The 115,343-nt window shown below is 54.4% G+C and carries 97 protein-coding genes and 2 tRNA genes; 41 read left to right on the top strand and 58 right to left on the bottom strand.

The annotated features are described in order from the left end of the window. Position 1: 1 nt before the first annotated feature. The 11 genes from bstA to HS105_04380 all read right to left on the bottom strand — a co-directional run bounded on the left by bstA (position 2) and on the right by HS105_04380 (position 7,519). Positions 2-529 (bottom strand): bacillithiol transferase BstA, encoded by a 528-nt coding sequence (gene bstA, locus HS105_04430; GenBank protein ID MBE7515846.1) that lies wholly within the window; start codon positions 527-529, stop codon positions 2-4. 6 nt (positions 530-535) lie between these two features. After that, a complete protein-coding gene (gene dnaB / locus HS105_04425; protein MBE7515845.1) occupies positions 536-1,906 on the bottom strand; it encodes a replicative DNA helicase in 1,371 nt (456 codons plus the stop codon). A gap of 175 nt (positions 1,907-2,081) precedes the next feature. Then, positions 2,082-2,672, bottom strand: coding sequence for a 50S ribosomal protein L9 (locus tag HS105_04420; protein ID MBE7515844.1), 591 nt, complete (start codon positions 2,670-2,672; stop codon positions 2,082-2,084). Between the two features lie 77 nt (positions 2,673-2,749). Then, positions 2,750-3,007 carry a 30S ribosomal protein S18 gene (locus HS105_04415; protein MBE7515843.1) on the bottom strand — a complete coding sequence of 86 codons (258 nt, stop codon included), beginning with the start codon at positions 3,005-3,007 and terminating at the stop codon, positions 2,750-2,752. A gap of 45 nt (positions 3,008-3,052) precedes the next feature. Continuing rightward, on the bottom strand, positions 3,053-3,451 hold the full coding sequence (rpsF, locus tag HS105_04410; protein MBE7515842.1) for a 30S ribosomal protein S6: 399 nt from the start codon (positions 3,449-3,451) through the stop codon (positions 3,053-3,055). A gap of 70 nt (positions 3,452-3,521) precedes the next feature. Continuing rightward, positions 3,522-4,085 carry an aminoacyl-tRNA hydrolase gene (locus HS105_04405; GenBank protein ID MBE7515841.1) on the bottom strand — a complete coding sequence of 188 codons (564 nt, stop codon included), beginning with the start codon at positions 4,083-4,085 and terminating at the stop codon, positions 3,522-3,524. 14 nt (positions 4,086-4,099) lie between these two features. Next, positions 4,100-4,744, bottom strand: a complete 645-nt coding sequence (locus HS105_04400) for a 50S ribosomal protein L25 (protein MBE7515840.1) — start codon at positions 4,742-4,744, stop codon at positions 4,100-4,102. A gap of 40 nt (positions 4,745-4,784) precedes the next feature. Further along, a complete protein-coding gene (locus HS105_04395) occupies positions 4,785-5,741 on the bottom strand; it encodes a ribose-phosphate pyrophosphokinase (protein ID MBE7515839.1) in 957 nt (318 codons plus the stop codon). Positions 5,742-5,843: 102 nt separating this feature from the next. Beyond that, positions 5,844-5,918 (bottom strand) — tRNA-Gln (locus HS105_04390). 1 nt (position 5,919) lies between these two features. Further along, on the bottom strand, positions 5,920-6,846 hold the full coding sequence (ispE, locus tag HS105_04385; GenBank protein MBE7515838.1) for a 4-(cytidine 5'-diphospho)-2-C-methyl-D-erythritol kinase: 927 nt from the start codon (positions 6,844-6,846) through the stop codon (positions 5,920-5,922). A 76-nt stretch (positions 6,847-6,922) separates the two neighbouring features. Further along, entirely contained in the window at positions 6,923-7,519 is a 597-nt protein-coding gene (locus HS105_04380; protein MBE7515837.1) for a CAP domain-containing protein, read from the bottom strand. A 186-nt stretch (positions 7,520-7,705) separates the two neighbouring features. On the opposite strand from HS105_04380, the gene HS105_04375 reads away from it, so the two are divergent. From HS105_04375 to HS105_04360, 4 genes are all read left to right on the top strand, one after another. Continuing rightward, a complete protein-coding gene (locus HS105_04375; protein ID MBE7515836.1) occupies positions 7,706-8,137 on the top strand; it encodes a MerR family DNA-binding protein in 432 nt (143 codons plus the stop codon). Positions 8,138-8,185: 48 nt separating this feature from the next. Further along, positions 8,186-10,699 carry a cadmium-translocating P-type ATPase gene (gene cadA / locus HS105_04370; protein ID MBE7515835.1) on the top strand — a complete coding sequence of 838 codons (2,514 nt, stop codon included), beginning with the start codon at positions 8,186-8,188 and terminating at the stop codon, positions 10,697-10,699. Between the two features lie 103 nt (positions 10,700-10,802). Further along, on the top strand, positions 10,803-11,765 hold the full coding sequence (locus HS105_04365) for a hypothetical protein (GenBank protein MBE7515834.1): 963 nt from the start codon (positions 10,803-10,805) through the stop codon (positions 11,763-11,765). A 136-nt stretch (positions 11,766-11,901) separates the two neighbouring features. Next, entirely contained in the window at positions 11,902-12,858 is a 957-nt protein-coding gene (locus tag HS105_04360; GenBank protein ID MBE7515833.1) for an isoaspartyl peptidase/L-asparaginase, read from the top strand. Here HS105_04360 and cphA read toward each other — a convergent pair. The 8 genes from cphA to HS105_04320 form a co-directional block, all read right to left on the bottom strand. After that, on the bottom strand, positions 12,851-15,487 hold the full coding sequence (gene cphA / locus HS105_04355) for a cyanophycin synthetase (GenBank protein MBE7515832.1): 2,637 nt from the start codon (positions 15,485-15,487) through the stop codon (positions 12,851-12,853). The two genes, HS105_04360 and cphA, sit on opposite strands and share 8 nt — an antisense overlap. Before the next feature lie 8 nt (positions 15,488-15,495). Beyond that, positions 15,496-16,350, bottom strand: coding sequence for a cyanophycinase (locus tag HS105_04350; GenBank protein ID MBE7515831.1), 855 nt, complete (start codon positions 16,348-16,350; stop codon positions 15,496-15,498). A gap of 111 nt (positions 16,351-16,461) precedes the next feature. Then, positions 16,462-19,686 (bottom strand): carbamoyl-phosphate synthase large subunit, encoded by a 3,225-nt coding sequence (gene carB / locus HS105_04345; GenBank protein ID MBE7515830.1) that lies wholly within the window; start codon positions 19,684-19,686, stop codon positions 16,462-16,464. A 66-nt stretch (positions 19,687-19,752) separates the two neighbouring features. Then, complete coding sequence (locus HS105_04340; protein ID MBE7515829.1) at positions 19,753-21,588, bottom strand: tetratricopeptide repeat protein; 1,836 nt, start codon at positions 21,586-21,588, stop codon at positions 19,753-19,755. A gap of 33 nt (positions 21,589-21,621) precedes the next feature. Continuing rightward, a complete protein-coding gene (locus tag HS105_04335; GenBank protein MBE7515828.1) occupies positions 21,622-22,665 on the bottom strand; it encodes a UDP-N-acetylmuramate dehydrogenase in 1,044 nt (347 codons plus the stop codon). Next, entirely contained in the window at positions 22,662-24,362 is a 1,701-nt protein-coding gene (locus tag HS105_04330) for a tetratricopeptide repeat protein (protein ID MBE7515827.1), read from the bottom strand. The genes HS105_04335 and HS105_04330 overlap by 4 nt, the downstream gene beginning before the upstream one ends. Before the next feature lie 282 nt (positions 24,363-24,644). Beyond that, positions 24,645-25,427, bottom strand: coding sequence for a class I SAM-dependent methyltransferase (locus HS105_04325; protein MBE7515826.1), 783 nt, complete (start codon positions 25,425-25,427; stop codon positions 24,645-24,647). Positions 25,428-25,546: 119 nt separating this feature from the next. After that, on the bottom strand, positions 25,547-28,564 hold the full coding sequence (locus HS105_04320) for a VCBS repeat-containing protein (protein ID MBE7515825.1): 3,018 nt from the start codon (positions 28,562-28,564) through the stop codon (positions 25,547-25,549). A gap of 365 nt (positions 28,565-28,929) precedes the next feature. Here HS105_04320 and HS105_04315 point away from each other — a divergent pair, with 365 nt between their 5' ends. Further along, a complete protein-coding gene (locus HS105_04315; protein MBE7515824.1) occupies positions 28,930-31,035 on the top strand; it encodes an elongation factor G in 2,106 nt (701 codons plus the stop codon). 103 nt (positions 31,036-31,138) lie between these two features. Next, positions 31,139-32,125, top strand: coding sequence for a DUF2911 domain-containing protein (locus HS105_04310; protein ID MBE7515823.1), 987 nt, complete (start codon positions 31,139-31,141; stop codon positions 32,123-32,125). A gap of 56 nt (positions 32,126-32,181) precedes the next feature. On the opposite strand, the gene HS105_04305 is transcribed toward HS105_04310, so the two are convergent. Continuing rightward, entirely contained in the window at positions 32,182-33,210 is a 1,029-nt protein-coding gene (locus HS105_04305; protein MBE7515822.1) for a gluconolaconase, read from the bottom strand. Between the two features lie 190 nt (positions 33,211-33,400). On the opposite strand from HS105_04305, the gene HS105_04300 reads away from it, so the two are divergent. The 4 genes from HS105_04300 (at position 33,401) to HS105_04285 (ending at position 37,746) form a co-directional block, all read left to right on the top strand. Continuing rightward, positions 33,401-34,555 (top strand): type IV pilus twitching motility protein PilT, encoded by a 1,155-nt coding sequence (locus HS105_04300; GenBank protein MBE7515821.1) that lies wholly within the window; start codon positions 33,401-33,403, stop codon positions 34,553-34,555. 248 nt (positions 34,556-34,803) lie between these two features. Beyond that, positions 34,804-36,936, top strand: a complete 2,133-nt coding sequence (locus HS105_04295) for a 30S ribosomal protein S1 (protein MBE7515820.1) — start codon at positions 34,804-34,806, stop codon at positions 36,934-36,936. Positions 36,937-36,976: 40 nt separating this feature from the next. After that, the gene (locus HS105_04290; GenBank protein ID MBE7515819.1) at positions 36,977-37,255 is read left to right on the top strand and encodes an HU family DNA-binding protein; all 279 of its coding nucleotides are present in this window, start codon (positions 36,977-36,979) and stop codon (positions 37,253-37,255) included. Positions 37,256-37,263: 8 nt separating this feature from the next. After that, positions 37,264-37,746 (top strand): HIT domain-containing protein, encoded by a 483-nt coding sequence (locus tag HS105_04285; GenBank protein ID MBE7515818.1) that lies wholly within the window; start codon positions 37,264-37,266, stop codon positions 37,744-37,746. Here the strand turns inward: HS105_04285 and HS105_04280 are convergent. Genes HS105_04280 through hflX form a run of 3 tightly spaced genes read right to left on the bottom strand, consistent with a single transcriptional unit; the run spans position 37,743 to position 42,360 of the window. Continuing rightward, complete coding sequence (locus HS105_04280; protein MBE7515817.1) at positions 37,743-38,189, bottom strand: hypothetical protein; 447 nt, start codon at positions 38,187-38,189, stop codon at positions 37,743-37,745. The genes HS105_04285 and HS105_04280 overlap by 4 nt on opposite strands. A 5-nt stretch (positions 38,190-38,194) precedes the next feature. Continuing rightward, positions 38,195-40,633 carry an HDIG domain-containing protein gene (locus tag HS105_04275; GenBank protein MBE7515816.1) on the bottom strand — a complete coding sequence of 813 codons (2,439 nt, stop codon included), beginning with the start codon at positions 40,631-40,633 and terminating at the stop codon, positions 38,195-38,197. Then, positions 40,630-42,360 (bottom strand): GTPase HflX, encoded by a 1,731-nt coding sequence (gene hflX, locus HS105_04270; protein MBE7515815.1) that lies wholly within the window; start codon positions 42,358-42,360, stop codon positions 40,630-40,632. Before hflX ends, HS105_04275 begins: the two co-directional genes overlap by 4 nt. Positions 42,361-42,447: 87 nt before the next feature. Between hflX and HS105_04265 the strand changes: the two genes are divergently transcribed. Then, a complete protein-coding gene (locus tag HS105_04265) occupies positions 42,448-42,720 on the top strand; it encodes a hypothetical protein (GenBank protein MBE7515814.1) in 273 nt (90 codons plus the stop codon). Positions 42,721-42,730: 10 nt separating this feature from the next. After that, positions 42,731-43,696, top strand: coding sequence for an NAD(P)-binding domain-containing protein (locus HS105_04260; protein ID MBE7515813.1), 966 nt, complete (start codon positions 42,731-42,733; stop codon positions 43,694-43,696). A 26-nt stretch (positions 43,697-43,722) separates the two neighbouring features. Here HS105_04260 and HS105_04255 read toward each other — a convergent pair whose 3' ends face one another. The 3 genes from HS105_04255 to HS105_04245 all read right to left on the bottom strand — a co-directional run bounded on the left by HS105_04255 (position 43,723) and on the right by HS105_04245 (position 46,763). Beyond that, positions 43,723-44,349, bottom strand: coding sequence for a hemolysin III family protein (locus HS105_04255; protein ID MBE7515812.1), 627 nt, complete (start codon positions 44,347-44,349; stop codon positions 43,723-43,725). 24 nt (positions 44,350-44,373) lie between these two features. Continuing rightward, positions 44,374-45,828 carry an NAD-dependent malic enzyme gene (locus HS105_04250; GenBank protein MBE7515811.1) on the bottom strand — a complete coding sequence of 485 codons (1,455 nt, stop codon included), beginning with the start codon at positions 45,826-45,828 and terminating at the stop codon, positions 44,374-44,376. A gap of 62 nt (positions 45,829-45,890) precedes the next feature. Then, positions 45,891-46,763 (bottom strand): hypothetical protein, encoded by an 873-nt coding sequence (locus tag HS105_04245; protein ID MBE7515810.1) that lies wholly within the window; start codon positions 46,761-46,763, stop codon positions 45,891-45,893. 111 nt (positions 46,764-46,874) lie between these two features. Between HS105_04245 and HS105_04240 the strand changes: the two genes are divergently transcribed. The 3 genes from HS105_04240 (at position 46,875) to HS105_04230 (ending at position 49,570) form a co-directional block, all read left to right on the top strand. Further along, on the top strand, positions 46,875-47,963 hold the full coding sequence (locus HS105_04240; GenBank protein MBE7515809.1) for an Mrp/NBP35 family ATP-binding protein: 1,089 nt from the start codon (positions 46,875-46,877) through the stop codon (positions 47,961-47,963). A gap of 143 nt (positions 47,964-48,106) precedes the next feature. Beyond that, positions 48,107-48,463, top strand: a complete 357-nt coding sequence (locus HS105_04235) for an iron-sulfur cluster assembly accessory protein (protein ID MBE7515808.1) — start codon at positions 48,107-48,109, stop codon at positions 48,461-48,463. 405 nt (positions 48,464-48,868) lie between these two features. Further along, positions 48,869-49,570, top strand: a complete 702-nt coding sequence (locus HS105_04230) for a C40 family peptidase (GenBank protein ID MBE7515807.1) — start codon at positions 48,869-48,871, stop codon at positions 49,568-49,570. Between the two features lie 74 nt (positions 49,571-49,644). Here the strand turns inward: HS105_04230 and HS105_04225 are convergent, their stop codons facing one another. Genes HS105_04225 through HS105_04190 form a run of 8 tightly spaced genes read right to left on the bottom strand, consistent with a single transcriptional unit; the run spans position 49,645 to position 55,977 of the window. After that, on the bottom strand, positions 49,645-49,854 hold the full coding sequence (locus HS105_04225) for a hypothetical protein (GenBank protein ID MBE7515806.1): 210 nt from the start codon (positions 49,852-49,854) through the stop codon (positions 49,645-49,647). A 1-nt stretch (position 49,855) separates the two neighbouring features. Then, complete coding sequence (gene accC / locus HS105_04220; protein ID MBE7515805.1) at positions 49,856-51,367, bottom strand: acetyl-CoA carboxylase biotin carboxylase subunit; 1,512 nt, start codon at positions 51,365-51,367, stop codon at positions 49,856-49,858. A gap of 7 nt (positions 51,368-51,374) precedes the next feature. Beyond that, positions 51,375-51,668, bottom strand: a complete 294-nt coding sequence (locus HS105_04215; GenBank protein ID MBE7515804.1) for a hypothetical protein — start codon at positions 51,666-51,668, stop codon at positions 51,375-51,377. Then, positions 51,669-52,100, bottom strand: a complete 432-nt coding sequence (locus tag HS105_04210) for a hypothetical protein (GenBank protein MBE7515803.1) — start codon at positions 52,098-52,100, stop codon at positions 51,669-51,671. Then, positions 52,097-52,729: a CDP-alcohol phosphatidyltransferase family protein gene (locus HS105_04205; GenBank protein MBE7515802.1), complete on the bottom strand. Its 633-nt coding sequence runs from the start codon at positions 52,727-52,729 to the stop codon at positions 52,097-52,099. The genes HS105_04210 and HS105_04205 overlap by 4 nt, the downstream gene beginning before the upstream one ends. Positions 52,730-52,741: 12 nt before the next feature. Then, positions 52,742-53,209 (bottom strand): transcription elongation factor GreA, encoded by a 468-nt coding sequence (locus HS105_04200; GenBank protein ID MBE7515801.1) that lies wholly within the window; start codon positions 53,207-53,209, stop codon positions 52,742-52,744. A 6-nt stretch (positions 53,210-53,215) separates the two neighbouring features. Continuing rightward, positions 53,216-54,340: an ATP-dependent 6-phosphofructokinase gene (locus HS105_04195; protein MBE7515800.1), complete on the bottom strand. Its 1,125-nt coding sequence runs from the start codon at positions 54,338-54,340 to the stop codon at positions 53,216-53,218. 14 nt (positions 54,341-54,354) lie between these two features. After that, positions 54,355-55,977, bottom strand: coding sequence for a S41 family peptidase (locus HS105_04190; protein MBE7515799.1), 1,623 nt, complete (start codon positions 55,975-55,977; stop codon positions 54,355-54,357). Between the two features lie 120 nt (positions 55,978-56,097). Here HS105_04190 and HS105_04185 point away from each other — a divergent pair, with 120 nt between their 5' ends. The 3 genes from HS105_04185 (at position 56,098) to HS105_04175 (ending at position 60,159) form a co-directional block, all read left to right on the top strand. Continuing rightward, positions 56,098-56,841, top strand: coding sequence for a glycosyltransferase family 2 protein (locus HS105_04185; protein ID MBE7515798.1), 744 nt, complete (start codon positions 56,098-56,100; stop codon positions 56,839-56,841). 43 nt (positions 56,842-56,884) lie between these two features. Next, on the top strand, positions 56,885-57,628 hold the full coding sequence (locus tag HS105_04180) for a pyridoxine 5'-phosphate synthase (GenBank protein MBE7515797.1): 744 nt from the start codon (positions 56,885-56,887) through the stop codon (positions 57,626-57,628). A gap of 275 nt (positions 57,629-57,903) precedes the next feature. Next, complete coding sequence (locus HS105_04175; protein MBE7515796.1) at positions 57,904-60,159, top strand: TonB-dependent receptor; 2,256 nt, start codon at positions 57,904-57,906, stop codon at positions 60,157-60,159. An 847-nt stretch (positions 60,160-61,006) separates the two neighbouring features. Here the strand turns inward: HS105_04175 and HS105_04170 are convergent. From HS105_04170 to HS105_04155, 4 genes are all read right to left on the bottom strand, one after another. After that, positions 61,007-61,678 carry an IS1595 family transposase gene (locus HS105_04170; protein MBE7515795.1) on the bottom strand — a complete coding sequence of 224 codons (672 nt, stop codon included), beginning with the start codon at positions 61,676-61,678 and terminating at the stop codon, positions 61,007-61,009. 542 nt (positions 61,679-62,220) lie between these two features. After that, the gene (uvrA, locus tag HS105_04165) at positions 62,221-65,115 is read right to left on the bottom strand and encodes an excinuclease ABC subunit UvrA (GenBank protein MBE7515794.1); all 2,895 of its coding nucleotides are present in this window, start codon (positions 65,113-65,115) and stop codon (positions 62,221-62,223) included. Positions 65,116-65,199: 84 nt separating this feature from the next. Beyond that, complete coding sequence (locus tag HS105_04160; protein MBE7515793.1) at positions 65,200-66,138, bottom strand: putative sulfate exporter family transporter; 939 nt, start codon at positions 66,136-66,138, stop codon at positions 65,200-65,202. An 84-nt stretch (positions 66,139-66,222) separates the two neighbouring features. Then, on the bottom strand, positions 66,223-67,788 hold the full coding sequence (locus HS105_04155) for a YifB family Mg chelatase-like AAA ATPase (GenBank protein ID MBE7515792.1): 1,566 nt from the start codon (positions 67,786-67,788) through the stop codon (positions 66,223-66,225). Positions 67,789-67,864: 76 nt separating this feature from the next. Between HS105_04155 and HS105_04150 the strand changes: the two genes are divergently transcribed. Both HS105_04150 and HS105_04145 read left to right on the top strand, forming a co-directional pair. Further along, the gene (locus tag HS105_04150) at positions 67,865-70,975 is read left to right on the top strand and encodes an FHA domain-containing protein (protein ID MBE7515791.1); all 3,111 of its coding nucleotides are present in this window, start codon (positions 67,865-67,867) and stop codon (positions 70,973-70,975) included. A gap of 13 nt (positions 70,976-70,988) precedes the next feature. Beyond that, a complete protein-coding gene (locus tag HS105_04145; protein MBE7515790.1) occupies positions 70,989-71,600 on the top strand; it encodes a TlpA family protein disulfide reductase in 612 nt (203 codons plus the stop codon). Between the two features lie 3 nt (positions 71,601-71,603). On the opposite strand, the gene HS105_04140 is transcribed toward HS105_04145, so the two are convergent. From HS105_04140 to HS105_04125, 4 genes are all read right to left on the bottom strand, one after another. After that, a complete protein-coding gene (locus HS105_04140) occupies positions 71,604-72,503 on the bottom strand; it encodes a fibronectin/fibrinogen-binding protein (protein ID MBE7515789.1) in 900 nt (299 codons plus the stop codon). A gap of 21 nt (positions 72,504-72,524) precedes the next feature. Beyond that, complete coding sequence (locus HS105_04135; protein MBE7515788.1) at positions 72,525-73,751, bottom strand: RDD family protein; 1,227 nt, start codon at positions 73,749-73,751, stop codon at positions 72,525-72,527. Positions 73,752-73,922: 171 nt separating this feature from the next. Then, positions 73,923-74,297: a DUF2203 domain-containing protein gene (locus HS105_04130; GenBank protein MBE7515787.1), complete on the bottom strand. Its 375-nt coding sequence runs from the start codon at positions 74,295-74,297 to the stop codon at positions 73,923-73,925. 7 nt (positions 74,298-74,304) lie between these two features. Next, entirely contained in the window at positions 74,305-74,931 is a 627-nt protein-coding gene (locus tag HS105_04125) for an NYN domain-containing protein (GenBank protein MBE7515786.1), read from the bottom strand. A 323-nt stretch (positions 74,932-75,254) separates the two neighbouring features. Here HS105_04125 and rlmB point away from each other — a divergent pair, with 323 nt between their 5' ends. Together rlmB and HS105_04115 are read left to right on the top strand one after the other, a co-directional pair. Beyond that, the gene (rlmB, locus tag HS105_04120; GenBank protein MBE7515785.1) at positions 75,255-76,061 is read left to right on the top strand and encodes a 23S rRNA (guanosine(2251)-2'-O)-methyltransferase RlmB; all 807 of its coding nucleotides are present in this window, start codon (positions 75,255-75,257) and stop codon (positions 76,059-76,061) included. 7 nt (positions 76,062-76,068) lie between these two features. Next, on the top strand, positions 76,069-76,584 hold the full coding sequence (locus HS105_04115; GenBank protein ID MBE7515784.1) for a zinc-ribbon domain-containing protein: 516 nt from the start codon (positions 76,069-76,071) through the stop codon (positions 76,582-76,584). Between the two features lie 7 nt (positions 76,585-76,591). On the opposite strand, the gene HS105_04110 is transcribed toward HS105_04115, so the two are convergent. From HS105_04110 to HS105_04090, 5 genes are all read right to left on the bottom strand, one after another. After that, positions 76,592-78,754: a hypothetical protein gene (locus HS105_04110; protein ID MBE7515783.1), complete on the bottom strand. Its 2,163-nt coding sequence runs from the start codon at positions 78,752-78,754 to the stop codon at positions 76,592-76,594. 60 nt (positions 78,755-78,814) lie between these two features. Then, positions 78,815-80,128, bottom strand: a complete 1,314-nt coding sequence (locus tag HS105_04105) for an NAD(P)/FAD-dependent oxidoreductase (GenBank protein MBE7515782.1) — start codon at positions 80,126-80,128, stop codon at positions 78,815-78,817. A gap of 63 nt (positions 80,129-80,191) precedes the next feature. Continuing rightward, on the bottom strand, positions 80,192-81,211 hold the full coding sequence (locus HS105_04100) for a ThiF family adenylyltransferase (GenBank protein MBE7515781.1): 1,020 nt from the start codon (positions 81,209-81,211) through the stop codon (positions 80,192-80,194). 39 nt (positions 81,212-81,250) lie between these two features. Next, the gene (gene aroE / locus HS105_04095) at positions 81,251-82,732 is read right to left on the bottom strand and encodes a shikimate dehydrogenase (GenBank protein MBE7515780.1); all 1,482 of its coding nucleotides are present in this window, start codon (positions 82,730-82,732) and stop codon (positions 81,251-81,253) included. Beyond that, entirely contained in the window at positions 82,725-83,480 is a 756-nt protein-coding gene (locus tag HS105_04090) for a hypothetical protein (protein MBE7515779.1), read from the bottom strand. The genes aroE and HS105_04090 overlap by 8 nt, the downstream gene beginning before the upstream one ends. A gap of 248 nt (positions 83,481-83,728) precedes the next feature. Between HS105_04090 and HS105_04085 the strand changes: the two genes are divergently transcribed. Together HS105_04085 and HS105_04080 are read left to right on the top strand one after the other, a co-directional pair. Continuing rightward, positions 83,729-83,941: a hypothetical protein gene (locus HS105_04085; GenBank protein MBE7515778.1), complete on the top strand. Its 213-nt coding sequence runs from the start codon at positions 83,729-83,731 to the stop codon at positions 83,939-83,941. Between the two features lie 113 nt (positions 83,942-84,054). Next, on the top strand, positions 84,055-84,831 hold the full coding sequence (locus HS105_04080) for a methyltransferase domain-containing protein (GenBank protein ID MBE7515777.1): 777 nt from the start codon (positions 84,055-84,057) through the stop codon (positions 84,829-84,831). Between the two features lie 100 nt (positions 84,832-84,931). Here the strand turns inward: HS105_04080 and HS105_04075 are convergent. After that, a tRNA-Val gene (locus HS105_04075) sits at positions 84,932-85,006 on the bottom strand. Between the two features lie 14 nt (positions 85,007-85,020). Continuing rightward, positions 85,021-85,500 (bottom strand): prepilin-type N-terminal cleavage/methylation domain-containing protein, encoded by a 480-nt coding sequence (locus HS105_04070; GenBank protein ID MBE7515776.1) that lies wholly within the window; start codon positions 85,498-85,500, stop codon positions 85,021-85,023. A gap of 211 nt (positions 85,501-85,711) precedes the next feature. Here HS105_04070 and HS105_04065 point away from each other — a divergent pair, with 211 nt between their 5' ends. From HS105_04065 to HS105_04030, 8 genes are all read left to right on the top strand, one after another. Continuing rightward, positions 85,712-86,635 (top strand): MoxR family ATPase, encoded by a 924-nt coding sequence (locus tag HS105_04065; protein MBE7515775.1) that lies wholly within the window; start codon positions 85,712-85,714, stop codon positions 86,633-86,635. Between the two features lie 6 nt (positions 86,636-86,641). Then, on the top strand, positions 86,642-88,003 hold the full coding sequence (locus HS105_04060; GenBank protein ID MBE7515774.1) for a DUF58 domain-containing protein: 1,362 nt from the start codon (positions 86,642-86,644) through the stop codon (positions 88,001-88,003). A gap of 44 nt (positions 88,004-88,047) precedes the next feature. Beyond that, positions 88,048-88,650, top strand: a complete 603-nt coding sequence (locus HS105_04055) for a sigma-70 family RNA polymerase sigma factor (protein MBE7515773.1) — start codon at positions 88,048-88,050, stop codon at positions 88,648-88,650. Next, on the top strand, positions 88,647-89,510 hold the full coding sequence (locus HS105_04050; GenBank protein ID MBE7515772.1) for a hypothetical protein: 864 nt from the start codon (positions 88,647-88,649) through the stop codon (positions 89,508-89,510). Before HS105_04055 ends, HS105_04050 begins: the two co-directional genes overlap by 4 nt. Continuing rightward, positions 89,494-90,543, top strand: a complete 1,050-nt coding sequence (locus HS105_04045) for a DUF4097 family beta strand repeat protein (GenBank protein ID MBE7515771.1) — start codon at positions 89,494-89,496, stop codon at positions 90,541-90,543. The genes HS105_04050 and HS105_04045 overlap by 17 nt, the downstream gene beginning before the upstream one ends. A gap of 63 nt (positions 90,544-90,606) precedes the next feature. Further along, positions 90,607-92,844, top strand: a complete 2,238-nt coding sequence (locus HS105_04040) for an SMC family ATPase (GenBank protein ID MBE7515770.1) — start codon at positions 90,607-90,609, stop codon at positions 92,842-92,844. A gap of 7 nt (positions 92,845-92,851) precedes the next feature. Continuing rightward, positions 92,852-93,310 (top strand): ribonuclease HI, encoded by a 459-nt coding sequence (locus tag HS105_04035; protein ID MBE7515769.1) that lies wholly within the window; start codon positions 92,852-92,854, stop codon positions 93,308-93,310. Next, on the top strand, positions 93,307-95,304 hold the full coding sequence (locus HS105_04030) for a hypothetical protein (GenBank protein MBE7515768.1): 1,998 nt from the start codon (positions 93,307-93,309) through the stop codon (positions 95,302-95,304). Before HS105_04035 ends, HS105_04030 begins: the two co-directional genes overlap by 4 nt. Here the strand turns inward: HS105_04030 and HS105_04025 are convergent. The 5 genes from HS105_04025 to HS105_04005 form a co-directional block, all read right to left on the bottom strand. Next, positions 95,285-96,160: a 50S ribosomal protein L11 methyltransferase gene (locus HS105_04025; protein ID MBE7515767.1), complete on the bottom strand. Its 876-nt coding sequence runs from the start codon at positions 96,158-96,160 to the stop codon at positions 95,285-95,287. The two genes, HS105_04030 and HS105_04025, sit on opposite strands and share 20 nt — an antisense overlap. 35 nt (positions 96,161-96,195) lie before the next feature. Continuing rightward, a complete protein-coding gene (gene era / locus HS105_04020) occupies positions 96,196-97,101 on the bottom strand; it encodes a GTPase Era (GenBank protein MBE7515766.1) in 906 nt (301 codons plus the stop codon). Between the two features lie 40 nt (positions 97,102-97,141). Next, the gene (locus HS105_04015; protein ID MBE7515765.1) at positions 97,142-98,944 is read right to left on the bottom strand and encodes a hypothetical protein; all 1,803 of its coding nucleotides are present in this window, start codon (positions 98,942-98,944) and stop codon (positions 97,142-97,144) included. Positions 98,945-99,049: 105 nt separating this feature from the next. After that, on the bottom strand, positions 99,050-99,397 hold the full coding sequence (locus HS105_04010; GenBank protein ID MBE7515764.1) for an STAS domain-containing protein: 348 nt from the start codon (positions 99,395-99,397) through the stop codon (positions 99,050-99,052). An 83-nt stretch (positions 99,398-99,480) separates the two neighbouring features. Beyond that, on the bottom strand, positions 99,481-99,891 hold the full coding sequence (locus HS105_04005) for an ATP-binding protein (protein ID MBE7515763.1): 411 nt from the start codon (positions 99,889-99,891) through the stop codon (positions 99,481-99,483). A 79-nt stretch (positions 99,892-99,970) separates the two neighbouring features. Here HS105_04005 and aroA point away from each other — a divergent pair, with 79 nt between their 5' ends. From aroA to HS105_03965, 8 genes are all read left to right on the top strand, one after another. Next, positions 99,971-101,263, top strand: a complete 1,293-nt coding sequence (aroA, locus tag HS105_04000) for a 3-phosphoshikimate 1-carboxyvinyltransferase (GenBank protein MBE7515762.1) — start codon at positions 99,971-99,973, stop codon at positions 101,261-101,263. A gap of 3 nt (positions 101,264-101,266) precedes the next feature. After that, positions 101,267-101,785: a shikimate kinase gene (locus HS105_03995; GenBank protein MBE7515761.1), complete on the top strand. Its 519-nt coding sequence runs from the start codon at positions 101,267-101,269 to the stop codon at positions 101,783-101,785. A 175-nt stretch (positions 101,786-101,960) separates the two neighbouring features. Then, a complete protein-coding gene (locus tag HS105_03990) occupies positions 101,961-102,446 on the top strand; it encodes a BON domain-containing protein (GenBank protein ID MBE7515760.1) in 486 nt (161 codons plus the stop codon). A 17-nt stretch (positions 102,447-102,463) separates the two neighbouring features. After that, positions 102,464-102,838, top strand: coding sequence for a LysM peptidoglycan-binding domain-containing protein (locus tag HS105_03985; GenBank protein ID MBE7515759.1), 375 nt, complete (start codon positions 102,464-102,466; stop codon positions 102,836-102,838). A 511-nt stretch (positions 102,839-103,349) separates the two neighbouring features. Continuing rightward, positions 103,350-104,933: an L-aspartate oxidase gene (nadB, locus tag HS105_03980; GenBank protein MBE7515758.1), complete on the top strand. Its 1,584-nt coding sequence runs from the start codon at positions 103,350-103,352 to the stop codon at positions 104,931-104,933. 34 nt (positions 104,934-104,967) lie between these two features. Continuing rightward, positions 104,968-106,563 (top strand): long-chain fatty acid--CoA ligase, encoded by a 1,596-nt coding sequence (locus tag HS105_03975; protein MBE7515757.1) that lies wholly within the window; start codon positions 104,968-104,970, stop codon positions 106,561-106,563. 3 nt (positions 106,564-106,566) lie between these two features. Continuing rightward, positions 106,567-106,944, top strand: a complete 378-nt coding sequence (locus tag HS105_03970) for a cytochrome c (GenBank protein ID MBE7515756.1) — start codon at positions 106,567-106,569, stop codon at positions 106,942-106,944. A gap of 68 nt (positions 106,945-107,012) precedes the next feature. Then, entirely contained in the window at positions 107,013-107,906 is an 894-nt protein-coding gene (locus tag HS105_03965; GenBank protein ID MBE7515755.1) for a TIGR01777 family protein, read from the top strand. Here the strand turns inward: HS105_03965 and HS105_03960 are convergent. Then, positions 107,874-108,650 carry a cyclase family protein gene (locus HS105_03960; protein MBE7515754.1) on the bottom strand — a complete coding sequence of 259 codons (777 nt, stop codon included), beginning with the start codon at positions 108,648-108,650 and terminating at the stop codon, positions 107,874-107,876. The genes HS105_03965 and HS105_03960 overlap by 33 nt on opposite strands. A gap of 73 nt (positions 108,651-108,723) precedes the next feature. On the opposite strand from HS105_03960, the gene HS105_03955 reads away from it, so the two are divergent. Then, positions 108,724-109,194, top strand: coding sequence for a carboxymuconolactone decarboxylase family protein (locus tag HS105_03955; GenBank protein MBE7515753.1), 471 nt, complete (start codon positions 108,724-108,726; stop codon positions 109,192-109,194). Between the two features lie 4 nt (positions 109,195-109,198). On the opposite strand, the gene HS105_03950 is transcribed toward HS105_03955, so the two are convergent. The 3 genes from HS105_03950 to kynU form a co-directional block, all read right to left on the bottom strand. Further along, the gene (locus tag HS105_03950) at positions 109,199-112,156 is read right to left on the bottom strand and encodes a hypothetical protein (protein MBE7515752.1); all 2,958 of its coding nucleotides are present in this window, start codon (positions 112,154-112,156) and stop codon (positions 109,199-109,201) included. Between the two features lie 40 nt (positions 112,157-112,196). After that, positions 112,197-113,648 (bottom strand): FAD-dependent monooxygenase, encoded by a 1,452-nt coding sequence (locus HS105_03945; protein MBE7515751.1) that lies wholly within the window; start codon positions 113,646-113,648, stop codon positions 112,197-112,199. A gap of 161 nt (positions 113,649-113,809) precedes the next feature. Next, positions 113,810-115,138, bottom strand: a complete 1,329-nt coding sequence (kynU, locus tag HS105_03940; protein ID MBE7515750.1) for a kynureninase — start codon at positions 115,136-115,138, stop codon at positions 113,810-113,812. Between the last annotated feature and the right edge of the window lie 205 nt (positions 115,139-115,343).

The following is a 115,343-nucleotide window of genomic DNA, read 5'->3' as shown; positions in this document are numbered from 1 at the left end:
CTCACCAACCCATTCGATCACGCAAACGAGTGATGTGTGCCGTGTGATGTTTCGAGTGCCAAGCGTACAAAGCAAGTGCGCCTTCCAATGTCCATTTACCGGTGTGCGGATGAATGTACTGCTTGGCAAAGTCGGCATCTGTCATTGCTTCGAGCAGCGTTACCCACCGCGTGTGGATCGCCTCGAGCATTCTGAGCGAGATGTCGGGCGGCAGAACCGTGTCAGCAAGCTCGGCCCAACGCTCTTGAAAATAAGGCTTTATCGTCGGCGGCTCATCTTCGGTCAATGCCAGCTTAAAACGAATGAGCGAGTTCGCATGACTGTCCGCGAGATGATGAACCGTCTGCCGAACCGTCCAACCGTCAGGGCGATATCGCGTATCGAGCTGCGTTTCACTTAATGACGCGATCGCACGGCTGAGCAGCAGCGGAAGCTCGCGAATAACCTGTATCCGGCCTGCACGCGCGGCGGCCGATACTTCGAAATTCATATCGAACTCGCCGATCGGAAAGCACAGGTCTTCTGTCATTGCAGATCAATAGTTCGAATCTTCATATAGATTCTCGAATCGCGTGGAAGGCCCGAGAAATGACAGCTTGACGGAGCCCGTAGGGCCGTTGCGCTGTTTGGCGATTATTACCTCGGCCGTGTATTTGTTCTCGTCGGTCGCGTCGTAATATGCCTCGCGGTAAATGAACGCCACAATGTCCGCATCCTGCTCGATAGAACCCGAATCGCGCAGGTCGCTGAGCAAGGGCTTCGGCGGCTTTCGTGCTTCCGGAGCACGCGAAAGCTGTGACAATGCGATGACCGGCACATTCAGTTCCTTGGCAAGCGCCTTGAGTTCGCGCGAGATCAAAGAAACCTCCTGCTGACGCGATTCACTGCGTGTGCCGCCGGACATCAGCTGCAGGTAATCTACAATTATCAGGTCGAGACGCTTTTGTTCCGCAGCAAGCCGACGCGCCTTCGCACGCATTTGAATGACCGACAGTCCGGCGGTGTCGTCAATGTGTATCTTCGCTCCCAAGAGCCTCGCAAGTGCATCTTTGATCTTCGATATCTCACCATCTGAAGAGGAACCGGAGCGAAAGCGGTTCAGATCGACATTCGCCTCCGACGCAAGCATACGCATAGCGAGCTGCTCCGTGGACATTTCGAGCGAGAAAAAGGCAACGACCGCATCCGAATGGATCGCACAATTCTGTGCAAGCGTAAGGCAAAACGCCGTTTTTCCCATCGACGGACGTGCCGCAACGATTATCAGGTCGGACCTTTGCAGCCCCGAGGTCATATCGTCGATCCCGTAGAAACCAGTCGCAAGGCCCGTGATCCGCCGCGGATCGTCGCGCTCGCGGAGTTCGTTAAAACGATGGAGAAAGCGCTCGGTCGCGTCGCTGATGCTCACGAACCCCTGCGTAGTTCTCGACTCGCTAAGGTCAAAGATCGCTTGCTCGGCATGATCGAGAATGATCTCTGCGTCGTCCGATTCGGCGGCCGCATCACCGATTATCGAGTTACACGTCCTTATCAGTTCGCGAAGCAGCGATTTATCGCGAACGATCTTGATGTGGTCTAGGATGTTCGAATAATGCGGAAGCCCGAAACTGAGGTTCGTGATGCTTGTAACGCCGCCTGTCGCCTCATACGGATCATCTTTTTTCAGTTCTTCGGCAATGGCGATCGGATCGATCTTCGCCCCCTTTTGAAAGAGAGCTATCATCGCCTTAAAGACATTGCGATGCCGCGGTACATAGAAATCATCGGGCTTCAGCTGCTCGATGGCCTGCGAGATCAAGTCGCCGTCGAGCAGGATCGCACCCAGAACCGCACGTTCCGCTTCGTCATTTGACGGTAATGGCTTTTCGAGAAATTGTCCTCCGAAATTACTTGCAGCTGGCTTCATTGATCCGTTCCGTGAATGTAATTCTAGCCCTAAGGAATATAGTTGTCGAAACCGAAATTTCGAAAGTCCATAAATATCGGCAGCCGTGATATTTATCAAAGTAAATGCCTGCTCGACAACGAAAAACGGCACGGATGAACCGTGCCGTTAAACATATGTCCCGCCGAGAAAGAACCTATTCTGCGGCTGCTTCTTCCGCGGTTTCCGCCTCTGACGCTCCGCTTTCCGCCGCGGCCGGGGCCGCTTCCTCAAAAGTGGTTGCCGGTGCCGCCTCGACAGCCTTCTCTTCGACAGGTTTCTCGATTATCTCTCCGCCTTCCGTGGTAACCTTTACCGGAATATCAAGTGTAACCTCGCGATGAAGCTTGACCGAAACCGTAAAGTGTCCCGTTTCCTTGATCGGCTCACGCAGAATGATTCGCTTACGGTCGATCTCGTAGCCCTTTGCCTTCAAAGCCGACGCAATATCCATCGATGTTACCGAGCCGAAAAGCTGGCCGTGATCGCCCGCCTTTCGTGCGAACTCGAGTGCGATCGACGCCATCTGGTCACGCTGTGCCTCAGCGGTCGCCTTCTCGACAGCAGCCTTCTTAAGCAGTGCGGCACGCTCTTGCTCGATCTGTTTGACGTTGCCCTTTGTTGCCAAGGTCGCAAGCCCCTGCGGCAGCAAATAGTTGCGGGCATAACCCGCACGCACCCTGACGATCTCGCCGCGGCCTCCGAGCGAGTCAATATCCTCGCGCAGTAAAATAGTAGTATTCGCCATTGTAATCTCTCCAATAATCAGCCCTGCACGGAAGCGCCGCGGCCGAATGCCTCGCGCTCCGATGCAAATTTCGGCTCTTAATCCGCAACGAAAGGCAAGATCGCCATCGAACGCGCCCTCTTGATGGCGGTCGCGATCCTACGCTGATCTTTTGCAGTGATGCCGGATATGCGGCGCGGCATGATCTTGCCCCGCTCCGGTATGAACTGCCTTAAGAGATCGGCATCCTTCCAATCAACATAATCCGGTACGATCAAACGCGGGCGGCGGCGATGATAACGCCGGGGCCGATCGCCGATAACGTCTTCACCGACCCCAAGGTCGCGATCGTCCATCATTTCCATTTCTTTTTCTGTCATAACTTTTCTGATGCCGCCGAATTATGCTTCTGCAGCAGGAGCCTCCGTTGTCGTCTCGGTCGGCGGAGCGAACTTCGCCCTCTTGGCCTGGCGTGCCTCGCGTTTTGCGCGGGACGCATCGGCCTTTTTGCGGTCAAGATCGACACGGACGGTTATGTGCCGAATTATCATATCGTTGACGCGCATACGACGTTCAAGCTCTGCGATCTCTTGACCGGAGCCTTTGATCTCGAACAGGACATAATGTCCCGTTTGCTTCTTCTGGATCGGATATGCAAGCTGTCGGAGTCCGATATCTTCCATATGCACGACCTCACCGCCTTCCTTCTCGACAAGTTTGCCGACTGCCTCGTTCAACTTGGCGATCCTGTCTGCCGGAGTGTCCGGATCGACGATGTACATTACTTCGTAAGTTCTCATTTACTTAATTCTCTCCTTTCGGCCAACCAGCCTCACCATATAGTTGATGAAGCAAGGGAACATCAAAATCTTAATTAAACCTCGCCATCGCGGTATCAATATCGTTCCGGATGATGACCTCGACGGCGTCTGCCGCGCGCCCGATCGTTTCACCAAGTACATCAGCTTCTTTCTTTGAGAATTTCTCCAGAACGAAGCGGCTCAGATCACTTATCGGATGATCCGGCCCGATGCCGATACGCACGCGTGCGAATTCCTGTGTTTTCAACTGCTCGATCATCGACCTAAGGCCGTTCTGCCCGCCGTGGCTGCCGCTGCGTCTTATCCGAAGCGAACCGAACGGAATCGCCGCGTCATCCGAGATCACGATCAGCCTTTCAATGCTTCGAGCCTCTTTTGCCAACAGACACCGTGCCGCCTCTCCGCTCAAATTCATGAATGTCTGCGGCTTTACCAATTCGACAGCAGTTGCGTCAAGCATTCCGCGGCCGATGAATGATCGGCACTCAAGACGTTTGACCAAGGTTTGCATCCTCGCTGCAAGCAGATCAACGGCCATGAAACCGACATTATGCCTTGTCCTTTCATACTCGCTGCCCGGATTACCGAGACCGATGACCAGCCAACCGCTCACGTCGAACGCACTGCCTATTCCGCTGCGTCAGGCTTAGGTTCTTCGCCCGCAACTACGGGTTCAGCACCTTCCTCAAGCTGCGGTTCAAGGCTCGCCTCGCTTACGATCAAGATCGATGCGATAACGGTCTCGGGGTCTTCGAGGATCTCGACACCTTCCTCAACCTTAATACTCGAAACATGGATCGCATGTCCCGCAGCAAGCTCGGTAACGTCGATCTCAAAGAACTCAGGCGTCTTGGTTGGTTCGCAAAGCACCTTCACCTCACGCAAAGCATGCGAAAGTACAGATCCGGCCTCGCTAAGCCCTTCGGCGTGGCCCGTCAGATGAACGGGAACCAGCATCTCGATCTTTTCGCCCTTTGCAAAGCGTCGAAGGTCGGCGTGGATCAGCCTGCCCATGATCGGGTCGATCTGGCGGTCCTGAAAGATCACATCATGAACGCCTTCGCCGGCGATATCCAGCGAAAAGACCGTGTTGACGCCTGTATCGCTGCGCAGAATAGCCGCAAGTTCGGCCAACGGCGCCGCGACGGACATATTCTCAGACCCGCCGCCATAAACCACCGCAGGGATCTTGCCCGCCACACGGAGACGCCGTGCGTCATTCTTGCCGCGTTCATCACGCTTTTCAGCATTTACTACAAATTTGTTTGCCATATCCTTTTTATCGAGCAGCCATCCGGATCTGCTCCGCGATCTAAATGAACAATGACGAAACACTCGTTTCATCATGTATAGAGCGTATTGCCGATGCCAACAGGCCGGCCACGCTCAAAACCTCAAGCCGACCCGAATCGATCAACGCCTGCGCCTTGTCGTCGGTAGGGATAGTATTGGTAACTATCACCTTTGTCAGATGCGAATTTGTGATATTGTCAATCGCATTTCCGCTGAGGACTCCGTGCGTAAAGCAGGCCGAGATCTGATCGGCACCCGAGCGGTGAAGAGCCTCCGCCACCTTGCAGATCGTCCCGCCCGTATCACACATATCGTCTATTATCAGGCAGTTCTTCGACCGAACATCGCCCACGATATTCATTACGTCTGCCTCATTCGCTCGCTCACGACGCTTGTCGCAGAGTGCAAGCCCGGCATCCAGCCGCTTTGCATACGCTCTTGCACGTTCAGCACCGCCGGTATCAGGAGCCACCACGATCAAATTGTCTATCGGATTGCGGTTAAAGTAATCAACCACGACCGGGGCCGCATAAAGATGATCCACCGGAATATCAAAGAACCCTTGGATCTGCGACGCATGCAGGTCGATCGTGAGTACACGGTGCGCACCTGCCTTTGTGATGATATTTGCCGCCATCTTCGCGGCGATCGGCACACGCGGGCGGTCTTTCTTGTCCGAACGCGCATAGCCGAAATACGGAATAACCGCCGTTACACGTTCTGCTGATGCTCTGGTGAAAGCATCGATCATGATCAGCAGTTCCATCAAGTGCCGGTCGCTGGGCGGACAGGTCGGCTGGACGATAAAAACATCGTGTCCGCGGACATTCTCGCCGATCTGAAAATTGAACTCGCCGTCCGAAAAGCGGGCGGTTACGGCACTGCCGATATCACAGCCGAGGTGCGCACAGATCTCCTCGGCCAGCGCCGGGTGTGCCGTGCCTGTGAATATCTTGATCTTTCCTGTAACGCTCATCTGATCAATATCGGGCGTTGCCCGTTAAATCAAACCTCGAACTCCGCAAAAAGAAAACGGACATCTCAGTACCGGAGACGCCCGCTTTCGACAATTCACACTTGGCTGGGGCGGGAGGATTCGAACCTACGAATGCCGGAACCAAAACCCGGTGCCTTACCACTTGGCTACGCCCCAATTAAGATCTGTTGAGAATCGACGCGGAAACAACCTCACTGATCTGTGTATCGCGCTGGTATTCGCCACGCGAAACGGTTGCTACGGCAAACTTTCGCCACGCTCGTTCCGAGTCTAGGGCTTCTAATGCTGTTTGCCGTGTCTCTCTGTTATCAAATACCGCGAAGACCGATGCTCCGCTGCCGCTCATCGCCGCATTAACTGCCCCGAGTTCGATCAAAGTATCCTTTACCCGCTCGATCTCGGGAAAAGCTGCGAACACCGTCGATTCGAGGTCATTTATCAACGCGGCTCGAGACAGAGTCAAATACTCAGCCTCGTTTCGGCAAACAGTAAGGATACGTTCAGCCCCAACAGAAGTCAAGGGCTTAGCATTGAATGCACGGAAAGCTCCTGCCGTCGGGACCGCGACGTCAGGAGTGACGATCAGCATATACGGATAGTCGGCCTGCTCGATCTCGGACGAGATCATGTCTCCGCGTCCTGTTCCCAACGCCGTTCCGCCATACAAGAAGAATGGCACGTCCGCGCCAAGCCGGGAGATCTGCCCGGCAAACGATTCAGGTTTTGACAGAATGATCGAATTGAGCCTGCAAAGGCCCACTATCGCGGAAACGGCATTCGAGGAGCCTCCGCCCAGGCCGCCCGGCGACGGGATGCTCTTCTGCAAATGTATGCGGCCGGTAACTTCTCTGCCGGCAATTTCCCCGAGCAGATGAGCTGCCCGCACGATCAAGTTGCTCCCGTCAACAGGGATTTGCGGATCGTCGCAGGAAAGCTCAAGACCGGCCGCCGGAGAGAAGGTAAGAGTGTCGTGCAGCGATACGGTCTGAAAAACGGTGCAAAGCTCGTGCAAACCGTCGCTGCGCTTGCCCAAGATCCGCAGGCCGAGATTAACCTTTGCGTAAGACGACAGAGAGAACGACACGCTATAAGGATAAATTAGAAACTCCGAATTCCCTATTGCAGGAAATTCGGAGCTTTAATATCGAAAGTTGACCCGATCATTTCCTGACCAGAAAGACCTGGGTGAAGTAGTACGAACCGTCCTCGCCGATCGCGATGCCGACGGCCGTTTCTCTCCAATCCGGATTTAAGAGGTTGCGCCGATGTGTTGCGGAGTTGAGCCAAAGTTCGACCGCCTTTGCGACCGGGTCATTAAAACCGCGGTTAAATGCGATGTTCTCACCGATCAGCCGCCACGTTCCGATCTGCGCGTCATCCGCGCGATCGCTTACGTATTTGCCGTCGAGGCCCTTGTGAGAAAAGAAATCGTATTCGGCCATGTTCTGCGAATGCGTACGTGCAACACTCAGAAGCCGTCCGCTCCATTCGAGAGGCTTCAATCCTTGCTCCGCTCTTTTTTGGTTGATCATATCGAACGCGGCCTTTTCGAACGAGGCGGTGTTCGCGATCACGGATGACTTGACGGCTGCGACCTTTTCGACATTCGCAACCCTCGGACGCGAGTCGGGGTCGAGAAATCCGCCGCCGATGCCAACCCGAATTGCCATCGGCTTTGCAGGCCGCGACGCCTGTGCGAATACGGTGATCGAGAGGCCGGAAACAGCTAATAGGAGAGCAAGAAAGGTTCTGCGCATTTATCCTCACTTCGGCAGCCCGAGATCGCCGCAACTGCGGCCTCTTGGCTTTGCTTGCGTCCGCATACCGGACGCGCGCCTTTTCGGTTAAGGTCCGGCGGGATCGGTAAATCCCGCCACTAATTAGAAACGAGCAATCGGCCGTCTATTCCTGAAAATCTCTGAACAAAGTAATATTGACCTATGATGACAGCTTCCGTTATCGCAAAGCGTGCGAACGTGCCGCTTTTCACCGTCCGCCATTACACCCGCATCGGACTTCTAAAACCGTCACGCGACCTTCGTAACGGCTATAAGATGTACAGCCGCGATGATGTTCAGCGGCTGCGGTTCATTGCATCAGCCAAAGAGCTGGGATTCACGCTTGGCGAGATCGAAAAGGTACTTTCCGACGCGTCGCATGGCGATTCGCCGTGTCCGATGGTTCGCGAGATCGTACAGCGGCGCATAAAGGAAAATCGCCAGAAGATCCGCGAACTCAAGCGCCTCCAAGATCGTCTCGAAAAGGCTGCCGATCTGTGGGCGTCAATGAAAAACTCGGCTCCCGACGGCCATTCCGTCTGCCGTCTGATCGAATCTTTTTCCGACTCTTCAGACAGTACCGCAGATCGCCCTTGACCTGACACCAACTGTCAGGATGTAAACTGTTGAGTAACGAGAAATGCTATGGAAACCAACGGAAAAACACAACTTACACAACTGAGCCGCAAACGGCCCGAACCCGAACCGGAGATACATACCGATCCGGTCTGCAAAATGCTCGTCACACCCGAAACCGCCGCAGCGAGTTATGTGCTTGACGGCAAAACGTACTATTTCTGTAATTCCGGATGTCGGGACCACTTTGAAAAAGAACCTGCGAAATATTTGGCCGCTGAAACTCCTGATGCGGGTGAATATTGCGGCAAACCCTCGTCGGTGATCGACCCTGTCTGCGGTATGTCGGTCGATCCTGCGGCAGCGGCGGACGAATTCGAACATAACGGCACGAAATATTACTTCTGTATGCCGGGCTGCCGTACAAAATTTGCAGCCGACCCGCAAAGATATCTCGAACCGAAGCAGCCGGCCGATCAACCCACAAATGTCGAATATACCTGCCCGATGCATCCTGAGATCGTACAGATCGGTCCCGGAACTTGTCCTATCTGCGGAATGGCGCTTGAGCCGAAAGAGATCACGCTGGATGACCTGCCGGACCCGGAATACGACGATATGAAGCGGCGGTTTAGCATAAGCCTTGTCTTCACCGTGCCTGTCTTTGTGATCGCAATGGGTGAGATGTTCGTGCCGGCAGGATTTCTTCATACATGGCAAGGAACTTTGGCGTGGGTTCAGTTCGCTCTTGCAACGCCTGTAGTGCTGTGGGCCGGAGCTCCGTTCTTTGAGCGTGCGGTCGCTTCGATAAGAAATTTAAGCCCGAATATGTTCACGCTGATCGCAATCGGCACGGGCGCCGCTTACCTATTGAGCCTTGTGGGCCTTCTGTTCCCGCAGGTATTCCCGACATCGATGCTCGACCCTCACACAGGCTCGGTACCGCTATATTTTGAATCAGCTGCAGTAATAACGTCGCTCGTGCTCCTCGGCCAAGTGCTCGAATTAAGGGCACGCTCACAAACATCCTCTACTATCAAAGAACTTCTGCGGCTTGCTCCCGACACGGCAACTATCGTCAAAGCCGACGGCAGCGAAGAGGCCGTCGAGCTTTCACACGTTCACGCGGGACAACTCCTTCGAGTAAAAGCTAATGAAAAGATCCCGACGGATGGTGAGATCGTGGAAGGATCGTCGGCGATAGACGAATCTATGGTGACAGGCGAGTCGATGCCGGTCGAAAAGCGTTCCGGCGACAAAGTGATCGGCGGTACGATGAACGGCAGCGGCAGTTTTAAGATGCGGGCCGAGAAGGTCGGCGGAGAAACGCTTTTGGCGAATATCGTCCGAATGGTCGGCGAAGCTCAGCGTAGCCGTGCTCCGATACAGCGTCTGGCAGATGTCGTCTCGGCGTATTTTGTTCCGGCGGTGATAGTTGTCGCCGCTGTCTCATTCGTGGTGTGGGTCACATTGGGCAGCCTTGCATCAGCGATCGTTGCGGCAGTTTCCGTGCTCATAATCGCTTGCCCCTGCGCTCTCGGCCTCGCAACGCCTATGTCAATAATGGTCGGAACGGGCAAAGGCGCCAAGAACGGCGTACTCGTCAAAAAGGCTGAGGCCCTTGAAACCCTCGAGAAGATCGACTCGATGATAATTGATAAGACCGGTACGCTCACCGAAGGAAAGCCGGCGGTCGTCGGTGTAAATGCTGTCGATGGTGACAAATACACCGCCGACGAGGTCGTCCGCCTTGCCGCATCACTCGAACGCCACAGCGAACATCCCCTTGCCGCGGCGGTCCTTGCCGAGGCCGAAAAACGCGGCCTTACGATCTCAGAGGCAAATGATTTCCGTTCGACCACGGGCATAGGCATCACAGGCGAAGTTGACGGCAAGAAAGTGTTTGTAGGACGTGTGGAGAAGGGTTTTGTACCTTCAACTAATGACTACGCAGTAGGACAAGGCGAAGCCGGCTCACGGCTTGCGGTCGTTGTGAACGATATGCCGATAGGCGAGATCGCGGTCGCCGATGCGATCAAACCATCTGCAAAAGCAGCCATTGATGAGCTTCACCGGCAAGGCATCGAAGTTATGATGATGACCGGCGATAACGCATCAACGGCTGAAGCGGTCGCGAGAACGCTGGGGATCGGCCGCTTCTTTGCCGAAGTTATGCCGCAGGACAAGGCAGCCGCCGTAAAAGAACTGCAGGCAAATGGCAGGAAGGTCGCGATGGCCGGCGACGGTGTTAACGATGCACCTGCTCTCGCTCAGGCCGATGTAGGCATCGCATTTGCAAGCGGCACCGATGTAGCGATCGAATCTGCCGACATCACGCTGCTTAGGCCCGACCTCACAGGAATTCTTAAGGCCCGCAACCTAAGCCGTGCGACAATGAAGAATATTCGCCAAAATCTATTCTTTGCCTTTGTGTACAACAGCGTCGGAGTTCCCGTTGCGGCAGGAATTTTGTTCCCTGTCTTCGGGCTTCTGCTTTCACCTATGATCGCAAGTGCGGCGATGACTTTCAGCTCGGTCTCGGTCATCGCAAATGCCCTTCGCCTCAGGTCAGCAAAGATCTGAAGTTCAAGATCGAGACTTTGTTCATTCAACATAACCATTTCTACTGTTGAAAATAACTTTCAATTAGTCTAACATCGTTACCTTGTTGGTATATATGAAATTTATGTTGAATTTGAAGAGATATTTCGCTGCTCTTTTTGCTCTCGTTTTAATTGTCTCTGCGTCACAAGCGCAGCATTCGCATCACGACCCTGCGATGTCGCATTCGAAGGGCGACGTCGGTGTGCTTCTGCTTGCCCACGGCGGACAGGCGAATTGGAATGAAGAGGTTCGGCGCGTCGCCGCAGAGGTCGATAAGAAGTTTCCGACCGAGGTTGCATTCGGTATGGCTACCAAACGCACGATCCAGGACGCGATCAATAAGCTGGAAGAACGCGGAGCATCAACCATTGTTGCCGTTCCTCTTTTCATATCATCAAAGAGCACGGTGATAACATCGACAGAGTATCTTCTCGGTTCCGGAAAGACCGCTCCGGCCGACCTCGCCAAGTTCGCAAAGATGGATCATGGTTCGATGGGGCACGATGGCCACGCAAGCAGCGATATGTTGTCTGAAAGCCCCGCTTTCGACCCAACAACGCCTGTTACGCATAAAGCGGTAATAAAGACAGTACCTGCGCTTGATGCCGACCCTGTCGTTGCAAAGATATTGCTCGACCACGCAAGATCGATCAGCAAGGCACCGAAGAAAGAGGTTGTCGTTATCGTCGCACACGGCCCTGTGGATGATGCCGCGAACGACCTGTGGCTGAAAGATATGTCCCAGATCGCGAATGAGATGAAGGCAGAAAGCTCGTATAAGCGGATCGACTATCTGACCGTTCGCGACGATGCTCCCGAACCGATCCGCAGCCGAGCGACCGAGGAATTCCGTTCCATCGTAAAACGCGCTCTCGATGAAAGATCGAGTGTACTGATCGTTCCGCTGCTGCTCTCGTACGGCGGCATCGAAGAAGGCGTGAAGAAACGGCTCGCCGGACTTGATTACACTATTTCGCCTCAGGGCCTGCTTCCCGATGCAAGAATCGCCCAATGGGTGATCCGCTCTGTCGAGGCAGCTCATTAACGGCAAACAAGCGCCGGATCGAACGTTGCATAGCTGAGAATGCCGCGCGTCCCGATGGGTCGTGCGGCATCTTTCGCTTTCCCGCCCGCGTAATGCCCATTGAGCATTTTCAGCAAATAAACTGTAACATCGAAATATGACGAAAATTGCTTTAGCTATCCACGGAGGAGCAGGCACGATCCTGCGGTCGCAGATGACGCCGGCACTCGAAGCCGAATACCGCAAAGGACTCGAGGCCGCAATGGACGCCGGTTGGAAGGTTTTATGCCGAAAAGGCTCTGCGCTCGACGCGGTCGAGGCTGCAGTTTGTTCACTCGAAGATTTTCCGCTTTTTAACGCCGGCCGCGGTGCAGTTTTCACACACGAAGGCAAGCAGGAAATGGATGCGGCGATCATGGATGGCTCCGCTCTAAAGGCCGGCGCGGTCGCGGCGGTCAAGAATATCCGCAATCCGATCTCACTTGCCCGGCTCGTTATGGATCGTACGCCGCACGTTCTGCTCGCAGGCGAAGGCGCCGGTCAATTTGCGGAAGAACTCGGTGTCTCAACCGAGCCGGATGAGTATTTCTTTACCGAGCACCGCTGGCGGCAGCTTCAGGATGCACTCGCCGACGGGCGTATCCGACTGGATCACTCGGCACCAAAGGCAATGGGAACCGTTGGAGCGGTAGCATGCGACGGCAGCGGACGGCTTGCGGCCGCGACATCGACCGGCGGGATGACCAATAAGAAGTTCGGCCGCGTCGGCGACACGCCGCTCGTCGGACTCGGAACCTACGCAGATGATATCTGCGCCGTGTCCTGTACCGGCCACGGCGAGTATTTCATGCTGAGCGTAGCGGCCCACGATGTTGCCGCGCGTATGAGATACAAAGGCCTTTCGTTAAACGATGCGGCTGAGGAAACCGTCGCGAGGCTCACCGAGATCGGGGGCGAAGGCGGACTCATCGCGGTCGATCAATACGGCAACGTAACGCTGCCGTTCAATTCAGAAGGTATGTACAGAGGCTTTATTACCGAAGGCGGCAGTCCGCAGATCGGCATTTATTCAGAACAAGCAGCGTCATCGCAGCGGCCGAATAAGGCTACTTGAACTCGGCCGCCTTCATATCCTTATACTCCTGCACTATCGCCATATCGTCCGGCACGCGGTCGGCAAGTGTAACAACAAGTTCGCCTTTTCGCCCGTATTTGATCGCGTGATGGATCGCATCGCGGCTCTCAGGAATAACGCGGATCGTCGGCTCCTTGCCCGACAGGGCAATACCCTTCTTAAGCAGTGCGTAGGTCTCATTCTCATCACGCCCGCGCAGATAATGTCCGCGGCGGATCACAATACGGTCAAATGTTCCGCCGGCGATCTGCCCTAGTTCGATGATGTCCTGATCGCGACGGTCCCCGGTGCCGTTGATGACGCAGGTACGATATTTGTTCGGCAGCTTGTTGATGAACGCCGTCAAACCTCGCAGCCCCGCCGGATTGTGTGCGTAGTCCATAAGGACAGTAACGTCGCCGATCTCGACAAAATTCAAGCGTCCCGGCGTCTGCGCCGTTCCCGCGTTGAATGTCGTCAGCCCGACGCGAAGGTCTTCAAGCGAAACACCATGCACAAAGCACGCGAGCGTTGCTGCGAGCACGTTCTGGATCATGAATTCAGCACGGCCGTCGTATGTGATCGGAATATTCGACGCCTTTTCGACGCGCACCTTCCACTTACCCTTTAAGATGGTTACGTAACCGTTCTCATAAACACAGGTGATGCGGCCACGCTCGGCACGTTTCTTTATGTTCGGATGATCTTCATCCATCGAAAAGCAAACCACGGTACCGTCGGTCAACTCTTTCATTTCATAAACAAGCGGATCTTCTGCATTGAGCACAGTAAAACCGCGCTTCGAGACAGCACGCGGCACGACAGACTTGACGCGTGCGAGATCCTCTAGTGTATTAACATCCTTCAGGCCGAGATGATCGGCCGCAATATTAAGCACTACACCGATATCACAATAGTCGAATCCAAGTCCGCTTCGTATGATGCCGCCGCGTGCGGTCTCAAGCACCGCAACATCAACTGTCGGGTCTTTGAGAACCAGCTGAGCCGAAACAGGCCCTGTATTATCACCCTGCACGATCTGCTGGTTACCGATGTACGTACCGTCCGTAGTGGTAAATCCGACGCTGCGTCCGCTATTTTTCAGGATATGCGCGATCAGCCGTGTCGTCGTTGTCTTTCCGTTCGTGCCCGTGATAGCAAAGATAGGTATCCTTGCCTGAGCTCCGGGCGGAAACAGCATCTCGATCACGTGTTCAGCGACATTCCTGCCGATGCCCTCGCTCGGAGCCAGATGCATTCGAAATCCCGGAGCTGCATTCACCTCGATGATGCCGCCGCCGTTCTGCCTCAGGGGCTCGCTGACATTCGGAGCTATAACATCAATGCCTGCAACATCCAGGCCTATTATCTTCGCAATGCGTTCGAACAAAAATACGTTCTCAGGATGCACTTCATCCGTTCGGTCGATCGCCGTGCCGCCGGTCGAGATGTTCGCTGTGGTCTTAAGGTGCAGGATCTCGCCCTTCTTTAGTTTGCTTTCGAGCGTATATCCCGCCTTTGCAATGCAGCGCATGGTCTGATTATCTATGCTGATCTCGGTCAAAACGTTCTCATGGCCATAGCCGCGCCTAGGGTCTTGATTTGTAATATCGATCAGTTCTTTGATCGAATGTTTGCCGTCGCCTTTTACATGTGCCGGAATGCGTTCAGCAACCGCTATCAACCGATTATTAACCACCAAAGCACGAAAATCCGCACCGATCAGCTGCTGCTCGACAATGATCCACCGTGAGTATTCCTTTGCCTTTTCCCAAGCGACCGTTGCTTCATCAAGGTTCTTGATACCGACAGTCGCACCCTTACCGTGATTGCCGTCAAGTGGTTTGATCACAGCAGGATAGCCGACACGACCTAAGATGTCTTCTAGGTCTTCGATATCACGGATTCGATAGCCTTTCGGCACAGGAACACCCATATCGCCGAGCAGCTTTTTTGTTGCGGCTTTGTCACCGGCGATATCAACCGAGATCATGTTAGTGTTCGCGGTAGTGGTTGCCTGTATCCTCTTCTGGTTAACGCCGTAACCGAGCTGAACAAGCGACTGATCGTTAAGGCGAATGAACGGAATATCTCGATTTTCGGCCTCTTCGACAAGCGAACCCGTCGAAGGCCCGAAGCGAACCTCCTCACGCAGTTCGCGCATCTCCTGTATCTCTTTCGCAAGATCGGCCTTTATCTCATCGACCGATCGTCCGCCAGCCAGATCGAGCCATAAACGAACTGCCGCGCGGCCTGCATAACGCCCGACCTCCTCCTCGACATAGCTAAAAACAACATTATAAATGCCTTTCTCGGTCGTTTCGCGCGTCCGGCCGTAGCCCGTGTCCATCCCTGCGAGCGTCTGCAGTTCGAGAGCAAAATGCTCGATAGCGTGGCCTGCCCATGTGCCCTCTTCGACCCGCTTGAGAAAGCCGCCTTCCTCGCCATAACTGCACCCGTGCGAGCCTATGGAAGGCAGAGCTTCGACAAGCCGGTCGTAAAAACCTTTGATCTTATTCGTCGGCTTCTTCTCAAAAACGCCGATATCAAGACGCATTATGATCAGCTTTTTCCAATAGCCGCTCCAATAGTTCGGCCCGCGAAGTGTGCGAATTTCCAAGATTTCCATAGTCTTCATCAACCAAGATCCGGCAGGAGGAATTCGTTCGGCGGCTGCATCGGCATACGCTCCAGATAGTCGTATGTAAGCCCGTCACGTAAAACATGAAACCGAACTCCACACACGCTAAACGCTTGTTTATCAGCAACTTCCGCTATCTCATTGAATGTTATCTGTGAGCCGTCAACGATCGTTGCCGTGCCTTGCCCAAAAACCTCAAGTTGTCCTTTACCATCCAGTATGATCGCCGTATTCTCGTCAATACCGATACCTAGATTGTAAGGATTATAGGAAACGGCCGTAATTAGGCGGCTGATGCGTCCGCGTTCGGTAAAGTGCTGATCGATGATTATGTTCTTTAGGAACCCGAGGCCCGGCGAGAGCCTTGCCGCATCCTTGTGCGGATGAGACGCCGGCTCACCTCTTACTATCATCGAGGTGCTCATGGCCGCGGCTCCGGCACTTGTCCCCGCCAGAACGATATCGGTCTCACGAACGGTCTTCCTCAGTTTCTCGGCAAGTTTGGTGCCTCCGAGCAATGAAACAAGGCGCATCTGATCGCCGCCCGTCATTATTACGCCGGTGACACCATCAAGAAGATGCCCGACATCGGCAGAAACGACATCTTGGCGCGAGGTCGCCCGCAGCACGCGCGGATTCGACACACCCAAATTCCTAAATGCCTGCGTATAAACATCGGCCGCGAATTCGGGATAGTCCGAGGCCACAGGCACGATCAGGATCTCAGCCTCATCGCCGCCTGACAGCTCGATAAATCTTCTCAGAATGCGGCGTTCGTTGTACTTGTCCTCAGCGCCGCCGATCACCATCAAATGCCCGCCGATGATCTCGCGCTCGTGCGAATCTGTCATTGTAAATGCTTTAACGTAACGTCAGAATTATCAATTAAAAATATGGCATCTGCCGCCATAAATCAAGAATTGGAATAATTTAGTTGAACTTAGCTGCCGGCGGCGGCATATTCATGCGGTTACAGCGTTTCGCGTTCCGCTGTGAATGTCTTGAAGGCTTCTGACCGCGGTGCTCGAATCAGCGGCTCGAGCGGCAATGGCCGCTATCAGGGCGTCTGCTCCCGTCATTGTGGTTACGCACGGAACGTTGAACTGCAAAGCCGCCTTACGTATTGCCTTTTCGTCGAAATGGGAGGCCTTGCCAAGCGGTGTATTGATTATTAGGGCGATCTCGCCCTGCCGTATAAGGTCTGCGATATTTGGGCGGCCCTCGTTTACCTTAAAGATGTCATCGCATTCAAGCCCGACCTCTCTGAGCCGTTTTGCCGTTCCGATGGTCGCGACAAGATCGAAGCCAAGATTCTTTAGCCGCCTGGCAAGAAGGACAGCCTGGCCCTTGTCGGCCTCATTTACGGAGATGAATGCTTTGCCGCCGGCCGGCAGCATCGTCCCGGCGGCTTCCATTGCTTTGCCGTATGCCTCGCCAAAGCTTGCACCGATGCCCATCACTTCGCCCGTCGAATGCATCTCCGGCCCCAGGACAGGATCGACGCCGAGAAACTTTTTGAAAGGAAAGACCGGCGACTTAACGAAGATCAGCGGTACCGGTAAGACCTCCGGCAGATCGAGATCCTTGAGTTTAACTTCGCCTGCCATAACCAGCGATGCGATCTTTGCAATAGGAACGCCCGTAGCTTTTGCGACGAACGGCACCGTACGCGAGGCGCGCGGGTTTACCTCGAGCACATAAACACGGTCGTCCTTAATCGCGAACTGTATGTTCATCAGCCCTTTTACGCGAAGCTTTCGTGCCAAAAGGCCGGTGTAATGGCGGATAGTTTCAAGGTGCTCGGAGGGAACTTTTTGAGGCGGCAGCACGCTCGATGAGTCGCCCGAATGAATTCCGGCCTCCTCAATGTGCTCTTGAATACCGGCGATCACCACCGTTTCCTCGTCTGCAAGTGCATCGACATCAAGTTCGGCGGCGCGTTCAAGGAATTTATCTATCAGAATGGGCTTCTCGGGCGACGCATCGACCGCCGAACGCATATATTCATCAAGAGAATGTTCATCATAAACGATCGCCATTGCTCGGCCGCCCAGTACGAAACTCGGACGTACGATAACAGGATAACCTATTTTATTTGCAACAGCTTTCGCTTCCTCAACTGAGGTTACGCTCGAATTATCAGGACAAGGAATATTCAGCTCGCTTAGGATCGCACCGAAACGTTTCCGGTCCTCAGCAAGATCGATCGAATCAGGCGACGTCCCGATTATCGGCACGCCTGCATCGTGAAGCTCGCCTGCTAAATTGAGCGGCGTTTGCCCGCCGAACTGGACGATAACACCTTCGGGCGCCTCTTTATCGACAACATTCATCACGTCCTCGAACGTGAGCGGTTCGAAATATAGCCTGTCTGAAGTGTCATAGTCGGTTGAAACGGTTTCGGGATTGCAGTTGACCATAATGGTCTCAAATCCCGCCTGCCGAAGAGAAAAACTCGCGTGACAGCAGCAGTAATCAAACTCGATGCCTTGACCGATACGATTCGGCCCCGACCCGAGTATCATGATCTTTCGCCGGTTCGTCGGAGCCGATTCACACTCCTCTTCGTAGGTCGAGTAAAGATATGGCGTGAACGACTCGAACTCCGCAGCACAAGAATCAACTCGCTTATAAACCGGAGCTATCTCTTGTGTCTTTCGATGGTTACGGACCGTTTTTTCATGTGTTTCAGTAAGATATGCAAGCCGCCGATCTGACAGGCCGTATTCCTTCGCTGTCCGCAGTTCGTCGGACGAGTAATCATCGATGTTCTTGGCCAAAAGCGTCGCCTGGAACTGCATAACCTGCAAAAGCTGATCGAGAAACCAAGGGTCTATTCCGGTCAGACGATAGACCTCATCGATCGAGTAGCCGTTCTGGAGGGCATAGGTGATATACGAGAAACGCTGCGAGTTCGGACGCGCAAGCTTTCGTTGAAGCTCGGCATCGCCAATATCTTGTAAACGCAACGGCTTAACTGCTTCGAGTGAACGCAGTCCTTTAAATAAAGATTCCTTGAATGTCCGGCCTATCGCCATCACTTCGCCGACCGAACGCATCTGGGTACCGAGTACATCTTCCGTACCGGGAAACTTCTCGAACGCCCATTTCGGGATCTTTGTTACAACATAGTCGATCGTCGGCTCAAATGAGGCGGGCGTCTGTCGTGTGATGTCGTTCGGTATCTCGTCAAGCGTATAGCCGACCGCAAGTTTCGCAGCGATCTTGGCGATCGGAAATCCCGTAGCTTTCGAGGCAAGAGCTGACGAGCGCGACACGCGAGGATTCATTTCAATGATGCGGATATCGCCATTTTCAGGGTTGACCGCGAACTGAATATTCGAACCGCCGGTCTCCACGCCAACTTTGCGGATGCACGCCTTTGACATATCGCGCAGCCGCTGATACTCGACATCCGTGAGCGTCTGGACAGGAGCGACGGTGATCGAGTCACCCGTATGTACTCCCATTGGGTCGAAATTCTCGATCGAACAGACGATCACGACATTGTCGTTAAGGTCGCGCATCACCTCAAGCTCGATCTCTTTCCACCCGAGTATCGATTCTTCGACAAGTATCTGAGAAACCGGTGATGCGGCAAGGCCGCTGCGGGCGATCTCTTCGAATTCTTCGGGATTGTACGCCGTACCGCCGCCCGTGCCGCCAAGCGTGAAGCTTGGCCTTACTATCGCCGGATAGCCTGTCTGCTCAACTATCGCACGGGCCTCCTCCCATGAGTGAGCGAAGCCGCCTTTCGGTGACGGCACGCCGATCTCGTCCATTGCTTTCTTGAAAAGCTCGCGATCCTCGCCGATCTTTATCGCCTCAACATTGGCTCCGATCATCTTTACGCCGAATCTTTCAAGGACACCTGTTTCGTAGAGTTCGACCGAAAGATTAAGGCCCGTTTGGCCGCCGACAGTCGGAAGCAAAGCATCGGGCCGTTCCTTATCGATTATCGCCGCGACGGACTCGACGGTTAGCGGCTCGATGTACGTTCGGTCGGCGATCTCAGGGTCCGTCATGATCGTTGCCGGATTCGAGTTGACGAGCACGACCTCAAAGCCTTCGTCGCGAAGCGCACGGCAGGCCTGTGTGCCCGAATAATCGAACTCACAGGCCTGGCCGATGATGATCGGGCCTGAGCCGATGATAAGGATCTTCTGTATGTCGCTGCGTTTTGGCATCGTAAATGGACGATTATACAAAAAAGTGCGGCTCTCTCGAACCGCACAGAACGCCTTTGCTGAAACTCAAGGAAATCGCGGCAGCCGCGGCACCTTCGGCACCCGCGGCACATTTACTCGCGGTGTCAAGGGTATATTGCCCAACGCGGGGATACGGCCTTCGAATACATCGTTCAGCGCGCCGGCAAGTGTGGGGTCGATCTTTCGAAGCCGGTCATTTATTCGTTTTGCTTCTTTCTTATTGCCGCTTGCGAAATACGCCTCTCCGAGATTGTAAAGTCCGAACCGGTCGTTTCCGTTCATATCCACAACGCGCTTGAATGTTGAGATCGCATTATTCAGGTCATTAAGCCCGCGGTAGCCGACACCAAGCTGATTCAAAGCGAGGCCCCAATTGCTATTAAGGCCAAGGCCGCTATTCAGTATATGGACGGCAGCCTGGAATTCGCCCAGTGCGTTGTATGTCGAGCCCATATTCAGGTACGGCGCCGAAAGTTTAGGGTCTTGCTCTTTCGCTTGCTCCGAATACGCCTTGCTTTTTTCGTAATCTGCTTTGGCTCCGTCGTTATCTTTCGCGGCAGCTTTTGCCTGGCCCGAGTTATAGTACGCCCACCCGAGATTCGAATTCTGAACCGCAGACGGGTCGATCCCGCGCGCGGTCTCCAATTTGGCTACCGAGTCGTTCCACTGTCCGGTTTTACCGAGACAGTAGCCCCATTCCGAATAAAGCTCGGCACTGCGTATGCCCTGAGCGGCGATCTCGTACTCGGCAACCGCGTCCGGGTAGCGTTCCATTTGCCTATAGGTTGCGGCAAGGTTCGCGTGAGCCTGATAGTTATTTCCGTCGGCGGCGATCGCGGCCTTATATGCCCTTTCGGCGTCTGCGTATCGGCCTTGATTATAGTAGAGTACGCCGAGGTCGAATGCAGCCGCGGCATAATGCGGATCGATCTCCAATGCCTTGTTATACGAACTTATCGCCTTGTCTTCTTGAGGAATGCGCGCAAAGGCCTGGCCGCGATAAAAGTACACAAGTGCATTCCGCTGATCGAGTTCGAGTACGTTATCGAATGCGGCAATTGCCTCAGCATTCTTGTTTTGCTTGTAGAGTATAAGAGCACGGAGCAGCCTGATATCCTCGCTGTCAGAGCCTGCCGTATGCTGCAAAGCATTTTCCGCCTTAGCTATTTCGCCGCTTTCAACATACGCAAGCCCGAGCGTCGCCTGCAGATCTGAAGCTGCAGGGTCGATCGCGACCGCGTGCTCGTAGTTCGCAACAGCCTTTTCTTTTTGCCCGGCCGCGTCATAGATCGCTCCGAGTTTCGCGTAGGCGACATCGTTATTCTTATCGTATTTGATCGCTTCCTCGAAGTAGCCCGCGGCAGTAATGTCATTCGTCGATCCCGCAGCGATAATTCCTTTCCCGGTAAGAGCATCGCTGAGGCCGGTGGCGGCACGCGAATTTTTCGGGTTCTGCACGAGAGCGGCACGGAAATCCTTTATTGCGGGGTCAAACTCATCCTTCTCAAGGCTGGCTTCGGCCTTTGCCGTAAGCGTATTCGACAACCGCAGTTTGCGGTTAGCGGCGGCCGCCATTGCCTTTTTGCGGGCTGCGATGGCGGCAAGTTTTCGGCGCTTTTCGGCAGCTGCAATCTGTGCATCTGTACGGGTTCGGCGTGCCGAACCCGCTAGCCGAGCTCCTTCGCCTGAACTTGCATACGCAAAGCCCGCTCCCGACTGCGGACTTTTTCTTGACCCTCGAAAAACGAAAGCGCTGCCGCCGCCGGTAAGGCTAGTGCTCTCGACCATGTCTTGAGCATGAACTTCCCTTGCCATCGGAAGTACGGCGAATAAGAGCGCCGCAAATATCACATAACTCGTTATCTCTCTGAAAAATCTCATAGCCAGACCCAAACCTTTCGCGTTCCGATCAACTTATTCGTCAAATCCGACAAATATCGGCTCGACAATAAGGTCGATATCAAACTTTGCGAGCACTGCGGCCTGAATATCGTCCTTCAATCCGATGATATCAGCGGCGCTCGCACCTCCACAATTGACGAGGGCAAGCGTATGTTTTGCCGAAATTCCCGCACTGCCTTTACGAAAACCTTTATGAAAACCGGCCTGCTCTATGAGCCATGCCGCCGGGATCTTTATATCGGAACCGTCGGCAGGATAATGCGGCACGTCGGCATAAGTGTCTGCGAGTTCATCGAACTTTGCCCTTGCAATAACAGGATTCTTAAAAAAAGAACCGGCACTGTTCGAGTTAACATCTGAATCGTCGGCTACCATTGACTTTGCCCGTCGAATATCGATCACGGCGTTTCGCACTTCTTCAAGTGTAGGTTCGGCGCTGCCGAAGTGCTCTCGGATGTCCTTGTACACGACACTCGGAACACCGCCTCGGCGAAGCCCGTATGTTACAGTCAAAACGACGTAACGGCCGGCATCGGTAGTATTAAAGCGGCTTTTCCGATAGCTGAAGCGGCAGTCAGCGTTTGCGAACTCGACGATCGAGTGGTCGCTTCTGTCGAGGCATCGAACACTGCGAATTACCTCGGACACATCTTGCCCGTACGCACCGACATTCTGTATCGGAGTTCCGCCTACACGGCCCGGAATGCCGGAAAGGCACTCAATGCCCGCGAGTTGCCGCTTGACGCAGTACTCCACGAAGCTGTCCCAATGCTCGCCGGCCATTGCGGTAACGGCCTCGGCGCTGCCATCGTGCCGCGACACTATTCCCTTCAGATCGATCTGCACGACCAACCCGTTAAACCCACTATCCGAGACCAGGATATTGCTTCCGCCGCCGAGCACGAACACCGGCATGCTGCGTTCATTTGCAAAGTTCAGTGCGGAGAGCAGAGCTTCTTCGGAATCGACCGCACAAAAATAGCGAGCACGCCCGCCTATTTTGAAGGTCGTCAGCGGAGCAAGCTCGATATTTTCCAAAATCTTCAATTCGGTCACGGAAGCGGCTTTAGCACGGCACCGCTGACTATCAACCGAAGCCTGGCTGCGAGGTCTTTACTACCGAGCTTGGTCAGGATGTCGATCTCCTTCTTAGCAGCTTTTGTATCGCCGCTTCGATATAGGCTTTCGCCCAGATTGAAATGTGCCGCGGCTAACTTATCATCCTTTGCCACAGCTTTTCGGAACCATGAGACGGCTTCCTTGAAGTTGTTCTGATTTCGATACGCTATGCCAAGCTCGTTGAGCGGAATGGCCCAATCCGGCTGCTTCTCACTCGCCTTCTTTAGGGCGTCGATCGCACCTGTCTGATCGCCGAGTTCACCGCGAACGATACCGAGATTCAGCAGCGGCCCGGCGACGAACTTTGGGTTCGCAGCGACCGCTTTTTCGAGGTTCGCCAATGCAAGCCGCAACTTTGCAGCGCGATCGGCATCGCGCTTTTGCGCGGCATCGATACGCGATGCGTTGTAGTAGGCCCAACCGAGATTAGCAAAGTCCGCAGGATCGCCGCCGCCAAGTTGGATAGCCTTTTCCAACGCGCTCGTTGCAGTTGACCACGAACAGGCAACGACACGGGCAAAATCGAGCATACATTGCTGCCCGACGACAAAGCCTTTCTTGCTGTAAAGATCGGCTGCCACCTTCGTGTCGTAACCCTGCTTTCTGGTCAGAAGTGTTATCGCGAGATCGTAAGAGCCTGCAGCATCGTTGAATTTGCCCGCCATCCGCTGAGCATCGGCAAGTGCGGTAACAGCGTCAACATTGTCATTTTTCAGGCGTTTTGCCTGCTGATAAGATGCGATCGCAGATATGTAATCCTGCTTTGCATATTGCGCGTCGCCAAGCGCCAGCCATGCATCAAAATAGTTATTCTTCAGCGTATTCGCGGCCTTGAATTCACTGATCGCATTATCGAGTTGCCCCAAACGCATTAAGATCAAGCCCTTTTGATAGGCGGCCTCGGCCATTGTAGGGTCCAGCGTCCTGGCTTTTGTAAGGGCTGCCAGTGCCTCAGTGTTCCGGTTCTGCGATGCGCGGATCATACCAAGGAAGAGCTGCGTCTCGGCCGTGTCCTCAGACGCCGCAACGGCCTTTGTCAAGAAGCTGTCAGCCTTTGCGATCTCGCCTTTTTGAAAGTACAGGATGCCGAGCGGCACATAGATCTCGGTCAGTGACGGGTCGGCGGCAAGCGCCTTTTCGTAATTCGCGATCGCATCGTCATCGACGTTCAATTCTGAAAATGAATCGCCAAGGCCGAAATATGCCGCGGCATTCTTCGGGTCATATTTTAGGGCTTCAAGGAAGTATGCCTTAGCGGTGGCGGCCTGATCTTTTCGCAGCAGTTCATTGCCTTTTGTCGCCAAGACCTCGCTCAACCCCTGCTTTGCCTTTGTATTGGAGGGATCGATCTCGGTCGCCTCGCGGAAGAAATTGATCGAGTTGTCGAAATCGCTTCGGTTGAGATAATACTCACCGACACCCGCGAACAGGACAGAGGCCTTCGCCGGCGGCACCGACTTGATATTTACGGGAACCTGATCGGGCGTAACGACCTCAAGCCGCGGACGTTTCGGCGTTATTGCGGCACTTCTTTCGTATTGTTTGCGGATCCTCTGCGCGGTTGCCGCCTTTTGTGCCTTTGAACGAGAAGCGATCGCGGATGAACTCTTCGACCGCGAGCTGCTTCGAAGCACAAAAACGCTCGCTCCGGCTGTAAGATCCGAGGTTGAGACAAGGTCTTGCGCCGAAACTTCAATGGCCGAAAATAATAGCGAAAACAACAAAACGGCCGCCGCTGTTTGCTGCCTCAGAGAACCCTTTTTAAGCATTGTCTGCACTCCGAAATAAAGAAATTGGATGCGAATTCCACCTGATAATTCAGATGCTCGACAACTTTAGACGTTGCTTGGCGTAAAAATTGCACCAACAGGCCGGCATCACACGATTTTCAAGCATTTTAGCACGAAGCTGCTGCTCTAGCGGCTGACATTCGAACCGCGAAACTTGATCAGCGTCCGCCTGAGGAAACCGAACGGGAAACGATTGGCGAAGCGTCGATAATTGTCGTTGTAATTAAGCGACCATAGGTAGCTCAGATGCCCTCTTGTAAAGAGGTCGGCAATGCATGGCTCTCGATGGAGCGGAAAATCGCCGATCTCGACCACGAATGCGCAGCTCGGCAGCGGATATGCTTTGTACGTTACGTTCTGCCTATCGAGATAAGCGGTACAGTCCAATATCCCGTTGTACGTTATCTGAGAATCGTGAAATATGATCGCTCCGCTGTCAGCAAGCACATCGAGGCAAAAGCGGAAGTCGCGAAAAACAGCATTGTCGGTATGCTCGCCGTCGATGAAGCACAGATCGACCTTTTCCGTGATCTGCGTGGGCGAGATCTCCGTCGTATCGCCATCGATCGCCGTTATCTTGTCAAGATCGGGACTGACACCTCGAAGAAGCTCCAGCATCCGCTCGGTCGAGTTGTTTTGATACACCCAATCGAAGCCGCGTGCGTCCGGCTGCGCCTCCGGACGCTTGTCGATCGAATAGATACGCCCGCAGCGTTCATCCAAAAGATGCGGCTGAATGCTGCCGCCAAGATACGAACCGATCTCAAGATATGTGTAGCCGCTTTTTAGACCGCCCGCCGCCAATTCAACAGCGAGAAGCGAGCGCCGGTCATCATCGGTGGACTGGCTCTGAATGGCGTCAAACAAGGATATATCGAGTGCGGCAAGCCTTTCGTGAAAATTGCTCATAGAGACAAAAGCGCGAAGGCAGATATTACCACAGCAGACGCCGAGTAAAAAGGTATTCAGAATTTAGCGAAGGTACGACAGCCTAGATAGCGCCTTCGTCGCAAAAGGAAAGCGCTTGGTCAAGGCAAAAAGGCGTTCGGTATGGCAATATCGGTCGAGACACCCCATTGCACTCCGCTGAGGCCGCCGCCTGAGAGACTAACATACCAGATGCCTGTCGACGGCCGGAATACGGCAATATCAGCTCGCCCGTCGCCGTCATAGTCAGCCGGAACCGGCCTATCGCCATTCAGTCCGAAAGCTTGTATCGCCCACGTATTCGTCGCGGAAAAATAGACATACCAGACGCCCGTCGATGGACGAAATACTGCAAAGTCTGCCCTGCCGTCGCCGTCAAAGTCTGCCGGAGCCGGAATATCGCCGTTAGCTCCCCAATGCATCGCTCGATGCAGCATCGATTGGCTAGTAGCTGCATACCACCAATCGCCGGATGACGGACGGAAAACCGCCGGGTCAACCTTCCCGTCACCGTCAAAATCGCCGATCACGGCAATATCGCCTGGAAGGCCAAAGACATATGGTGCGACAGGCCCGAACGTTGAGCCTAAACGATACCAAGTATTATTTGACGGGCGATAGACGATATAATCGGCCTTGCCGTCATTATCGAAGTCGCCCGGACGCGGCTGATCGCCTGCCATACCATATTGAGCCGCCCGCTGAGCATTGTCTATACTGCTCCTGTACCACCAATAGCCGTCGGACGGGCGAAATATCGCCTCGTCTGTGATCCCGTCGCCGTCATAATCAGCCGGAACCGGTATATCGCCCGGAAGGCCGAAGACCGGAGCCGTATAACCGTTGTTGTTGCTGAATAATTCGTACCAATTTCCGGTTGACGGGCGATAAACCGTAAAGTCGGCCCGGCCGTCACCGTCGAAATCAAAATTCGTCTTGGCACGATATTGCCCGATATTGAGCCGCGCGATCCCGGGCTTTGACACATCAAATATGGTTGAGAAGTCGCCACCAGCGACCAGTTTTTCCGGCTCATCTGCAATAAGAGCTTTTATCTCCTCATCCGCTCCCGAGAGGCTGAACAATGCATCGGCCTTTCCGTTCGGAGCAAGCCTTGCAAAATTCCGCCTTGGTCTGCCGCCGACGGTGTCAAATCTGCCTGCGATCAGAAGGCTGCCGTCAGGCTGAAGGACGATCTCACGGACCTTTACGTTGCCCGACGGTACGTCTATGTAGTCCGGCGTAAAGCTCGGGTCATCAGTACCGTCAGCGTTGCGGCGATCCAGTTGGAAGACCGGAGCTCCGATCCCGATAACGTATTTGCCGTCGCTCTGTCTAATAACCTTTCCGACGGTGCCTACGCTTGCGTTGAACGTTTGATCGAGTGAGCCGTCAATGTTAAGCCGTACGAAATTCGAACGGTTAAAGCCGTTCACTCCGCTAAAGCTTCCTGCGACGATGATCTTGTTACCGGGCTCCTGCATTATCTGATAGATACCCCAGTTGCCGATCACGGGGGCGAACGAGGCATCAAGCGTGCCGTTCGACTCGAGCCGTGCTGCTCCTGTACGAGCGGTCGAATTCACCTGCGTAAACTTTCCGCCGATCAATATCCTGCCGTCAGTTTGCAGAGAAATATCCAGTACCTCCTGGTCCGTACCGGCTGAGAAAGTGTTGTCGATCGAGCCATCGCTGTTCAACCTGACGATCCGGGCCACCGCAGTGCCGTTGTATGCGGTAAATGGGCCGACCGCCAAGATCTTGTTGCCCTGCACAACTATCTTGTTCGGTACCGAGCTGAATCCTGTTCCGGGGTTGAATGTGAGATCGAGTGTTCCGTCGGTGTTGACGCGTGCAAAGCCGTTGCGCGCAACGCCGTTCATCTGCGTAAATTCCCCAGCTACAAGCACTTTACCGTCATCCTGCCGTGCAAGAACACTGACAGTTCCGTAATAATCGATAGACGGTGCGAACGATGCGTCGAGCGAACCGTCACCTTGAAGACGCATAAACATTGGGCCGTTCGCGGTCATGCCGACAAAAACAACTCTTTGGCTTATATCTGCCGCCCAAGCATTGCTGATGCTGCTAACTGAAGCGTCCTGTGAATAGGTTCCGTCGATGGTGCCATCCGCATTCAGGCGGAATATCTTGGAAATGCCGGAAATGTCAGTATTGCCTGAGAAGAATACCTTGCCGGTTGGCAATGCCTTTACTTGCGTGCCCCGAAGGACCGCCGGTGAGCCAAAATTCATATCGACGTTACCGGCGCTGAGCAAATGTACCAGGTTGCTCTTCTGCATACCGTTAACCGAATTCCATCGGCCCGCAACGTAAATACTGCCATCATCAACGACAGATATTTCGGATATTGCGACATCAGATGGGGAATTCGCCGAAACGAACGATGGGGCATTCCAGGCCCCATCAATTGTTCCGTCGGCGTTTCGCCGTGTCAGCGTGACAACTGAACCCATTGACCCTGAGGTATTTCCAAGAAAGAAGCGGCCGTCGGGAAGCGTTCCGATACTGACGGAAGCCCACACTGCCCTGCCCGAGGCGATCGAGATTGGTGTAAAACCAGCGTCCTGTGAACCATCTGTGTTGAACCTGTATAGACTGATCTGCGTATATCCAAGATAGGAAGCTCTGATTGTCGCGAGTACCTTGCCATCGGCCTGCACGGTATTCAATGTGATCTGTGAAGAGTTCGACCCTGCCGGCGGATCAAAAGTCGAATCGATGCTGCCGTCTGAATTTAAGCGAACAATTTTTGTCGCTGTCGGCACCACACCGCCAACATAAATCTTGCCGTCAGTACCAAGTTTCACATGAGTGACAGACGTAAGTGCACATGCACAGTAATTGAATGTCGTATCAAGCGAACCGTCCGTATTCAAACGCAGGATGTCGCCGCGCGGGACGCCGCCGATCACCATTTTCGGGGCAAACACTATGACCCTGCCGTCAGGCTGAACAACCTGCTGGATCATGGTCTCAGATGATGTTTTGGCGGGTACCGCCTTAAATGTATTATCAACCGTTGTCTGCCCGCCGGCAGACACAACCGCAAACAACACCGTAACCAAAATGACAAATAGCGAAAGTACTCGTAACATTAGCCCTTACCTCTATACCATTTCGATACGTTGCTGACACCGAAATGACCGTGCTTGATCTTTTTTACTTTATCATAATTTGGGATCGCCTCTGACAGGATATTCACTCCCGCGCGTAAACCGGACAGCCTCGCCACTTTGCCGCCTTACTGGAACAAGCCGGTTCGAACTGAGCGGTGCGGACATTTACAAGCGAAGTGCCTTGATATTGAAGCAGGTTATGTTTACATTTAGACTTGACCAACAGAGTGGCCGGGCTTTGCAAGGTTGTGCGGCGTCGATATTTGATCGGCAATGCGTATTCAGCCAAAGAAAATTCGGCTCGTAATTCGTAATTCTACTTATTCTAGGAGATCTTGCCGACGATGAAAGCATTTACAACTGAGAACCTCAGGAACCTTGCTGTCATCGGACACGGCGACGCGGGTAAAACCCAACTCGTCAGTTCGATGCTGCACGTTTCAGGTGCGCCCGGACGCTGGGGAAAAGTGGACGAGGGCACGACCGTAACCGATTACGAAGAAGATTCAATATCCAGAAAAATCTCGCTTAACAATAACTTCGCTCATTTAGAATCAGGCGACGCAAAGATAAATTTGATCGACACGCCGGGCTACGCGGCATTTGTCGCGCATGCTCGCCCGGCACTTCGTGTTTCGGATTGTGCCCTCGTGGTCGTCGATGCGGTTCACGGCATCGAGGTTCAGACCGAAAAGACCTGGCAGTATGCCAACGAGTTCCTGCTGCCGCGGTTCATGGTCATCAACAAGATAGACAAGGAGCACGCCGATTTCGGCCACGCTCTTGAGACCGCAACATCGAGTTTTGCCCGGTCGATCGTTCCCTTTACGCTGCCGATAGGTAAAGAGGCCGACTTCAAGGGCGTCGTCGATGTTGTGCACCAGAAGGCGTATGAGTTCGACTCCGCCGGAAAAGCAAAAGAAATTCCGATGCCTGAAGAAGGCCGCGACATCTTTGAGCGCACCCGCGAACGCCTTATCGAGATCGTTGCCGAGAGCGACGATGCGCTTATGGAAGAGTACTTTGAGAACGGCACCCTTCCCGAGGAAAAGATCTATCCGAACCTCGCAAAGGCGATCGCATCGAGCAAACTTTGCCCCGTTTATGCCGTCTCGGCAACAACGTTTGTCGGGCTTTCGATCCTGATCGACCACATTGTGGAATTCGCCCCGAATCCGGCAACGCATGAGGCCGAGTATGGCTTTGTTGACAACGAGATGTCCGGCGATCGGATCTCGCGCAAATACTCGAATGACGAACCGTTCTCGGCTTATGTCTTTCGCACGATCGCCGATCCGTTCGCGGGCCGCATCACTGTAATGAAAGTCGTCAGCGGGAAAATAGCCTCTGATGCGACGGTTCAAAATACGACCCGCGACACGGCAGAACGCCTCGGTGCACTGCACGTCATCTCCGGCAAGACCCTCGATAAGGTAGATTCGGCACAAACCGGCGATATCATTGCATGCGTTAAACTTAAGGAAACTCATACCGGCGACACTCTTTCCGACAAGGCACATCCGATCGTTTATCCCAAGGTCGAATATCCTGAGGCCGCTATCGCATTCGCCATCGAGCCGAAGTCGCGGGCCGACGAGGACAAGATCTCGCAAGCGCTTAACAAGATCCTTGAAGAAGATCCGAGCCTGCACTTTGATCGTGATGCTCAGACCAAGGAATTCATCCTTTCGGGCAGCGGCCAGCTTCATATCGAGACGGTCGTTGACAAGCTGAAGAACCGTTACCACGTCGAAGTAACGCTTCATCCCCCCAAGGTCCCGTACAAGGAGACGATCACGGCGACTGCCGAGGTTCAGGGCAGGCACAAGAAACAGTCCGGCGGCCGCGGACAGTTCGGCGACTGCAAATGCATCTTCGAACCGCTTGAACGCGGTGCCGGCTTCGAGTGGGTCGATAAGATATTCGGCGGTTCGATACCACAGAACTTCCGCCCTGCGGTTGAAAAAGGCATTCTCGAAGCCGCCCAAGGCGGAGCTATTGCCGGCTATCCGCTGGTCGATTTTCGCGTTACGCTGATCGACGGCAGCTATCACACGGTCGATTCGGACGAACATTCGTTCAGGGCCGCCGGACGCAAGGCCTTTCGCGCGGCAATGGAAAAAGCGAAGCCGACACTTCTCGAGCCGATAATGGATGTCGAGGTCTTCACGCCGCAGGAAGTATCGGGAGATATCATGGGCGATCTGAACTCACGCCGCGGCCGCGTCAGCGGTATGGAAATGCGCGGCAAACAGCAGGTCATCAAGGCAAAGGTGCCGCTTTCGGAAATGCTTGATTATCAATCGAAGCTGAACAGTGTAACGCAGGCGCGCGGCTCGTATCATATGCAGTTCTCGCACTACGATCCGCTTCCGGCCAATCTTTCGCAGAAGGTCGTTGATGAAGCAGTTGCATCCGGGCGTGTACGTGCTCAGGATGACGACGAATGATCGCACGTTCAGCTAAAGCGAGGACACGCAAAGCCCTGCCAAGCGCGGGGCTTTGCACACAACAGGGCCTATCGGGGCCGGATCTGTGACCTTAGGAGTTATTATGAAAAACCACGCTATTTCATTTATTTTTGGATTATCAATTCTAATCGCAGGCGTTTCGCTTGCGAGTGCACAGCGGCTTCAGACACCGCAGGTCAGCCAGAAAGCAGTTGTTATGCAACGGCTCGGCCTAACCGATATTTCGATCACGTACAGCCGGCCGTCGGTCAGAGGACGTCATATCTTCGACAACGCACCTCCGGAAATGGTCGAGCGCGGCCAAGGCGAAAGAACGCTGGACAATCAGATCCTTCGGAAGACCGGCGAGCCTATCGTACCTTATGGCCACGTATGGCGTGCGGGAGCGAACGAGGCGACCGTCTTTGCCGTGAACGATGATGTGCTGATAAACGGCAAGCCCTTGCCGAAAGGCAGCTACAGCCTGCATATGATCCCCGGAACGAAGGAATTCACGGTGATCTTTAACAAGGATGATGGCCAATGGGGCAGCTTCGGATATGATGCGGCAAAGGACGCCCTTCGCGTAACCGTAAAGCCCGAATGGCTTAAGTCGAACACCGAATTTTTAACCTATGCGATCGAGCCGGCCGTCTCGGCCGACGGCAAGGCAACCGCGACGGCAACGATCAGCCTGCAATGGGAAAAACTGCGTGTGCCCTTTACGATCGAGGTCAAAGATCTTAATTCCAAAGCTCTCGGCCACATTCGCGAGGTTGCCGCTGCAGCAAAGCCCGATGATGCTGCAACACCGATGGCCGCAGCGAACTGGGCAAGGACGAACGGCTTTACCGATGCCGGAAAGGAGTTTCTCGAACAGGCTCTGCGTGCCGTCGATAAGCGCATCGCAAAGAAGGCTGCATTCGGCGACCTTCGCCAGAAAGCGACGATCCTTACCGGGCTTGGACGCCACAAAGAAGCTCTCGCAACGGCCGAAAAGGCACTTGCGGAAGGCAAAAGGTCCGGTGCGAAGCCCGATGACCTTAAGAACGTAGAGAAGCAGATCGATGATCTGAAAGCGAAGCAATAGCTTAGGCTGAATGATGAAACAAAGGCCGCGAACCTATCAGTTCGCGGCCTTTTGATCTAGCTCAGGAGTGTGCCCTGCAAGCCGCACGGCACCGAATAGAGGCTGTCGCCGGTAGCGACAAGCATTTCACCGTTCCGAGAAAAGCAGAGGCCGATCACATTGTTCCCCGCAACAAAATGGCTCACCGAGCCTCGATCCGCCGAAATTCGGACTATTCCGTGCCGCCCCTGATAACACGCAGCGGCATAAAGCCTGCCTTCAGTATCGAACGCAAGACCTTGCGGACGGCCGAAACCCATACCGAAAGCGGTCTTTGAGCCATCTTTGTCAATATCGAATATACGATCGTGGCTCGCAAGTCCCGGCGATGTTACGAATAGGTGATCGGACGGACCAAAAGCCAGATGATATGCGGCGATCGACGCCTCAAGCGAGGCGAATACGCTAATGTTGAAAAAGCTGTCCACACGATAGATCGTACCGGTTCGGTCGCCCACATACATCTGACCCTGCGGATCGAATGCGATCCCCGTTGCAACCCCTAAGCCCGTGGCGTGGAGGCTCGATCTGCCTCTGCGATCGATCGAATAGACCTCGCCTTCCGCACGCGCGGTAACGTAAAGGGTCCCGTCACGACCGAACGCAACGCCGGTCGGGTTCAAGATCGCATCCGCCATTTCCTCAACGTCACCATCCCCGCGGACGCGAAAGAGCGTTGCATCGAGCTGCTGACCCCGGCCGCCCGATCGGGTAACGATGATCGAATCATCATCAGGATCGACCGCGGGATTTGCCACGATATGCATATCACTCACGATCAAGCGTCCGACAATGAACCGTACCGGCGCACTTTGCACACCGCCAGAGCTTAATATGAGTTCCGTTTCGGAGCGTTCTATGCCCTCGGGAACACGGACAAGGATGTGCGTAGAAGATGCCGATGATATCTCGGCCCGCCTGCCGCCGATGATGACCGAAAAACCGCGATAATGATCAACCGTGAAGCCCTCACAGTTGATCGATATTTCGCCGCCGGGTATAGCAAACTTTGGATATATCGAATTGACCTTTGGAATGATGCTCATTCAGGTTCGATTCTACGTTCTGGAGTTTCGGGTTGTCGAATACGTATGCGGATTCACGTCAAAAACTTGTTGACCATTTTGATCAATTAGGTCTAAACTGTGATTTAGTAATCGTTCCGCGGCCAACCTCAGCATTTTTCGGGCGCATGTTGCCCTTGGCCGCTGAACCTCCTTATCCGTCGCAAGCCGTATGTCCACGCGAATAGACGACCTTCTGAGAATGGCCATGAGCTTTGGTGCCTCTGACCTGCACCTGCGGGCAGGCTCATTTCCTGTCATCCGCGTAACGGGCGAGCTTAAGCCGCTCACCGGCGTTGCCAAAATGTCGCAGGATGAGACGCTCGAAATGGCGTTCTCGATGATGTCGAACAGGCAGAAGCAGCATTTCAAAGAGGCTTTCGAGGTCGATATCGGCTACGGTGTTCCGGGGTTGGGGAGATTTCGCGTGAATATCTTTCAGCAGCGCAACTCGATCGGTATCGTCGCCCGCGTAATATCCGATTCGATACGCTCGTTCGCTGAATTGGGCTTGCCGCCGATACTGTCAAACGTTGCCGAAGAGCGGCGTGGACTTGTAATTGTTACGGGAACGACCGGTTCGGGCAAATCGACCACGCTTGCCGCCATTGTCGATCACATCAATCAAAACCGAAACTGCCACATTGTTACGATCGAGGATCCGATCGAGTACCTCCACAAGGACAAACAATCATTCGTGACGCAGCGTGAGGTCGATGTGGACACGCGCAACTTTGCCGAGGCATTGCGCGGCAGCCTTCGTCAGGATCCGGATGTGATACTCGTGGGCGAAATGCGCGACCTTGAGACCATTGAGACGGCCCTTGTTGCGGCAGAAACCGGGCATCTCGTCCTATCAACTCTGCATACGCTCGATGCTTCAGAAACTCTAACCCGAATCATTTCAGCATTTCCGCCATATCAACAGCGGAGCGTAAGGATACAGCTTGCAGGCCTTCTGCGTGCGGTAGTCTCACAGCGGTTGATGCGTTCAGCAAAGGGCAACAGCCGGATACCGGCTGTCGAAGTGCTGATCTCGACGCCGCTCATACGCGATTACATCCTTCACGAAGACAAGACCAACGCAATTCGTGATGCGATCGCCGCCGGCACTTCGCAGTATGGAATGCAGACGTTCGATCAATCGCTATTCTACCTATACCAGTCAGGCCTTATCTCGCTTGACGAGGCACTTCGCGGCTCAACAAATCCGGATGAATTCCGCCTTCGCCTTGCCGGCATCCACAACACCACGACCATTGCAAAGGAAGAAATGGAACGATCAAGCGGCGTCGGAAGGATCGGTGACATAATAACCCGACATTGACGGCCAGCATCACCCACGTCCAAAATCGCCTAAAATATTTATTTTCTAAGGCTTTTGCGTGGTGAAGTCTTGACAGAAGCACCCGATTGCGTATAAATTCAAGGTTTACCACATCGAGCGAAAAGCCCTCATTGACGCTTATGTCCATCAGGCCCGAGTAGTATTTAGACGATTCGATCTGGTAAGAAGCTGCACGGACGCGCGTTTAGGTGCAGCAGATCAAAAAAAGGAAGCTTATTTACCGGTAAATGACAAACGAGGTTATTAACGAGGTCGAGGAAACTCCCGTACAGGAACCTGCGGCCACAGACACGATCGAAACGACACAAGCAGCGGCCGCTGAGGCCACAACCACCGAACCGACAGCAACCGCTGTCGCTGTTGACGAAACATCGCCCTCCGGCGATGTCGATTTCGGCGCCATCCTTAAAGAGTTCGAACAGGAACAAACGGCATACCAGCCGGGTGAACTTGTCCAGGGCAAGGTCGTCGGGATCTCCGATCGCGGGATCCTGATCGATTTTGGCTACAAGAGCGAAGGAATGGCTCCGATCGAGGAGTTTCTCGGTGAAGACGGTCAGGTCAGCGTAAACGTTGACGACGAGGTCGAGGTCGTGCTCAAGAGCCTCCATTCAGGTGACGGACCGCCGGTACTTTCCCGCACCGACGCTATCGGCCGCAAGGCGTGGGGCGAACTCGAAAAGGCATTTCACGACGGCACACCTGTTGTCGGAACCGTGATCGACAAGACGAAGGGCGGCCTTCGCGTTGACGTGAACGGCGTCGAGGCGTTCTTGCCCGGTTCGCAGATCGATTCACGGCCGATACATGGCCTCGACCAATATAAAGGCCAGCAGATCGAAGCAAAGATCATCAAATTCAGCCGTCGGCGCAACAATGTCGTCCTTTCGCGAAAGGTCCTGACCGATGAGGTGATCAACGAGCAGAAGTTGGAGACCCTTTCAAAGGTAGATGTAGGCTATGTTGTCGAAGGCACCATTAAGAACCTCACCGAGTACGGCGCTTTTGTCGATATCGGCGGTATCGACGGACTGCTGCACGTAACGGATATGTCCTGGGGCAGGCTTCGTCACCCGAGCGATATGTTCAAGGTCGATGATCATATCCAGGTCAAGATACTTAAGCTCGATCGTGAGAAGGATAAGATCTCGCTCGGCTATAAACAACTCCTTCCCGACCCGTGGTCAACCGTTATCGAGGTCTATCCGGTAAATTCCAAGGTCAAAGGAACGGTTTCGTCCGTTACCGACTATGGCGTATTCGTCGAACTCGAACCGGGCGTCGAAGGCCTGGTTCACGTCTCAGAGATCTCGTGGACACGCAGGGCTCAAAGCCCCAAGAAACTCTTTAACCGCGGCGATGTGGTCGAGGTCCAGGTGCTGGGCGTCGATACTGAAGAAAAACGCATCAGCCTCGGAATGAAGCAGTTCCAGGAGAATCCGTGGGCGACGGTCGATCTTCGGTATCCGATCGGCACAAAGATACATGGCCGCGTACGCAGCCTTACTGATTTCGGAGCGTTCGTCGAGATCGAAGAGGGTATCGACGGCCTGGTTCATGTCTCTGACATTACTTGGGCGAAAAAGATCAAACATCCGAAGGATGTGCTGAAGAAGGATCAAGAGGTCGATGCTGTCGTTACGGCGATCGATAAAGCCGGTCAGCGTCTTTCGCTTTCAATGAAGGATCTTACGCCGAGCGTCTGGGAGACATTCGCGGCGACCCACCGTGCAGGCGACACGATCAAGGGCAAGGTTACGCGTTTTACGAATTTCGGCGTCTTTGTTGAGCTTGATGAGGGACTTGAGGGCCTTTGCCATATCTCTGAACTTTCGGACGAAAGGGTCGATCGGCCCGAGTCGATCGCATCGGTCGGCCAGGAAATGGACTTCAAGATCCTGCGCATCGATCAGGTCGAGCAGAAGATCGGACTTTCGCACCGCGCGGTCGGTAAAGATGACGAGCCGATCGTTGATTCAAGAATGTACTCGACCGAAGCGAAAGGCGGCATGGCATCGCTCGGCGAGCTTGCGAATCTGAGACTCGGCAATGCCGGAGAAGATGCTCCGGCCGACGTCGATCCGGAAGAGAAAAAGCGTGCTAAGGCTGAGGCAAAACGCCAACGGGCCGAGGAATACGCCGCTAAGGAAGCAGCGGCCGCGGCAGATGCGGCGAGCGCCGACGAGGCGAGTTCGGCTGACGCATCAGCCGAGGCCGAGACTGAAGCATCTGCCGCCGTCGAGGAACCTGCGGCAACCGATGCAGTTCAGGCGGAAGAAGCAACCGTAGTGGAACCGGCAGCAGAAGCCCCTGTTGCTGAGCAGGCCGCCGCCGAAGATTCGGAGACGCAGTCTGCGTAAAAAAGCCGTGCCATATTTCATCACGGAGAACAGATAGCAAATGACAAAAGCCGATCTGGTTGAGAGAGTTGCCCGCGAAGCGGACATGACCAAAAAGGATGCCGAGCAGCTTGTCGAGATAATCTTCGACAGCATCACGCATTCGCTGAATAAGGGTGAAAAGATCGAGCTTCGCGGATTTGGCAGTTTTCGTGTTCGCGAACGCAACTCGCGCAAGGGCCGAAATCCCAAGACCGGTGATCCTGTCGAGATACCGGCAAAGCGTGTTGCCTATTTCAAGCCCGGCAAGGAACTCAAGGAGCTGATCAACAACGCTTAGGAGCCGCCATGGATGTCCTTTGGAGCCCTTGGCGCTACGACTACATCACAAAAGCCTCAGCTTCATCAGCGAAGTGCGCTTTTTGCGGGATACTTCAGAACTCGGCTACTGACGAGGATAATTTTATCCTCCACAGGGCCGAGTTCAACTTTGTGGTACTCAATATCTATCCTTACACATCAGGCCATCTGATGGTCGTCCCCTTCGATCACACCGCATCACCTGTTGCCGCCTCAAAAGCTTCGACCGACGAAATGATGGATCTTGTGCGGCGTTCCGCAGAGGCCATCGCACAGACCTACGACCCTGACGGAATGAATATCGGCATGAATCTTGGTAAAGCCGCCGGAGCAGGTGTCGCAGAACATTACCATATGCATGTTCTGCCGAGATGGACGGGAGATGTCAATTTCATGACAGCTATCGGCCAGACGCGCAACCTTCCTGAAAGCCTGCCGGACACTTATCGCAGGCTCGCACCTCTTTTCTAGAAATCGTCTTCAAAAGGCTTTGCCGGACAAAAGAAATATGCAAGACCGAGATTGACTACGACCAGCGCCGTCATTGCAATGGGCGGAAAGAAAGTAAAGAACACAAAAACGATCAAACAAACCCCAAAGATCGCAAGCTGAATGGCGATGAGCGGCCGCATAAGCGATTCACCCAGATGCCTCAACAGCAAATAACCAAGCATTGAACCGCCGGACAAACAAAGCAGCGGAAAGCAGAAACTAAAGGCTCGGAACAGGTCCCATAAACTCGGCGAAAAGCCAAGCCCAAGATCCGAACGATATGTGGTCATGAGCGTATAGAGCTGAAGCTCTGATTCATTGCTAAGTTCCGGCACGATAAAAAAACTTATCGAGTGGAGCACGGCAGCAAGGAACATAAACAGGATCGCCGCCGTTAGCCAGAATGTGTAACGTGTAAGCATAATGGCTATTTTGCCGATCTTGCATCGGCCAAGCCGGGTTCGACAGAACGATCGATCGCCTCATCTTCGATCTCACCGCCGGGACTTACGGGAATATCTTTCGGGTCGATGAATTGTACGCCGCCCACAACCTTTACTTCTGCTGACGATAGTTTGTACTGCCCGGACGTCGGCGGCACGTAGCCCGGATAATCGACACGCGAGTGATAAATAGCTATCAGCGAGCGGATCATGGACTCGCGTATCTGTGTCAATTCCCTCAGTGTGAGGTCGCACTCGCCAAGCTGATCGTCGCCTAAGATCGAATCGACTATTTTGGTAACGATAAAGCGGATATTCTCCGGTGTGGGCTCTGCAAGCGAGCGTGCACCGGCTTCGCACGAATCCGCGATCATCATTATCGCAGCCTCTTTGAACTGCGGCTTCGGCCCAGGATATCTGAAATCGCTTTCTGATATCTCCTCGTCAGGCCGAGCGGAATCCTGAGCCCTGCGAAGAAAATAGTGCAGCGTGCGTGTGCCGTGATGCTGCGGAATAAAGTCAACGATCCGCTGCGGCAGGCCCATTTCACGGCCAAGTTTTGTGCCGTAGGTTACGTGGCTGATGATGATCTTTGCACTCTGCAGTGGCTTTAGCTTGTCGTGCGGATTGCGGCCGTGTTGATTTTCGACAAAATGTTCCGGTGCCGCGATCTTGCCGATATCGTGATAAAGAGCACCTATCCGTGCGAGCAGGCCGTTGGCTCCGACGACGCGACAGGCCTCTTCGGCAAGTTGTCCGACGGCGTGCGAATGCTGATTGGTTCCCGGAGCACGCAACGCAAGCTGCCCGAGTATCGGCAGATCGGCATTCGAAAGCTCCAGCAGTTTTACGTCCGTCAGGATACCGAAAAAGTTCTCGCAGATAGGCAGCAGGACGGACGTGATCGCCGCCGTCGTTATACCGCTCGCGAGCGAGCAGGCGACCGCAAGGAGCACCGTATTCAGAATGAACGGCTGTTGTGAATACGCTATCAATGCCAATGCGAGCGGCACGCATGCCGTACCGACAAGTGCACCTGCCATTGTAACGGTCTGGCGGTTTCGGTAGCGCCCGATGCCGTAAACCGCGACCGCGGATGTGAGGGCCGCTACAAGCGCGAACTCAAAACTTCGCGGTGCCATAAAGCCCGTTATGAGAGCGTTCAGAAGGCCTACGAATAGGGCGGTCGGCCTGTCGGCAAGCAGCGTCATCATCAAGCTGCCGGAGGCGAAAGGTATTGCAAGCGCCCAGAGTGTCGGGTCGTTATACGGAGGCTGCACGTTCTGGTCGGCGGTGAATTCCGCGAGCCTGAACAGCACCGCGACAACGCCTGTCTGCACCACGACAATGAAGCCGATAAGCGCGAACGTCTTTCTGGGTGAAAGCGCAAGCCGCGGCACCACACCGCGATGCTGAACGAATTTCCAAGCCGCCCAGAAAAGTCCGATCACCAAAAGCAGGATGCCGAGAAAACGTCCGAGCTGGCGTGTCGAGGCTCCGTAGTTCTGAACCGCGGCAATGTTCGAAAGCATTTCTGCCGTAACGATATCGCCTTGGTTAGCCACTTTCTGACTGCGTTTCAGCACGACCGCAGCGGGCTTGATATTCTGTGCCGCCGTCTCTCTGGCGTTTTCGGTCGCGACGCTGTCATAAGAGATGCTCGGCTCGATCATTATCGATGTAGCTGTGTAGAATGCCTCAGCTTCCTTCTCGGAAAGGCTCTTGATCGCCTCAATTCTCGTCCTAAGCTTATCGCGAGCGGCAGAGAGAGCCGTCCACGTGCTTTCCGGCATTGCAACATTCGATTGAAGATTCGGCTTGGAGCGGTCAAAAACAAAGACCTGGTTCTTAAAGTACTGCCGGTCAGAATCATCATAGATGTAGCCGGTCGAACTCTCTCTTAATGCACTCTGCACCGCATCAATTTCATTCCGGCTGAATTGCCGCGACAGCAGTACGCGTGCGGTCTCAGCGCCGCCCGCACCGTCCCACTTCACCTGCGATCTTGCCTCAGTGCCCGCACTTTTTTCCGATGTGTCGCGTAAACGCTGAAGCTTTTCCCACGTCGAAACAAAGCCTTGAACCGTAGCTTCTGATTTATTCGATTCGTACCTGAAGATCGGTTTTACGGCGGTTTGAGCCTCTGCACGCAGCCGTTCCGTCGCAGCCGCATCCGTGTAGTTAATATCGGCAGGCGAGATCACCGTTTGCCGCACGATATCGCCGACCTTGTAAGGAGGTTCCGGTGCTGCCCGCCAAAGCGGATTGTGAACGAGCAGTGTCGTGATCAGACAAAAAAGCGCAAAACCGACATAGAAGATCTGCGTGTCAGACAGCATCGTTAGCGGTTTTGACACGACATCATATGACCGCCGAAGCAGCTTCTCAGCCGGTGATCTCATTTTCTCGATGCGCTTTTTCATTGAGCAGTGGCCGCAGCCGACGTGTTCGCTGTCTCGTCCGAAATGTACGATGGCCTTTCAACCTTTAACAGTGAGGCGGCTGCATCGACCAGCGGCCTTAGGCTTTCACGGCGGATAGCTGAAATTGCCACGCATGCCGCGCTGCTGTCAAGCACGATCTGCCGCCTTAGAACCTCAACCTCATCATCAGACAGCAGATCCGACTTGTTCAAAACGATCAGTTGAGCGATATCGCCAAAATGCAGGTCGCTGATGATCTTATTAACCGATGCGATCTGCTGCATCACACGCGGATTTGATGCATCGACCACATGGATGAGCAGGTCGCTGTCGGCGATCTCTTCGAGTGTCGCACGGAATGCAGAGACGAGTGCGTCCGGAAGGTCGCGGATAAAGCCGACCGTATCGTTGATGATAACCTCTTGGTCATACGGCAGTCGAAGACGCCGTGATGTCGGATCAAGCGTGGCGAACATCTTCTTCTCGGCATGAACGTTCGATCGCGTGAGGGTGTTCAGAAGCGTTGATTTGCCTGCGTTAGTGTAACCGACCAGCGAGATCAGCGGCAGATGTTTCTGCACGCGGTTCTTTCGCCGCTCGTTCCTCTGCCTGCCGAGGGCATCGACCTGCCGTTCGAGCTGAGCGATGCGGTCACGAACCCGGCGGCGGTCGGTCTCGAGCTTCGTTTCGCCGGGGCCTCTTCCGCCAATGCCGCCCGCAAGACGCGAGAATGCTGAATTCTGACCGATGACAAGGCGGGGCAGAAGGTATTTGAGCTGGGCAAGTTCGACCTGCAGCTTACCTTCCCTGCTCTGTGCCCTCTGGGCAAATATGTCGAGGATCAATTGCGGCCTGTCTATCACTTTCAACTCGGTTGCTTCGCTCAATACGCGTACCTGTGCCGGCGACAATTCGGAGTCGAAAATAAGCAAGTCGGCCCCGAGCCGCATCGAGCGTATCAATATCTCATCCAACTTACCCTTTCCCAAAACGGTCTTTGCATCTATTTGCGGCCGCTTTTGGATGACCGTATCAAGGATAACGACATTAGCAGATCCGGCAAGCTCCTTGAGTTCATTAAGCGACTCGATCTCGGCCTCGATGTCGCCCGTTGTTACGCCGATCAAGATCGCGCGGTCGCGGCCCGCCTGCCGCTTTGGAGCAGCGAGGCGAACCCGAGCCATTTCGTCCTCGAGGGAATTGATAAGCTCCGTAAAGTTAGTATTCAGTTGTGCGGGATGTTCCGGTTCAAGGAACTCGTACGGAAGCGCGTCTTGCTCGGATTCGAGCCGTGCCGCGTTGGTCGGAACGAGATGCGCCGAATAGACCGGCCCCGGCAGTCCGTCCTTGCGGTTCACCTGTATAGCCGACATCAGGTCGAGCCTCAGCAGAGCAAGGTCGGTCAGATCATCTTGTGTAAGCTTTTCGCCAAGCAGATGCGTGTGTACGCATCTGAGTCCGCGAAATCTCCCTTCTGACACACGGGCGCGCCCGAAGTCCGGCAACTCGATCTGCTTCGCGGTGCCGACCATCACGTATTCGACTTGCCCCTTGCGGTTGAGCAGCACGCCTATCTGCCGCCCTGTTTCGTTTGAAAGCTCGGTCATCTGTCGAGCCAACTCCGGCGAGACGATCGAATCCGGAGCAACGCGGCGGGTGCCGAGCTTTTCGATGCGGCGAAGCTGATCGTGTTTCAAACCGCGTGTGAAACCGTGTATCGTACTAATAAATCCGCCTCCGTCAGATAACCTCAATTATAGCAGAAACAGGCGTTTCCGAGTTCGAAATTCTGCTGTGGTAAAATCACTGTGACCATGAGTGATAATGATATCGGCCTGCCGAAAGCGAAACTAGCATACACGATCATCCAGGACCTGCTTCAGGGACATGAAGCCCTGAGCGGCCTGCTCGTCGTGATGTCACACGCCTTGGATGAAGAAGTGCTGAAAGCGCTGACAACCACATCCGAATGGGAAACGTATCTCGCCTCTAAGCGACAGATGGAGGTCACGAACACTCAGATCGAAGAATTCGTAAGCGAACTCAAGCGTCTCGAAGCGGCCACGGCAGGTGACGCCAAGGCGTAGGAGGCCTCAAATGTACGATCTTGTGATAATCGGTGCGGGGCCCGCCGGCATCATGGCCGCTTATCAAGCAAAGCAAGCCGGCCTTCGTTATGTGGTTCTGGAAAAAGGACTTATCGGCAACACTATCTATAATTACCCGGTCGGGCTTACGGTATTTTCGACTATCGACGAGCTTGAGTTCTTTCCGCGAACGCTGATGCCCGCCCGCGAAAAACCTACACGCGAGGAGTTGCTCTCCTACTACGTTCGTTTCGTACTTGATAACGAACTTGAGATTCGAACCGAGGAGGCAGTACAAAGCGTTACGGAATGCACTCCATTCCGCATAACTACCGATAAGGGTGAATATTCTGCACACAACGTCCTCTTTGCCATCGGAGCAATGGATCATCCGCGAAGGCTGGGCGTCCCGGGCGAAGAGCTGCCGAAGGTGCACGATCATTTTCGGGAAACTTATCCGTGGGTTCGAAAAAAGGCTTTGGTCGTCGGCGGAGGCAACAGCGCGGGCGAGGCGGCCCTGTTCCTGGCCCAAGAAGGCGCCGATACGACGTTGGCCGTCTTTCGCGATGATTGGCAGAATACGGATCCGAAGCAAGGCTGTATCAAGTATTGGGTCAAACAGCCGCTCGAGGCCGAACTCGAACGCCGCTGCCTCAACCTTTTCTTTTTAGGCCGCGTGATCGAGATACGTGAGAATGAAGTGACCTTGGAGGATGAGCACGGAGTAGCCGTTACATTGCCGAATGACGTCGTTTTCGTCCTGATAGGCTCTGACGCCGATATGACAATGCTAAAGGGCCTGGGGGTTACGACAAAGCTTGGGAAATACGGCGAAACGCCGATCTACGATCCGGAAACATTCGAAACGTGCGTTCCGGGCATTTATGTTGCAGGCCATTTTACCGAGCAACGGCACATCAAAGGTGCGATCGACGCCGCACGAACACTTGTTCCAAAGATCGCCGCAAAAAGATGATCCGTACGCTTGGCGCTTGTTTGCGATCACGCGCTCGGCATTATGTACGTTACGACCGCGATGTAGTGCAGGATACTGCCAAAGAGAACGAACACATGAAAGATGGCGTGATGATGCCGGATCGCCTTCCAGCCGAAAAATATCATTCCGAGTGTATAGCTGACACCGCCGGCGACCACAAGCCCAAGCGCGAACGGACCCAGAACATCGTATAAAGGCTTTGCTGCTAGAATGCCGATCCAGCCCATCGCAAGATAAAGCACGATGCTCAGTGCGACCAAACGTCCGCGAAACGCTATCTTCAGTGCGATCCCGATAACCGCCAATGACCATACCAAAGCAAGCATTCCCGGACCGATGCCTTCACGCAGAACCGTCAGCAGGAACGGCGTATATGAACCCGCTATCAGCAGATAGATCGAGCAATGATCGGCCAACTGGAGCAGCTTCTTTCGACGCGGCGTGATAACGGTGTGATAAAAGGTTGAAGCGCCGTAGAGTGTAATGAGCGAGACGCCGTAAACGACCGCGGCGGCCGTATGCCACGCGTCACCGCCCGGCAACGCAAGTATCATCAGGGCGATGAAACCGCCGATACTCAGGATCAGCCCGAACCCGTGTGTAACGGTATTCGCGACCTCTTCTACGGACATTTCATTAACGTGCGCTTTTATCATTTACATTGCGGCAGATCCAAAATTCGTATCGGTCGTCGCACGCTCACGTCTTGCCACGCCTTCTTCGTAGGCGGCGTCCTCGACCCTGGCAGCGACCGCTTCGCCAACGCGGCGGTCGAATACCGAAGGAATTATGTAATCAGGATGAAGCTCCTCAGGCTGAATGATGTCTGCGATGGCGTTCGCCGCTGCGATCTTCATCGATTCGGTGATGCGCGACGCCCGGCAGTTCAACGCACCGCGAAAGATACCGGGAAAACACAGCACGTTGTTGATCTGGTTGGGATAATCCGAACGGCCCGTTGCCATTACGGCAACGTGGCCTTCTGCATCCTCGGGCATGATCTCAGGTACGGGATTGGCCATCGCGAACACGATCGGATCTTTTGCCATTGAGTCGATGTCATCTGTCGTCAGCAGGCCGGGTGCCGACAGTCCGAAAAACACATCCGCACCTTTGAGGACATCGTGAATAGAACCTTGTTCGCGATCCGGATTGGTATTCTTTGCGTACCATTCCTTGACCCAGTTCATATTCTCCTGGCGGCCCTCGAAAATCGCTCCCGTCGTATCGCATCCTACGATGTTCTTGACACCGGCGGCCATTACGATCCGCGTACAAGCAACGCCTGCGGCCCCGATGCCGTTGACGACCAGCTTGACTTCGTCCATCCTCTTGCCGACGATCTTCAGCGCGTTGATCAGTGCTGCAAGCACAACAACCGCAGTGCCGTGCTGGTCGTCATGAAATACCGGTATGTCGAGCTCTTCCTTCAAACGCTGTTCGATCTCAAAGCAGCGCGGCGCCGAGATGTCTTCAAGATTGATACCGCCGAACGCAACCGATATGTTCTTAACGGTTTGGACGATCTCGTGCGGATCTTTTGTGTTCAAGCAGATCGGGAACGCATCGACACCACCGAATTCCTTAAAAAGTTGACACTTGCCTTCCATCACCGGCATTGCCGCGGCCGGCCCGATATCGCCGAGGCCGAGGACGGCAGTTCCGTCCGAGATAACGGCGACCGTATTCTTCTTGATAGTAAGGTTGTAGGCCTTTTCCGGGTCCTTATGTATCGCTTCGCAAACACGCGCAACGCCCGGCGTGTACGCCATTGAGAGATCACTCCGCGTCTTTAGCGGCATCTTCGACGCTATCTCGATCTTACCGCCGAGATGCATCAGGAAGGTGCGGTCGGAAACATTGACGACCTCGACACCGTCAATGTTCTCAACTGCCTCGATGATCTCTTTGTCGTGCGTTTCGCTGGCGGCATTGACCGTAATATCGCGAACAAAAAAATCCTTGCCGACGCTGACGATATCGATGCCTTCGATGTCGCCGCCGGCATGGCCGATCGCCGTGGTGATCTCGCCGAGCTTGCCCGGCTTATTATGTATCTTTACGCGGAGTGTAAGGCTGTAGCTCGCATTTGGTGTTGAAATATTGGACATAATACGCGGAAATCGTTGCCGCATCGGAGCCTAAAGCTCAAAAGATAAAGTATGCAGAAATTCTAAAATGCGGGCAACCGGACAAAGGGCAGTTCGGTAACGACGGCGCTCGCATCAGCGGCCTTTAGCTCCGTTCCGGAGGCCAAGAAATCGTATCTAACATAACCCAACGCAATTGCTTTGCCGAGCTTGGGTGAAAAGGTTACAGAGGTAATGCGGCCCGCGGCCTTCCCTTCCGCAGTGGTCAGTTCGGTTCCGGCATCAACGTTGCCCGACAGTAGAAGGCCGCTAAGACGTTTCGCGATATGGCCGCGAAAGTAAATGCGCGCAATGATCTCTTGGCCGATATAGCAGCCCTTGTTGTAGGAGATCAGGCCGTCGAGGCCAAGCTCCGGCACGACCGTCGATTCATCCATATCGATCCCATAGATCGGAACACTCGACTCGATCCGAAGCGTTTCGTACGTTTCCGCATCGAGTTCGATCGCATTGCCGCCGCGCCGAGCCGATCCTGCGGGAATAAATGAACCTGCAGGCAGCGGCGAAACATTCAGCGTGATCGAATTCCCGGCTGTGTCGTACCGGCCGAAAATATCTGCATAGCGATACTGCGAGGACAGATCCTCGACGAAAAAATCGCCGGCGTAGGTAAATCTAAAAAGGTTTTGAAAAAGCTTTTCCCGTGTGGACTCTTCGGTTTCAATGAGAAATCGGTCGCCTTGCCGCATAACGCGAACAAGGGCAAGCAAGCGCCCTTGAGCATTTGGAAATGCTGCAAGCATCGCGTTGCCGTCGTCGAGCGTTTTCATATCGCCGGTCATCATTCCGTCAAGAAATTTGACCGCCTCTTTGCCCCAAACCGCTGTAAGCCCGCGGCTTTGTTCAAAATATGCGCTGCCGCCGCTGCACACATGATCGTAGGTATCTCTATTCATGATCTCGAAATGGAATTCCGCATACTCGCTTCTGCCGGCTGCCCGTATTTGCCGTTCGCGATCGCCGGCGGGTTGCCCCAACCGGTATTCGGTTTGTTACAATGATAACAAATGAGCACAGTTACAAAAGAAGCGGTTCTTGGCGTTCTGACGAAGATCATTGACCCTGACCTTCATAAGGACATAGTTACGTTGGGATTTGTTAGAGACCTTAAGGTCGACGGCGGTGATGTTTCATTCACGATCATGCTTACAACGCCTGCCTGTCCGGTCAAGGAGGAAATGGAAGGAAAAGCCCGTGAACTCGTCGGCGGGCTTGACGGTGTTGCGAAGGTTGACGTGCATATGGATGCCGAGGTACCGAAGGGTCGCGGCATCGCAAATGATGTAACGATGGACGGCGTCAAGAACATCATTGCAGTGTCGAGCGGCAAGGGCGGCGTCGGCAAATCGACCGTCGCGGTGAATCTCGCTGTCGGGCTTGCGATGGACGGCGCAAAGGTCGGCCTTATGGATGCCGACGTTTACGGGCCGAATGTGCCGCTCATGCTTGGCACCGGACATGACCAGCCCCGGGTCATTGACGGCCGGCTTAAGCCAATTGAGAAATACGGCGTCAAAATGATCTCAATGGCAGTACTCGTCCCGCCCGATAAGCCGATGATCCTCCGCGGCCCGATGCTGCACGGGATCGTACGCCAATTCTTAAGCGATGTTGACTGGGGCGACCTCGACTATATGATCGTCGATATGCCGCCGGGAACGGGCGATGTTCAATTATCGCTGTCGCAGCTCGTGCCGGTGCAGGGTGCCGTGCTTGTAACAACACCTCAGGAAGCTTCGCTTGCGGATGTGCGGCGTGCCGTAAAGATGTTCGAGCAGGTGAACGTCCCTGTCCTCGGCGTGATCGAGAATATGTCGTATTTTATCGCACCGGATACCGGAGCCCGCTATAACATCTTCGGTGAAGGAGGCGGACAAAAACTCGCCGATGAGTACGGCCTGAACCTTTTGGGCGAAGTGCCGCTCGGTATGCAGGTTCGTGAGAACGGCGACAGGGGAATTCCGGTCGTTGTAGGCGCACCCGGCTCAGAGCAGGCGGAGGCCTTTATGAAAGTCGCCGAAGAGGTTGCGCGGTATGCGTCGATCGAGGCCATGAAGCCCGATCTGGCCATCGTCTCAAAGGCGAGTCAAAGCTAAACGGTTGAACCGCCGCAAGGATGCGGCACTTCTGCTCCGTCAATATTTGACCTTGAATTTTGCGGAGTTCGTTTCTATAATTTACATTCTTGTAAAGATTCGAGGTTAAGGATCTTTTAAGAACCAAAAGGAGAGTATCAAATATGTCAGCAGTTGCATCACCATCGGTCGAGTTAAATGTCACGGAAGCCGCCGCATCCGAGATCCAAAAGTTCCTGCAGGAAGAGGACGATCTTCCCGAAACAGCGGGTTTGCGTGTACGTGTGGTCCCGGGAGGCTGTTCGGGTTTCCAATACAGCCTGAATGTTGAGGAAGAACCTCGCGAGGGTGATGTTACGATCCGGCAGAGCGGTATCAACCTTTTCGTTGATATGTTCTCGGCACAGTATCTCAACGGCATCACTATCGATTACACATCGAACGTTATGGGTGCCGGCTTTACATTCGACAACCCGAACGCGTCGGGCGGCTGCGGATGCGGTACGTCCTTCTCGGCCTAACACATTTTTTAGGCGTCCTTATAGCTGAAGATCGGCTGTGCTTTGCCGCACGGCCTTTTTTCTTTGGAATTTATCCCTAATCACTACTATCTATGTCTATTCAAAAGGACAACTGAAGGAATACGCGGCGGAGTAGCGGGGCGGCAATGCCGCCCGGCGGCTTTTCGCGGCAAACTCAACAGCGGGAATATTTCGTAATTCAGAATTTGCAATATTATCCAAAAACTTGGATAATTTCTCACAGGTCAGAAAAACGGGCGTTTTCAAGCTCGTAAAATTAAAAGAAACAGATCAAGCAATAGTTCGGGAACCGTTAACGGATTCGCTATTTTTATAAACTAGGTGAGCTTTTCACCGTCCCCGACCAAGAGCCCTCCCATTGATCGCCAGAAAGGAGACATTCATTTGACTGAAATCAAGAAGATCTTTGCCGTTTCGTTATTTGCGGCAGGCTTGGCACTCGGCTCGTCAGCAGCAGTTAATGCACAAGGGCGTGACCGCATCGTAAAACCGACATCGAGCCAACCCATAAATGCACCGCAGAGTTCGCAGCCGACGGTCGTTACGACAACATCGTCGCGACCCATCCTTACGAACGACGTTCGTGTCGTTCGCAACGCCGATCCTGCATGGGAACCAAAGATCGAAAGAACCGCTTCCACGTCTGCCGCAAATGTCGGCACAATGGCTGCCGCAGGCCGCACCGCATACGGAGCAACCGCGAGCATCCGCCTCGATAACGCGATAAAGAGCCGCTACGGAAAGCCGTACCGTTATGGCTCGACCGGCCCGAACACATACGACTGCTCAGGTTTTGTTTGGAGTGCTTTTCAGGAAGCGGGTATCAATTTCACACGTGCAAGCGCCCGCAGCCTCTGGGCGCAATCCGTACCCGTTTACGGCGATGAGCGATTCAAGTTCGGCACGCTTGTCTTCTTGAACGGCCTTGGCCACATGGGCATAGTCGCGGATGAGAACGGCTTCTATCACGCTTCGTCAAGCAAAGGTATTACGTATTCGCCGTTCAAAGGCTATTGGGAAAGCCGCATCGTTGGTTTCCGCAAACTCGTCCCGGAGGCGAACGCAGCCATCGATCTCGGCCGGTAAAAATAGACGGACATCGGCACAAAGTTCAGCCCGACGTTTCAATGGAACGTCGGGCTTCTTACTTTTCAAGAGATCTAACCGATAAATCCCGGCTTTGTGTGCGGTTCCATAACTTCGGTGATCAGCGCGATCTTGTCGATCGCGATGTAGGCTACCTTCTCGTCATCGTCGCGCAGATAGAGCACGCCCTTGCTCACATCAATAACGCTGCCGCGGAACGCTGCGTTGGTCCCGCATGAAGCATCAACCTTCTTACCCATCAAACTTTTCAGAAGCTCTTCCATATCAATCTATTCCGCGCATCGCCGCAATTCTGCCAGCCGTTGCCCATCGACTCCTTTGCCTTTCCGAAACAGAACCTTTGCCGGTCGCCGACTGTCTGTCCGAGTAAGCCAGCGCCGCCGTGATCACGGCAATATCTTTTTCCTCCCTTTCTGCACCACGTTCCTTGCGTCGTTCGTTAAAGGCTGCGATGAAGCCCGTATCGAGGTTACCGGCGATAAATACCTCGTCATTCATAACCTCGCGAAAGAACGGGAGTGTCGTCTTGATGCCGCTGACCTGATATTCTGCCAACGCGCGCCGCATCCTGTCGATCGCCTCCGCCCTGTCGCGTCCGTGAACGGCGAATTTCGAGATCATCGGATCGTAATGTATCGAGACCTCGGCGCCTTCGTAGATACCGCCGTCATCACGAACTCCCGGCCCCTGAGGCAGGCGGAGCCGCGTGATACGCCCCGGCGACGGAAGAAAGTTCAGTTCCGGGTCTTCTGCATATACGCGGCATTCGATCGCATGGCCCGTGAGAACGACATCCTCCTGCGTGAATGACAGTTCCAACCCGGCCGCGACATTTATTTGTTCGCGAACAAGGTCAATGCCGGTAACAAGCTCGGTAACGGGATGTTCGACCTGCAAGCGCGTGTTCATCTCAAGAAAGTAGAATGAACGATCGACATCCGAGACGAGAAATTCGACAGTACCGGCACCGACGTAACCGACCGCCGCTGCTACCTTTACCGCGCAGGCTCCCATTTCCGCACGAAGTTTTGGGTCATCTATCGGCGAAGGAGCCTCTTCGATCACCTTTTGATGCCGCCGCTGGATCGAACATTCACGCTCGCACAAGTGCACATGCTTGCCGTGTGTGTCGGAGAAAACCTGTATTTCGATGTGCCGCGGCCTCTGAATGGCCTTCTCGATATAAACAGCGTCATCGCCAAAACTCGCGAGTGCTTCGGAACGTGAATTCTCAAACGCGGAATGCAGTTCACTCTCGTCCGAAACAAGCCGCATCCCCTTGCCGCCTCCGCCTGCTGATGCCTTTAGCATCACAGGATAACCGAAACTTGCAGCTGTTTCTTTAGCTTCTTCGTACGAGTTCAACGGTTCGGTCGTACCCGGAACGACCGGTACGCCGGCCTCGATGGCGATCTTTCTGGCAGACATCTTGCCGCCCATGCTCTCCATCACTTCAGGCGGCGGCCCTATGAATGTCAGGCCTGCCGCGACCACCTCGCGGACAAACTCGGCATTTTCCGAGAGAAAACCATAACCGGGATGGATCGCCTCGGCTCCGCTTTGTTTTGCCGCCGCAATGATCTTTTCACCTCGCAGATAGCTTTCGCTCGATGCGGCAGGGCCGATGTTGTACGCCTCATCCGCCATTCGCACATGCAATGCATCCGCATCGGCTTCAGAATGAACGGCGACCGTCGCGATCTTCATCTCACGACACGCACGAATGATGCGACAGGCGATCTCACCGCGATTTGCAATTAGGATCTTGTTGAACATAAGCTGCCTACTCAACCACTGAATTATACTGATTGCGCGGTTCGAAGCGTATGCCGACCTTTGCTCCCGGCACGTAGGTCTCCGCGGCTTGCTGCTCGGGCGTCAAAATGTCAGATGATTCAAAGTCAACTCCGTTGAGCGTATAAACGAAAACGATCACGGTGCCTCCTTCCGCATTACTCTTGCAGTCAATTATTGTGCCTTCGGTTATGCGGCCCGTAGCCAGCAGATGCCGGCGACGCTCGGCCGGATCGACCGTATTCTTTCGTTTAAGTTTGGCGAACAACCCCATACCTGTCATCTAGTCGTCCAGTTCAAGCGGCGGCTTGCCGTACCTCGCCCTTAGTCTATTTGCCGCTGCAAGCACGTTCGGCCGCCCGATTATTCGGGCCTCAAGAGGCCGCTTGCCCGGGAAATCAACCATTATAAGCCCGAGCAGGATCGTAAGAACACCTTGGCCGGGAACACCCGGCAGAGACAATATGATACCGATAATGATGAGAAGCACGCCGAAGATATTCTTCGCGGTCACAGCACCCCATTTGACGAGCCACGGCGTGCCGGGCAGAAAGTCGCGTTCGTAGTGGCTTGAGAAGTAAGCCGCCGGGATCTTTACCATAACGACCCCGATCGCAGCAAAACTGATACCGAGCGAAACGAAAAATAACAGCACGGTAAGCCCGATGCTGCTCCATGTCACTCTCGACCATAGGTCGGCAAGCCATTCGATCATTCCGCCTCCAACCTGCGGAATTCCTTCCAAATAAAGTACATACGATGAATGAGCGTCCAAACCGAGCCGACCGCAAGAACCCAAAGCACCTGCGGCATCCTATTAGCCAAGAAGTGCGTCGAGTTCCAATCCCAAGTGGACAGCGCACCTATGATGAGCAAAACAACCCGCTCGGGCCGCTGCAGAAAACCAACATTCGCCTTTACGCCGAGCCCCTCACTCCTCGCAGTGGTGTAGCTCACCATTACCGAAGCGATCATACCGACGCCGGCAAGAAATACGTTAAGCAGAGAATGCTGCGGCGCGTTCCCCGCATAAAAGATCATAATGCCGAGAAATGCGACCATGTCCGACAGCCTGTCCAAAGTGGAATCAAGGAAGCTGCCGAATTTCGTTACACGCCCCGAAAGCCGCGCAACATTGCCGTCGAGCATGTCGAAAAGATTTGCAACAATAAGGACGATGCCGGCCCAAAAGAACTCGCCAAGCCCAAAGAGCACTCCGCAGCCGATGTTTATTGTTACACCGACGGTTGTCAGGATATTCGGCGAGATGCCTGCAGATGCGAGGGTCCGCACCATCGCATTGATGATGCGTGTCGCTCCGCGTCCGATCTCTGCTCCTAACATTAATTCGCCGGCCTAGCCTTTCTGATGGATCGTCGTAACGCGGGTGATCTCAAAACTGCGAAACCCCGTAACGGTTTTCACGCGGATCTCATCTCCCTCTTCCTTGCCCATCAATGCCGAACCAATGGGCGAAACTGTCGAGATCTTGCCGTTCTCCGGCGAACTCTCCTCGGAGGTTACAAGCTCGTAGGTGACCTTTTCTTCCTTTTGAAGGTCAAAAAGGACAACGACGGAGCCGTACGCTATCCGATCTTCGGGGATCTTTGAGATGTCGATCGATTCGACCTCCATAAGCCTCTGCTGGAGCAGGCTGATGCGTGCCTGCACCATTGATTGCCGCTCTTTTGCCGCTTTATATTCGGCGTTCTCGCTGAGGTCGCCGAACTCTCGCGCGTGCTGAATGACCTTGGGCAATTTATGATGAAGCTCATGCTCGAGTTCGCTGAGTTCCGATCGAAGTTTTTCTTTTACCTCTTCCATAACGCCTTATGCTGTTTGAGTGATCGATTCGAACTCCCTTCCGTCCGCAGTTCTGGACTCGTGCGGAGCACAGAAAGAGATGCCGATGTCGCGGGCCGTGCGGACAAGCTGACCGTCAACAGGTACCGTTTTTATATTTGCAATTGCCTCGGACAGAGGCACCGTAACGATCGAACTTGCATTTAGAGCAACCATCTTGCCGACCTCGCCGTTCGCCAACGCCCTGACGGCACAAGCCCCGAGATTCGTGCCCAATACCCTGTCAAAAGCATTCGGGCTGCCGCCGCGTTGCAGGTGGCCTAACACGACGCAGCGGGACTCTTTACCTGTCAGCTCTTCGATCCGGTTGCGTACATAAACGCCTACGCCGCCAAGGCGCATCGCATCACGGTCTTGGTACATCAGATCCTTGCCTTCTTCGAGTGCGCCTTCGGCAACTACTATGTTCGTAAAGCGCGAACCGCTCTCTTCGCGTTCATGCACCTTTCGGACGATCGATTCAAAGCTGTACGGTATCTCCGGTATCAGAATGATATCAGCACTGCCTGCAAGGCCCGCGTTGAGAGCGATCCAACCCGTGTTGCGGCCCATTACTTCGAGAACCATAATGCGGTCGTGCGAAGCGGCGGTCGTGTGCAGCCTGTCGAGAGCCTCGGTCGCAATATCGATCGCGGTCATAAAACCGAACGTCAGTTCGGTCGCGGCAAGATCGTTATCGATGGTTTTCGGAACACCGACGACCGGAAAGCCGCGTTGATGGAATTGCTCCGCAATAGCAAGCGTCCCTTCACCGCCGATGGCAACGAGAGCATCGATGCCAAGTATATCAAGATTTGCAAGAGCCTCAGAGATCGGCAGCTCAGTAAAATGCGGTTTGCCGTCGATCATTTTGACAAAGCTGCCGCGATTTCGTGTCCCCAATATAGTACCGCCTTTCGGCAGTAGCCCACTGACGCTTTTCGTCGTCAGATTTACTGTGTGCGTCTGGCCGAGTATGCCTTCAAAGCTGTCCTCGATGCCGATACACTTCATTCCATATTCGCCAATTGCTGTACGGACGACCGCACGTATCGCCGCATTCAGGCCCGGAGCATCGCCGCCGCCCGTAAGTATCCCTATCTGCTTATACATAAAAACTCAAAAACCTATCGAATATTTTGCAGGAGAGCGAAACTTTGTACGAGCTTTGCCGCATCGGGCATGGATTGAACCGCCTTTACAACTTGCTGGTCGCCTTCAAGAAGTACCTGGATGCCGGCCTCATTCGAGCAGTTTGCCGTGGCTATCTCTTCGCGGAGCCGCATCTTTGCATATTCGGTTTGAGTACCGATATTATCTGCGGTCAGCCCAACCTCCTTATCGGCGGCCGCAAAGGAACGAAAAGCGTCATACAACTTGTCAGAGACAGCAAACTCGCCGGGTGCAAGCGTCAGTCTGAAATTCTGCCTCTCGACCTTCATCGCTTCGAAACCCGCTACTTTTCCGCCGACAAGCTGCCGGACGAAAAGGAATGCGGCCTCATTTATCCGCGATTTTAATTGGCTGCCTGCGGCCGGCGGAGCAACGATGTCGGGCTCGATGCCTCTGCCGCCATATAGCACGCGTCCGTCCGGCATAGTTACCGGCACACCGACTGGTTTTGGCGGCGCATCAACCGCATCTTCGTCATGCGAGTAATAATCGTAGATCGAGCCGTTGGAATAGTCGCGCTGTAGCGAGCGCCCGTACGGCGTGTAATATCTCGCGGTCGTAAGCGTCATCCCGGTGCCGTACGGAAGCCGGAACACACGCTGAACAAGCCCCTTGCCAAAGCTGTCCGTGCCGACGATCAAGCCTCGACCGTAGTCCTGCATCGCACCCGCGACGATCTCGGACGCCGAAGCCGAACCGCCGTTTATCAACAGGACAAGCGGGAAATTCTCGACCGTGCCGCCGGTCGTCCGCAGTTCGCGCACCGCATCCGAGCGCGATGATTTCACTGAAACCACTGTCTTGCCTGCCGGAATGAAATCGCTGACGATCTCGATCGCCTGTTCTAATATTCCGCCGGGATTGCCGCGAAGATCCAGCAGAAGGCCCTTCATTCCCTGCTTCTTCAATTCGGCGATAGCCGACGCGACCTCTGCCGCGGATGTCTGCTGAAAACCGCCCGTAAACCCGATGTAACCGATATTATTCGGCAGCATGAATGAGTTGCGAACCGAAGGAAGAGGCACTCCGCCGCGAACTATTTCAAAGGCTAGCGGCTGCTGGCTGCCTACGCGTTCGACAGAAACTTTTACTGTCGTGCCGCGCTCACCGCGTACATTCTTTGACAATTCGCTCGCGGTCCAGTCGGTCGCGTCCTTGCCGTCAACGGTCAGAAAGCGATCGCCGTAATGAAGCCCTGCCTTCTCCGCAGGCGTACCGGGAACGATCGACTGTACGTATACACCGTTATGGTGCTGCATTATCGAGACACCGATGCCGTAGAACTGCGACGACTGCTCCTCATCCATCTTCTTAAGTGCCGCTCGGTCAAAGAACGACGAATGCGGATCGAGTGTCCACAGCGTACTCTGCATCGAACTGTCGGTCATTTGCTGGCGATCTATCTTGCCCGCATAATTCGCATCGATCACATCGAGAGCCTCGCCATAGTCTCTAAGGATCTGCTCGCGCGTCACGCCGCTGTCCGATGCCTTCGCCGGCAGACGGCCGCCAAGCCCTCCGACAAGTGCTCCTACGGTGACTAAGATCAACGCAATGATCGGGATACGCCTTTCCATACGATACGCCGCTCGAAACCTAAATTGTAACACAACAGCTCTTTGCAGCCGTGCCGGCGGTCGATCCCATTTGATAATTTACATTTTGGCTGTAAGCCTCTAGTATAAACCGTTCATAGGATGAGCTTTGACCTGTCGATAGTTGTGCCTGCATTTGACGAGGAACTTCGCCTCGCTTCATCGGTTACTGCGATCCTCGAACACATTAACGAACAAAAGATCAATGCCGAGTTGATCGTCGTTGATGACGGCTCCGGCGACAGAACGGCAGATGTCGCACGGACGGCCGCAGCCGCGTTTCCGAATATCGCAACCAACGTGATCCGATATGAAAAGAACCGAGGCAAGGGCTTTGCGGTACGCACGGGCCTGCTTGCGGCAAGTGCAGACCTCGCTCTATTTAGCGACGCAGACCTTTCAACACCGATCGAAGAGATGGACAAGCTGATCGACCCGATACGCAGCGGCAAATGCGACGTTGCATTCGGTTCAAGAGCCATCGACCGCAGGCTTATCGGGACGCATCAGCCGTGGCGGCGCGAGCAAGGCGGCCGCGTAATGAATTTTGTGATTCGAAAGATGTCAGGCCTTGCATTTTCCGACACGCAGTGCGGGTTTAAGGCGTTCAATATGAACAAGTTCCGGCCGCTGCTCGGCTTGATGACGATCGACAGGTTCGGCTTTGATGTAGAATTCTTGTTCGTCGCGAAATATCACGGACTTCGGCTCGCAGAGATCCCGGTACGTTGGAATGATGTTGAAGGCTCAAAAGTTTCCGTATTCCGCGACACCCGACGAATGTTCTCGGAACTTTCGCTCATACGACGCAATGCCAAGAACGGAGCTTACGACCTAGCGGATTAAAGCGCTTTTTGTAACGACCTCCGCGACGCGTTAATATCAGATCATGACCGCACGATTGAATGTAAATATTGATCATGTTGCAACGGTCCGAGAAGCTCGGAAGACGATCGAACCGAGCGTACTCGAAGCTGCGGCCATTTGCGAAAAAGCGGGCGCACACGGCATAACGGTGCATCTTCGCGGTGACAGGCGGCATATCCAAGATCGTGATATCGAGGAGCTTCGCTGTTCCGTAACCACTTACCTGAACTTGGAAATGGCCGCAACGGACGAAATGCTTTCGATCGCAACCACGCTCAAGCCCGACGCAGTTTCACTGGTACCGGAATCGCCGAACGAGGTTACGACCGAGGGCGGCCTCAACGTCCGATCGAATGCGGATACGATATCTGCCGCTTGCAGCATCCTAAAGCACGCAGGCATCCATGCGAGCATCTTTATCGATCCTGACACCGAACAGATCGATGCTGCACACGCGGCGGGAGCCGACCAGATCGAACTTTGCACCGCAGAATATGCGGAGTTGACGCTTGGCGAACGCTCCAATGCACCCGAATGGATGGCAAAGGCTGCGAGTGAAGTTGAACGACTTCGAAATGCGGCTGTCCACGCCGCTTCCAAAGGGCTTGTTGTCGCCGCCGGCCACGGCCTGACGACAATGAATGTGGGCCCGCTTGCCGCGATTTCCGAAATAACCGAATTCAACATCGGCCATCACATAATTTCCCGCTCGATATTCAAAGGCCTTGACGCCGCCGTACGCGAGATGCTCGCGGCGATCGGCTAAGCTTCTTCGGCCGCGATCTCATCCTTTCACAAACCTTCGCTGACGGTTTTGACAGGCCCGTCATCGCTTCAATATACTATTACAAATGAAAACGGCTTTCAATAAGGAAGCCTGATAGAGAGTTCGCGACATCAGGAACGATGTACGAAACGGTAAAGGTGCCGGCCTCAGCCCGCCAATACCGAACAGATATGACAGAAGTGTAATTCGAAACTGAAATCGGATGGATCTTACGAATACTGATCCGCCGGCTCATATTTGGACAAGGAGAACTTATGGAAAGGGTGTCAGAACTCTCTATCATTTTATTTACGATCGCCATATTATCACTCGCCGGCTTTGGCCAAAGCCGATCAATTACGGGAAAAGTGAACGACAGCAACGACGCCGCGATAGCGGGTGCGACCGTTGTCCTGCGTGACAAAAAAACAGGCCTCGAACGCGTAGTATCGACCGATAAGAACGGCGAATTCAGCTTTACTGTCACGGGAAGCGGCCCGTTCGAAGCCGTCGTCTCGGCTGACGGTTTCGGCCGCGTTCAAGCAGATATCGATGCAGGTACAAGGCCGGTTTTCACACTCGAACCGGCAGCGGTCTCAGCGGATGTTGTCGTCGTGTCGGGCTCGCGTCAGGAAGAATTGCGTGAGAGCCTCAGCACAAAGGTTGACGTACTCACTCGCCGCGATATCACAACGACAGGCTACGACTCGGCAGGCGAAGCGTTGCGTGAGGTTCCGGGCGTCATCACTCGACGCGGCTCAGAAACGTCGGGCGTCGCGGGCGAACAGGTGCAAGGCATCGATTCGCGGCAGGTGCTCGTGCTTCTTGACGGCCAACCCGTCGTTGGTGCGCGCGGGATCAAGGGCGGTGTCATCAATCTCGACCGTCAATCGACAGACCGCCTCGAAAGCATCGAGGTCGTCAAAGGCTCCGCGAGTGCTCTTTACGGTTCTGACGCGATCGGCGGCGTAATAAACCTGCGAACGCGCGAACAAACGACGCCGTTCACTGCCAACTTTTCGGCCGCGGCGGGCAGTTACGGCGTATTCGACGGCAAATCGAGCGTCGGTTTTTTGAAAAAGAAGCTAAGCGGCATCTTCAGCCTAGAACGCCATAAGAACAACGGCTTTGACTTCGATCCTTTGACCTTCCAGGCGGAAGGTGCGGGCTTTCACCGCTACGACAGCTACGGACGCTTGAAATACGCGTTCAATGAGCATTTCTCGCTGACCGCGTTCGCGAACAGCTACTGGAACTACGCAAAAGGCCGCGTTATCGGTGAACAAGGCACTCAGACGAACAACGTTAATGATGACTCGCAAAACTACGGATTGACTGCTGATTGGGCTGTCGACGGGCTGACGAACGTGCAGATACGCGGCTATTTCTCGCGCTACGACGAGATCACTCGCGGTGCGCTTTATCCGTCGAACACCGTCTTGCCTGACGGCAATCTTTTCGAGCGGTTCGGCAAGGTCGATGCGACGTTCACGCGTATCATCGGTGATCGAAACCTTTTACAGGCCGGCGTTGAATTTATGACGGATCGTTACAGCGGCCTCAACCGTCTGCGCAACGATGGTGCAAAGGCAAGCACGCGTGTCGCGTGGGCGCAGGACAAGATAAACATCACCGATCGTCTTACACTGACGGTCGGAGCCAGATTTGACAACCATTCGGCCTTTGGCAATGCGTTCTCGCCAAAGGCCGGCGTCAATTTCCGCGTGAATGATTCGATAAGTTTTCGAGCATCGTGGGGCAAAGGCTTTCGTGCACCGGACATCGGCCAGCTTTATTATCGATTCAGCAATCCCGCGGGCTTTTACCAGATCATCGGCAATCCGGGCCTCAGGCCCGAAACGGCGGGTTCGTGGCAGTTGGGCGGAGAATACAACGCACGCAGCCGCAACCTGCACATCGGCGTCAATCTTTTCCGCAACGACGTCCGCAACCTGATCAACTACAGTAATCTAGGCGTTGTAACGACGGGCAATGTAGATGCTGTGCTTGCTGCTAACGGTATTGATCCTGCACTCAAGCATTACCTGATCTACAACGTGATGCTCTTTTACTACAAGAACATTGCGAACGTTTACACGCAGGGTGTCGAATTCGACACCTCGTACAGGCTGCCGCACGGATTCTCCGTCTCGGCGGCGTACACCTATCTTGAAGCGTTCGACCGCAAGACGCATCGTTATCTGACGGGACGCAATCGGCATCACGGCTTTGTGAAGTTCGGGTACGACAACGCGCGTTACGGATTTGATGCGAACCTGCGCGGCTCGCTTTACAGCAAATGGATCGCATCGCGTGTCGAATCGACGAACGCGGAAACCATCGTGCCTGCGTTCCAACTGTGGGACCTTTACGCGGCGAAGCGTCTGCGAAAAGGTTTTGAGTTGTACGGAACCGTCGAGAACTTGTTCAATGACCGCGATCCGAACCGCGGCCAACCGACGCAGCAGCGGCTCGAGGTCGGCAGAACGTTCCGCGTCGGCATCCGTTGGACATACGACCGGAAACAATAGGCGCGGCAAAACTTCGTAGGAAGTGACCTCGCCTGAATGTTCCCCTCTTATTCGATGAATTGCCGCCGGCCTTAGCTGGTGGTTAACGGAAGTCGGAAACTCTTCGGCTTTAGCCCGGATCATTTCGGCTAAAGCCGAAGGTCATTCTGACATTCTTACCCACGCACTAAAGTGCGTGGCAATTCAAAAAAAATTAAGGTTGTATTTTTCAATACAGCACTCTGGAGGTTTCAAAGTCTCTACGTAGAACGATCGCTAGGCAAGAAATTCGGCTCGAATAATTTGATTTGTCGTTAAAAACGTTTGTGGTACTATCTACCCATTTAAAATGGATAAAACGGACGATATTTATCAAATTCTCGAATTACTGTCTTACGTTGCGATGTTCGTCGCAGGTGCGTTAGTTGCAGTCAAGTTTATGCGCAAGCTGGTGATATCGCTTCGTTACGGATTACAGCTCTCTGTTCGGCTAAAAAACAAGGGGTTATTAGCGACTAATATACCTGCAAAAAGGTATTTAAAGACGATCTTGTCATCCGCCGTTTTAACGATAATATCGATCTTGGCAATCTTATGGATAATGCCAAATTTTCTGAACGCCTTTCTTCTTGGACTCGCTATATTTATCTTAACGTTTACCCACGAGGAGGAAATTTACAACCATTCAAATTTTGTCGATTATGTAAGATCAAATTCTGAATATTTTACAGTAGATCGCGAAAGCTCTCCTTTTGCCATCTTCGATTGTTCTAATCTTCGATACACGTATGAAAGCGCGAGCGACCAACTTTTTGTTAGAAGTTTAGGTGAGTTGGTTAGTAATCTTTTAGGGTCATGACTAGTTAAGTCATAGTTCTTTGACAACATTTAAGAGAATTGAGTAAAGATTTTGTTGTCTGTAATTGAATCTAAACTCACATTCTTTTAGGTGCAAGTAGAAGGTAGATTTTCGCATACCGCGGAACTTCACGAGACGGACTTTCGCATAGCCCCAGAAGCTTTCGATGCCGTTGATGTGATTGGTGCCGAGGGCGAAAACATCCTTGCTGTGGTCGATGCGGTAATGCTTTTTGTAACCAAGATCGACCAGCGAATGATAGGCACGAAAGCCGTCTGTATGGACGGTCGAAGTCTTATTCACCTTGCCTTCTAAAATAGCGTAAAGCGTTTTACGAGAGCAGTTAGGAACAATCTCGGTATAGACTTTGCCGTTTCGTTTGTAGATACCGAAAACGATCGTTTTCCCGTATGCTCCGCGTCCTCGCTTTCCGCGAACTCTTCTTGCACCAAAGTATGATTCGTCCAGCTCGACCACTCCTGAAAACGGAGATTCGCTTTCACAGAAAGCTGCCACCGACTCACGAATCTTTTTCAAATATCTGTTCACCGTGTTCCGGTTCAAACCCGTCAATTCGGTGATCTGTGATGCCGTCAGATCAAGTGAAAAATACTTCAATATCTGACGAAATTTTGCTCTCGAAATTCGAGAACGCTTTAGTATCTTGTAACTACCTGTCATTACTAGCGTTATCCTACTATAAAGGATGTTTAACTAGTCATGACCCATCTTTTATTTTACGGTGCATTTGCGGTTATCATAATTAATGGCGTTTTGTTTTCGTTGGGAATCGCGATAGCGTGGGCCATTTGCTTTTCATTCTTCGTTGTTCTGAACACTGTCGATATTACAATGCGAGAGCTATATCGATCAATTTCGTCGATACCTGCGATCTCGTTGATATTGGATAAGGACGGATCAAACCCAGACGAATATGGGCGAATCCAATGGAAAGAAAGCCTATGGTTCGGTGCGGTAGCGATAACGCGTTTGATTGAGACTGCCGGAGTTGTATTCTACTTTTACATTCTGTATCGGACTTTCTTCCGAACCTGACATCGCGTAAATTGCAGAGTAATCGCAAAAAAAGAATTTCGGCTAAAGCCGAAGGCACTTTGCAAATTCTTACCCACGCACTAAAGTGCGTGGCAATTCGACTAAAGTGCGTGGCAATTCGACTAAAGTGCGCGGCAATTCGAATATTCTCGCAGTAGCAAATTACGCTATTTAAGCAGCGGTTTGAGGGCTTGGCCCGTGTAGCTTTTTCGGACGCGGGCGACCTCTTCCGGTGTGCCGTATGCGACGACGTTGCCGCCGCCCGCACCTCCTTCGGGGCCTAGGTCGATTATCATATCTGCGGACTTGATGACGTCGAGATTGTGCTCGATGACGATGACCGTGTTGCCCGTATCGACAAGTTTCTGCAAAACATCGAGCAGTTTATGCACATCGGCGAAATGCAGCCCCGTAGTAGGTTCGTCGAGGATGTAGATCGTCTTGCCCGTCGCACGTTTTGAGAGTTCTTTTGCCAACTTTATCCGCTGAGCCTCGCCGCCGGAGAGCGTTGTTGACGACTGGCCGATCTTTACGTAGCCCAGGCCGACATCAAGCAGCGTTTCGAGCTTGTTCTTGATCGCCGGAACGTTCTCAAGTATCGGCAGTGCGTCCTCGATCGTCGTATCAAGCAGATCGGCGATCGAAAGCCCTTTGTATTTCACCGCGAGCGTCTCGCGGTTGTAGCGCTTGCCGCGGCACACGTCGCACATCACGTAAACATCGGGCAGGAAGCTCATTTCGATGCGTTTCAGGCCGTCGCCTTCGCATGCTTCGCAGCGGCCGCCCTTCACGTTAAAGGAGAACCGCCCCGCTTTGTAGCCGCGTGCACGCGATTCGGGCAGCATCGCGTACAGGTCGCGGATGTGCGTGAACAATCCGGTGAATGTTGCCGGATTCGATCTCGGCGTCCTGCCGATGGGCTTCTGGTCGATCTCGATCACTTTATCGACAAGCTCGAGCCCTTCGACGCTTTTGTGTTCGAGCGGCACCGACGAAGTACCGTAAATGTGGCCGTGAAGCACGGGAAAAAGTATCTCTTCGACGAGCGTGGATTTGCCCGAACCCGACACGCCCGTTACGACGATAAGCAAGCCGAGCGGAAATTCGACATCGATGTTCTTGAGATTATGGCCGCGTGCACCCTTAACCTTTAGGCGAATGCCGTTCGGCAGACGGCGCAGCTCCGGCACTTCGATCTTCAGCTCGCCGCGCAGGTACTTGCCCGTCAGCGTGTCGCTCTTTGCGATATGTTCGGCGGTGCCTTCTGCGACGATGGCTCCGCCGTTCGTTCCCGCTTGCGGTCCGAGATCGACGACGTGGTCGGCGTTCAGGATCGTCTCTTCGTCGTGCTCGACGACTAGCACGGTGTTACCGAGGTCGCGAAGCTGATGCAGCGTGTCGAGAAGCCGTTTATTGTCGCGCGGATGCAGCCCGATCGACGGTTCGTCGAGAACATACAGCACACCGCGAAGCTGCGAACCGATCTGCGTCGCAAGCCGGATCCGCTGGCCTTCTCCGCCGGAAAGCGTTGCGGAACCGCGGCCCAACGTCAAATAACCGAGGCCGACGGTATCGAGAAAACGCAGCCGATCGCGGATCTCTTTGAGCACTTGGCCTGCGATCAGATCTTCCCTCTTCGTCAGCTTTATGTTCTCCAACTTTTTTACCGCGTCGCTTATCGGCATTTCGACCAGCTCTGTAATGCCGATACCCGCAACCTTTACCGCAAGGCTCTCTTTACGCAGTCGTGCGCCCGCACATTCAGGACACCGCATCGGCTCAATGAGTTGTTCAAGCGCATCCTTGATCTTGTCTGACGGAGGATTTTCGATGCGTTCACGCATCGCACGCATGGCACCTCGCCAGTCGCGTTCGAACTTGTGCTCGCCGTGTCGGAAAGTCAATCTTTTCCGCGTGCCGTCAAAGAATGCTCCTTGTATCGCCTGCGGAAGGTCTTTGAACGGCGTGCGCATCAGCTCATCGAAATCATTCCCGAGCGGCACATCTTTAACTTTGCGGCGCCGTGTCTTCCCGGTCTTTTCACGCCCCGTCGGCGGCTCCAGCTTGTCGCCGCACGTGAATTTTTCAATGATCGCAACAAGTGCGGAGCTCAAGAACGCGGCGCCCATCTTATCGGCTCCGCGAAGAAAGTCGATCTCGCTTGGATTCTTCGTCGTGTCGGGAATGATCTTCGCCCTGTCGATCTCCATTACTGTGCCGATACCGAGACAGCGTTTACAGGCACCGAACGGCGTGTTGAATGAGAATGAACGCGGCTCGAGCGGAGCGATGTTTATCCCGCAGTTAACGCAGGCCATCTTCTCGCTGAATAGTTCTTCGTCGCCGTCAACGATCGAAACAAGCACCGCTCCGTCGGTCAGCTTCAACGCCGTCCTGACAGAGGCGATAAGGCGTTCGCGCACATCGGGCTTTATCAAAAGCCGATCGACAACGACCTCGATCGTGTGATTCTTACGCTTATCAAGGACGATCGGTTCATCGAGTTGGCGTATCACGCCGTCGATCCTCGCGCGGATAAAGCCGTCGCGGTGCAGCTTATCAAGTTCCTTTTTGAATTCGCCCTTGCGGCCGCGCACTATCGGAGCGAGTATCATTGCACGCTCGCCCTCCGGAAGCTCTGTAATGCGATCAACGATCTGATCGACCGTTTGCCTTGTGATCGGTGCCCCGCACTGCGGGCAATGCGACGTGCCGACCGACGAATAAAGAAGCCGCAGAAAATCGTAGATCTCGGTAACCGTGCCAACCGTCGAACGCGGGCTGCGTGAAACGGTCTTTTGCTCGATCGAAATGGCCGGCGAAAGCCCTTCGATCGAATCGACATCCGGTTTTTCGAGTTGGTCGAGGAATTGACGCGCGTAAGCCGACAGCGATTCGACATAACGCCGCTGGCCTTCGGCATATATGGTGTCGAATGCGAGTGACGATTTGCCGCTGCCCGAAAGGCCGGTTATCACCACGAACTTATCACGCGGGATATCGACATCAATGTTCTTCAGATTGTGCTGGCGTGCTCCACGCACGCTTATCTGCTTGATCATCACGTAAGACAACGTCCGGAGGCTAAGCCGAAACCTTTATCTTACCAAAATGAGATTGACGCTGCTAATGGCCGCGAAACCGGCCTATACGAAATGCATAACGGCAAAGAAAGCAGTGATCGAGATGGCGATCCAAAGGGCGATGCCTTCGACGAGTGGCCCGACGCCGACCTTTCGGATAACATCGCGCGAAAGACTTGCTCCGATAAAGAAAAGTGTCAGCACAAAACCGGCCTTGGCAAGATTGACGAGCGAATCAAAAATGCTCGGCGGAAGCTTTGCCGGTGCAATGCTTCGGACGACAGTTGCCGCCAGAAAAAGTACAATGAACCACGGCATCGCGAATTTCGCCTTCTTGCCTGATGACCTGTCGTGGAAAAGATAAGCGAATATCAACGCGACCGGAGCTATCCAAAGAGCCCTCGCAAGCTTGACCGTTGTGGCGATCGCAAGTGCCGCATCACCGTAGGACGATGCCGCGCCGACGACCGAGCTTGTATCGTGGATCGCCACTGCCGACCACATTCCGAACTGCTCCTGCGACATCGTAAAAAAGTGGCCGAAAGCCGGAAAGATGAAAAGAGCGAGGCTGTTGAGGATAAAGACCGTGCCGATCGAAACGGTCATTTCATCATTGTCGGCATCTATTGCAGGGCCGACCGCGGCGATCGCCGAACCACCGCAGATCGCGGTTCCTGCTGAAATGAGCGCAGAGGTCTTCCGCTCAACACCCAAGAGCCTGCCGAGAAGCGTACCGAGAAGCAGCGTTCCGACGATCGTCGCGACCGCGAACACGATACCTTCACGGCCCGCCTTAAGTACGGCAAAAATGTCCATACCGAAGCCCAGCAGAACTACGGAGGCCTGGAGCAGATACTTCGTGGGTTTGCCTTGGATCTGCGGAAAAGGATTTCCGAATGCAAGAGCGCATACGAGGCCCAACGCAAGCGCTAAAGGCGCCGAACCCCATGGGCTAAGCGACAGAATAACGAACAGGATGAATACAACCCGCTTCCATTTCATCGTTCAATAGACTAGAAATATCGACGGCAAATGTAAACGGGCATTGATAACATTGCAAGTGTACGGCCATGCCCACAAAGTGATCTAGATCCAATAATTGCGATCCAGCGAGCGGTAATTTATTGCTTCGCTGAGGTGCTCAGGACGGATCTCAGGACTTCCGGCAAGATCGGCAATGGTTCGCGAAACCTTGAGTATGCGGTCGTGTGCGCGTGCGGAAAGGCCCTGTCGGTGCATTGCTTTTTCGAGAAGCGACTCGCACTGCTCATCAAGTGCGCAGAATTCGCGTATCTGACGCGGCGTCATCGCTGAGTTTGAGAATGCTTTGCCCTTGAACCGTTCGATCTGTACGCCGCGAGCAGCGATCACGCGTTCGCGGATCACCGAAGACGACTCGGCTTTGGCCGTACCGCGTCCGCGAAGTTCATTGAACTTGACCGCCGGCACGTCAACGTGAATGTCGATCCTGTCCATCAGCGGCCCTGATATCTTACCGATATATCGCTGGATCATCGGCGGCGAACATTTACATTCGCGCGACGAGCCGAAGTATCCGCACGGACACGGATTCATCGAAGCGATCATCGTAAACGCCGCAGGGAACGTCAATGACGTTGCCGCGCGCGATATTGTGACCGACTTGTCCTCGAGCGGCTGGCGAAGCACCTCAAGAACGCTGCGGTCGAATTCAGGCAATTCGTCGAGGAAAAGAACGCCGTTATGGGCAAGGCTTACTTCGCCGGGCCTCGGGATAGAGCCGCCGCCGATCAAGCCGGCCTGCGAAACCGTGTGATGCGGCGATTTGAAGGGCCGCTCCGTAACAAGCCCGGCGCGTCCCGTAAGCCCTGCGACAGAGTGGATCTTTGTGATCTCAAGGGCTTCCTCGAACTCCAGCGGCGGCAAGATCGTCGGAAGCCGCTTTGCAAGCATCGTTTTGCCCGATCCGGGCGGGCCGATGAACAGGACATTGTGTCCGCCCGCGCTCGCGACCTCGAGGGCGCGTTTTGCCGTTTGCTGGCCCCTGACCTCTGAAAAATCGATCTGATAGCGGCCTTCGCGCGATCGCAACTCTGCAATATCCATTTGCAAAGGAGCGATAGAGGTGCCGCCGCCGGCATCGAGTTCCTTTACAATATCTCCCGCCGCACGGAGATCGCGGACGGGATAAACCGTTATACCCTGCACAACCGCGGCTTCAGTAGCGTTGTCCTCCGGCACCAGCAGCGTCGAAATGCCGTTCTCCCGAGCCGCGATCGCTATTGACAACACACCGCGAACCGGACGTACACGGCCGTCGAGCGATAACTCACCGACGCTCATAATGCCCTCCAGCCGTTCTCCGTTGGTAAGGTCGCCGTTCGCCCCGAGAATACCCAATGCTATCGGCAGGTCAAAGCTTGCACCCTCTTTTTTGACATCCGCAGGCGCGAGATTGACCGTAACCTTATCTATCGGAAAGAAATAACCGCTGTTCGTTATCGCGGCGCGTATTCGCTCACGCGATTCACGCACTGCAGTATCAGGCAGGCCGACGATCGTTATTGCAGGGGTTTGATCTCCGTCGCCGCTTGCGGTGCGCAGATTCGCCTCGATATCTACAACGAGAGCGTCAATGCCGAAAACGGCCGCTGACTGCGTCAAGAAAAGCATAAGTCCCTTTGGAAAATGAAAGCATCAAAATATTACCGCAAACGGTGCATCTTCTGCTAATCTATCTGCGTTCAAGATGAAGATCATTCTGTCCAAAACTGCAGTCGGCGGCGGTCGTGAAGAGTTAAACTTCGATCAAGCGGTTATACGCTTCGGCCGTGATAAGGCGAATTGTGACGTGGCGTTCGACAACGATCGCCATCCGATGGTTTCGCGGCGGCACGCTGAGCTTATGCACAACGAGGGTCGCTGGTTCATCGTGGATCAGAACTCGAGCTACGGAACTTACTTGAATGGCGTAAGGATCACCGCACCGGCGGCCGTCGCAGCCGGCGATCAGATACGGTTCGGTACGGACGGCCCCATCTGCGAAGTGGTCTGGTTCGAAGTTACCGCTGAAGGCCCGGCACCTCGTTCCGCGGGACGCATTTCGGTACCGTCGGTCGAGATGCCGATCAAACCGCTGGAAGTGCCGCCGGAACCGCCAAAGCCGCCCGCACGGACAGGTGCCGTCGGATCAAGCTCGACACGGTTCATCTTTGTTGACGAACCGCAGCGGCCGCCGGTAGTTCTCAGCGCCGGCACGCTCTCGATAGGCCGCGACAAAACCTGCGAGATCGTCTTTCCGACCGATCAGGTCATCGTATCGAGGCGCCACGCGGTTATTCGCACCGAAGGCTCGGCCATTGTCATCGAGGACAACGAAAGCTTTAACGGAACATTCATCAATGAACAGCGGATCACGTCAGCGACGCCGCTTTACAACAACGATCTCATTCGCCTCGGCATCAGCGGCCCGATCTTACGGTTCGACGCTCCGTCAAAGCCCGCGCCGCCCGGAGCGGATATAACAAGCCACCGTTCTATCGCACTTTCCGACCCGTCGTTTGCCGTCGCCGATCTGCAGCAGGGACACGGCAAAACGATGATGTTCCGGCTCGACACCCTTTCGGAGGGAACCTCACTGGAAAGCACCGGCGAGGCACACCTCTTGATGTCGCTGTCCTTCGGCGACCGGAAAGAGCTGACGATCGGCCGCGCGGCCGAGAATGACATCTCGCTCGACGGCCTGCAGATATCTTCAAAGCACGCTCGGCTCTTGCGTTCGGGCAGCGACATCGTAATTGACGATCTCGGCTCGACCAACGGCGTATTCGTCAATGGCGAGCGCGTTTCGCGGCGTTCCATCGGGCCGAATGACAAGGTTCTGATCGGCTCGTTCGAAATACGTGTCGATCCCGCAGGCGGCGTTCAGGTGTTCGATGTGCGTTCGAAGGCGCGTATCGACGCGGTAGCAATCACCCGCGATATCGGCAGCCTTCGCCTGCTCGACGATATCTCGCTTACGATACAGCCGAACGAGTTCGTAGGGCTTCTCGGGCCTTCGGGTGCGGGCAAATCAATGTTGATGACGGCGCTCAACGGCGTTTGGCCCGCTACGTCCGGGCGCGTATATATCAACAATCTCGATCTTTACAGCCACATCGACTCGCTCAAGCAGTCGATCGGTTATGTGCCTCAGGACGATATAATCCATCGCGAGCTGACGGTTTACAGAACTCTCTATTACGTCGCAAAGCTCCGTCTTTCTCGTGATGTCTCGCCCGCCGAGATCGAACGCACGATCGAGGATGTCCTTGACGTTACCGGCCTTACAGAACGCCGCGAAGTGCCGGTCAGTCAGCTTTCAGGCGGCCAGCGTAAACGTGTTTCGATCGCCGTCGAGCTGATCACAAAGCCGTCGATCATCTTCCTTGACGAACCGACCTCGGGGCTTGACCCCGCAACCGAAGAAAAGATAATGCGGCTTTTCCGACAGATCGCAGCCTCCGGCCGCACCGTCGTGCTTACAACCCACGCGATGGAGAATGTAAGCCTGTTCGACAAGATCGTTGTGCTGATGAGCGGACGGCTTGTCTTCTTCGGTCCGCCTGCTGATGCTCTAAAGCATCTTGGTGCGGCGAATTATAAGGAACTCTTTGACAAACTCGAGGCTCCGATAGAGGCAGGCGTGCGGGCGAACGGCGAAAAGGCACGGGCCTCGATCACCGGCGAAACCGCCGAAAAGTGGCGTAAGAGCTTCCGCTCAGCACCGCAGTACGCTGAATACATCGAAGAGCCGCAGCGCTCGCTGGAGAATGTCGAGGACAAAGGCACCGGCAGGCGTGGCCGCCTCGGGCTTGGCGGTTCGATACGTCAATGGGCAACCCTTTCAAAACGCTATTTCGAGGTCCTTCGAAAAGATAAGCTTAATTTGCTGATCCTCTTCGGACAGGCACCGATCATCGCATTCTTGACGTTCATAGTTCTCGGTAACGATCTTCCGCGCGACTTGCCGTATTTTGTTCTGGCGATCGTTGCTATTTGGTTCGGGACAAGTGTTTCGGCACGCGAGATCGTCCGCGAACGCCCTGTTTACGAACGAGAACGCATGGTCAACCTCGGCCTTATGCCTTACGTCGCATCGAAGCTGACGGTACTTGGCATCATCGTGTTCGTTCAGTGCCTGCTGCTGTTCCTGCCGCTCAAGTTCCTCGATATCGCAGGGCTTATGTCGATGCCGGGTGAGATGCTCGGGCTGCAGCAATTTTGGACAATGATCCTCAGCGCAGGCGTCGGCATAGCGACGGGCCTGCTTATCTCCGCATTGGTGCGCACATCGGAGATGGCAACCAGCCTTGTCCCGTTGATCTTGATCCCGCAAATACTCTTTTCCGGCATATTCGGCGTGCCGACAGGCTTGTCAAAACCGATCAGCCTCGCGGTGCCGGCCGCATGGTCGTTCGATACCATGAAACGCTTCTCGACACTCGACACGCTTGATCCCGAAGGAGCCTCACTGACCGGCAGCACCGGCGGACAAGGCCTCTATCGGCAGGTCGAGACCGAGAACGAGAACGCTTTTAACGAAACCAAGGCAAAACTCGAGGAATATAAGCGTTCGCTCGACAGGAAGGTGGATCGCCTCCGTAAAGCACTTGATGAGGGCCAGACACCGCACATCCCGGACCTCGATGCTCCTCCGCCTCTGCCCAGCCCCAAAAAACTGCCCGAAAGCCTCAGCGGCTATATTACGTTCCTGCACCCGTGGATGAATGAAGTTTTGAACCAACTGGTATTAGTGATAATGTTTGGTTTATTGACTATCGCGACGATGATCGTACTTCGGTTTCGGGATATTCGATAATTCTCTGCTTGTTATGAAGTTCTTTTTCAGATCGCTTGCACTTGCCTGCTCATGTTTTCTTATTGGTCAGCTCTTTATAGGCTGCGGCGGTACGGCGACGAATACCGCCGCGGTGCAGCCGCCGGCGGGCGTCAATGCGGCCTCACCCGCACCTCCGGCCTCATCGTATCCGCCGCTGAACTCGCTGGTTGCAAATGCAGAATTCGAGATGCTCGACGGAACGAAGTTCAAGCCGCAGGATCGAAAAGGCAACGTCCTTTTGCTTAACCTTTGGGCAACGTGGTGCGGCCCGTGCAGGGCCGAGATACCCGAGCTTATAGCGATCAACGATAAGTACAAGGAAAGCGGCGTTCAGGTCATCGGCCTTGATGTCGGTGACGGCAGCGGCAAACCGGAAGATACTGAGACGATACAAAAATTTGCCGAGAAGATGAAGATCAATTACGAGTTGGCTCGTATCCCGTTGAATTCCATACGCGACATCGCCAAGGTTACGAATTTTGACGGCGTGCCGCAGAGTCTGGTGGTCGATCGCCAAGGGCGTCTCCGTGGTGTATTCCTTGGCGGCGATCCAAAAACCGTCAACAAGATGAAAGAAACCATCGAAACGATCCTTGCGGAATAATGCTTATTCCTTTTGTTTGACGGCCACTTTCGGCTCGACCAGGATCGTCTTGAAACCCGAAAGGCTCACCATTCCCGGTGCGGCCTTTTTTGGTTTATTGACGAATTTTCTTTGCGTATGCCGCACCGCCGCTTTAGTCTGGCCGCGAGCATCGCTGTAGAACGCGGCAAGTTCAGCCGCCTCGCGCAGCGTCCTCTCGGGCAGTTGTTTACGCCCCGAATCGCGGATAACGACGTGCGACCCCGGATGATCGGCAGCGTGGAGCCAAACATCGAGTGACTTTGCTATTCGGAACGTCAGGTGATCGTTATCCGCCGCCTTTTTCCCGACCCATATTTCAAATCCGTCACTCGAAATGAAACGCCGAACGCCCCTGTAAGCCAATTCCGCTTTTGTCTTTTTGGATGCCGGACGCTGCTTTGGCGGCTGTGCTTCGAGGCCGGAGAGAAATTCCATGTCGAGTGCATCGACCGCGGATCCTATCTGAGCTAGTTTCGCCTCGGCCTCAGAACGCTCGGCCTCGGCCGCTGTTCGCCGTTCATTAACGACCTTGACGGCACTTCTGGCCTTTGCATAACGCTTGAAATACGCCTCTGCTATCTCGCTCAGAGTCTTGTTCCGGTCGCCCTCGATCGAGATCTCAGGCTGGCCTTCATCGTAAAGATCGGCAAGGCGTATCACGTCGCCATCGCGGACGGCCGTCCGCAGGCTTGCCAGTATAAGTTCCCCGTATCTCTTTGAAACGGCAGGGTCGCCATATCTTGCAAGGTCGCCGTTGAGGTTGGCAAGGAGCCTGTTCAGCCGTTTGATTCGGTTAGCCAAACGGCGTTTCGGTTGTGCGGCAAGCTTTTCAGCCTGCTCGCGGAGGATCGAGTTGTCAGTACGATCTTGTGTATCAGGCATCGGGCCACGGCAAAGCGATGCTCAATCGTCCTCGTCCTCGACGAATTCGCGAACCATTATCGTGCCCGAAAGCAGGTCGTGCACGGCGCGTTTCTCTTCGTTAAAGAATATCGTCACGAATCCGAGGCCGCTCAGCATAAGTGATACAAGATAGAGTGCCGCACTGACGGCCGATTGACGGAGCGTCGGGTACGCATTCTCCTCAGCATCGACCAGTTCGAGCGAGAATTGGTGCATTCCGAACGTACGTCCGTAAAAGCCGACTGCCAGCGTCGAATAAATGAAAAGGACGAGCGCGGTCGTACCGATAAGCACAAGAAAGCCGCCCACACTGGCCCACTCACCGCCGCCGAAAACGATGGGCGACAACAAGAGCATGCTTACGACGAGGGCGATCAGTAAATCAAAAAGCCCCGCATTGAACCGCATTGCAATGGGTGCGAGGTCGTCGATGAATTCTGTTTCCGCAGGGACGCCCTTGGCTGTATCTGTGCCCTCAGCGGCGATCATTATACGTTGGCCAAGTTCTTTGTCAGACGCATCGTCGGGCTCAATTGCAGCGATCTTTTCTACTTTCTCGATCTTCTTCCGTGCAGATTCTTCGAGCTTGGGAAGCTTGTTCGTCTCACGCTTTACAGTGTTCGAGATAGGGACCAATGCGGGCCTCGGCGTTGCATTTACGGTCGCGGGACGTTCGACCGCAGGCGAAACCTCAGATGTCAGCACGTCAAAACGATAGCTCTTCTCTTGCGGCGGACGCGGTTCGAAATACGCCTTCTTCGGCTCCGGCGGCAAAAAGCGGCTTCGCGAATTATCAACGCGCTTCAAAGCCTTGGCAAGGCGAGGATCGGGATCTTTGATATCCGGTGCCGAAGACATCTCCGCCTTTGGCAAGGGCGACGCCTTTGCCTTATGCAGGGATGTCTCCTGATCGGACGCAGCCATTCCCTTTCTGGCTCGCACGGCATTCTGCAGCTGTAAACGCCATTCGGGTATCGGCGCACTTTTCGTCTGGAATTCAACCAATGTCGGAGATGTATTCATACGCAAGAACTCGCTGGTGACAGAGCGCTTTTCAGCGGATGAGGGCGACAGACCGGCGGACGCTGCTTGTGCGGCGAGCGGAGTGCCGACGAGGGAGCGCTTTATCTGCATTTCCTCACGAACGGTATCCCCGCGCATCGAGCCGCATGTCGGGCAAACCGACAAAGCCGCTGCAAAGTCACGTTCACATACCAAACAACCCATAGCCGGAAATTTCGCTCGGAAAGAAATGAGACCTAAATCAAAACGAGGTGATAATATCAGAGATCACTTTAAGAGGTCAATAGTAAAGCGCACATACACAAAGCGCTTATCAAAATACTGCTGATAATACCTAAGCTGTGGAAAAATCCTTTTCGACCCCGATCCGCGTGTTCAAAGCGGCTGCCGCCCGGCATAACCTGCCTCGGCTTCATGCCACCAGGATATACGTTCGCCGTCACCGATCTCCCAACACAATAGAACGATGCGGTCATTCCGCAGGCTCGGAAAATCGATCAGGCCGCGGGAGTGATCCTTGATCTCGATGCCAAGTTCGCTTAGCTCAATGACGATCCTGCCGACCGCGTAAAGGTCTTTAACGTATGCTGTTCCGCCCGGCATACCACCGCCGAATTTCGAGAGATCGGCGGCGGCACGAGCAGCTTCTCTAGCCCTTTCAACTCGGAGATCAAGGTCCCGCAGTTCAAAAAGCGACGGTATGATATCTGCGAGGACGCGGTTCGCTTCCTCGACGGAGAATAGCTTCATTGTTCCATCAGCGGACAAGATCGTCAGAATTGTCGTTGTCGGGCGACGGCCGCCGGTCAACTTCATCCGGCATATACGCCGGTATCTCGTAATCATCCGTCTGGGACGAATCTTTTCGGATAGCGTCCGCGATATCGCCGAGGTCGATAAAGAAATCCGCGACGTCGATAAGCCGCGGGGCCGTATTCGAGCGGAAGCCGGCGACCTCGACCCTGCAGCCCTTATACGCAACGGCGTTTACCGCATAAACGAAATCCTCATCGCCCGAAACGAGCACCGCAGTGTCGTATCGTCCCGCCAGTGAGAGCATATCAACGGCGATCTCGACATCGAGATTGGCCTTTCGCGTACCGTCGTAGAACGTCTTCAGTTCCTTTTGCACGACGCGAAATCCGTTACGCCGCATCCAAAGCAGAAAGCCCTGCTGCCTTTCCGCTCCGACATCAACGCCGGTGTAAAAGAAAGCCCTCAACAGCCTGCCGTCGCCGAGCAGGATGCGAAGCAAGCGATTATAGTCGATATCGATCCCGTGGAAGCGGGCCGCGTGAAATAGATTATTCCCGTCTATGAATACGGCAACACGGCCGCGATGGCCGAATTGCCAGGACGAGCTTGTCCCGTTGCCGAACTGCATTTTCACCTCAGATCATTGCAAAAGTATCGGCAAAGCTTGTTGGAAGGCTGATGAGCGTCGGGTCGGAAGATGCCCTTAAGTGTAACCTGTCAAATACGTATCAAATAGCCGAAACGATAATTAGAATTCTCACCGTGATGAACACTGGAACAGCGTTTTAATATCGATCCGCTCACCGTTTAGAGCATTGCCTTGTTTATAGTTTGCATTCGTTGGCCGACATGGTCAAGCATTATGTTCGGCGCAGTGCTAATATTTGCAAATGGCCGCAAGCGCGCGAGGCCGGCTTTGCGCCGCCTGTTGCCGCTGCACGGCCAGCCGATATGAAACAGCGAAAGCCCGTCGACAACAGGCGGTCAAGACATCAAAAACAAGAACCGCACGGCATTGCTTTGAGGAATGAATCGAGCGGTGACAACCGTATTTTCGGCGTTCTTCCGGTTCTTGAGGTATTACGTGCCGGTTCACGCCGCGTCGAGAAGGTAGTTTTCGCCGAAGGTGTGCGCGAGTCTCGGTTGGGCGACGTAATGGACCGCTGCCGCGAGCTTTCGATCGCTTGGGAATATGCAAAGAAAGACCGCTTCCCCGCAGCGAAGAACCACCAAGGTGTTTATGCGGTCGTTGCTTCAGCGGAATATTCTGAGATCGACGCCGTTATCAATGCCCGCGAACCGGCTCTCATTCTTGTGCTTGATGGTGTTGAGGACCCGCGAAACCTTGGCGCGGCCGTTCGCGTCGCAGAATGTGCGGGGGCCAACGGCGTAATTATTCCCGAACGCCGTGCGGCCGGTTTGACCGATATCGTCTCTAAATCATCTGCGGGAGCTCTCGAGTACGTTAAGATCGCAAGAGCAGGCAACCTGAACAGGCTCATCGAAGACCTGAAGGCGGCAGGCATCTGGGCCGTCGGGGCAAGCGCCGACGCCGAGATGAGCTACACAGAATGGGATTGGCGCTCGCCGTCCGCTCTGATCCTCGGAAATGAAGGCCGCGGCCTGCACCGGCTTGTCGCGGAAAACTGCGATGTCTTGGTTAAAATTCCTATGTATGGAAAAATAGATTCGCTGAACGTTTCCGTCGCTGCGGGCGTTATACTGTTTGAGGCAATGCGACAGCGCAGAAAGGAGTGATATCGGTATGTTTTGCCCGAATTGCGGACAACAGAATCTTGACGGCGTAAAATTCTGCCGTAAGTGCGGCACCAACCTCGACAATGTGTCGGGCGCCCTTGTCGGAGCCGCGAGCTATGTGCACCCGCTAAATAAAAAGGGAAAGCCGATCTATCTCGAAAGCGCCGTTACTAAGATCTTTACCGGCCTTGCGTTCTTGGCGGTCGCGATCGCCCTTGCTTTTTCACAAACAGGAAGGGGCTGGTGGTTCTGGATGCTGATCCCTGCCTTCGGTTCTCTCGGAAGCGGCGTCGCGCAGTATCTGCAATTACGGCGTTCGGAACGAGGAATGCCGATCGCGGCGGGCAATGCACCGCAGATCGCGGGCCGACCGGCCGATCAGGCATTGCCGCCACAGCAAACGGAACCGGCAAGCGTCGAATACCGCTACAAGACCGGCGATCTCGTGCCTCCGTCGGTTACTGATAACACCACTCGGCATCTTTCCGGAGAAGAAAGGACGATACAGCTTCCTAAAGACTGAGCCGAAGCTATCGCTTTACTGATTGCCGCGCATTTCCCGAATTCGAGTTCACATCGAAAGCTCGAAGCGTAACGGTATATTCTCCGCTTGCCGGCAGCAGCACTTCGACAGTGAACCGTTCACGAGGGCTGTCGGCTACGCCGTCATCAGCGTAAACCTCGTGCCATTCGCCGCCGTTAACGCTGTACTCGGCGCGTGTTATGTAGCTTGCTGCGTCCGCCGCCTCAAATACCATCTGTGCCTTGCTGCCGATGATCTGAGGCTGACCAACAGGCGTTACGATGGGCGGTGTGTTATCGATATCAACAGGTTCACTCAGCCGCTCGCCCGTAAGAGCCAGCGGGATCGGATTTGACGCGGCATCACTTGCAACGACGCGAAAGATATAACGCCCGTCAGCCAGCGATTGGCCGTCGATCGTGAAGAACGGTTCGGTCAGGCCGCTTTTCAACAAACGGAATTCTCCGCCGCCGATCTCGCGATAATAAACATCGTAGGTCAGCTCATCGCCGTTCCTGTCGTCTGCCGTCCATTGCAGAGCCACAGCACCTCGCTGGTAGATACGGCGCGGCGGCACCACTGCCTTCGGCAGGCCGAAATCTATAGGGTCCATACCGGAAAGTGCAATATTCGGATCGATCTGCGGCTTTGGGTTCTCAGCGAGGCCAATATTGGTCGGCAGGATACTCAGCGATCGAACCTCCGGTGCCAGATTGCGCGGCGTGAAAGCAACGCTGACCTCTGCGAGGGACGTTCGCTCGGAAGAATTGGCTAACGCCGGCCTCAATACCGCACGCCACTGAAGATAACGAGCCTTCGGGCTAGCGATCGCTCCGCCTTTTGCATCGGTCAGGGCGAAACTCCAACTGCTCCATGTCTCGTCGGGCGTTTCAGTATTACCGGCACGTGTTTGAAGCGAGACTTTACCGGTCGAACGCCACCAGATGCGCCCCCAATTCGCTCCCGCCTTTGCATCCAGAACCGATGACGAATATGTTCCTTCGGCAACCGTGTCTGGGCCGATGCGATATAGTGAACCCTGATTGCTTGACGTCGCAATGAACCCGCGTCCGTCGCTTTTTATGGTCGAGATCTGGCCTGCATCTGATTGTAGTGTAAGGATCTCCCTGCCGCTGTTCGTTACGGTGTAAATGCGGCCTTTGTCCGAGGTGCCGATAAACACGCCGTCTCCGTCTGCGGCCTTGCATATTGAGAAACCTACGACCGTGGGTGATGCCCAAAGCAGATCGCTGCCGCCATCCGGATAGATCCGATATACGGCACTCTTTGCATCTTTTAGGTCGTACAGGCTCTTTGCCGGAGCCTCGACCGGTGGTTTTTTCTCGATCGAAACAGGCTTGCTTGACGCCGTATCGGACTTTGCGGCATCCGGCTTGGCACTTGAGACCGACTCGCTGAGAGCAAGGGCATAAACCGAACCGTCAGCAGCAACTGCAAGGTCATGTATCTCACGCAGAGGTGAATCAAGCATTCCGAAAGGCTTACCATCCGGCCCGAATCGCATCACGATGCCGCCGGGATCCGTGCCTGCGTACAGAGTTCCCTGTTTGTCCGCAGCGAGCGTTATTATGTGTGTCTCTGTCGTGTCGTAAAGCAAAGACGCGTCAGGCGCTGCCCCTGCGGCCTTGACCTTGAATATCTTGCCGTTATCGCCCGTGGCGACCGCCAAACCATCAGGCAGGACCGTAAGTGCCCAAATGTATTTTTCTCCGGGCTCAAAGTAAATTTCGGCCTTTCCGACAGCGTCTATCCGATAAACCTTGCCGTCGGGCGATGTCGCGGCAAAGATCTCCCCGCTGCGGCCGATCACTATGGCGGTTACGTTCATTTCGGTAAGATCGGCAAATTCGGCGGCGGATCCGTTCGCGCTCACTTTGAAGATCTTACCGCCGCTGCCTGTCCCCAGGTACGTGTTGCCTGCCGCATCGACCGCGCTCGACCAGATATAAGGCTGACCCGTTCTAAAAACCTCAACCAGCTTCGGCGAGAGGGCGATGCTGCCGTTTTGATCGATACTGATGCCGCGGGCATCGCCTTTGAGCATTTGCTCGCGCGAATTCACGGACCAGACCTGCGGTCCGCCGGCAAGCGTCAAAATGGATAAGAACAGTGTTATGAAGGGTATTGAAATTAGGTGTTTGATCTGCATATCACGTCGCTGCGAACCGATTCGAACCATGATAGCAAATGTCTTAGCGTATATGACATCCTACGCGGACGTCCGGGCAGTCTTGACAGCATCTTTTCGAGTCTTTCCGGGGCCTTCCGAAAGTTCCTCTGCATCACCGGTGATGAGGCGAGCGCTCCGCTCACGGGTCAAATATGCCCAGAACCACGCGAACATCACCGACAGACGATTGCGAAATCCGATGAGAAAGAAAACATGGAGGAAAAGCCACATCAGCCACGCGATGAACCCCTTGAACTTCATGCCGAAAGCTTTGGCGATCGCCTTGCTGCGGCCGATCGTGGCCATGGTTCCCTTGTCCCAATATTCAAAATCCTTTCGAGGTTTTCCTTTTGCCTCCGCCAGGATGTTCCGAGCAGCCGATCTTCCCATCTGCATTGCAGCAGGCGAAACGCCCGGAACAGGCTCGCCGTTCGCTTGAAGCAGTGCCGCCATATCGCCTATAACAAAAATATCAGGATGACCCTTGAGCGAAAGGTCAGGCTTGACGTGAACGCGGCCGGCCTTATCTGTCTCAACACCGAGCATCCGCCCAAGCGGCGACGCGGCAACGCCTGTAGCCCAAAGCACGACATCGTAGTCGATCCAATCCTCGCCGACCTTAACGCGGCCCGGCTCTATCTCCGTAACAAAGCTGTTCAGCTTTACCTCGACACCGATCTGTTCGAGCTGACGCTTGGCACTGGCCGCAAGTTCCTTGCCGAAGGTGCCGAGTACATGGCCCGATCCTTCAAAAAGCGTAACGTGTGCCGTGCGTGTGTCGATCGCTCTGAAGTCCTTCGCAAGTGCCTGCCGTGCGATATCGGCGATCGCCCCGGCAAGTTCGACGCCGGTCGGGCCGCCGCCGACGATGATGAAGTTCAATTGCCGCTGACGGCCTGTCAGATACGCATCACGCTCAGCAAGTTCGAAAGCAAGAAGCACTCTTCGGCGGATCTCTACCGCATCCTCGATCGTTTTGAGGCCCGGAGCGAATTCCTCCCATTCGTCGTGGCCGAAATACGCATGCCGCGCACCGGCCGCGACGATCAGACGGTCATACGTGACGCGGGTATCATCGGCAAGGACGACTGTTTTTGCAGCGGCGTCAACATCCACTGCTTCGCCGAGTATCACCTCGATATTTCGTGCTTTTGCAAGGATACGCCTTATCGGCTGGGCAATCTCACCGGGAGACAACACCGCGGTCGCAACTTGATACAGAAGGGGTTGGAAAACGTGGTGATTCTTTCGATCGATCAGCGTAACATCAACAGGCTTATTCGTGAGCGTTTTGGCTGCCCACAGCCCGCCAAAGCCTCCGCCGACGATCACAACTTTTGGTCTGCGTCCCATCTATCGTTCCTTACGTAACGACGATACGTAAACCTCACAATTGCATTGTCGCACTTTTAGCGGCTATGTACCAATGAATCGGTCGTAGAGCGTACGTGCCGCCGTGATGTCGTCAGTTCCCGAGACAATAGCCCTGCCATCGCGAAAGACGGTGATCTCGTTGCCGCCGCTTGTAAAGCGAAGCAAATAGCCGTTCAACGTAACAGCCGTTGAGAACTGAAGCCGCTCGGCAAGAGCCTCGAGATCAAAACCCGCAGCCGCTCTTGGAGCGAGTTGCACTGCGTTTCGCCCGCAAAGTACATCGGCGAACTCGCCTTCCCCGGCATCGAGAAATTCATATATGCCGCCGCAGCAGCATTTGCAGTCCGCATCCGGCAGGCCCAGCCGGATATTGTGCCGCTCGTTAGCCCAAATATCGATCTGCATCAGCGAACCGTGCAGTGCGTCAAGATCGCCGATAAGCAGTTTGATCGCCTCTGTTGTTTCTATAGCCGAGATCGTCGTAACGATCGGCATTAAAACGCCCGCCGTATCGCAGGTCGGCGATGTTCCTGCGTCGGGCATCTCCGGGAACACGCATCGCAAACAAGGCGTCTTATGCGGACGTATCGTCATCGTCGTACCGTACGACGAGACGGCCGCTCCGTAGATCCACGGTACGTCATACTTTACGCAGGCATCATTGACGAGGTAGCGCACCTGAAAGTTATCACTGCCGTCGATGACAACGTCAACTTCATCGAGCAATGATCCGATATTGGAATTATTTATATCGGCAACTATTGCCTCGACGCTGACGCTGCTGTTGATCCTCGCGATCCTTTCTTTGGCGGCTACTGCCTTCGGCACACGATCCGCCGCATCGCACTCATCAAAAAGCACTTGCCGCTGGAGGTTGGTCAATTCGACAAAATCGCGATCAACGATGCGAAGCGTGCCCACACCGGCTCTTGCAAGCGACTCCGCGTGTGAGGCGCCGAGTGCTCCGCACCCGATCAACAGCACGCGTGCCTGCGAAAGCCTTTCCTGCCCTTCGGCCCCGATCGCCCTAAATAGCATTTGCCGACCATATCGTTCGTTCATCATTTTCCGACACTTGCTGACATTATCCGCTCGTCAGCTTCATAACAATGCCATTCGATCCTTGAGCCCGGCTTCCATCACATCGGCCGGGGCATCTATGCCCGTCCATATCTCGAACTGCTTTACGCCCTGAGCCAAAAGCATCTCGGCTCCGCCAATGTGTGCAACATCCGCCTTCTTCGCCTCAGCGATCAGCGGCGTGTCCGTCGGTTTTGTTACAAGATCGAACGCAAGTTTGATGCCCCGAATATCATCCGCCGAAAGCAATCCCGCGGCCGTGTTGTTATGCATTCCGATCGGCGTCGCATTTACCACAACATCGTATTCACGAGCAGAACGGCGGCCCTCCTCGATATCTCCGTACGAACTTGTGAATTCCGCTGCCAACGCAGCGGCCTTTTCCGGATCGCGGGCAAAGACCTTGACCTCAACGCCTTCGCGGCGAAGGGCATAGACAACGGCACGCGCCGCGCCGCCGCAGCCAAAAACCGCCGCACGCATTCCTGACAAGCCGCCGAGCTTCTGTTTCAACGGTGTGATAAAACCATAAGCGTCCGTATTGTGGCCGATCAGCCTTCCGTTGCGAACCTCGACGGTATTTACCGCGCCGATCGTCTTGGCTTCGGGCTCAAGGCCGTCAAGGAACGGGATGATGGCTTGTTTGTGCGGCATCGTTACTGAAAGCCCGCCAAAGCGAAGACCGGACTTGCTCGTTTCGGGACGAACCATCTCCTTCAAAAACTCGCCCGCACCCTTAACCAGAAACGGAATAAAAACCGCGTCAATGCCCTTTGAATGCAGCGCAGGGTTATGGATATAAGGTGAGTAAGAACGCGATACAGGGTCGCCGATGATGCCGAGGATCGTTGTATCGCGGCTGAGTTCCTTCACGCGATAGACATCTGTCAGATCGTCGATGGTAACCTGTCCCTCAGCCGTCGCAGTGCCGTTTCCCGACGCGGCATACGTCCATTCTGCACCGTAAGCAGGGCCGAGAATGCGCGTCCACTTTCCGCCATCACCCATAGCGATCACGACCGCTTTTGTATCGGTGCCGAGCAGTCGCCACACGGCAACGGCATCCACCGCGTCGTCGGCCTTTACCGCGAGCTTGACCATATCCGGATCTTTGGCTGCTAAGCGCCGAAAAGTGTGTTCAACTCCGGCCGGAATCCGGTTGAATTCATGATGCGACAAGATCCGATGCGGCAGAACACTGACGGTATCAAAAATATCTTCTTCGATGTCGCACATTGCGAACTGCGGGCCGGATCGCCGCCAAAATCGAAGTCTTTCTTCGATCGAGAGGTTCTGATGGCCGCCTTGCTCCTGCGGACGAAAGGTCGCAATGACCTTAAGCTCCGGATGAGTGGACAGACGTTCACATAATGCATCACGCTCTGCGGCACTCATCGCATCAAAACGTATCTCTACGAGATCGGCATTTCGGCCGAGAGCCGCACTAAGCGCCGCTTCTGCGGTAGGACAAGCGATCGAAAGGCAAATAAGCCCGCTACTCATCGCCAAAGCCCTTCAGGTCAACAACGATGCTTGCAGCAATCAACAAGCATGCTGCGATGGTCAATGCGGACGCCATTATGACCGCGATCTTGCCCGTCTGTCCGATCCCGATCCCCATCGCTGCCCACGCAAGGCCGATCGGATAAATGAAATTGCGCCATCTGACACGCACCGCAAAAACAGCAGCTATCGCCATTACGAGCATCAAACAGCCGATCGTGCTCCACGCAGCGACAGACATCTCGCCAAGCAGGGACTGAAGCACGATCGCGGCGTTGATCAGGAACATTGCCGTTACCCATCCGAAATACAGGCCAAGCGGGCCTTTTACAAAAAGTGCGTTGATGAATGTGCCGGTTCGGTCGAGCTTTCTATGAACCAAGAACAAGGCGAGGCCCGTCAAGCAGATGAACACAAAGGCGGGAGCCATCTGTGAAAAACTCCAACATACGAACCATGCGATGTTAGCGATGCATGCAAGAAAATATCCCGGACGCACCGCCGCCGCATCCTCGGCCTTGGACGGAAGCACCTGATAGATACCAAAGATCAGGAGTACGCCAAAGACGCTCGTCCACATTGAAAAGGTAAAGGCCGCCGGTGTCAGGATCGAAGGATGCTGCGAAAGCACCTCAACTGTCGAGGCGTCATTCACAAAACCCCGCATGGCAAGTGTGCCGACTACGATCAGGCCGATGGTGGCCAACAGGGACAGAAAAGCAAGTAATTTATGGAACCCGGAGCTCATAATTGTAGATTATGCCATTTTGCATTGGGAATTGAGTCTTGAGAATTCCACGTTTTCGTATAAAATTCGATCTTGATAGCCGAAATTGTCGGTTTCAAATGCCGTGAGTGCGTAAAGATCGCCGAATAACATAGGTTTTTTGCATATAAATAGCCAAAAGCGAACGTGGCACCCCGTTTGCTACGAAAACGGCGGACGCGCTTTCCTCTTTCCCCTAAGGCGTCGTTAAAACGGAGGAAAGTGAAGAAATGATGAGAGTTTTTAGACAATTCATTCTTTTTGCGATCATTCTGACAGGACTTTCGATAGTTGCCTCGGCTCAAAGCCAAGGCCCTGACAGGCCGCCGAAGAATCCGCCTGTTGTCGATCCCGGCAAAAAGCCTACACCGACACCTCAGCCAACGCCGCCTAAGAAACCCGGTTACAGCATCGTAATCTGGAAAGAAAGCGACCTCACCTGATCCGTCGCCGCTGCCCTGAATATCAGCATTGAACCCTTTTCAACCGACGGCGCCGATCGCGGCGCGCTTGGAGATCACCTGGCCGAAAGGTGTAAACTGATCTTGAGGTTGTTATGTTCAAGAAAAGCGATGAAATAAAACAAGGACATTGGATACTGGCCCGCATGGGCAAAAGGGTGCTGCGGCCGGGCGGCAAAGAGCTGACGACCGCACTAATAAACTCGCTGGATATCACCCCGAAGGATGACATTGTCGAATTCGCACCGGGCATGGGTTTTACGGCGGGACTTGCCCTCGAGCACCATCCGCACACCTATGTCGGCGTCGATGCGGATCAGGATGTGATCGAGCGTTTGAAAGAAAAGCTCGACAAACCGAATCGCGAGTTCGTCCTCGGGAACGCTGCCGAGACGGGGCTGCCCGAAGACTCAAAGGACAAGGTCTATGGCGAAGCCATGCTGACCATGCATGCGGACCATCGCAAGTCCGAGATCATCCGCGAAGCACATCGGATCCTAAAGAAAGGCGGGCTGTACGGCATACACGAGCTGGGACTGGTTCCGAACAACATCGACGATGACACGAAAAGCGAGATACAAAGAGAATTGGCTCAAGTCATCAAGGTCAACGCGCGGCCGCTTACCGAGAATGAATGGAAGGCACTGCTCGAAAACGAAGGGTTTAAAGTAGTAAAGATCATCTCGAACCCGATGCATTTGCTCGAACCGAAACGCGTTATTGATGACGAGGGCTTTTTCAGATCATTGAAGATCGCGTTCAATGTCCTCACGCATCCAAAAGCAAGAAAGCGCATCATGGCAATGCGTAAGGTGTTCCGCAAGTACGATTCAAAGATAAACTCTGTCGCGATCGTCGCACAGAAGGCCTAGGAGCGAGCAGCGCGGATAACAGATGTTCTCCTCGGCGGAAATTCGACAATAAAAAGAACGGCTTGCGGGCAAATTCCAGCTCACAAGCCGTTCTTGAAAATGGTGCCGTCTAGAAGATTTGAACTTCTGACCTATCGCGTGTGAAGCGAGTGCTCTACCGCTGAGCTAAGACGGCGGAAACTGCTCCGTTTAGAGCGACGGATCGTCCGCCTTCGCAGGCCGATCCTCATCCGTACGCCGGATCGTGCCGATCGACGAATCGGTATAAAAATGAATATTTCCCGTTGCGGAAACACCCTGCGACACCTGCGGGTCGGCGTTTACCGAATAGAACGCAGGCTTGCTTTGCGTCTGCTGTTCGACCGTCATTGTGTAAATGTAGCCGTTCACTACGGGCCGCTCGCCCTTGAACGCCTCGTCCATACCGACCATCTGGATAAGCTCATCGAATGTGCCGAATTTTCCGCGGTTCTTCGAACCGTATTGTGCCTGCAGGACGCGTATCTTGTCGAGCGTCTGAGCGGCTGCGGTCTCATTGCCCGAACGCATCATTGACGACCAACCCCAACCGCCGACGGCGATCAAAAGCCCGATGATCGCTATGACGATCATTAACTCGATAAGGTTAAACCCCTGTTGCCCACGAAACTTTCGCCCAAATGATCTCATAATTCTCGCGTTCGCCCCATCTCGAATCTAACACGGCCGACCGCGTTCTTTGTTCCAAAATCTTACGTTCTTTTGGGCGCAAATTCAATTGCGCTTGATCGCCGCACAATTTTTTGATGCGGTTCCGGCCTCTAATCAGTTACTATATTCAGGTATGCGCGATTGGTTCGCGAGTGAGAGCGATACAGCAAAGGTCGAGGTTGTCGGCGGAATGAATACCGCCGAAAAGATCGCGGCGCTGCAAGAGTCTGTCGAAAGTGTGATCCGCGGCAAGCACGAAGCGGTTAAGCTTGCGATGGTCGCATTGCTTGCCCGCGGCCATCTTCTTATCGAGGATGTCCCGGGCATTGGTAAGACGACGCTCGCTAATGCCTTGGCAAAGGCTCTTGGCCTTACGTTCAAACGTATTCAGTTCACTTCCGACCTGTTGCCGTCAGATGTTACAGGCCTTTCGGTCTTTAATCAGAAGACGGGCGAATTTGAATGGAACGCCGGGCCGATCTTCGCGAACGTCGTTCTTGCCGATGAGATCAACCGCGCAACCCCAAAGGCGCAGTCGGCACTTCTGGAGGCAATGGCTGAGGAACAGGTCACCGCGGACGGCATTACACGTCCGCTCCCGGCTCCGTTCATTGTTATAGCGACGCAAAATCCTTCGGAGCATCACGGTACGTATCCGCTGCCGGAGTCGCAGCTCGACCGGTTTATGCTGCGGCTGAATATCGGCTATCCGCACGCCGATGATGAGAAAACCCTTCTGCGAGATCGCGAATTGAGCGACCCGATCGAGACGGTCCGGCCCGTTATCCACCGTGAGGATGTGCTCGAACTTCAGGCCTTGGCAGCCGAAGTTCGCGTTGATGACATTTTGCTTGACTATCTGTTGAAGATCGTCGCGGAAACGCGCTCGCCTGAGCGCATCCGGCTTGGGGCAAGTCCGCGTGCTTCGCTGGCACTCTTCCGCGTTGCACAAGCTCTCGCGTTGGTCGAGGGCCGTTCATATTGCATCGCCGACGACATCAAACGTTCGGTCATACCATGCTTTTCACACCGCATAGTTGTCGGCAGCCGCAGCGGCAGCTCGGCATCTGATGCTCTTAACGAGATCCTCGACTCAGTGCCGGTCCCCGTCTAAAGAGCGATGAGCCGCCTGCTACGCCTTGTCCGCCAAATAAGTCCGAGAGAGCTGCGCAGCGCCGCTATCGGAACGTTGATCGTTTTCGGCGGCCTCGGCCTTGCCGCGCTGACACTTTATGCACACAGTATCGGCGACCTGCGTTTAGCGGGTATCTCCGCAGGTATTTCACTTGTCCTCGTGCTTCTGATCGTCGTCTTTGTGGTTCCTCCGATGGTGCGCAATGCTCGCCGCGAAGCGTCACAGATGGATCTGCCGTTCGAGTTCACGACGGGCGGAGCCGTGATGATCGTTTTGATCCTTGTTGTCGGTTTCTCGGCATGGAATACGGGCAATAACCTGCTCTTTCTGATCCTTTCGTTCCTATTGGCTGCGGTTGCGGTCGGTTTTTTAGCGGGAAATTTGTCTGTACGGCGCCTTTCGGTCAGGTTTCGCTTTCCCGACCCGATATATGCCCGCGAAGCTGCCCCGATCGAGGTTGATGTAACGAATAATAAACTCCTTCTGCCTGCCTTTTCGGTCGTGGTCGATATCCGCGGCACCGACCGCGAGAACTCAACATTGTCGCCCGAACTGCGGGAGCTTCTGCCGAAATTCATCCTAAAGCGAGTGGACAAGCCGCCGATCGTCCGCCGAACCGTCGGCTATGCTGAGTTCGTGCGGGCGAAATGCACTGCCGAATCCCGCATCAAAACGATCTTTGATCACCGCGGCCGCTTCGTCATACGGGATTTTGAGGTAACGACACAATTTCCGTTCGGATTCTTTCGACATCGTCGAAGGCTCGCCGCTGATGGAAAGGAGCTTTTTGTGCTTCCGGCGATCGTTGACGTCGAATCTCCGGCCGCTACTCTTCACCGCATTGACGGCGAACGAAGTTCAAGAACCCGCGGCTCCGGCAATGAGTTGCTCGGCCTTCGGGAATATTTACCGTTCGACGACCCGCGAAATATCGACTGGAAAGCGACCGCACGCACATCGCGGCTTACGGTTCGCGATCATGCGGCGGAGACCGAGAGCTGCTTCCTGATCATCTTCGACACTTTTGTCCAGGACAGCGACGCCGACCGCTTCGAAAAAGGGGTTGAGCTGACCGCTTCTTTGATCTCAGAATTACGGCACACCGCCGATGAGATACAGCTGCTGACAGCGGGCCAAGAAGGAACTGCTACGCCGGCAATTGGTTGGAAAAACGCCCTTCGCCGCCTCGCGGTAATAGGATCGGCGGCCAACAAGTATGAACTTAACACTGCGATCGAGCGTATCGAAGTTACACCGGGCGTCACCGATGTGCTTTTGATAACTTCGCGGCATGAACGCGACCCGATCATTGAAGGCAACGCTCGGTTAATGATAGTGAAATTCTAGATATTGCTCTTGTCACATTCGAGCACTCGGCGGTGTTTTAGATAGTGAGTGCATCATTGAATGCGGGAATGAACCAGAGCAGCGAGATCCTTGTGGACATAATGTCCAATACAGCAGCGACGACGTCGGCAAAGATAGAAATAGACTTCGAGGAGGCCTTTTTACTGCACCATCGGACGGTCTATCGAGCCGCGCGCAGTATCGTCCGCGAATCGGGCCTCGCCGAGGATGTTACTCAGGAAACCTTCCTGAAACTGCACAAGAACCTGAGCTCGATCACCAACGAACAGATGCTCCGACCGTGGCTTATTCGCGTCGCGATCAACCTGGCAAAGAATACTGTTCGCGGGCAAATAAGAGCGAACACTCGTGAAGATAACTACGTCAAAACGTCAGGTGCGCTTGAATCCGGCTCGGTTGAGGCCGATTATGAGGAAAAGGCGGGCATTGAAGATGTTTTCCGGGCACTTGCCCAAATAAAGGAGCCTCTGCGGAGTTGCCTTATGCTCAAACAACAAGGCCTTTCGTACAAAGAGATCGCTGCGAGCCTCGACCTGAATGAGACAAGCATCGGTACTTTTATCGCGCGTGCACGAAGTGAATTCGCAAAGATATACGGCCAAGCGGGCAAGGTGGAGAAGAGATGAATAAGGACTGTCCGGACATCGGTACGATACAGGCTTTCTTGGACGCGGAACTTTCGGCGGCAGAACATGAGAGCGTCAATTCGCACTTCGCTGTTTGCGGAAACTGCGCGGCGATGCTGGCCGGTGCCGAAAGCGAGGCAGCGGTAGTATTCCCTGCCCTTGAACGCGAGATGGATACACTTGTACCGACGCAGCGTCTGTGGTCACGGATCAACGCCGAAATTGCTCACGACCGCAGGGAACGCTCGTTGCTCGGCGGCTTTCGCTCCCTGATCTTGTCATTGGTCGCAAGCCCGGGCATAGCAGCCGCTTGTGTTCTGCTGCTGACCGCGGCTGTTACGCTCTCGCTTCTGTTCACCGGAACCTCGCGCGTTGCAAACAACCGGGATGTTGCAGGAACTCTACAGATCACGGCACCGGCGAACGAACCGGCTGTTGAAACTCCGGTAAAGCCGATCGACAATAACGCCGCTCCGGCGGTCATTTCGACGGAAAGCAGGCCGGATCAGCGGCGGCTTGTTGTTGTCCGTGCTTCTTATTCCGCTGCGCGTTCCGTACCTGCGGCGAATACTCGATCTAGCGGTGCGTTGGCCGGCGAAGGCAGCTATCTGGAAACTATCGCCGCACTTCAAAAGAGTGTAGGTTCTACAAAAGACCTTGTATTACAGCCGGCCGAGAGGGTCGCGTACGAACGTGACATGGCCGTCGTCGATGACACGATCGAAAAGATGCGCACTGCGGTACGTAAGGACCCTAAGGACGATGCGGCACGCCAGATGCTTTTCACATCGTATAAGAACAAGATCGACCTGCTGAATTCGCTTTCGCAGACGGAGGAATTGGTTGCGAGTATTCGATAGCAAACAATGGCGGCGTTTGCCGAAATTCGCCTTCGCGGTGCTGCTTGCGTCCGCGGGTATTGTGCCTGCGCAAGACACGCCTCGGACGAAACCGAAAAATCCGCACGGCCGCGTTCCTTATGACGTGCGGCACAATGCTTCGGACCGCGAATTTGACGGTGATACTACCGAAAGGCGTATCGAGGTTGACCCTAAGCTAAATCTTTCGCTGTGCGCCGTCAGCGGCCGTTTGCTCGTGAACGGCTCCGATCAAAATGAACTTCGGGTCCTCGTGCGCGACGGATCGGCTTTTTCGTTCTCGGTCAAGGAATCAAATACTGCTACCGAAAAGCCGCTCTGGATAACGCTGAATTCGGCAGATGAAAAGTTCTCAGGCTTTGGTTCGCCCGGATGCATTTGGGGAGATTCTATCGAGATCGATCTGCCGCGCAATGCAAGCGTAAGCGTAAAAGGGCGTGACCTGAGTGCTGTTATCGATTCGGTACGAAAGGCCGCTTTTGACTCGATCGGCGGCGACATCACTTTTCGCAATATCGCTAACGGCATTTCGGCATCGACCGGACGCGGCGACATCAATGTGGAGACCGCACGCGGCCCGATTAAGGTGAACAGCACCACGGGCAGCATTCTGCTCTTCGATGTCGGGCCGAGTGCCAGCGGCGATGCGCTAAAAGCGAACACAAGCAGCGGCACCATCACGATGCAGGACGTCCTTTACAAGCAGGTCGATGCCAATTCGATCTCAGGTTCGATACGATACACTGGCGGTGCTGTGCGGGATGCCGCGTACAACTTCTTCACCACGATCGGCCAAGTTCGGCTCAATTTACCCGCAGACACCTCAAGTTCCGTGGTCGTGTCTCACGGACGGGGCGACTTCAGGTCAGATCTGCCATTCAAGACCGAGACGGACGATCTTACAGGCACCCCCAACGGGCCGGTCAAAATGATAAAAGGCGTTCTCGGCAGCGGCGGCAGCACAACCTTCCGGCTTTCTTCGACCAACGGCAGCATCGTGATACATAAGTTGTAACACAACCGCATCCTCTCTTCTTTTGTTACTCGCGGCGTTATTCTAAACTCTCATTAAGCCGCAATGCAGATAACCCGCGTCGAACTTCAGAATATCAAGTCCTATGCCTCGGCGGCGTACGACTTCCAGCCCGGAACGACCGCTATTACGGGCAGCAACGGTGCCGGAAAGACCACGATCATCGAGGCAATAGCGTGGGTTCTATTCGACCTGCTCGAATATAAGAAAGACGATTTCATTAAACGCGGTGAAAAGAAAGGCTCGGTCAATGTTGCGTTCATAAGCGGCGTCGATGAACGCGAATATTCCGTCCATCGTGATACCGGAACCGGATATTACGTTACCGATCCGCGGCTTGGCCTCCGAATTGCGGACAAAAAGGAGGAGGTACTGCGGTTCCTTTGGCAGCATCTCGGCCTGGAACCAGGCACCGATCTGCGGTCGCTGTTCCGACAGGCTATCGGAGTGCCTCAAGGAACCTTCACCGCGATCTTTCTGGATGGAGCGACAGAGCGTAAATCGGCTTTTGACAGGCTTTTGAAGGTCGAGGAGTACCGGCAAGCCGCCGAAAAACTGCGGGATACGGTACGTTTTGTCGATACTCAGTTGATGGCAGTGCGTGAGGATATCGCCAGATGCGAGGGTGAACTGAAGCGGGCCGAAGATGTGGCAAAGGAACACGCCGCTATCGCTACGGAATTCGAACGCCTGTCAACCGAACTTACACTGGCCGAAAAAGAAGCGGAACGCCTGCACAAGATCGTTTCGACACTCGACGATCTTGAAAAGATCGAAGTGCAAAAAGCCCACATTGCTGCCGAACAGAAGCAGAACACCGAACGCCTCGAACGGATAGCCTCGGCGAAGGCTGAGATCAAAATGCTAATGCCGAAGACCATTGAGCAAACTCGCCTCGAAGAAGAAGCGGCGGCTTTCAGGTCAAAGGTAACGCTTGGCCGCGGATTGAAAGACCAGTTCGAAACGGCAGCAAAACGCCTCGCACGCCTGCGCGAGAATTTCAAGCAGAATCAGGCAGATATCGGCGATGCCGAGGTCCGGGCACGCGGTGCGGCCGATGTCGCCATACTCGAAAAGCGCAGCGCCGATATCGTTGCCGGCATCGCGGCGGCCGGTGCCGAACTTGACCGTGATGAGCGTTTTCAGAAGGAGATCCGCGACGGCCTTTGCCCAATACTGTCGCAAAAATGCCTTAATTTGAAACCCGGCGAAACACTTGAGATGTTCATTTCGAGCCAGTTCGAAGAACTTCGCGGAAAGATCGACGATCTTGAGAAAGAGCGAAAAGAGGTTGTGGAAGCTCTGGCTGCCGCACGCGAGTCTCAGCGGTATGCAGCAATGCTCGACACTCTCCGAAAACGCGAGGCCGAATTGACCGAGGACGGTACTGCACTGCGCCGTGAAAGCGAAGAACTTTCGCGGCAGATCGCCGAACTCCCCGCGTTTGAAGCAAAGTTGGCGGATGCCCAAGCATCTCTCGACCGATTGGGCGACCCGAAAAGCCGCGTTCGCTTTCTTGAACACGAAACCGCGGCCGAGGGCGACGTTCACGCCGCGCTCCGGCGTATCGGCAATTCCCTCTCGGAGGTCGAGTCGCAACGCGCTGTGCTCCTTGCAGGGTTGCAGCATGTATCGGAGATCGACATTCGGGAAGGATACGATCCCGCCATGCATCGCGCACAGCGGCAGTTGCTCACGGTGGCCGAGAAGCATCTCGCCGAACTCGCCGCAACGCTCGCCGCTATCGGAAAACGCAAGGATCAGATCGAGGCGGAGCTCGCACATTTTGAAAAAGTGCGCATTGGCCTTGAGGCCGGACTTCGCGAAAAGGCTCGGCTCGATACCGTTGCGGAAGCCACGGCCTTTATTCGCGACACGCTCAAGGAGGCCGCACCGCGTATCGCCCGCAACTATGTTTATCACGTTTCGCTCGAAGCAAACCTGATCTTTCGCGAGATCACCGGCAATGCCGAGCGAACGCTAAAATGGGGCGAAGATTACGCGATCTCGATCGAAGAGGACAGATTTGAAAGGCCGTTCGCAAGTCTTTCCGGCGGCGAGCAAATGGCCGCGGCTCTCGCCGTTCGGCTGGCTCTCCTGAAACAGGTAACCGATATCCGTATCGCGTTCTTTGACGAGCCGACGACCAATCTTGATGCCGAACGCCGCGAAAATCTTGCGGTCGAGATAGGCCGCATTTCGCATTTTGACCAATTGTTCATCATTTCGCATGATGAAACGTTCGACAGTTACGTTGATAACGTAATATCGGTGGGAGACTAGGACGAGGATGAAAGAAGTAACCATTGTCTGCGACGGATCAAGCCTCGGCAACGGGCGCGATAACCCGCGTGCCGCAGCCGTCGCGATAATCGGCTTCAAAGGCGTCTGGAAAGCATTCGGCGAGTATCTGGGGAATGCCACGAATCAACAGGCGGAGATAGCCGCTGCCGCGCTGGGCCTCGAACAGCTCAAAGAGCCGTGCCGCGTACGGCTTATGTCCGATTCGCGTTATGTGGTCGAAACGATGGGCGGCACTTGGAAGCGAAAGACAAATCACACTTGGTGGCAAAGGATCGATGGTGCGGCGCGGCGGCACAGCATCGAATGGATCTGGGTAAAAGGCCATGCCGGTCACGAGATACAGGAGATCGCCGACAAAACTGCCCGCAAACTGGCGGAGCTGGGCCGAAATGACCCATACTTGCTGTCCGAGGCCGTAACCTCGCTCGGTGTAACCGAACTATGACGTTTCAGAACGCCCACGCACTTCGACGGATCAGGGGCCGAACGGCCCTTTTTTGCCTGTACACGTTCATATTTGTTCTTATCGCATCGACGGCCGCATTTTCGCAACGGTCCGCACACGGCTGGGTCTGGCAGAACCCGTTGCCCCAGGGCAACACTCTTTACAGCATCCATTTTGCCCCTGACAAGCTCAACGGTTTTGCTGTCGGTGCCGATACCACGATACTTCATACAACTGACAGCGGCTTTCATTGGCGGCGACAGTATGCCGATATCGACACCGTATTGTCCGGAATTTGGTGCGTGGACAAGGACACCGCGTTCATCGTAGGCGTACGCGGCACAGTGCTTAAAACCGATAATGGCGGAAAGAGATGGCAGCAGGTCGAGATCGACACCCGCGATCACCTTTACGGAATTACCTTTGACCCGAGCGGAAAGACCGGATGGGTCGTCGGAACGTACGGAACCATCCTGAGAACGACAGACGGGGGAGCAAAATGGTCTGTTATCAGAAAGAACGGCGTCGAGCAGCTGCAAAGGGTTGCCGCATTCGATGAAAAGCACATTGCGGCGGTCGGCCTTCATGGTGCGATCGTTCGTTCGGACGACGGCGGCGAGTCTTGGCGAACCGACACGCTCTGTTCCGGCGTGCCAATGTCCGATGTCCGCTATTTGACGGAAGCAACGATCATCGCAGTCGGTAAATTCGGATGCGTAACAAGAAGCAGCGACGGCGGACAGAATTGGGCAACGACAGAAATCTTCAGCACTGTGGACCTGCTGTCGCTCGACTTCATCAACGCGAAAAAAGGAGCCATGAGCGATGCTTCGGGAGCGGTCTGGATCACGGCCGACGGCGGTTCTACATGGCTGCCTATCAGCGTCCGCACCGACCCGAAACTGTTTGGGCTGAGACTCGCTGACGGCATTACAGGCTGGGCCGTGGGCGAGAATGGACTCATCCTGCGGACGGACGATGGCAGCTTTTCCTGGCGCCGCCTCAGCGAAGGCGGCCGCGAGGATGTCAATGACATCGAAATGCTTGACGACGATATTGGAGTCGGCGTCGGCTCGAACGGCCGATCGTGGCTCACGAACAATGGCGGCCGCGACTGGACGGCTGTCTTTACGGACACGCAGGAGAACCTGAACGCACTCGCATTCTACGACGGTTTGAAAGGCTGGGCGGTCGGTGACAAAGGCACTATTCTCCGCACGATAAACGGCGGCGCCAGTTGGGGCAAATGTGCGTCGAACAGTACGGCCGACCTTTTTGGCGTCTTTTTCCTGAATGAACAAGACGGTATCGCCGTCGGTGCGGGCGGCGTTATTTTGCGAAGCACCACGGGCGGCGCATATTGGGAACCGGCAGCTTCGGGCACACAGTATTGGCTCGAAGGCGTCAGCTTTGTTAACGAGCACACGGGCTTTGCGATCGGCGACCGCGGAACGGTGCTCGCAAGCTCCGATGCCGGCCGGACGTGGAAAAAATTACCGCTTAATGTTACGGAAAACCTGAACGCGATCAGCTTTGCGGACGAACAGAATGGTTTTATCGTAGGCTCAAGCGGCATTATTTTGAAAACCGAGGACGGCGGAAGAACATGGAAGGATCAGGAGTCACCGGTTCGAAATAATCTCTTTGCAGTACGGGCGACGGGACGTGACAGTGCCGTCGCGGTAGGCGACCTCGGTACGATGCTCGTCAAGAGCGGCTCGAACGGCAAGTGGGAAATCCAGCCGACAGGCACCGGCAAATTGCTTCAAACTGTCGCTTTTCGCGGCGGTTCGCGGATCTGGCTTGGGGGCAAGGGCGGCTTGATATTGCGGCGAAGCGAACCGCTTTCGCCGAAGCTCTTTGACAGGCCGAAATCGCCGCCGCAGCTTACACGCGGCACACGCTCACGGCCGAAACCGCGGCAGCCGATCGTCGTTGTTGCCGATGACGGCGACATACCGCCTGCGGTCGAGCCTAAGCGGCCCGATCAATGATAACGGCGATCCATTCGCCGGCACGCTTTATCTTGGGGTCGGATATCCTATGCTGCCAAAGAGCTTCTCTGACAGCTGCTTCCTGTTCGCAAAGAATTCCGGAAAGGATCAGCTTGTTCTTTGAAACGCGAAGCAGATCGGGCAACAGCGGTGTTATCGCATCGAGCGTTACATTGGCGCAAACGAAGTCGTACTCCGCGGTCGAGCCGTCGATCGTACCTTCGACGAGATCGATCCATGAAACGCCATTGAGTTCCGCATTCTCCCGGGCCAACTGCACGGACTCTTCGTCGGTATCACATCCGCGGATCACTGCCGGCTCTGTGCCGTCTTTCTGCATTTTTGCGGCAGCGATCGACAATATCCCCGTACCAGTTCCTACATCAAGAAAAGATTCGCCCTCAGAATAATATTGATCGATAGCAGCAAGGCAAAGCTGTGTCGTCTCATGCGTACCCGTGCCGAAAGCCATTTTCGGCTCAATGCGAATGACGATCTTGCCGGGTTCATCGATCTCTTCCCACGGAGGTGCGATAACAAAACACCCGACGATGGCCGGTTTCCAATACTTCTTCCACTCGGCAAGCCAATCAGCCTGCTCGACCTTGCCGACAGCTATTGAGGTTACGGCATCCCGCTCGATATCGAAGGCTTCAAGAACGCATTGTAGAAAATAGCGGAACTCATCCGTCGCCGGCGACTCCGAAAAATACCCGACGACCGAAATGTCTGCGGTCTCACGCTTTGCCAGCTCGTCCGTCGAGATCCCGGCTGCACCGAATTCACCCAGTGCATGTTCGACGGCGTTCGCCGCCGTCGGATCGCAGACCACTTCGATCGAATACCACTCAGCCATATTTCCTGCGTGACGGCCAGCCCGATCCGAACGGCCTATTTCTTCTTTTGAAGCCCGAGTTCGTCCAACACGCGCTCGTTATTGCGCCAATCATCGACCACCTTTACGAACAGTTTCAGAAAGACCTGTCGGCCGATCAATTGCTCAATTTCATGCCGCGCGTGAGTGCCGATATCACGCAGGCGGGTTCCCTGCTTGCCGATGATGATCTTCTTTTGCGAGGGCCGTTCAACATAGATCGCACAGTAAATACGCGTCAGCGCAGGATCTGTCTCATCATAAAGCTCAGTGATAACAGCGGTTACATAAGGTATCTCATCGCCGGTGGTGAGCAGGATCTTTTCACGCACCATTTCCGCAGCGATGACACGCATCGGCTGGTCGGTCAGTTCGTCCGCCGAAAATAGCGGTTCACCTTCGGGCAAATGCTTGATGATCAGGCTGAGCAGCTCTTTTGCATCAACGTCGGCGCGGGCCGACAGCGGCATCACCTCGGCAAAGTCGAACTCGTCCGAATACGATGCTATCAAGGGCAGCAAACGGCCCTTGTCCGCAAGTTTGTCTATCTTATTCAGGGCCAAGATCGTCGGCTTTGCGGCCTGCTTGACGAGTTCGAGAACGAAGCGGTCGCCGTTGCCAGTTGAAACACTCGCATCACGCATCAGAACGAGCAGATCGACCGAGAGTATCGCGTCGTGAACAGCCGTCATCATCCGCTTATTGAGTTGGAAACCGGGCTTATGAACGCCCGGCGTATCGACAAAAACGGCTTGCGCCGAGGGCGTATTCACAATGCCGAGAATGCGTTGCCGCGTGGTCTGCGGCTTATTCGATACGGCTGCGATCTTTTCGCCGACAAGCTGATTAAGCAAGGTGGATTTGCCCGCATTCGGTCTGCCGATGAGTGCGACATAGCCGCTTCGATACTTTTGTTCCGCCATTATTGTGAGTTACGTCGGGACGCGTATTGCCGGTAGCCGCTCATTGTTTCCGCAGCAAGTTCTGCTTGCCCGCGAGCGCCTCTTTGAACGCACCGCCCGCCACATCGCCGAACTCGATCGCTTTGTCATACAGCTTGAGCGCATATTCGCGTTCATCCGCGAACTCGTAAATGCGCGCCAACGCAACAAATGTATGGGACAGAAGTGCCGTGTCGTTCGTCTTCGTGTTGAGCACGTTCGTATAGGCGGTTTTTGCCTCCAGCAGTTTTGCCGCCTGCTCATCCGGACTCTCTATTCGCTCGGCGGCAAGGCTCGCAACACGTCCGATATTGTAGTAGATGCGTGCCTCGCCGGGATATTGAGCGAGAAGCTGTTTCAACTGGCGGTTTGCAGCGTCATAGTCCTTTGCCGTGATGAGTTTATCGACAGCCAGCAGCCCCGTCGTTATTGGGCTTTCCGCTACAACAGCATTGCTTGCACGGCCTTTGCGTTCAGCGCGTGCCGCCAACGCCCTTTTGCGTGCTTCCGCATTTTGGGCAAGACGGTCACCTTCCTTTGCCGCGTTGAATGAGGCAATGAACTCACGTACGGACGATGCCACATCAAAGCCCGCATCTTCCATACCGCGGAGCGCGTCTGCAAAGTAGAACGAAAGAACCGCGCCGCGTTCGTAATCATCGGATAGTCGGGCGGCCGTCTCGTCACTAAGCTCACGGCGGAGAGTTTCGAGATCGGCCGTGATCTTCCGCCTCTCCTCATCGGTCTTTGCAAGCTCTAACTTCCTGCGGGCTTGATCTACCGCGATCGACGTCTTGTAATACTCATCCTGCCGTGCATCGGCTGCAGCGGTCAGCGAACGCGATATTGCAAGAAAGATGTCGGGCGAGATCGAAGGGTCTGCCTTTCGGCGCTCATCGAGCAGCGGCTTCACTGTGTCTTGGATCGCGACTACATCCTTTGAATTCTTCAATATGAGCGGATCGAATACAAATTGCAGAAAAGCACGCCTTACTTCAGAATGCTCGACATCCTTATCGGGCGGCACGATCACATAATAGTCATCGCGGGCGTTGATGAAGATGACATCGCCTGCGGGGGCGAACATCTCAGGTACAACATTGAAGTGCCGCTCATGGTCGCGTGTCTCGACCTTCTGGAGCATTTCCTTTTTGCTCTTGCCCTTTTGTGTCTGCGTAACGATCCTTTCGCGGTAGAAGAGTTCCGGCCGCGTGTGCAGGTAGTCCAACAGGTCGGCAACCATCTCACGGGTTGATGGCCGCAGCTCGGCATCAGAAGCTTTCAAATAAGCCCGCACATAGTCGTCGAGTTTCGCTGCGATTCCCGAGCGCCGATAGAATTCGCGAACGAGTGGCGCAAAATCTAGCACGTCAAGCAGATTTCCGGGCAGATTCGAGGTTACGACAGGTTCGGCAAGTTCCGGAGCCGGTGTCAGCACATACGCCATCGACGCAAATGCCGATATTATCTCCGCATCGGTCTGCTTTGAATGATTTCTCTTATAAAGCGTAACGAATGTCGATATCTTTGACCGAAGATCAGCAGGCAGCGATGCATACTCTTCTTCGATCTGCGAACGGAACTGCTCGCCGTTCTTCGACAGTTCAGTATCGATCACACGAATGCTTTTGCCCGAACTATCGGTCGTACGAGCCATATCAAGCGTCATCAGAACAACGATCAACCGCCGGTCCGGCTCGATCCTGACACCGTAATTCGCAAGGTCAAGCGGACCTTGGCCGTACGCTGCGAACGATAAGGCAAGTACGGCCGGCAAGACCGTCCGGCCGAGTAAACGTATAACTGATCTAGATATCACGTTCATATTGATGAATAACGTCCGCTGTCAGATGCACAGATAAAAACAGCAAAAGGTAAAGGATGCCGTCGATGGCCCTTTACCTCATGCACAGTTAATGATCAAAATGCCTTAGTTAAAGCTCTGAAGGGCCGCACCCTCTTCCTCGTAAACATCAAAGACCGTGAGGAGCTTCGTGATCGCCAGAAGGTCCTGGATCTTCTGTGTGAGGTTGAGCAATTTGAGCGTTCCTCCCTCTTTGTTGACGGCCGTAAAGCTGGAAACCAGCTCGCCGATACCGCTTGAATCAATGTAGCCGACGCCCGCGAGGTTAAGTAGCAGTTTATGCTTTCCTTCGCCAAGCACTCGGCGGATCGCTGTGCGAAGAGCCACGCTGCCCTCACCTATCGTTACCTTTCCGTTAAGATCGAGGATGGTTACATCGCCGGCCTGTCGTTCATTGATCGTTATATCTGACATTAGTGTCTCCTTGAAAAGAATAAATTTGGACGAAAGCAAATTTTAGTCAAAGGCGCTCAAAAAGTCCAAATTATGTGTCTGATTTATTTCCTTTTGACCATTTTGACCTCGGTGCCGCCGCCTTCGGCCTGCAGCCAGCGGATCTCATCCATAAATGAGTTCATAAAGAGGATGCCGCGGCCGTTCGCCTTAAGCAGGTTCTCAGGATCCCGCGGGTCAGGAATGCCGTCGATGTCAAAGCCTGCACCATGATCGCGAACGCTGATCTCAAAAGCGTCGTCATCGGCATCGAACCGCACCTCGACCGGGAGCGATTCATCGAATTTATTGCCGTGTTTTACCGCATTGGCGACGGACTCGCGCACAGCCAGGTCGAGTGCATAGCGAAATTCTTCATCAAAGCCGCAGCTCTTTGCGAACTCGTCCGCCGACCGTGCCGCTTCGTCAACAGATTCAAGACGGCTTCTTAGTTTGATCTCAAGGTTATTCGACACAGCAATCGATCTTTTGTAAATTAGCGAGTTTACGTATTCTGTGTCAAGGCTCTCGCTGCGATGCGTCCGCTCAGCCAATATGCTTATCAAACCAATACAACGACTTGAAGGGACGGTTACCATTCCGGGCGACAAGTCCGTCTCGCACCGAGCTGCCATCTTCAGCGCCATAGCTGACGGCGAATCGACGATCACTAACTTCCTTGTCTCCCAAGACTGCCTTTCAACACTTGAATGTCTGCGAGGCATGGGTGTTACCATCGAGCGCAGCGGTGAAACCGTCTCGATCGCGGGACGCGGGCTTCACGGTTTGCTTGCGCCGTCCGCACCCTTGGACTGCGGCAACAGCGGCACAACAGCCCGAACGCTCTCAGGCGTTCTTGCTGCACAAAGATTTGAAAGCATGCTTGTCGGCGACGGTTCGCTCTCACGCAGGCCGATGCGCCGCATCATCACGCCGCTGACCGAAATGGGTGCGGCGGTCGATAGTGCGGATGGCTGCCTGCCGCTTCGCTTTCGACCTGCTGAACGCTTGACGGGTATTTCGTACCACGCTCAGGTGGCGTCGGCACAAGTAAAGACCTGCATACTGCTCGCCGGACTTTATGCCGAAGGCGAGACATCCGTCACCGAGCCGATAGTTACCCGTGACCACACGGAGCGGATGTTCGAGTGGCTCGGTGCCGACATCTCTTCTGCGGACACTCCTGAAGGACGCAAGGTTATGATACGCGGCGGCAAAGCGATGACGGCTCGCGATATCAACGTTCCCGGCGACATCTCATCTGCCGCATTCCTGCTGGTCGCGGCGGGCTGTCTTGCAGGCTCGCATACGATCCTAAAGAACGTCGGCCTAAATCCGACACGCCGCTCACTTCTCGATATTCTGATCGAATGCGGCATTGACCTCCGGATCACTGATGAGGCGAGCCGATCCAACGAGCCGGCCGGCGATATCGAAGTGGTCGGCGGGCTTCGGCCAAGGGGTGAAACCGTGAAGATCGACAAGCACCGCATTGCCGGCGTCATAGACGAGCTGCCGATCCTTGCAATACTCGGCTCACGGCTGCGGGGCGGCCTTGAGGTGCGCGACGCGGCAGAACTCCGTGTGAAAGAGTGCGACCGCATCGCGGCCGTTGTTTCGAATTTAAGGGTGATCGGGGGCAAGATCGATGAGTTCGAGGATGGCTTTCGCGTGTATCCGTCGCGGCTGACGGGAGGCAATGCAACGACCTTCGGCGACCATCGTATAGCAATGGCGTTTGCCGTTGCGGGCTTGTTGTCGGACAATGGTGTCGAGATCGACGATCCTGCGTGTGCCGAAGTATCCTTCCCGAATTTCTTTGGCGTACTGGAAAGGGCGGCCTCTTGACCGATGGTGAGAAAGGATCTGAAAGTTGCAATTACCGGGTTCATGGGCGTCGGCAAATCGTCCGTGTCGCGGCATCTCGCGAACATCCTCCGTTGCAGGCGTGTTGACCTAGATCACGAACTCGAAGCCGCACAAGGCCGAACTATCGCCCAGATCATCGACACCGACGGCGAAGAAGCGTATCGCGATATCGAAACTGAAAATCTAAGGACGGTCGTCGGCCGAAATAATGCACGGATCTTGTCACTCGGCGGCGGCACCTGGACGCTGGAACGCAACCGCGCCGTGCTAAGGGATGCAGGGTTCACGAGCATTTGGCTTGAAGCGACATTCGAGCATTGCTGGCTCAACATCGCTTTTTCGCGAAAGGATCGTCCCCTCGCCCGCAATAAGGAAGCTGCGTTTCGGCTTTTTGAAGAGCGGCAAAAGGTTTACTGCCTCGCAGACTGGCACTTCCTGATACGGCCCGGCTTTACATCGTACGATGTTGCACGCCAAATCAAAGACGAGATCTTTTCATAAAAGTCGCTCGTTTTAGTTGCACTTCTTACAAAAATACATCAATAATAGTTCCACTAAATATTTGGAGCGTTTACGAGGCAACTCGCTTATGATCCGATCTTTAGGGCGCGTCGGTGCAAAGATGCGGACGCGGAGTCGGTTAGAATTTAATGATCAAGTATTTTTCGGAGGAAAAATGAAGATAAAATTTTTAGCAGTGTTTACTTTGGCTATCGCACTTATGGCGAGCGCCTGCGGTAAGAGCGACGCTGATCTGCAGAAGGCGGCGACTGAGAAGCTGACTGCCGACAAGATCACGGGCGTAACCGTAGCGGTCAAGGGCGGCGTGGCCACCCTTTCGGGTGAGGTTGCTGACGTTACCGTAAAGAGCAGGGCCGAAGCATCGGTCAAGTCCGTTGAGGGCATTAAGGACGTTACTAACAGCCTGACGACGAAGCCGCTTCCAGTCGCAACCCCGTCAGCTCCCGATCCGGCCCTTACAGGCAAGATCACCGAGGATCTGAAGAAGGCAGGTTGTACAACGGCAATGGTCGCGGTCAAGGACGGCAAGGTTACGGTAACCGGTGAGGTTCCTGCTGCCAAGTTTGCGACCTGCATACAGGTGATCCAGCAATCGGGCATCACGGGTATCGACACTACCCAGCTTAAGAAGGGCAATTGATCGAGGAGGTAACGATTATGTCAGCACAAGAAAAATATCAATCGCTTCTTGAACTCGCCAACCAGAACGGCACCACGTATGAGTTGAGCGAAGGAGACGGCGGAACTTTGATCGTCACGGGAACGGCTCCGAGCGCGGAGGCCAAGCAGCAGCTTTGGGATGAATATGCACGGATAGACCCTGATTTCCGTTCGAACGATCTGATCTTGAACATCAGCCTCGGCGATGCCGCAGGCGGCGGCCACACTTACACGGTCGTCTCGGGTGATAATCTGAGCAAGATCGCGGCCGGTTACGGCATCCAGTGGAAAGCCATTTGGGATGCGAACCGCGACATCCTCCAGCATCCGGATAAGATCTATCCGGGTCAGGAGCTTAAGATACCGGTTTAGTTCTTAGCTAATGTCGGCAATTGGAAGAGGCTGTCTGAAAAGGCGGCCTCTTTTTTGTGAATTGCCGCGCGGTTTACCGTATGGTCCGCATATCTGAATGAATTGCCGCGCGGTTTACCGTATGGTCCGGATATCTGAATGAATTGCCGCGCGGTTTACCGTATGGTCCGGATATCTGAATGAATTGCCGCGCGGTTTACCGCGTGGAAAAGGTGAATAAATAAGCTATCAGCCCGCTTTAGCGGGCTTTATCCGATCCGGCTCCAGCCAACTAGACAAAGGACGTTAAAACACTCTGCCGAATTCGCACCGCATCCTGAGCATGGGCTAAAGCCCTTGGCTACACACAAAGCCAAAAAAGCCATCAATTTTCCGTCACGCGGGAAGTGTTAACCGCAACGGCCGCGAAGATCGACAAGACAACGCTCGACATCTTCATAACACCGGTTTCTTGGCGGCGGGAGGCTTTTTTCTTAGACTTGCGGTTTAACGTTTGCTAAAGTTCAAGTAAATGGCCCTTGAGACAGATTTCATCGTCATCGGCAGCGGAGTTGCAGGGCTTCGCTCGGCGATCGAGTTAGCCTCGGCGGGTGCGAATGTAACCGTTCTTACAAAGGATAAAGCGAGCGAGTCGAACACCGAATACGCGCAAGGCGGTGTCGCGGTCGTGCTCTCCGATGACGACAATATCGCGCTGCATGAAGGCGATACACTCGTCGCCGGTGCGGGGCTTTGCGACCCGCAGGCGGTCGAGACGCTTGTTACCGAAGGCACGCGTTACATAACGCAGCTGATCGAGTGGGGCACTGAGTTCGATCGCGAAGGCGGCAGCCTGATCTTTACGCAAGAGGCGGCTCATTCGCGGCGGCGTATCCTTCACGCGCACGGCGATTCGACGGGCGCTGAATTCGTCCGCTCTCTGATCGCCCGTGCAGCCGCCGAGAAGAAGATCAACCTGACGCCTTTTGCGACGACCGAACGCCTGATCGTGCGTGATGGCCGCTGCATCGGTGTTACCTTCCTCGACCCGATACTACGCGCTCCGCGCGATGCGTTCGCAAAGGCCGTCATTCTCTGCACGGGCGGTGCCGGACAGCTTTATCAGCATACGACAAACCCCGCGGTCGCAACCGGAGACGGTATGGCGATGGCGTACTTCGCGGGCGCGGAGATGGGCGATATGGAGTTCATACAGTTTCACCCGACGGCGCTCAGCGTGGAAGGTGCCCCGCGTTTTCTGCTTTCAGAAGCGATGCGCGGCGAAGGCGGGATCCTACGGAACGAGTACGGCGAGCGCTTTATGGGCCGATATGATGAGCGCCTTGAACTTGCGCCCCGTGATATCGTCGCACGCTCGATAATCGCCGAGATGCGACGCACGGGAACGCGCAGTGTCCTGCTGGATATGACAGCTCTCGACGCCGGATTCCTTAAAGAACGTTTCCCGAAGATCTATAAGACCTGTCTGCAGTTCGGACTTGATATAACAAAAGATATGCTGCCCGTCTCGCCCGCCTCGCACTACACAATGGGCGGCATACGCACCGACCTTTGGGGCAGAAGCACGCTGAGCGGCCTCTATGCCGCCGGAGAAGTGTCGTGCACGGGCGTCCACGGAGCAAATCGCCTTGCATCAAATTCGCTGCTCGAAGGCCTCGTGTTCGGTGCAAGGGCGGGCACGGCCGCGGCAAAGGACAGCGAGCGGCTGTCCTCGTCGCACGCGGCGGCCGCAACGAACACCGGCGCGGCCGCAGAGATCGGCACTCATCTTTCCACTGCCGTCCGTAAACGCGTAAAACGGATAATGTGGGAACGCGTCGGGATCGTTCGCGACGGCAGCTCGCTAAAGCGTGCATTGGCCGAATTTGACCAAATTGCATCGGCCAGGCTGAGCACGGCTTCGCTGAACTTCGTTACGCTGGCCCGCCTTGTCGCAACCGCTGCCCTTTGGCGCGAAGAATCGCGCGGCGGCCACTTTCGCACCGACTTTCCCGAACAGAATGAGGCGTGGCGGAAACATTCCGTCCAACGCATCCGCGAACCGATAGCGGCGGCCGCGGCGATGGATTTTGACACCGCGTCAGCAGCCCAATAAAATCGACTGAAGTCCTTTTGAGAGTACTAAAATAATGCAGAATGCGGCTACTGTATTGAATTTGGCGGCGATGGTCTCGCACAACGCGAAGCTTACGCCGAACAATGAGGCGATCGTTGCCGGTAATATTCGCTTGACATACGGCGAACTTGACCGCCTTACGAACAAAGTTGCCAACCTATTGACCGAAATGGGGATCGGCCGCGGCGACAACGTCGCTCTGAATTGCCCGAACCTCCCTTATTTTCCGATAGTTTATTACGGCATTATCAAGGCCGGCGCCGCCGTCGTGCCGCTGTGCGTTCTTTTCAAACCGGATGAGATCGAATATCAGCTCCGCGACAGCGAGGCAAAGGCGGTTTTCGTATTCGAAGGCACAGAAGAGCTGCCGATGCTCGCCAACACCGCCGCCGCTTTTGATAAGGTCGATTCCTGCCGCGACCTGATCGTAATGACAAAAGATCCGACGGGAGCATCGCCGGACAGCCGCTTTCGCGCCTTGAACGGCTTGCTCGCTCCGATTAGCGACAAATTTGAGCTATACCCGACCAGCCCTTTCGACACTTGTGCGATCCTTTATACATCCGGCACCACAGGCCAGGCGAAGGGCGCCGAATTGACTCATCTGAATCTGTGGTCGAATGTGATCGCGACGTACGACATTCATTTGCCTGAACTCGACTTTACGGACGGCTTGCAGAAGACGGTTCTCGTAACATTGCCGCTCTTCCACACGACGGGACAGACCGTGCAGATGAATTCGAATATCTACGGCGGCAACCGCGTCGTTCTTCTGCCGCGTTTTGATGCCAAAACGACCCTCGACACAATGGCTGCCGAGAAAGTTACATTCTGGATAGGAGTTCCGACAATGTATTGGGCGCTGCTCCGGTATGTAAAGGCGAACGATCACGACATCTCAGCGATCAAGAAATATATGCGCATTTGCACGTCCGGCGGAGCACCAATGCCGGTTGACCTGCTCACGGAGTTTCAAGAGAGATTTGGCATACGCGTACTCGAAGGATACGGCCTTTCCGAAACGTCGCCCCTCGCGTGCTTTAATCACATTCAGCGTGCTTCCAAACCGGGCACGGTCGGCCAGGCGGTCTTCGGAGTTGATGTTAAATGCTTTGACGACGACGATAAAGAAGTGCCGCGCGGCGAACGCGGCGAGATCGTCATCCGCGGGCCGAATGTGATGAAAGGCTACTACAACCGTCCGCGAGAGACCGCCGAAGCATTCCGCAGCGGCTGGTTCCATACAGGCGATATCGGCATCATTGACGAAGAAGGCTACGTCTCGATCGTTGACCGCAAAAAGGATATGATCCTTCGCGGCGGATATAACGTCTATCCGCGGCAGATCGAAGAACTGCTGATAACGCATCCCGCCGTTTCGCTCTGCGCAGTGATCGGTATCCCGGACGAGCGGCTGGGCGAGGAGGTCAAAGCTTTTGTTGTTCTAAATAAAGGCTTTGAACTCACGGAAGTCGAACTTATCGAGTGGTGCAAGGAGCGCATTGCGGCGAATAAATACCCGCGCGTCATCGAATTTCGTGATGAATTGCCGATCGGTAATACCGGTAAGATCTTCAAACGCGCACTGAAAGAAGAGATAAAAGGATAGCAAGTGGCTCATTACTGTCGTCGTCGTTTCTTAACTCCTTTTGTAATAGCTGCGGCAACAGTTCTTCTGTTTGCCGCATGTTCACAGCCCGAGCCGAGCCGCTATTCGATCGTTACGGATCGCTCTTACGAGGCAACACTCTATCGTCAGAACTGCGCCGTTTGCCACGGCTCAGAGGGTTTGGGGGCAAAGCTTGACACCGGAATGGTCGTCCCGAACCTGCGCGAAGGGCCGCACCAATTCAACACCCGCGAGGAGATCTACGAACATATCACAAACGGCGGCCAAGGGATGATGCCGTTCCGAAACGTCTTGACGGACCGTGAACGCTACGCTCTGACCGATTTCATTATGAATAACCTCCGCAATGAGAAGAAATAGTCGGTGGCACGGCTCTGCTGAGGTGCTTTCGATATCTCTTTCGGGCGATGTGTGGTTAAATTGCTTCTATGAAGGTCTTGATCACCGGCTCAAGCGGCCTTATCGGCACACGGCTGCAGGCCGCACTCCGCAAAAAAGGCGACGACCTGCTGCTCGCGTCCCGATCGGATGCTGAAGGCAGCGAGCTGGCCAAGTGGTCGATCGAGGACGGTTTTGCCGAACCTGAACGGCTTGAAGGAATCGACGCTGTCGTTCATCTTGCGGGCGAAAGCATAAGCGGGCTTCGCTGGACGGACGAAAAGAAGAAAGCCATCCGCGACAGCCGAGTTATCGGCACACGGTCCCTCATTAACACCTTAGCAAAGCTGAAGCATCGCCCCAAGGTGCTCGTAGCGGCATCAGGAATCGGCTTTTACGGCGAACGCGGCGATGAAATAATGACCGAAGCGGACACGGCCGGACACGGTTTTTTGGCCGATGTCGGCCGCGAATGGGAAGCCGAATCACGGCGGGCCGAAGATGCAGGCATTCGAACGGTTCTGCTCCGTACCGGCGTTGTTCTCTCAAAGGACGGCGGAGCTCTGGGCACAATGCTTTTGCCTTTCAAACTCGGTCTCGGCGGTGTCATCGGCAGCGGTAAGCAGTGGATGAGTTGGATATCGATCGAGGATCACGTTCGCGTGATCGAGTTCGCGATGGAGAATGAAGCCCTTCGCGGCGCCGTCAATGCCGTCAGCCCGAATGCCGTTACAAATGCAGAATTCACACGCGTGATGGGCGAAGTGCTTTATCGGCCGACATTCATACCGCTGCCCGAATTCGCGGTTTCAATGATATTCGGCGAAATGGGCGACGAATTGCTGTTGACCAGCACAAGGGCCGCGCCCACACGCCTTATGGACAGCGGTTTCGAATTCCGTTTTCTTGAACTAAAGGCGGCGATCGAGCACGCTGTCAGTTGATACAAGCAATACAGGACGACTCGGCGCGGCATCAGCCTCGAACGGTGCGATCTGCAGGTTGAGCAGGTATTCACCGTCTGCGATCTCATTCGGAACAAAGATCAACTCGGTAATAGTCGAATCTATGCGAGCCTGCGCATCAACCTTGCGGCTGCCGGCCTTTACATTCCAAAAGATGCGATGCCCGGCAAGCTCTCCGCCGTCATCCATCCGGTCTATCGACGGCAGATCGACCAAGAGATGCCTAATGCCCCGATCAACAAGCATCTGTATCGCGTCGGCCGCAAAGTATGGCACGGCGGAATTCGTATCATAGAACCTTTCAAGCTTTGAAGCGTCGTTCGGCAGCGTTCGAATAACGATCGCCTCTGTTCCGTCACCTGATCCAGCGACAGATTTGATACGCTCTTCAAGAGTTCTGCGGCTGATCACAAGATCGCCGCCGGTGTTCGTTTCAGGTTCTACCGAAACCACGGCCGCGGCCAACAGCACATCCTCCAGGCATTCGCGCACAGATATCCTTTCGTCGGTAATGTGGCCGATACACTCGGTATGCGTGCCGTTGCAATGCGGCGTGACGGTGTAAGAGGCGTAGTTAACGCTTGAGCCGCTTCCGGTATCGCCAAGCACCTCAGCCGTCGCCCTCGACGCACCAAAGGCGTTCGGCTGCCGCCCCTCGAACACCAGCGGTATCGAGATATCAACCGCTGCCATATCTTTGATCGAATGTATTATTGCTTTCATTATTCGGAAACCATTGTAGTACCTATCGACGAGTTCTATAATAAAAGATGTAATACACGCGGAGGAATCCGAAATGGAACAGAGAATAGATGCTTATGCAAAACGCCCGGGCACGCTAAAGGCGATGTACGCGCTCGAGCACTACCTTCAATCTTCGGCGATCGAGGAGCAGCTCTTGCATTTGGTCAAGATGCGTGTCTCGCAGATAAACGGCTGTGCGTATTGTCTCGATATGCATTCGAAGGATCTTCGTTTTGGCGGCGAGACCGAGCAGCGGCTGTATTTGCTTGACGCTTGGCGCGAGGCTCCTTTCTACACGCCGCGTGAACGTGCGGCTCTCGAGTGGGCTGAGGCGGTAACGCTTGTAAGCAAAACGCACGTTCCCGACGAAGTTTACGAGATCGCCCGAAAGGAATTCAGCGAGGAAGAACTCGTCGATCTGACGCTTGCGATTGTTGCGATAAACGGTTGGAACCGCTTCTCCGTCGCGTTCCGCACGCCTGCGGGGACGTACGAACCGGGACAACATTCTACCGCAGCATAACGTATCATTTTACGATCAGCAGCAGGCCTTTGTTTTTTGGTACGGCGATCTTTTCGCCGACTGCGTACTGACGAGCAGCCTGGAAATTTTCTATCGCGGGTGCTTCGATAACGGCGGCTTTTGCATCGATGCCGAGCCGCTCCCAATCGATGTTCAGGTTGACCGATGTGTCGGATTCCGCCCAACTCGCGACCGCGATCATTGCCGCTCCTTTCTTTGAATAAACGGTCGCGAGCACGTTCGCATTGCTTGTCCGCACCGGACAATTCGGCGACCAATAGCCGATCATCGCCGTGCCTTGCATTCCAAAATCGTCCCACGCTTTCCATATCGGACGCGGATCGGCGTTGTCCGACCACGGCATTCGGTTCGTCATTCCATAGACCATTCCGCGCCACGGATTGCCGCCTTTTTCAAGCATTTCGCCCATCAGCCCGAACGGAATTCCCGAAACCTCGGTCATAAAAAAATCGGGCGAATTATTTTCGTAATCGAAATATTCGCCGAACCAAAGCCGATTCAAATACGGAAAATGTTCCATATAAAGCAACGCCGAATTGTTGAATCCGTCGCTTTTGTTGAACTGATTTGCCGAATGCAGATCTATTATTCCCGGATGTCCGTCCTTGGTCAGAACGCGTTTGATGCGCTTCATCGTCACGCGGTCGAACGCGACATCGTCCAGATAAATTCCGTCGATGCCGACGTTCTGCACGAGCCAATTCATTCCTTCGACATAATAATTATGCCAACGGCTCATACCGCTGTTGACGATCGCCGCGTCCTTTATTTCAGGCACGAACCACGCCGCAATGTAATCGTCGCCGACGTGTTCCTGAAGCCAAGGGAAACCGCCGCCTTTGCCGGGCGAATAGATCTCGTGTCCGAGGCTCCGCAATGCCGGAAGTTCGTACGCACGGTTCGAAAGTTCGCGGACGGTGTTGTAGATCTTGACCTTTAAGCCGTTCGCATGGGCTTCGTCGATGTACGCTTTCATCTTTGCGTGGGCGATGAACGGATAATTTATGTACGGATTTATCTCGGTCGCGTGATGAATATTGACGACGGTCGCTCCGGTTTTCTTGATCTCGTCGATCGGCGAATATTTGTGATAAAAACGGTTCGCCCATTGCCGATCGGTGTCGATCGCGTGAAACGGCGTGACGAGCATCGTGAAATTGTAATAAAGCACGTCGCCCTTTTTCATTTGTCGCGAACCGCTGTATGCCGTAACTGTTCGAATGCCGCCGTCGGTCGAAACCTCGATGCCGCCTTTGTTTTCATTTCCCCACGAAGCCGGAAGCAGCAGCGGTTTTTGCAAATAAAAATTCGTGTTCAGCGGCCTGACATATTTTTCATCGCGAAGCGAGAACTGCATTCCGCCGTTAACCGCACCGAGCCATGCGCCGTCCTGATTTTTTGTCGCAACGTCCCATTTCCATTGCAGTTCGTCCGGCGTTTTGCGTCCTTTTTCGCCAAGCCCGAGCATATATTCGGACGCATCTTTTGCGAGAGGAATTCGCATACGGATGTCGTTGAGGTCGATGTCTTCGTTCGCCGTGAGCTTTACCTCGTACGAAAGCGCACCGTCGAATTCGAGCGTGCCGCTGACGTCCATCGTGAGCTTTTTATCGCCGTTCGGAAGCGTGTTCGCGGCCGTCCATTTGACGGTGCCGGGCGAACGTTCCGTGATCCGCAACGGCGATGCCAACTTTGCGAAAACGCTATTGTCTGAACCTTCGATCTCGATCACCACGGGTGCGACGAGTATATTCTTTGGCGTCGTGCTGATCGAAGTCATTTCGGGCGTGAAGAAAGTCTCGATCTTTGCGGGAAAACCGTCCGGGCCGAGCGTGATCTTTCGGCCGAGAATGCTTAGTTCATCGCCGTTCACGATGATCGGCGTGTAAGGAGCGATGACCGTATTTTCCTGTGCGAGCGTCGAATTCAGCCATTTCAACCGCGTTTGTTTTGCTGGTTCGTTAAAGCCCGAATTTTCGGCGATCGTATTTGAAACGTCTATCGAAAGCGAAACGCTTTGCGGCTGCATACCTTCCGGGGAGATGACGGCCTTTCCTGTGTATTTGCCCGGTCTTGCATCGACCGGAACATCAACCCCGCACCAGATCGCCTGCACCGATCCGGCACCGACATCGACGTTTTTCGTAAAATGTTCGCCGCGGTAATCGACTCCATCGGTATTGATGCACGTCATATTTGCGGACGTAATAGCACTGCCGCCGCTCTTGAGATCGTCAAATGTAACGCGAACGTTGCTGAGATCTTCTATCGCAAAAACTCCGAGCTGGAACACATAAAATTCGCCGCGTCTCGCCTTTCCCGCAAACGAATCTTTGTCGCCGCCGTTCACCCAACGCGACGGCAGATGATCGGTCATACGGATCGGGAACATACGGTCTTCGGGAAAAACGACGAACGATTTTCCGGCATTTCGTTTTAGTATCGCGTCGGTTTCGGCACGGGTCGCGATAACCTCCATAGGATAGAACGAATTGAACGCATCGACGGATTGTATCTCCGTCACGCTCGCTTTTTTTGCGATATTTTTTGCGGACACCGCCCACGCGGCATTGGCGGTTTCGGCGAACGGCGGATAAAAATCTTTCGGATAATTCGGGCTTCCCGCCTTTTTATACGGCAGGTAATATATGTAATAAACACCCGCACCGGCTGCCGGTTCGAAATAGACATCGCCGAATTCGTTATTGATATCGCCGCGAATGATATTGGTTATCACGGTGCCGTCGGCGGACGTGACGATAATATTTTTCGCTGCCGGATCGTTATCGCGGCGGCGCCATTCGATATGCGCCAATGCCGCACGGGCCGACGCGTCGTTCACCGAAACGACCGCTCGGATGTCACCGAATGCATCTGAATTCCAAGGCGTATCGGCGACCGTGAATCGCGTTTGCGGCAGAACTGAAGCCGCAATGAGCAGCAGCAGAATTATTGTCAGGTTCGTTTTCAGCATTTCGTGTCTATTTTAGCTTTCTTATTTCGTTGATCACGCTTTCGATATCGAGTTCGGCAACGTTTTTTATCGGACGGCATATATTCATCAGCAGTTCGTCTTGAGCATTTCCGAGTCGCTTTGCCTCGGAATACGGAAGATCTTCGCGAAACGTGACCATTGAATATTTTGAGAAATAATCTGGAAAAGTTTGTTCGAGCAGCGTTTCGAGTTCGCGTTTGCGCTGAAAGACCGGGTCGGCGACGGCATCGCGCATCTCGTAAAAATTTTCGACAGCCACGTCCTGGATCGCGTCGGCATTCGGTTTTCGCGTAGCTGAGTATTCTTCAAAGATCTTTTGCCAGTCGATATGGCCGCCCGCTGATGCAGGCGGTTCTGACAGTTGAGAATCGACCAGCTCCGCCAGGACACGCACATCCTCGAACGCGCAGTTCATTCCCTGCCCATAGAACGGCACCATCGCGTGGGCCGCATCGCCGATCAGCAGGAGCTTTCCACCGATGTTCCAAGGCGAACACCGCAGCGTGCCGAGGCTGCCGGTCGGATTCGCAAAGAAATCTTCAACAAGCGTTGGCATTAGCGGAACGGCGGACGGAAATTCTCTTTCGAAGAACCTTTGCACTGACCGTCCGTCAACGAGCCGATCAAAGGCGGTATCACCATTCTCCGCAGCATTTCCATTCGCGAGGAACAATGTGCAGGTAAAGCTGCCGTCAAAGTTAGGCAACGCGATCATCATAAATTGATGCCGCGGCCAAATATGCAGAGCGTTCATGTTCAGGGCAGAACCGGAAGCTCGCCTCCTGCCTGAGGAGGGGTGGCCGCAGGCCGGGGTGGTGGGAGGAGCGACCGGGTTCTTGTCCGCTCGATCAGATGCAACCCCGGGCGGTATATGCAGTTCCTTATAGCCGTGTTCGAGAAAGTCCGACGACGAACGAAAATTCGAAACCCTTTTCGCCATTGCCTGCCGTACAGCCGAGCCTGCGCCGTCTGCAGCTATGATCGTCCGTGAAGTGATCGTTCCGCCCGAAGCAAATGTCGCCATGCCTCTATCGGGATCGACATCTGTGCAGCGCTCATTAAAATGAAATTCAACCTGATCATATTTTTCCGCTTCATTGATGAGAGCGATATTGAGGCCGGAGCGCGATATCGAGTTGATGTATTCACCATCACGACCGCTGTAAGGCTGCATTTTCGCTTCGCCCGAGACCGGATGCACCATCCGGCCGCGCATCGGAACCGCTTCACGGAGCATATACTCGTCCATTCCGATACGACTCAGAGCAAGAAGGCCGCGGTCGGAGAGTGCCATATTTATTGAACGGCCTCGTTCCACCTTTTCTGTGCGCATATCGCCGCGAGCCTCAAAGACATCGACCGATATTCCGCGTTTTGCGAGATAAATAGCGAGTAGCGATCCGGCCGGGCCGGCACCGATGATCGTAACTTCTGACATAGATCTTTTCACCACATAGGAACATAGCGCACATTGGAAGTTCAGACCTTAATTGATAATTGGCAATTGTCTGATCGTAAAATGGGAGACTTTTTACCAATTTACGCCCAACGAACCGCAATTCGGAGGATTTCTCTATGTGTCCTATGTTCCTGTGTGGTTCATTCGCCGATACATTTTTTCAGTATTGCAGCGAACCTACTGACATCCTCGAAAGTATTATACAGCGGCACGGGCGCGACACGGATCACATCCGGTTCGCGCCAATCTGCAATGACACCGCGTTTCGAGATCGCGTCGAATAACGTTTTGTCTGCGTTGCGTACGCGTATCGAAAGCTGACATCCGCGTTGCGCGGCGTCGGACGGCGTAATGACCTCGATGCGATCCGTTTCAATTTCCGACAAGAGGCCTTCTAAAAAGCCGGTAAGCTTTACTGACTTTTCACGGAGTGCGGGCATGGTTGCCTCATCAAAGATCTCAAGCGAAGCACGCAATGCGGCCAACTGAAATATCGGCGGATTAGAAAGCTGCCAGCCTTCGGCACCTTCGATGGGAGCGAACTTCGGCCCCATCAGGAATCTCGTTGCCTTGTCATGTCCCCACCAGCCTGCGAACCGCGGCAGATCGAAACTCTGTGCGTGACGTTCGTGTACAAAAACGCCGGCAATGCCGCCGGGCCCCGCATTCAGGTACTTATACGAACACCACGCAGCAAGATCGACGCCCCATTCGTGGAGTTTCAGTTCGAGATTCCCCGCCGCATGCGCGAGATCGAATCCGACGATGCATCCCTTTCGATGACCGGCCTCTGTGATCGCTTCTACATCAAAAGCTTGCCCGGTGTAGTAATTGACGCCGCCGAGCAGGATGAGAGCAACGCTGTCGCCTTCGCACTCGATGGTCTCAATGATATCTTCTGTTCGCAAAGTTGATTCACCCTCACGCGGAGCGAGTTCGATCAAGTCAGAACCGCCTGCGTTAGCGGGCGGCCGGTTCGCTGACAATTCGACTGGCTTGGCAGACTGACCGCCCGCTAACGCAGGCGGTTCTGACCGGTGCCACGCGATCTGCGAGGCGACCGCATAGCGATCCGACGGGAACGCCCCTTTTTCTATCATGATCCTGCGCCTTGCCGGAGAAGGACGATAGAACGACACCATCAGAAGATGGAGATTCACGGTGAGCGAATTCATCGCGACGACCTCGATCGGCTTTGCCCCGACAACGCGCGCCATCGCTTCGGTGACGAATTCGTGATACGGCAGCCACGGATGCCGAGCGTGCGTGTGGCCGTCAACGCCGAGTCGCGCCCAATCGTCAAGCTCTTGCTCGATGTATTCACGCGTCCGCTTCGGCTGCAAGCCCAACGAGTTGCCCGTGAGATAGATCACATCATCGCCGTTCGCCTGTTTCGGTATAAAAAATCGCTCGCGAAACGCTCGCAGCGGATCGTGTTCGTCAAGTTCTATGTGATCGTCAAAACTCATTATTCGGACCTTGCCGCAAAGTCTCGAAGCCGCTAAGCCACGCCTTTGCACTATTTATGCAATTTTATCGAATTATGATCCGCACTATTCAAAAAAACTTCTGTTAATTCGTTATGCGGCCGCACCGATGCTTATCGCCAACGCGGCCTCATCAACACTGCTAACGCAGCCAATCTTCACCCGTGAACGCATCAAACCGTTCTTA

Source organism: Chloracidobacterium sp., assembly GCA_015075585.1.
Lineage (GTDB): Bacteria > Acidobacteriota > Blastocatellia > Pyrinomonadales > Pyrinomonadaceae > OLB17.
The sequence above is the reverse complement of the archived record's forward strand: the minus strand, read 5'-3'. Positions and strand labels throughout refer to the sequence as shown.

What these genes read in the sequence shown, in the direction of transcription:
- bstA (MBE7515846.1), bottom strand. Translation starts at nt 529, where the DNA reads ATGACAGAAGACCTGTGCTTTCCGATCGGCGAGTTCGATATGAATTTC.
- dnaB (MBE7515845.1), bottom strand. Translation starts at nt 1,906, where the DNA reads ATGAAGCCAGCTGCAAGTAATTTCGGAGGACAATTTCTCGAAAAGCCA.
- HS105_04420 (MBE7515844.1), bottom strand. Translation starts at nt 2,672, where the DNA reads ATGGCGAATACTACTATTTTACTGCGCGAGGATATTGACTCGCTCGGA.
- HS105_04415 (MBE7515843.1), bottom strand. Translation starts at nt 3,007, where the DNA reads ATGGACGATCGCGACCTTGGGGTCGGTGAAGACGTTATCGGCGATCGG.
- rpsF (MBE7515842.1), bottom strand. Translation starts at nt 3,451, where the DNA reads ATGAGAACTTACGAAGTAATGTACATCGTCGATCCGGACACTCCGGCA.
- HS105_04400 (MBE7515840.1), bottom strand. Translation starts at nt 4,744, where the DNA reads ATGGCAAACAAATTTGTAGTAAATGCTGAAAAGCGTGATGAACGCGGC.
- HS105_04395 (MBE7515839.1), bottom strand. Translation starts at nt 5,741, where the DNA reads ATGAGCGTTACAGGAAAGATCAAGATATTCACAGGCACGGCACACCCG.
- HS105_04380 (MBE7515837.1), bottom strand. Translation starts at nt 7,519, where the DNA reads ATGCGCAGAACCTTTCTTGCTCTCCTATTAGCTGTTTCCGGCCTCTCG.
- HS105_04375 (MBE7515836.1), top strand. Translation starts at nt 7,706, where the DNA reads ATGACAGCTTCCGTTATCGCAAAGCGTGCGAACGTGCCGCTTTTCACC.
- cadA (MBE7515835.1), top strand. Translation starts at nt 8,186, where the DNA reads ATGGAAACCAACGGAAAAACACAACTTACACAACTGAGCCGCAAACGG.
- HS105_04365 (MBE7515834.1), top strand. Translation starts at nt 10,803, where the DNA reads ATGTTGAATTTGAAGAGATATTTCGCTGCTCTTTTTGCTCTCGTTTTA.
- HS105_04360 (MBE7515833.1), top strand. Translation starts at nt 11,902, where the DNA reads ATGACGAAAATTGCTTTAGCTATCCACGGAGGAGCAGGCACGATCCTG.
- cphA (MBE7515832.1), bottom strand. Translation starts at nt 15,487, where the DNA reads ATGGAAATCTTGGAAATTCGCACACTTCGCGGGCCGAACTATTGGAGC.
- HS105_04350 (MBE7515831.1), bottom strand. Translation starts at nt 16,350, where the DNA reads ATGACAGATTCGCACGAGCGCGAGATCATCGGCGGGCATTTGATGGTG.
- carB (MBE7515830.1), bottom strand. Translation starts at nt 19,686, where the DNA reads ATGCCAAAACGCAGCGACATACAGAAGATCCTTATCATCGGCTCAGGC.
- HS105_04340 (MBE7515829.1), bottom strand. Translation starts at nt 21,588, where the DNA reads ATGAGATTTTTCAGAGAGATAACGAGTTATGTGATATTTGCGGCGCTC.
- HS105_04325 (MBE7515826.1), bottom strand. Translation starts at nt 25,427, where the DNA reads ATGAGCAATTTTCACGAAAGGCTTGCCGCACTCGATATATCCTTGTTT.
- HS105_04320 (MBE7515825.1), bottom strand. Translation starts at nt 28,564, where the DNA reads ATGTTACGAGTACTTTCGCTATTTGTCATTTTGGTTACGGTGTTGTTT.
- HS105_04315 (MBE7515824.1), top strand. Translation starts at nt 28,930, where the DNA reads ATGAAAGCATTTACAACTGAGAACCTCAGGAACCTTGCTGTCATCGGA.
- HS105_04310 (MBE7515823.1), top strand. Translation starts at nt 31,139, where the DNA reads ATGAAAAACCACGCTATTTCATTTATTTTTGGATTATCAATTCTAATC.
- HS105_04305 (MBE7515822.1), bottom strand. Translation starts at nt 33,210, where the DNA reads ATGAGCATCATTCCAAAGGTCAATTCGATATATCCAAAGTTTGCTATA.
- HS105_04300 (MBE7515821.1), top strand. Translation starts at nt 33,401, where the DNA reads ATGTCCACGCGAATAGACGACCTTCTGAGAATGGCCATGAGCTTTGGT.
- HS105_04295 (MBE7515820.1), top strand. Translation starts at nt 34,804, where the DNA reads ATGACAAACGAGGTTATTAACGAGGTCGAGGAAACTCCCGTACAGGAA.
- HS105_04290 (MBE7515819.1), top strand. Translation starts at nt 36,977, where the DNA reads ATGACAAAAGCCGATCTGGTTGAGAGAGTTGCCCGCGAAGCGGACATG.
- HS105_04285 (MBE7515818.1), top strand. Translation starts at nt 37,264, where the DNA reads ATGGATGTCCTTTGGAGCCCTTGGCGCTACGACTACATCACAAAAGCC.
- HS105_04280 (MBE7515817.1), bottom strand. Translation starts at nt 38,189, where the DNA reads ATGCTTACACGTTACACATTCTGGCTAACGGCGGCGATCCTGTTTATG.
- HS105_04275 (MBE7515816.1), bottom strand. Translation starts at nt 40,633, where the DNA reads ATGAAAAAGCGCATCGAGAAAATGAGATCACCGGCTGAGAAGCTGCTT.
- HS105_04265 (MBE7515814.1), top strand. Translation starts at nt 42,448, where the DNA reads ATGAGTGATAATGATATCGGCCTGCCGAAAGCGAAACTAGCATACACG.
- HS105_04260 (MBE7515813.1), top strand. Translation starts at nt 42,731, where the DNA reads ATGTACGATCTTGTGATAATCGGTGCGGGGCCCGCCGGCATCATGGCC.
- HS105_04255 (MBE7515812.1), bottom strand. Translation starts at nt 44,349, where the DNA reads ATGTCCGTAGAAGAGGTCGCGAATACCGTTACACACGGGTTCGGGCTG.
- HS105_04250 (MBE7515811.1), bottom strand. Translation starts at nt 45,828, where the DNA reads ATGTCCAATATTTCAACACCAAATGCGAGCTACAGCCTTACACTCCGC.
- HS105_04245 (MBE7515810.1), bottom strand. Translation starts at nt 46,763, where the DNA reads ATGAATAGAGATACCTACGATCATGTGTGCAGCGGCGGCAGCGCATAT.
- HS105_04240 (MBE7515809.1), top strand. Translation starts at nt 46,875, where the DNA reads ATGAGCACAGTTACAAAAGAAGCGGTTCTTGGCGTTCTGACGAAGATC.
- HS105_04235 (MBE7515808.1), top strand. Translation starts at nt 48,107, where the DNA reads ATGTCAGCAGTTGCATCACCATCGGTCGAGTTAAATGTCACGGAAGCC.
- HS105_04225 (MBE7515806.1), bottom strand. Translation starts at nt 49,854, where the DNA reads ATGGAAGAGCTTCTGAAAAGTTTGATGGGTAAGAAGGTTGATGCTTCA.
- accC (MBE7515805.1), bottom strand. Translation starts at nt 51,367, where the DNA reads ATGTTCAACAAGATCCTAATTGCAAATCGCGGTGAGATCGCCTGTCGC.
- HS105_04215 (MBE7515804.1), bottom strand. Translation starts at nt 51,668, where the DNA reads ATGACAGGTATGGGGTTGTTCGCCAAACTTAAACGAAAGAATACGGTC.
- HS105_04210 (MBE7515803.1), bottom strand. Translation starts at nt 52,100, where the DNA reads ATGATCGAATGGCTTGCCGACCTATGGTCGAGAGTGACATGGAGCAGC.
- HS105_04205 (MBE7515802.1), bottom strand. Translation starts at nt 52,729, where the DNA reads ATGTTAGGAGCAGAGATCGGACGCGGAGCGACACGCATCATCAATGCG.
- HS105_04200 (MBE7515801.1), bottom strand. Translation starts at nt 53,209, where the DNA reads ATGGAAGAGGTAAAAGAAAAACTTCGATCGGAACTCAGCGAACTCGAG.
- HS105_04195 (MBE7515800.1), bottom strand. Translation starts at nt 54,340, where the DNA reads ATGTATAAGCAGATAGGGATACTTACGGGCGGCGGCGATGCTCCGGGC.
- HS105_04190 (MBE7515799.1), bottom strand. Translation starts at nt 55,977, where the DNA reads ATGGAAAGGCGTATCCCGATCATTGCGTTGATCTTAGTCACCGTAGGA.
- HS105_04185 (MBE7515798.1), top strand. Translation starts at nt 56,098, where the DNA reads ATGAGCTTTGACCTGTCGATAGTTGTGCCTGCATTTGACGAGGAACTT.
- HS105_04180 (MBE7515797.1), top strand. Translation starts at nt 56,885, where the DNA reads ATGACCGCACGATTGAATGTAAATATTGATCATGTTGCAACGGTCCGA.
- HS105_04175 (MBE7515796.1), top strand. Translation starts at nt 57,904, where the DNA reads ATGGAAAGGGTGTCAGAACTCTCTATCATTTTATTTACGATCGCCATA.
- HS105_04170 (MBE7515795.1), bottom strand. Translation starts at nt 61,678, where the DNA reads ATGACAGGTAGTTACAAGATACTAAAGCGTTCTCGAATTTCGAGAGCA.
- uvrA (MBE7515794.1), bottom strand. Translation starts at nt 65,115, where the DNA reads ATGATCAAGCAGATAAGCGTGCGTGGAGCACGCCAGCACAATCTGAAG.
- HS105_04160 (MBE7515793.1), bottom strand. Translation starts at nt 66,138, where the DNA reads ATGAAATGGAAGCGGGTTGTATTCATCCTGTTCGTTATTCTGTCGCTT.
- HS105_04155 (MBE7515792.1), bottom strand. Translation starts at nt 67,788, where the DNA reads ATGCTTTTCTTGACGCAGTCAGCGGCCGTTTTCGGCATTGACGCTCTC.
- HS105_04150 (MBE7515791.1), top strand. Translation starts at nt 67,865, where the DNA reads ATGAAGATCATTCTGTCCAAAACTGCAGTCGGCGGCGGTCGTGAAGAG.
- HS105_04145 (MBE7515790.1), top strand. Translation starts at nt 70,989, where the DNA reads ATGAAGTTCTTTTTCAGATCGCTTGCACTTGCCTGCTCATGTTTTCTT.
- HS105_04140 (MBE7515789.1), bottom strand. Translation starts at nt 72,503, where the DNA reads ATGCCTGATACACAAGATCGTACTGACAACTCGATCCTCCGCGAGCAG.
- HS105_04135 (MBE7515788.1), bottom strand. Translation starts at nt 73,751, where the DNA reads ATGGGTTGTTTGGTATGTGAACGTGACTTTGCAGCGGCTTTGTCGGTT.
- HS105_04130 (MBE7515787.1), bottom strand. Translation starts at nt 74,297, where the DNA reads ATGAAGCTATTCTCCGTCGAGGAAGCGAACCGCGTCCTCGCAGATATC.
- HS105_04125 (MBE7515786.1), bottom strand. Translation starts at nt 74,931, where the DNA reads ATGCAGTTCGGCAACGGGACAAGCTCGTCCTGGCAATTCGGCCATCGC.
- rlmB (MBE7515785.1), top strand. Translation starts at nt 75,255, where the DNA reads ATGAAACAGCGAAAGCCCGTCGACAACAGGCGGTCAAGACATCAAAAA.
- HS105_04115 (MBE7515784.1), top strand. Translation starts at nt 76,069, where the DNA reads ATGTTTTGCCCGAATTGCGGACAACAGAATCTTGACGGCGTAAAATTC.
- HS105_04110 (MBE7515783.1), bottom strand. Translation starts at nt 78,754, where the DNA reads ATGCAGATCAAACACCTAATTTCAATACCCTTCATAACACTGTTCTTA.
- HS105_04105 (MBE7515782.1), bottom strand. Translation starts at nt 80,128, where the DNA reads ATGGGACGCAGACCAAAAGTTGTGATCGTCGGCGGAGGCTTTGGCGGG.
- HS105_04100 (MBE7515781.1), bottom strand. Translation starts at nt 81,211, where the DNA reads ATGAACGAACGATATGGTCGGCAAATGCTATTTAGGGCGATCGGGGCC.
- aroE (MBE7515780.1), bottom strand. Translation starts at nt 82,732, where the DNA reads ATGAGTAGCGGGCTTATTTGCCTTTCGATCGCTTGTCCTACCGCAGAA.
- HS105_04090 (MBE7515779.1), bottom strand. Translation starts at nt 83,480, where the DNA reads ATGAGCTCCGGGTTCCATAAATTACTTGCTTTTCTGTCCCTGTTGGCC.
- HS105_04085 (MBE7515778.1), top strand. Translation starts at nt 83,729, where the DNA reads ATGATGAGAGTTTTTAGACAATTCATTCTTTTTGCGATCATTCTGACA.
- HS105_04080 (MBE7515777.1), top strand. Translation starts at nt 84,055, where the DNA reads ATGTTCAAGAAAAGCGATGAAATAAAACAAGGACATTGGATACTGGCC.
- HS105_04070 (MBE7515776.1), bottom strand. Translation starts at nt 85,500, where the DNA reads ATGAGATCATTTGGGCGAAAGTTTCGTGGGCAACAGGGGTTTAACCTT.
- HS105_04065 (MBE7515775.1), top strand. Translation starts at nt 85,712, where the DNA reads ATGAATACCGCCGAAAAGATCGCGGCGCTGCAAGAGTCTGTCGAAAGT.
- HS105_04060 (MBE7515774.1), top strand. Translation starts at nt 86,642, where the DNA reads ATGAGCCGCCTGCTACGCCTTGTCCGCCAAATAAGTCCGAGAGAGCTG.
- HS105_04050 (MBE7515772.1), top strand. Translation starts at nt 88,647, where the DNA reads ATGAATAAGGACTGTCCGGACATCGGTACGATACAGGCTTTCTTGGAC.
- HS105_04040 (MBE7515770.1), top strand. Translation starts at nt 90,607, where the DNA reads ATGCAGATAACCCGCGTCGAACTTCAGAATATCAAGTCCTATGCCTCG.
- HS105_04035 (MBE7515769.1), top strand. Translation starts at nt 92,852, where the DNA reads ATGAAAGAAGTAACCATTGTCTGCGACGGATCAAGCCTCGGCAACGGG.
- HS105_04030 (MBE7515768.1), top strand. Translation starts at nt 93,307, where the DNA reads ATGACGTTTCAGAACGCCCACGCACTTCGACGGATCAGGGGCCGAACG.
- HS105_04025 (MBE7515767.1), bottom strand. Translation starts at nt 96,160, where the DNA reads ATGGCTGAGTGGTATTCGATCGAAGTGGTCTGCGATCCGACGGCGGCG.
- era (MBE7515766.1), bottom strand. Translation starts at nt 97,101, where the DNA reads ATGGCGGAACAAAAGTATCGAAGCGGCTATGTCGCACTCATCGGCAGA.
- HS105_04015 (MBE7515765.1), bottom strand. Translation starts at nt 98,944, where the DNA reads ATGAACGTGATATCTAGATCAGTTATACGTTTACTCGGCCGGACGGTC.
- HS105_04010 (MBE7515764.1), bottom strand. Translation starts at nt 99,397, where the DNA reads ATGTCAGATATAACGATCAATGAACGACAGGCCGGCGATGTAACCATC.
- aroA (MBE7515762.1), top strand. Translation starts at nt 99,971, where the DNA reads ATGCTTATCAAACCAATACAACGACTTGAAGGGACGGTTACCATTCCG.
- HS105_03995 (MBE7515761.1), top strand. Translation starts at nt 101,267, where the DNA reads ATGGTGAGAAAGGATCTGAAAGTTGCAATTACCGGGTTCATGGGCGTC.
- HS105_03990 (MBE7515760.1), top strand. Translation starts at nt 101,961, where the DNA reads ATGAAGATAAAATTTTTAGCAGTGTTTACTTTGGCTATCGCACTTATG.
- HS105_03985 (MBE7515759.1), top strand. Translation starts at nt 102,464, where the DNA reads ATGTCAGCACAAGAAAAATATCAATCGCTTCTTGAACTCGCCAACCAG.
- nadB (MBE7515758.1), top strand. Translation starts at nt 103,350, where the DNA reads ATGGCCCTTGAGACAGATTTCATCGTCATCGGCAGCGGAGTTGCAGGG.
- HS105_03975 (MBE7515757.1), top strand. Translation starts at nt 104,968, where the DNA reads ATGCAGAATGCGGCTACTGTATTGAATTTGGCGGCGATGGTCTCGCAC.
- HS105_03965 (MBE7515755.1), top strand. Translation starts at nt 107,013, where the DNA reads ATGAAGGTCTTGATCACCGGCTCAAGCGGCCTTATCGGCACACGGCTG.
- HS105_03960 (MBE7515754.1), bottom strand. Translation starts at nt 108,650, where the DNA reads ATGAAAGCAATAATACATTCGATCAAAGATATGGCAGCGGTTGATATC.
- HS105_03955 (MBE7515753.1), top strand. Translation starts at nt 108,724, where the DNA reads ATGGAACAGAGAATAGATGCTTATGCAAAACGCCCGGGCACGCTAAAG.
- HS105_03945 (MBE7515751.1), bottom strand. Translation starts at nt 113,648, where the DNA reads ATGTCAGAAGTTACGATCATCGGTGCCGGCCCGGCCGGATCGCTACTC.
- kynU (MBE7515750.1), bottom strand. Translation starts at nt 115,138, where the DNA reads ATGAGTTTTGACGATCACATAGAACTTGACGAACACGATCCGCTGCGA.